We start from the raw sequence: 115,343 nt of genomic DNA on the forward strand, positions 1-115,343 counted from the left end.
ACGAGCTAATGGTGCTTGATATAACAACCGGAAAAGAGCGCCGCATTACCCGTAAAACCAAATACTTTTCGCCCGCTTTTAGTGCCGATGGACAAACCATTGTGGCGGTACAGGTAGCACCTACAGGTAAAAGCGAATTACATTTGTTAAATACGAATGGTAAATTAGTATCAGTATTGCCAAACACAGCGGGGTTGTTTTATACCTACCCTAAGTTTTATGGCGATGATAGGCTGGTCTCGGCAGTTCGGAATCAAAAAGGCGAAATGTCGCTGGCCTTGATCGATATCAGATCGGGCGCGACAAGCTACCTGCTGCCATTTAGTTTCGGGCCTATAGCCTTTCCGCAGGTGCAGGGCGAGATGGTTTATTTCACCAAAGCTTCGGGTTTGAATGATGAATTGTTCGCGCTCAGCTTAAGTAACAAACAATTATCATTGCTTAGCGCGCCAGCCTGGGGGGGCTCTATAGGTTTTTACCAGCCTGCTATCAGTTCCAATAAAATAGCCTGGACGAGCTTTACGGCTTCGGGCTATCAGTTGCAGCAGGTCAACCTGGCCGATATTCAGAGGTTGCCAATAAGTACTGCTAAGGTGTTCACTGCTTTACCAGAAATGAATATAAGTGCGCTTAAAAATGACAGGGCCGCTAATTTTCTCGCAGCTGTAAAACCCAAGCCGCTACCGGTAACTAATTACAGTAAACTGCACGGGCTGTTTAATTTTCACAGTATATTCCCAAGCCTTGCCGACCCAAACTACGCTATACAGTTAGTGGGGAACAATGTGCTAAATACATTCGATTCGCAGGTTACCTTTACTTATAACCGCGACGAAGGTTATAAAAGCATAGGTTACGATGCCGCTTACGGCGCGTTTTTCCCATACCTGCTTGCCGGTGCAGATTATACCTTTGACCGCCGCGGGCTATACAAAGGCAACAGCATCTATTATAACGAAACAGATATACATGGCGGGTTGCAGGTGCCGCTTAACTTTTCGGCAGGTAAAAATATAATTTCCTTATCGGTAGGCAGCAGTTATTACTACAGCCGCAATACTTTCCAGGAAGCGTTCCGCACATTATTTAAGGATAGCTATTACACTTACCTAAGCAATACGCTTCGTTTTAGCAATCAAACGCAAAAGGCACGGCAAAATATCAATCCGCATTTTGCGCAAAACCTGTATATCAGCTATAAAAAATCGGTTTCAGGTCGCGAGGCTAACCAAATACTAAGCACCGGATCGCTATATTTCCCAGGCTTATCTACCAACCATAGCCTTGTTTTGAGTGGCGCCTACCAGCACAGAGGGCAAAATAATGGCATCGGTTTTTCAAACGATTTCCCCTTCTCGTACGGTTATAATGCCGAAAACCTTGATGACATGAGCAAATTTGCCGCGAGCTACCATTTCCCAATAGCTTACCCCGACGGCGGTTTTGGCAACCTACTGTATTTAATGCGCCTGCGTGGAAATATATTTTACGAACAAACCCATGCGAAGGCGTTAAACTTTTACACCAACGGTGCAATCTTCAGGCAGGATTTTCGGTCGGTCGGTGGGGCAGTGTTCTTCGATACCAAGTGGTTTAACCAGGGCGCTATATCATTCGGCATCCGTTACAGCCGTTTGCTGGATAACGATTTCTTTGGCGGCAGCGGCAGAAATAGGGTAGAGTTGGTGTTGCCGGTGAGTATATTTTAATTTGTGAATTATTGATTTAGTGAATTGGTGATTAATTAGTTGTCATGCTGAACGAACAGTGAAGCATCTATTCGCCGACTTGTAAGATGTACATTAGATCCTTCGCTATCGCTCAGGATGACAAATAGTGATTATCAAATCAAAATCACTAATTCAGTCATAAACCACTAATTACCTATTCGCCGCTTGTAATATCGCCTTCACTTTCTCGGGGCTGGTAACATCAAGGCTATATTCGTCGGTGATGCCGCCGGTTAGTAGTATGTGGTCGTTTTTATATTGCATACCACCCTGATAGTTGATACGTGCGGAGGAGTGTACTTCGGTTGCGCCGGTAAAATGTACAAGGTCGGCAACATTATTTTCTGTAATTCCGCTGCCGGGCATAATTGCTATACGGCCGGCGGCCTTTTCTATCAGGTGCGCAATTGTACTGGCACCTTCCATAGCAGTGCTTTTACCACCCGATGTAAGGATGCGTTCGCACCCCATTTCAATGATCTGTTCAAGCGCAGTAAATTGATCGGCACACATATCAAACGCGCGGTGAAACGTTACCCCAAGGCCCCACTGGCGGGCAAGGCGCACCAATTCGGTACAACGTTTAACATCAATAGTTCCGTCGGCATTAAGCATACCTATCACCACACCATCGCAGCCTGCTTCTATACAGGTGCGTATATCGGCCTGCATTACTTCAAATTCGAGATCGGTATAAAGGAAATCACCTCGCCGTGGGCGAATCAATACGTAAAGTTTGATGTGCAGATGTTTACGGGCCAATATGATTTGGCCGTATGAAGGAGTAGTGCCACCTTCGGCAAGGTTTTCGCAAAGTTCAACCCTTTTGGCACCGCCTTTTTGTGCTGCAATAGCCGAGGTTGCCGAGTTAGCGCAAACTTCAAGTGCTACTGATGAAGGTTTATGGTTCATATATTCCAAAGTAGGTTATGTTGTACAAAACCTTTCAATTAACAAAATATTGTTCCGGCATATCTGCCATTAATTCTTTTTAATGTCTTTATAATAACTTTCGCCGGGTATCAGTAAATCCTGCTTGTTTTTATCGCATACGGCAAAGCTAAACCCTTCTTGTATGGCATAAGCGCCGTATTCGCCTTTTTTATTAATGGCTAAAAAGCCAACCTGTATCTCTTTGGCAATTTCGGGTTTCTTTTTAATAATGCGGTGTACGGCCTCTTTACAGGCATCGCGCGGAGAGTACCCTTGGCGCATTAGTTCCACCACCAAAAAGCTACCCACATTGCGGATCACCTCTTCGCCCACACCGGTAGAGGTGGCACCGCCAACTTCGTTATCAACAAATAAACCTGCACCAATTATAGGGCTGTCGCCAACACGGCCATGCAGTTTAAACGCCATGCCGCTGGTAGTGCAGGCACCGCTGATATTACCTTTAGCGTCAATAGCAAGCATACCAATAGTATCGTGGTTATATTTACTGCCCGGGCGGTGCTGCTCGTTCTCTATATTCATTTTTGGCGAATACTGTGCTTTTACCAGCCATTTTTTCCAGGCCTTTTCAGATTCGGGGGTAAGCAGTTTTTCCTTTTTAATACCCTGTTCAACGGCAAACTGGGTTGCGCCGTCGCCAACCAGCATCACGTGCGGGGTTTTTTCCATTACCAGCCTGGCAACGGTAATAGGGTGAGCAATGTTTTCCATGGCTGCCACCGAGCCGCAATTACCAAATTCATCCATTATGCAGGCATCAAGCGTAACACGGCCATCGCGGTCGGGGTAACCGGCACGTCCCACAGTATGGTTCTTCATATCTGCTTCGGGGATCTTAACACCGGCCTCAACCGCGTCAAGCGCGCGGCCGCCTTTTTCGAGCGTTTTCCAGGCCTCTTTGTTAGCAGCAACGCCAAAGTCCCAGGTAGATATTACTATCGGTAGCCTGTCGCCGGGCACTGTTGGAATATTCTTAGCAGTAGCATACTTTGATAAAGTAGCCACTGAGGCCGTTAAAGCCGTTAACTTTATAAATTTGCGACGGTTATACATACGATAAATATAATGATAGGGCAATAATAAGTATAAATGTATCAGCTTTGATACAATTTGATTCACCGAAATTCTCTCCAAAGGAGAAGACTTGAAAAAGTTTTACTCTCTCTCCTTCGGAAAGCCAGGAGAGGGGCCTTTCACTCAAAATCCCTTTGGCAATTAAAACAATGCCATGCCTTACGCGAGTAAAAGGGCAATACCGAAAATAATGCCGATATCAACACAACCAGCCAATGCGCTTTTCGCTCAGTCGCCGGGCCGAACCGCACGTTGGTAGACCCGCAATAGGGGCAAATTACAGGGGAATGGGTTTCTTCATCTATCTCAAAATGGTCTTGTTCGTGCAGGTCGCCATCACGGGCTAAAATTTCTCGGCTGCGTTCAAGGTCACGTTCAAATATTTTTAGTTTGATGCCACCTACCGCGTTGTTAAACACAGGGTTGGCCGATATAATGTTATCATCAGCAATAAAGCAGGGAATACCATTATCTTCCAGTTTTGTACGCATAATATGCGCCAGCATCGGGTCGTAATACTGCTCCAGGGTAATGATCTTATCTTCTGGTTGTGCTGCCATTTTTATATAACATTTATGCTAAGGTACTTTGTTTTTACTTATTTTGGGGCTATGAACCGTATCGACCGTATCTCTGCCATATTAATACAACTGCAAGCCCGCCGTATTGTAAAGGCCAGCGATATTGCGGCACGGTTTAATATAAGCCTGCGCACGGTTTACCGGGATGTGCGGTCGTTAGAGGAAGCGGGTGTACCCATCATAGGCGAGGCCGGGGTAGGTTATTCGCTGGTTGATGGCTACCGTTTACCGCCTATTATGTTTACTAAAGAGGAAGCCACCGCCTTTTTAACCGCCGAAAAGTTTGTAGAGAAAATGACAGACGCGTCTACCACGGCGCATCACCGCTCGGCCATGGATAAAATAAGGGCGATACTGAAGACAACAGAAAAAGATCTGTTAGAGAGCATGGATGGCAGTATAGAAGTGCTTAAAAGCCAAACCCAGCGTCGTGTTAACAATAACAACCATATACAAACCATCCTGAACGGTATTGCCGGTAAAAAGGTGCTTTGTATAGATTATACCGCGGGCTATACGCAAACCAAAACCAACAGGCATATTGAGCCTATAGGAATATTTTATTTAGATAGCTACTGGCACCTGATAGCCTATTGCCGCATGCGTAACGATTACCGCGACTTTAGGCTCGACCGCATTAGCGGGATACAGGAAACTGACATCACTTTTAAGGGCAGCCACCCAAAACTTAAGGATTATCTTGCACAAACCGCCTCAGAACACCAACTGGAAACCATTGTGATCAAGGTTAACAGCAGTATTACCAATTTTATAAACGAACAGCGTTTTTACCACGGATTCGTATCAGAGAAGCATACGGGCAACCATACCGAAATGACCTTTTTGACCATTTCTGTAGAAGGGTTTGTGCGCTGGTTTATGATGTTTGGCGACCATGCCGAGATCATAAGCCCTCAAAAGGTGAAAGAGAAGGTGGTGGAAGTAGCCGGGGGGATATTGCAGCGGAATCTTGATACCATATCGGTATAATTTTTCTACCCTTATTTACTTAGAAAAAGGGGCGGGCAAAGTGGTAACAGGGTGAGTAAAGTCTTGAAATTTTACTCCTCTGCTGACATACTGTTGTCAATCATCGGCGTTTATTTGTGGCAATAAAATATAACAATTTTCACTCACAACTAATTTTGTACTCATGATCACGTTAACAACCAAAGTAGAATTTAACGCCCCTGCCGCTGAAGTTTGGAAAGGTTTAACCGACCCTGAAATGGTTAAACAATATTTTTTTGGCACTCAGCTAAAATCAAATTGGCAAGAGGGCAGCCCTATAACCTTTAGCGGCGAATGGAATGGCAAAAGCTACGAAGATAAAGGCGTTATTAAAGAAATAGTACCGGGTAGGTATGTAAGGTACAGCTATTGGAGCAGCATGGCAGGTACCAAAGATGAACCTGAGAACTATGCCGATGTAAGCTATGAACTGGATGCACAATGCGACAACACTGCCATCCTTACCATTACCCAAACTAATGTTAAGGACGAGGCTGCCAAAGAACACTCTGGAAAGAGCTGGCAGATGATGTTTGATGGTTTGAAAAAGCTTATTGAAAAATAACGCCGGCTCTTAACTCCGGCTTAATTATATCAGCGGGTAAAGGTCATTCTTTGCCCGCTTTTTTCATTTACAAGGTTGCCATTATCGTAAACTAAATTACCGGATACAATGGTGCTTACAACCCTTGCCTTAAAGGTGCTTCCCTCAAACGGCGACCAGCCGCACTTATAAAGAATGTTACCTTTATTTACCTGGCATGGGTTATTTAAATCTACCAAAGCCAAATCGGCCCAGTAGCCTTCGCGAATGAAGCCGCGTTTTTCTATTTGGAAGATGGTGGCCACGTTATGCGCCATCTTTTCTGCTATCTGTTCCAGCGTTATTTTGCCATGATGATAAAGTTCCAGCATAGCAGGCAGGGCATGTTGTACCAACGGGCCGCCGCTTGGGGCTTGGAGGTATGCCTGCGATTTTTCTTCGATGGTATGCGGGGCATGGTCGGTAGCAATAATGTCTATGCGGCCATCTAAAACAGCTTTCAGTATATCATCGCGGTCGGCTTCGGTTTTTACCGCGGGGTTCCATTTTATCAAGTTGCCTTTTTCCTCGTAATCCGCATCGGTAAACCATAAATGATGAATGCAGGCTTCGGCGGTTATACGCTTGTTAGCCAGTGGTATATCATTGCTGAATAAGTTTGTTTCTTTAGCGGTAGAAATATGCAGGATGTGGAGGCGGGTATTGTGTTTTTTTGCCAGTTCTACCGCCATAGACGATGAGAGGTAACAGGCCTCGGCGCTGCGTATCTTGGGGTGTAGTTTTATTGGGATGTTCTCGCCAAGCAATTGTTTGTAATGCTCCAGGTTGCTTTTGATGGTTGCCTCGTCTTCGCAATGGGTAGCTATCAGCATCGGCGATTGGGCGAACAAATGTTCAAGCGTTGTGGGGTTATCTACCAGCATATTCCCGGTTGACGAACCCATAAAAACCTTTACCCCGCAAACATTTTGGGCATCGGTACGCAAAACCTCATCCAGGTTATTGTTTGATGCACCCATAAAAAACGAGTAATTGGCCGGCGATGTTTTTGCGGCTATATCATACTTATCCTGCAGCAACTGCTGTGTTAGCGTATTGGGCACAGTGTTGGGCATCTCCATAAAGGAAGTGATACCACCGGCTACAGCGGCCCTGGATTCTGATGCGATATTACCCTTATGGGTTAACCCCGGCTCGCGAAAGTGTACCTGGTCATCTATACAACCCGGGAAAAGGTGCAGGCCTTCGGCATTGATCTCTTTATCGGCCGGTTGGTTTATTTGCCCGTCTATCCGCTCAATAAAACCATCTTTTATAAAAATGTCGGCCTCGGTTTGTTTGCCTTCGTTTACTACTGTAGCGTTTTTAATGAGGATAGTTGCCATGAGAGCAAATATAGATTTTTTAGGGGAGGCAAGAAATCAAGAATCAAGAGACAAGGCAATTTACTAAAGACTTCTTGATTCCTGACTCTTATGATCTTGATTCCCTTACTTCCCGCCAAAATAATAATTAACCCCGAAGTTAAAGTTGTTGTTTAAGCTGGCGTTTACAAAGTTACTGTGGCTTAGGTAATTGTATTGATAGCTAATGTTACCAAAGCCCATATTTAAACCAACCTTTGGCGACGGAAAGAAAACCACATTAGGCCCGGCGTAAGCGGCAAAGTGGCCGTTGGTAAAATCATTTGCTACATGCGATGTGCTTACACCCATTTGAGGGTAAAAGCCAAACTTATCGTTTACCATACAATAATAGCGCAGGTTTATAGCCAGGCCTACTATATCGGTATGATATTTATTGGTGTAGCTGTAATTGCTTGCCGGTGTGGTGGCCGAGTAAAAGTTTGAGGTTTCGGTGCCAGATACCCTTGAGTAACCCGGCTGGATGCCTATAGCCAGTTTATTGCCAACAAAAAAGCCAAACTCGGGGCTGATGTTAAAATTGGTGATCTTGTAATTAAAATACTGGGTGACACCGCTGTCGAAATTGAAATTCTGCACAGTGCCGTCTTCGTCGTAGCTAAAATTAAAGCTGCCGCCAATAAATTTGTGGCCTTTGCCAACCTGCGCCTGTGCCGCGCCTAAAATAAAAACAGAAGTAATTGCAGTAAGTAAAAGTTTTTTCATGTTGTGATTTAAGTGTGTGCGAAGATACGCCTCAGGCACCTTATACGCATGGCAGGGTAAGTATGATACAGGAATATTATCAGTAATTTAGAATGCATACTTTGCACGGGAGTTTACTCACCCGACTACGCTACGCTCGTCGACCCTCTTTGCGCAGCAGAGAGGGTATAACGAAAGAGGGTGATAATAGATAGGGTGTTCAACACCCCTCTCTACTGCGTAGAGAGGGGGCAGGGGTGAGTAAAACAAAAACCTTATCTTTGCGGCTATGGCTGTAACTTTTGAAGATTTTAAATTTAACCGGCAAATACTGAATGCCATTGCCGACGCCGGTTATACCGAAGCTACGCCTATTCAGCAGAAAGCTATCCCGCCTATTTTGAACGGGCAGGATGTAATGGGTATAGCGCAAACCGGTACAGGTAAAACCGCTGCGTACGTACTGCCCATTTTAATGAAACTTAAGTATGCGCAGGGCGAAAATCCGAGGGCGCTCATCGTATCGCCAACGCGCGAGCTGGCCATGCAAATAGAGGAGAACATAAAGGCCTTTGCCGTAAATACCGACCTGCGTGTGGTAGTGCTGTACGGAGGCATCGGCCCCAAAACGCAAATAGAGAACCTGAAAAAGGGTGTGGACATAATTGTAGCCACCCCGGGCCGTTTTTTAGATACTTACATAGCAGGGCATATCGTCACCAAAACAATCACCACTTTGGTATTGGATGAAGCTGATAAGATGATGGATATGGGCTTTATGCCGCAAATAAACCGCATTTTGGAAGTAGTGCCGGTGAAGCGCCAAAACCTGTTGTTCTCAGCAACCATGTCTGAGAAGGTGCAGGAGTTGTCATACAATTTCCTGGAGTTCCCGACCATTATTGAAGTTACCCCACAGGCTACCACCGCAGAAACTGTCGACCAGCAATTATACCATGTACCCAATGTAAAAACCAAAATAAACCTGCTTAAAACGCTTTTAGATAAAGAAGGCGACATTAAAAAGCTGATGATATTTTGTAAAACCCGCGTAGCTGCCGAGGATGTTTATAAATTTTTGCTACGCAAGTTTGGTGAAAAAGAGGTGAAGGTGCTGCATGCCAACAAAGGGCAAAACACGCGCATCAACTCCATTAATTCTTTTAAGAACGATGAAGTGAAAATATTGGTAGCTACCGACGTAGCCTCGCGCGGTATTGATGTGAGCGATGTAAGCCATGTAATAAACTTTGATGTACCGGTGGTGATAGAAGATTACGTACACCGAATTGGCCGTACAGGCAGGGCCTATAACTCGGGTGTGGCCATTACGTTTGCTGTGCCGTCAGAAGAGTATTACATCAATAAGATCCAGAAGCTTATCCGCCAAACCATTCCGGTACATGACATACCCGATGAGGTTTTTATTGAAGAGACCCCATACCAGGAACGGCAAGACCAGGCCCGCGAAATAGATTTGCAAAAGCGTAAAGAGGATCCCGATTTTAAAGGGGCCTTCCACGAAAAGAAAACGCTTAATCAGCATAAGAAATTTGATGCTGAAAAAGCCAAACGAAACCCCAACAGTGCTAACAAAAAACCAGCTAAACAATATGGCGGAGCAAACCGATCTGCAAAAAAGAAACGATATTAAGCGGGCAAAATTCAGGATAAGTCCGTTGAATTTTGCAACGGCTGCGCTCTTTATCCTGGCAGGATATATTTTTATTTACGGCGCTAAAATTACCGGCAGCCCCTACGAACATTGGAGTGGCACCATCGGGCTTATATTTGTTTTGTTTGGGGTAGTTGTGTCATTGCTGGATATAATTTTCCGGAATTTCTTCTCCGAGACCAAAAAACTATGGATTGTAGAGCTAAGCTTTATAACTTTGGTGCTCATTATATTTTTCCTTGTTAAATAATATATTGATGTGCGGATATGCAGATGTGTAAATATGCAGATGTAGGAATCGCTAAATCAATAATTCACTAAATCACTAATTAAAGAATGAAGACCGCTGAAATAAAACTTACCATCCAACTCGACGATAATAATATTCCTGAGAATATCCTGTGGGAATCAACCGACTCTAAAAACAAAGAGGCCCTTCCCGTTCAGGCCATGATGCTTTCGCTATGGGACAAAAGCTACCAAAACACCTTGAAGATTGACCTTTGGACAAAAGACATGCCCGTTGACGAGATGAAACGCTTTTTCTACGAAACACTGCAAACCATGGGCGACACTTTCTTACGTGCCACCGGCGAAAAAAATATTGTAGAAGACCTGCGCGATTACTGTGCTCACTTCGCCGATAAAATGGAGATCAAAAAACAATAGATCGGGCTTCCTAAATGTTTATATGAAATACTTTAAGCAATTACTACTACTTCCTAAAGCATTCAGGTTAGTATTTGTATTGCTTTTAGTTGTTGTTTGGGTAGCAATCAGTAATTTTCATCAGCGTAATGTTACTTTTAATGGGATTATAGAAAAAATCAGGTATGAGGAACCCAAACATATACTTTTTATCACGGTGAATCGTAAAGAGTACGATATAGAACACTATCAATGGCACCCCAATTATTCCCTTGCTGTTGGAGATAGTGCCGTTAAGAAAAAAGGAGAAGAAGGATTTTTATTAATTAAATCACATCAAAAATAATCAATGCGCCCCGCATCACTTATCACATTATTAGGGTTTATTATATTAATCGCTGCGACCTATTGCCCCATGCTCCGTGTTTTTCATATAAAAACATTAGACGTATACGGTCTAAGCAAGCCTTATGGTATGGTAATTATGCTGGTAGGCGTTATTGGTATATTGTGTACCGTTTTAAACCAAACCAAAGTAACACGCATTGCCGCTTTTGCATCGTTAGTATTAGTTGTATTATTATATGTGGCCGCATTGTTAAAAGTTAAGGCAAGCTTTAGCTTTATACCGTTTAAAGGCATCAATGGCTTTTTAACGCGCCAAATAGCTTTTAAATGGGGATGGTATATATTATTTGCCGGGCCGGTATTATCTGTGTTAGGCGTTTTAACATCAAAAAAGCGCGTTTATTCCGAAGGGAATTAAGTGCGATACCACCTATATGTTTATTAGTTAATAGTATTTTACGTGCAAATATTTTTAAACATATTTGTAGTACTTAAAATCACATCTCACCACTATGTTCAAGCTTTCTTTTCGCAACCAGGTATTAGCAGGTTTTGCTGTATCAATAATACTTGTGTTTGTTGTTGGCACCCTTTCGTTTACCAGTATCAAGCAGTTGGAAGATGATACTGTTTGGGTAGATCATACGCAAAAGGTTATTAAAACCACTACTAATTTACTGCAATATTTAGTTGATAGTGAAACAGGAATGCGCGGCTATGGCGCAACGGCCAATAAGCAGTTTTTAGACCCGTATAATGATGCTGTACCGAAAATTACCGAAACTTTAAACCAGTTAGCAACATTAACTGCGGATAATCCGGCACAAATAAAACGTGTCGATTCCCTTAAATTAATAGTTAATCGGCAGCTAAATATTCTTAAAACAAATATTGAGACCCGCGAGGCAAAAGGCCTTGATTTTATGATTGCCAATAAAATGTTTTTAAATGGCAAAGGCAACATGGATAGCATTCGCGACCTGAATAAACGCGTAGTAGAAACCGAAAATAATTTACTTGCCGAGCGTAAAGCAGCATCAGATAAAGCATCTCAAAGGGCCATTATAGTGATTGTAATTGGCTGTATGGTGTTTGTATTGATCATTGTGATCATGTTTTACTACATACAAGCAACCTTTGCCCGCCAGAAAAAAATTGAAGAGGAAGTGCGGATAGCCAATCTGGAATTGGAGAAGGTTTTAAGAGAAAATGAAACTAAAAATTGGCTGCTTACCGGTAGTGGTACCATTAACGAGAAAATGCAGGGCCAGCAAAGCGAGAAGGAACTGTCTCAAAATATTTTAACAGAGCTTAGCAAATACGCCGGCGCGCTTACAGGCACCTTGTATCTTTTTGATGAGAACGAAGAAAAGCTTAATTTATACGCATCTTATGCTTTCAACGATCCATCACAATTAAAACAAACCATACGTATCTCCGAAGGCTGGATAGGGCAGGCTGCCAAAGAGGGTAAATCGGCATTGGTAAAAGGTAAGCTGAACGATAAGCTGCAACTGGGTTCATCTATTTTGCAGGATGAGTTGATAGAAACCTTTATTGTACCTTTCTTTTTTGACGGTAAGCTAAAGGGCGTTATTGAGCTCGGTTTCCGCGACCAGGTGCCTGATACGGTTAAAGAATATATATTACTGGTATCAAATGATATTGGTATTGCCGTTAACACTTCGCAGGCCCGCACCATCATGCACGATCTGTTCGAAGAAACGCAGCAACAGGCCGAGGAACTTGAGGCACAGCAGGAAGAAATGCGCGTTACCAACGAAGAACTGATGAATAAAACAGAAATGTTGCAGGCATCAGAAGAAGAGTTACGCGTACAGCAGGAAGAACTACGTACCATCAACGCCGAGCTGGAAGAGAAAGCAAGTTTGCTTGAAGAAAAGAACCAGGCGATTGAGGAAGCCCGCCAGTCTATCAGTATAAAAGCGAACGAACTGGAAACAACCGGCAGGTATAAATCAGAATTTTTGGCCAATATGAGCCACGAATTGCGTACACCGCTAAATAGTATTTTAGTGCTGGCGCGGATCCTGAAAGACAACAAACCGCTAAACCTGTCAGAGGATCAGATAAAATACGCCAGCGTAATTTTCAACGCCGGTAACGACCTGCTTACTTTAATTAACGATATCCTCGACCTTTCAAAAATAGAATCGGGCAAACTGGATATGCAGAATGAGGACATCAAGGTGTCGGATATCTTAAGCGATATGCAATCGTTGTTTGCCGAAGTGGCCAGCAACAAAAAAATAAATTATTCAACAAATTCATCTGGCGTTCCGGCCACTATTTATACCGATAAGGTTAGGGTAGAGCAGGTGATCAAAAACCTTTTATCAAACGCGTTTAAGTTTACGCCCGAAAACGGCACCATCAGCATTAACGCTGTTGCAGGCCCGCGCGAAAACACCATCAGCTTTAAAATTAAAGATTCGGGTATTGGCATCCCTCCCGATAAACAAAAGATCATATTCGAGGCCTTTCAACAAGCCGATGGTTCAACAAGCCGCAAATATGGCGGCACAGGTCTTGGTCTGTCCATCAGCCGCGAACTGGCAACTCTGTTAGGCGGTAACATCACGCTTACCAGTACACCCGGCCAGGGCAGCGAGTTTACTTTGACCCTGCCATTTGAAGCTAAGCATGTAGAAAACGCGGAAGAAACGCTGCCGACGGTAGAAAACTATAGCCCAACCAAAAACTTTTTTGATTCAGTAGTCACCAAATCTACCGACCCTGATCACGAACCCTTTGTTGTTATTGTGGAGGATGATAAGAACTTCTCCATCATCTTACAGGATTACGCCCGCGACCATGGCTTTAAATCGGTAATGGTTAATGAGGGTACCAACGCGGTTGAGATCATAAAAGAACAACAGCCTGATGCCGTAATACTTGATATTATGTTACCGGGTAAAGATGGCTGGCAAATACTTAAAGAACTAAAGCAGGACGCCGCCACCATGCACATTCCGGTTCACCTGATGAGCGCAGGTGAGGCAGCTGCTAACCGTGTGCGTAAGGAGGGTGCTATTAGCTTCCTTAAAAAACCGGTTAACACCGAAACTTTAGACAAGCTGTTTGGCGATATTATGGCCAACAGCGGCACCAAATTTACCCAGATACTGTTGGTTGAAGACCATAAAGCGCAGAGCCAGGCCCTCAAAGACCTGATGCAGAGCCAGGGTATTACGGTTGACCAGGCCTTTGACGGCGAATCCGCATTCAGGATGCTGCACGAAAACGAGTACCAGTGTGTGATACTTGACCTTAACCTGCCGGATATTTCGGGCCTCGACCTGTTAGACAAGATAAAGGAAGTAGACAAATTTGCATCGCTGCCCGTTATTATCAACACGGCCATGGAGCTTGATAAGAGTTCGGTAAACAGGTTGATGCAATATGCTAATGCCATGGTGGTGAAAACCACCAAATCGTCAGACAGGCTGATAGACGAGGTTAACCTGTTCCTGAACAAAATAAGCGAAAGCGGCGCTACTGCTCAAAACTTAAGTATGGGTAAAGCTAAAACCACCGTAACCAATGGCAAAGAAGCTATCAAAGGCAAAAAAGTTTTGGTGGTTGATGATGATATGCGCAACATATTCGCACTAAGCAGCGCGCTGGAAAGTTACGACCTTAACGTAGTGATTGCCAACGACGGTGAGGAAGCTATTGCTAAACTTGAAGAGGACGCCGGTATCGACATTGTATTAATGGACATAATGATGCCTAAAATGGATGGTTACGAGGCTACAAGGCATATACGCAGGCAAAACAAATGGGCAAAACTGCCTGTTATTGCGTTAACTGCAAAAGCAATGAAGGATGACCGTGAAAAATGTATAGCGGCCGGTGCTAATGATTACATTACAAAGCCGGTGGATATTGACAGGTTAATTGCATTGATGCAAATGTGGCTTGATAATTAATATGAAAGAACCGGTTACTAAAGACGCTATTACAAGTGTACAGCTAAACGAACTGATAGATATTGTAAAAAAGATCCACGGGTTTGATTTTAGCGATTATACCGAAGCATCTTTTAAACGCAGGCTGGGCCGTATAATGATGCTTAAAAAGCTCAATTTTTACGATCTTAAGCATGTGCTCATCAACGACCATAGCTTCTTCCAGGAGTTTCTGGAAGAAATTACGGTTAACGTTACCGAGATGTTTCGCGATCCGTCGTTTTATAAAGCCCTTAAAACCCAGGTTGTGCCTTACCTTTCAACCTATCAGCATATAAAAGTGTGGTGTGCGGGCTGTTCCTCGGGCGAGGAAGTATACTCATTGGCTATTCTTTTAAAAGAGGAGAACCTTATCAAAAAATCGTTCATATACGGTACCGATATCAATACCGAAGTTTTGAACGAGGCGCGCAAGGGCATTTACAGCCTGCGCAAGATAAAAAGCTACTCAGAAAATTACCTGTTTACCGGCTTGCCCGGTTCCCTTACCGATCATTTTACCATTATGTATGATGCTGCCACTGTACATAGCGAATTGAAGCAGAATACCCTGTTCTCGGTGCATAACTTAATATCAGACACCGGTTTTAACGAGTTCCAGATGATATCGTGCCGCAACGTTTTTATTTACTTTGAAACCGAATTGCAGTACAAGATATTAGACTTGTTTTACAAAAGTTTGTGCCCGTTGGGTTACCTTTGCCTTGGCAACAAGGAAACTATCCGCTCTGATGTTTTTCGCAAGAAATTCAAAGTGATCAATCAAAAAGAAAATATATACCAAAAAATTGGCTCTTGATGATAATATAAGGCAACGCTGGGCACAGTCTAAAATACTTGTTTTGGGTGGTTCGGCAGGGTCTTTTAAGCTATTGTTTAAGTTAGTTAAGATACTGCCTCCAAACTTCGATAAAACGGTTATTATTGTTATCCATCGCAAAAAGAATTTTTTTAGCGAGATAGAAAAACTGTTCGCAGAAAATAGCCGTATGTTGTTGAGGGAAATTAGTGATAAGGAGCCGATACAGGGAAATACGATATATATTGCCCCGGCAAATTATCACACCCTTGTGGAGAACGAAGGCTTTTTTAGCCTTGATGTTTCTGAACCCGTATGGTACTCAAAACCATCTATCGATGTAACTTTTGAGAGCGTTGCGGATGTTTATAAAGAACGTGTTACCGCTGTTTTATTCTCTGGTGCAAATCAGGATGGGGCCGGGGGATTATTAAAACTGCGCCTGAACGGTGCATTAACAATTGCCCAGAACCCGCAGGAAGCCGAGATGGCAGAGATGCCGCAAGCTGCCATTGATATACATGCTGCCGAATATATTTTGCGCGCTAATGAGATATTTGAACTGCTGGAAGAATAAAATTTATCCGATACCTTACTTTACATAAATGACCCCAATAAATATCCTTATTGTTGACGATAGGGAGGAAAATATCATAGCTCTTGAAGCATTGCTTAGCCGTAACGATATACGGTTGTTTACCACCACGTCGCCCAACGATGCTTTAAAAATTGCCTGGGAGAACAATATTTCTGTAGCACTTGTAGATGTTCAAATGCCCGAAATGGATGGCTTTGAACTAGTAGAGATGTTAAAATCAAACCCCCGCACAAAGGATATTATGGTGATTTTTGTTACTGCTATATCCAAAGAATCTAAATACGCGGTAAAGGGCTTTGGTGCAGGTGCTGTCGACTATCTTTTTAAACCATTAGATCCATATATAACATCGGCCAAGGTTGATGCCTTTGTAACCCTTGCCCGCCAGCGCGAAGAAATAAAACAAAAGAACGAAGAGCTTAAAGACTTTGCCCTTGTTGTAAAAAACAGCGCCGATATAATATGTTCTGTTGATGCAGGCAGCTTACGTATAAAAACTATAAACCCTGCTGTTGAAGCCATATTGGGCTACAAACAAACCGAAGTGTTTGGTACAAGTATTATTGACCTTGCCGTTGAAGACCAGCGCGCCGAGCTGCGCCGCAAACTTGGCGAGATCATCAAGGATAACCGTAACTTTGCTGTTTTTGAGTTTCAGTTCAATACGTTTGATAAGAGGGTTATATGGGTAGAGTGCCGCGCATCCTTTCGTGGTAACACCATATTTATCAATATTAGTGATAGCTCGCCGCAAAAAAGTTACCAGCAGCAGCTTATCAAATCAAAAGAACTTGCCGAGTATGGCAAAAAAGTTAAAGAAACTTTTCTTGCCAACATGAGCCACGAGCTGCGCACCCCGGTGAACGGCATAATTGGCATTGGTAATTTGTTACGTAAAACCACGCTGAACGAGCAGCAGGGTAATCTTTTAGATATGCTGGATACTTCATCGCGCTCTTTATTAGGGGTGATAAACGATGTGCTGGATATTTCTAAAATAGAAGCAGGGAAGTTTAGTATTGTGCGTTCGCCTAATAACCTGCGGGTTATTGTAAATTCGGTTTTTGGCCTGTTGAAGTTTAATGCTGATGAAAAGAATATTGAATTTTTGCTGGAAATAGATGACGATGTGCCCGAAACATTGCAGATAGATTCGTTACGCCTTAACCAGATACTGATGAACCTACTGAGTAATGCCATAAAGTTTACCGACCGCGGGCGTGTAAGGTTAAGCGTATCTGTCCTACAGAAGTTAAATGACAAGGTTAAGCTAAAGTTTAGTGTAGAAGATACCGGTATAGGTATAGCTCCTGAAAGGTTATCAAAAATATTTGAATCGTTTGAGCAGGCCGAAGATGATACATCTGCTAAATATGGAGGTACCGGCCTTGGGCTAACCATTGTTAAAAAGTTAATTGAATTAAAAGGCGGCGACCTTACCGTTAGCAGTAAAGTTGGCCAGGGCACCATATTTAACTTTACCAACTGGTTTAACATTGCCAAAAATAAAACAGAGGCAAAAGCTCCTGCGCCCGATAAAAAACTTGCGCCCTTTGTAAACGTTAGCGTGTTAGTTGCCGAAGATAATGTGATAAACCAGTTTATGGTAACCAAAATACTAAAGGACTGGAACGTTACTGTGGCCGTTGCTGAAAGCGGCAATAAGGCCATTGAGATGCTGAGAGAAAATGATTACGACCTTATATTGATGGATACGCATATGCCGGGCTTAAATGGTTATCAGTCGGCCCGTATTATACGTACAGAGTTCGAGGAACCTATGCGCAGCGTACCTATCATCTCGCTTTCTGCCTCGGCTTTTGAGCACGAGCAAACAGAAGCATTAGCGGCCGGTATGAACGATGTTTTACCCAAACCATTTGAAGCGCATCAGCTCCACGCAAAAATGCTGAAGCTTTTAAAAGGTAAAAATGATATTAAAAAGCCAGTTTAGTTTGTCCGATGCCCAGTACACGGGCTTCGTGTTCTAACAGCCATTGTTTGCGCCAAAGCCCGCCTGCATAGCCGGTAAGGCTGCCGTTGCTGCCAATAACCCGATGGCAGGGTACAATAACCCATAAATTATTTTTTCCGTTGGCTGCCGCGATCGCGCGTATAGCCAGCGGGTTTTTCATATTGTTTGCCTGTTTGTTATATGTAGTGGTTGTACCATATGGTATAGTTAGCAATTCCCGCCAAACAGTTTGCTGAAATGCCGACCCCGGTTGGTTTAGCGGCAGGTCAAAATCTTTCCTGTCGCCCGCAAAGTATTCATCCAGTTGTTTCATGGTTTCCAGCAGGATAGGAGAGGTTGTTTCGGTTTCTTCCACATCCTCATCGCGAATGGAAACTTTAAGCAAATGCGTATCATCCGCAACCAACAGGGCCACGCCAACAGGTGTGCGGTGATATACCTCGTACATTATTTGCCTTGTTGTGCTTTGTTAAGCGATCTTAAATAAACCTTGCTCATTTTGCTGCCAATAAATTTGCCCGGCAAAAAGTTCATGAACACGTTACCTACGCGATTGAAGAACCCGGGCACATAATTATACTTTCGTGTAACGAGCGCGTGTATAGCTTCTTTGGCGGCTTGTTTTACCGGCATTAGCCAGCCTTGCAAAGCTTCAAACTCAGCGCCGTGTGTCATTTCAGTTGCGATACCGCCCGGGGCGAAAACGGTTATAGAAAAATCCGGATTGGTTAATTCGTTATGCAGCGCGTTTCCAAAAGCGGTAGTAAAAGCTTTAGTTGCAGAATAAGCCGCCTGGTAGGGCACCGGAAAAAAGCCCGCCATGCTTGATACCAGCATCAGCCCGCCCTGCCTGCCGGGTTTGTCGAAATATTTTACCAATGCGTTCGTCATGCGCACCACACCAATTACGTTTGTTTTAAGGATACTATCGAATTTGTCCCACTCCAACTCGGTATGACGGCCAAAATAGGTTACGCCCGCGTTTAATATAGCGGCGTAAAGGTTGCCTTCGGCTATGCTCTCAGCAACTAAAAGGTCTGCGGCTTCGGGGATAGAAAGATCGGCGACTATAACTTTAACTTGTACACCTGCGGTCTGCTCCAGCTCGGCCTTTAACTCGTTCAGTTTATCGGCACGGCGGGCAGCTATAATTAGGTTGGCTTTGTGCACATGTGCCAACTGGCGGGCCATTTCCTGCCCAAGTCCGCTGGATGCGCCGGTTACCAATACCCATTTATTATTCAGTTGCAGGTTTTTCATGTTGCTAAGGTAGGGTTTTGATAGGAAGTCCGAAAGACCGGAAGAATTTTGGAATTGCTAAGAGATTACTCACCCCGACTTCGCTTCGCTCGTCGACCCTCTCTCCGCAAGCGGAAAGAGGGTGAACAAATTCTAAAAGTCCTCTCCTTTGGAGAGGATTTAGGTGAGGCTAAAGCAGAGAGGGGGCAGGGGGTGAGTCAACTACAGCTAATTTTTCGACAAGCTCACCATGACCTCGCCTTTCTTACTTTCCCGACTTCGGACTTTCGACTTAGAACTTCAGACTTTTTACTTTAATTTGCAGCATGAAATTGCTCGGGCAAACTATCGAACTTTTAAAGAAGGAGATCATCCTCGAATGGCGGTCAAAATACGCTTTCAATGGTATCCTGCTTTACATAGTATCTACCGTGTTTGTGTGCTACATTTCGTTTAACCTCAACCCCGGGTTTAAAGAAAGCCAGGGTTATCCAATTGTTTGGAATATCCTGTTTTGGATAATTATGCTGTTTGCATCGGTAAACGCCATTGCCAAAAGCTTTTTGCAGGAAAGTAAGGCGCGTTTGCTTTACTACTATTCCATCGCGCATCCGCAGGCTGTTATCCTTTCAAAAACCATCTACAACACGATGCTCATGTCGCTTTTAAGCGTATTAGCCTTAATTGTTTACAAACTGTTTTTTCCTAACCCCGTGGGCGATTCGCTTTTTTATTTTGTAACGGTGATGCTGGGTGCCATGAGCTTTTCTACCGTGTTCACCATGATTTCGGCCATCGCTTCAAAGGCGGGCAATAACGGTACACTCATGGCTATCCTGAGCTTCCCGGTTATCATCCCGGTAATACTGCTACTTGTTAGGGTAAGCAAAGCCGCCATGGATGGTATAGACCGTAGCCTTAGCTTAGGTAACATTGGTGTGTTGTTAGCAATAAATGCCATTGTTATAGCGTCATCACTAATACTTTTCCCTTACCTGTGGCGCGATTAATGTTTTTAACCTCAAAATACAGTTTTGTTATGCGCCGCTGGTGCTTTTTGTTCCTGTGTGTAATTGTAAGCTTTAACGCTTTAGCACAAAATGTTATTAACGGTAAAGTGGTTACAAATTCAAATAACCCGGTAGCAAAGGCAAGTGTATTTTTAAACAACGCCACGTTTGGTACGGCTACTAATGATGATGGCACATTCAGCCTGCGCGGTGTAAAACCCGGTCAGTATGACCTCGTTGTATCTGCCATTGGGTTTGAAGAATACACACAAAAGGTTATGGTGGGCTCGGCAGCAACTAACCTCAATATAAGCCTCACCCCAAAGGTGATGATGATGCGCGAGGTTATCATTTCTACCAATGCCGATTGGAAAAAGAACTTTGAACAGTTTAAGAAGGATTTTATTGGTGTTACCGAAAACGCCCGGTTTTGTAAAATAGAGAACCCTAAAATACTTAACTTATCATACAGCCGCAAAAAAATGGAGCTGGAAGCCTTTACCGATGAGTTTTTGGTGATGGAAAACGACGCGCTTGGTTACCGTGTGAAATTTTTATTAAAAGAGTTTTTAAGCAGCGCGTTAAACAATACCACCAGCTACAGCGGGCGTGCCTTGTTTGAAGAACTGCCGGGCACCGAAGCGCAAAAGGCCAAATGGAAGCAAAAGCGCGATGAGGCTTATTACGGCTCGGCAAGGCATTTTTACCGCTCTTTGTATAAGAACAGGTTGAAACAGGAGGGGTTTGAGATATATGATTTTAACCGCGCTGTAGACCCCAACCGGGCACCTGATGTGGTTATCCAGAAAAAGCTAAAACAGTTTCAGATGGTTAACCGCGACTCGGTAAGATATTGGCTGGCGCAGCAAAATATGCCCCGTTGGTATAAAGAGAAACTTACCAAACCGGCCTTAACCGGCTACCAGATCATCCGCAAACCACCGCAGGAAGGTTTATTTGTGATGACCTTTCCAAATTACCTGTACGTGGTTTATACCAAAAAGCACGAGACCCAGGATTTTAAAGACCTTTATCGCCCGCTGGATATGGAGAACTTTGAAACCAGTGTAATAACGTTACTTAGCCCGGCTGTTTTTTTTGATCTGAATGGGACGGTAGTTGCTGATAGTCCGCTTTATGAAGGCACCTGGAGCAAAGCCAAACTGGCAAATTTACTTCCGGTAGATTATGAGCCGTCGGAGCAGGTGGGAAATTAAACTAATTTTTATTTATCATGAAAAAACAACCTTGGTTTTACGGTAATTTATATCCTGTATATATCTTAATACCTGTTTTAGCATACACTTATTTTAAAATAAGGGACGATTATTCTATTCCATATATTAAAATTATACAAGTAATAATTGCTTTTATCAATTTAGGATTAGTGGTATTCATGCAAGTTGTTCATTATAAAAGGAAACAATTTGAAAGAGGTTTAAAAAAATAGGCCTTCATCTTAAGGTTGTGACTCCAAGCGTTCTTTTATTACCCTATCAAACTTTCAATTCAACCAACATCTTAAATAAACAATTATAATTGTTATGCATGCATAATGAAACATTGCTAATAATATCGCTGTGTGCATAAATCAAAACATGTTATTAGTACATTTGCGGCACAATTTAGATATGAGATTTATTTATCAAACCTGGTGGAAGGTATTAGCCGTTGTAATTATATTTTACACGCTTATTGCCGGTTTCCTGCTTGGCGTGCCAAGGTTAGAGATACTGCACGAAACTATTCGCAATACATACTTCCACGTGCCCATGTGGATAGCCATGTTCACGGTATTCACCATCTCGGTAGTTTATAGCATTAAATATTTACAAACAGGTAAAGAAGAGCACGATCTGATAGCTGTTGAGGCAGCAAATACGGGGATATTTTTTTTTATTTTGGGCTTGATTACCGGCATGCTTTGGGCCAAATATACCTGGGGCGAGTATTGGAGTAACGATCCTAAGCAAAACAGCGCCGCCATAGCTTTCCTGCTTTATTGTGCCTACTTGGTGTTGCGTAACTCGATAGATGAGGAGCAGAAGCGCGCCAAGATCTCGGCTATTTATAACATTTTCGCCTTCCCGGTCATGATCGTGCTGATTATGGTACTACCCCGTATGACAGATTCGCTGCACCCCGGCAATGGCGGTAACCCTGCATTTGGTAAGCTGGATATGGATAACCGTATGCGTATAGTATTATATCCCGCTTTTATCGCCTGGGCTTTAATTGCGGTTTGGATAGCCACCATCCGCTACCGTATCCGTTTAATAGAATATAAAAAGAACGCTATCAACTAACATGAAAAAACTTACTTCCCTGATATTAATGCTGTTGTGTTTTGTAGCTGTGCAAGCGCAGGATGTTGAAATGGCCGATAAAATGCGCAGCGAAGGCAAAATATATGTGGTTATAGGCACCATTGTAATTGTTTTTGCCGGCCTGGCTGTTTACCTGTTTACTATTGACAGAAGATTAAAAAAAATCGAGAAAGAAAATTAAATCAAAAGCTTGCCTGTGCTGTTTAAACACACATCAGGCACGTTTTTACACGGTGGGTAAGCCATACACTAACTTTTAAAATTTGCATTATTGATAAAAAATATACCAAATTTGTGCACTTTTTTAAGGAATTAATTATTTATCCAATTCTAAATTATGAATATCAATAATCCGACCGCAGATCAGGATACTCACTTTTTTGGTGACGTATGTAAGAACTTCGATCATGCGGCGCAGTTCACCCAGCACGATGCCGGTTTGTTAGACCAGATCAAATCATGCAATAGTGTTTACCGTTTCCGTTTCCCGATACGCAAAGGCAATGGCTTTGAAGTTATAGATGCCTGGCGTGTAGAACACTCGCACCACCAATCGCCAACGAAAGGCGGTATCCGCTACAGCGAAATGGTGAACGAAGATGAGGTAATGGCCCTTGCCGCCCTCATGACCTACAAATGTGCCATTGTAAACGTACCCTTTGGCGGCGCAAAAGGAGGTATTAAGATAAACCCGAAAAACTATACCGTTAGCGAGTTGGAAAATATTACCCGCCGCTATACTGTAGAACTTATTAAGAAGAACTTTATTGGCCCCAGCATTGACGTGCCTGCACCTGACTATGGTTCGGGCGAGCGCGAAATGGGCTGGATAGCTGATACATACGCTACCATGAACCCTGGCCAGCTTGATGCTTTAGGCGCGGTTACAGGTAAACCAATTTCGTTACACGGTATTGCAGGCCGCCGCGAGGCTACCGGCCGCGGTGTGGCTATAGCCGTGCGCGAATGTGTTAGCGTTGGCGAGGATATGCAGAAGCTTGGTTTAACCGCAGGCTTATCAGGCAAAAAAATAATTGTACAGGGTTTGGGTAACGTGGGTTACTACTCTGCCAAATTTTTATCAGAGTTTGGTGGCATCATTGTTGGCCTTTGCGAATTTGAGGGCGCTATTTACAACGAGGATGGACTTGATGTAGAAGCTGTATTCCAGCACCGTAAATCAACCGGGTCTATTTTAGGTTACGCCGGCGCAAAACAGGAATTTAAAAACACGATGGACGGCCTTGAGCAACCATGCGATATTTTAGTACCTGCCGCTTTAGAGAACCAGATAACCGCGCAAAACATTGGCAGTATTAAAGCAAAAATTATTGCCGAAGGCGCAAACGGCCCAACATCGCCCGAGGCTGAAGAGGCGTTTTATAAAGCAGGCGGTATGATCATCCCTGATATGTATGCTAACGCGGGTGGTGTTACTGTATCATACTTTGAGTGGTTAAAAAACCTAAGCCACGTTGCATTTGGCCGTATTAACCGCAGGTTCGAAGAAAACTCAAACCTGAACCTGGTTAACATGGTAGAAGGTATTACAGGCGTGCCGTTAACCCCTATACAGCGTGCAACCATTGTTAAAGGTGCATCTGAGTTAGAGCTGGTGAACTCCGGTTTGGAAGATACCATGATCCGCTCTTACCACGAGATCCGCGAGATATACAAAAGCAACCCGGCCATTGGCACACTGCGTAATGCAGCCATGGTAGGCGCTATCAACAAAATAGCGGTATCATACCAAAACCTTGGCGTTTGGCCGTGATCAGAGAATGGTGAATGGAGATTAGAGATTAATTTCCGTTTCAATAATAGTAAAAGAGCGCCTGATGAAGGCGCTCTTTTATTGTTTAACAGTTATTGTCACTACAATCAATATATAGCGGCAATTTTACACTGCGCCATTACTCGTATTGTTATCTGTTTTTCCTACCCATCCTTATTTTACGTTAACGAATGTTAACAGATACCGCCGCTTGTGTTTGGGGAGATTACTTTTATCTTAAGCAACACAAACAACCATGAAAACCAAATTTAAGATCGTATTATTATTAGCAGCCGTAGCGCTAACGGGTATAATCCTGTTCCAGGCGTACTGGAGTTTCAACGCCTTTAAATTAAATAAACAACGTTTTGATGATGATATAGACCTTGTGATGCAGCGTGCGCTGGATAGCTGCAAAAAGGACTATTTCGACTCGATAAGAGTAGTGTTAGTGAAAAGGTTGTCAGCACCCGGTATTACAATTAAACTGGATACTATCCCAAGCTGGGATACCGCTCACCGGGTGGTGTATATCAGCGTTAAAAGTAAGGGCAACGGTGTCGACAAGCCATTTAATACCACTTTGCCCGTTCTTGATTTTTATCGTAAGCAAATTGGGCACCCGGTACCGCTGCCCGAACTGATAACCGAAATGTCGTTCTACCAGCCGCAGCTTTTAAACCAGGTAATGCTAATATTAGAGATGGATGATATTAATATAAAATTAAGCGGATTGTTCGCTTATATGAGAGCACATCCAAATCTATCCGCCGACTCTTTAAACAAACTTAAAAATGAGGAAGATAAAAAGCCGTTAAACGTGGGGGTATACGAATTGCCAAAGAACTTTAGGCAAGCGGACAGCGTAAAATTTTACAAATATTACCGCGCCGAACTCAATAAAATACACCCAAAATCAAATTTCGAACTCAAGATATCAACACAACACATACCTGCATCTTCCAACGATATACATCACGTTAAAGAACTGCAGTATAGCGAAACGCAGGAATATCTTTATAAATACCACGGCTTTTCGTTTGTACAAGATAACCACAATAACGAACTGTTTGTGCGTGCAGTTTTTGACCGGGCACAGGTAGGCGTTTTAAAAGAAATGATATTGCCGCTGTTGCTATCAGGTTTATTAATATTGTTTACCATATTTTGCTTTTATTATATTATCAGGATCATCATTACCCAAAAAAGGCTTACCGAACTTAAGGATGATTTTATTAATAATATGACCCATGAACTGAAAACGCCAATTGCCACCATAACTGTTGCTATTGAAGGCCTGCAAAAATTCAATGGTTTAAACGACCCTGAGAAAACACAACGCTACCTCCAAACATCGCGCAACGAATTGGCAAGGCTTAATGACCTGGTGGGTAAAGTGCTTAATGTAGCCGCGTTTGAGAGTAAGGAAGTGGCGTTAAACAGAGAGAAAATAAACGTTGATGACCTGATCAATGAATTGATTAATGCCGAAAAGCATAAAACAGAAAAAGCAATAAACATCACTTATAATAACACATCCAACATAACAACGCTTGAGGCGGATAAGATGCACTTTAGGAACGTGCTGGCCAATATCATCGATAACGCTGTGAAGTATTCAAAAGAGCCGGTAGATATCAAAATAGATGTTAGACGGGATAATGCTAACGCCGTGTTTACTATAAAAGATAATGGCATTGGTATCCCTGCGGAACATATTGACCATATTTTCGATAAATTTTACCGTGTACCCGCAGGTAACGTGCACAATGTAAAAGGTACAGGTTTAGGGCTTAATTATGTTAAATATATAGTACGGGCACATGGCGGCAGCGTAAGCGTAAAAAGCGAATTAGGTAGGGGCAGCGAATTTGTGATTATTATACCTTTGAAAAATGAATAAAGTGAGTGTTTTATTAGCCGAAGACGAACTTGCTCTTGCGCATATTGTGCGCGAAAGCCTGGAAGTAAGCGGCTTTGAAGTGATATTATGCGCCAATGGCGAACAGGCCCTGCAAAAGTATAATCACAAAAAGCCGGATATTTTGGCCTTGGATGTGATGATGCCTAAAATGGACGGTTTTGAAGTGGCAAAGCGCATTCGCCAGGCGGATAAGCTAACACCTATAATTTTTTTAACCGCAAAGTCGCAACCCAAGGATGTGGTTGCCGGGTTTGAAAGCGGTGCTAACGATTACTTAAAGAAGCCTTTTAGTGTTGAAGAATTGATTATTAGAATAAGAGTACTTTTAAGCGCCAACAGGCTGCTGGAAAGACCTAAAACTATCAACAAAGATTATCGCATAAGCGAATTGATCTTTAGTTCGGCTAAGAATACCCTGCAACTGGGCACAAACATTTGGCCTATAACTGCACGCGAAAGTGATATTTTAAAAATGCTTTGCCAAAACAGGCATGAAGTAATAGCCCGTAAAGAGTTGCTAAAAAATATTTGGGGTGATGACAGTTTTTTTAACGCCCGCAGCCTCGACGTGTTTATTACCAAACTGCGCCGCCACTTGCAAGCTGACCCTAATATCCAGATCATCAATATAAGAGGGGTGGGGTATAAGTTGGTTTGGTGATATGGTTCTGAGAAAAGAGCGCCTGATGAAGGCGCTCTTTTCTTGTTTAATACTTACGTTCCTAAGATAATAGAACTGATATTTATATTATCTTGATACCAAATTTACCCCGATGCCTAAATCTCTGTTTTGCTTTTTTATCGTCCTTATCTTTGCCTGTAAACAAAAAGATACAAGTGCGAAAAAAGGTATTAAATCTACAAGAATATATAAAAAAGAGTTGCTTGTTAAAGCACAGCTTACCCCAAAAGTTATTGATACAATATGGGATGTAACAAAGGGAATTGTAGATGGCCGCAAATTCACCCTTCAACGTAGCCAGGAAATTGGCTTATGTGTTTTTGATTCAAAAAATGATACGGTATTTGTAGATTCATCGTACAATAGTGGTGCAAAATTTATAGATTTTAATAAAGACGGCTATCAGGATATATGGATAACCCGTTCAGAAAATGTGCCCGGGGTGAGGGGCTTATTGCTTTATGACAAGGCGGTTAAAACATTTAAGGAGGTTGTTGGCTTTGATGCTTTCCCGGCACCAGAGCCCATACCAGGCACCAAATATTACTATTCTTACCACCGCAGTGGTTGCGCCGACATGAACTGGTCGAGCGACTTATTTTACATTGATAATTTTAAACCTGTAAAAATTGGTACTATAAACGGGTATGAATGTGGCGACGATGGAATTAAAGATGGAGTTTATATTTACAAAAAGCGCGGTGAAAATGAAACCTTGATACGCCGGCTACCCATAAAAACCATTGATAATTATAAAGAATATAAATGGGGATTTATCAAGAGTTACTGGTACAGGAACTACAAACTCTTTAAATAGTAACAGAGCGCCTTTTTTGCGCTCTGTTGTTATATAATTACTTATCAGCAATAAAAGGCGCTTGCTTTATAAACTCCGTACTATTTAATTGCGCAATCATAAACAGCGCCAGATTATTGGCACTAATACCGTTGCCGGGGCAATCAGTTAAGCTAACTTTTATCTTGCTTACGTTATCTATTTGGTGGATGAGGGGCAGGCGTACCATAGTCCAATTGATATGGCTATTGGCTAATAGCTGGTATTCTGCCTGCCGGTCTTTGGTGGTTGATGGAAAGTTTTCGTACATCCACCTGGTTCCGAATTGCGTTGTTTCGCTCTTTTGGTCGAATGGAGTATCTACGTTCAACCCGGCGATAGTAATATAACGGCTAATGTGTTGAGCTTCCATCGCTTTAATGATATTGCGGGTAGCATCACTAAAAATAGTTGGCTCTCCTGCTGGCTGACTAAGGCAACTTAGCACCACATCGCAGCCTTGCAGCAAGGTATGTATGGCCTCGTAGTCGCGTGCATCGCCTTTGATAATTTCTATAAGCGGATCGCTTAGCTCAAGCGTTTCTGGCTTGCGGTGCAATAGTTTAATGCGAAACTTTTGTTTCAATAATTGCTTCAGCAGGAATTTACCTGCCTTGCCTGTGCCGCCGATAAGGGCGACAGTATGTATAGTTTTCATTTGTCCTCTTAAAAAATGTAAAGTAATAGATGGTTCGTGCCGGATAGGATGGCACAAAAGATACACTGCCTATGAAGGCATTGTAAGAAGCAGAATATTTATAAAGAGATTTTAATAGGGCTAAGATAGAGATTAGTTAATTAGAGATTAGTTGAAAATCAAAACAAAGTTTGCAGATAAGCATTACTCTCTAACCTCTACTCTCTAACCTTATCCATAATAATTCTAAATAACATATATCCCTTGTAATAAACTTATTTAGCTTTGCGTTTTGTATTTTTGCAATTGTAATCCATTGTAAATATCGATCAATGAAGAAAAGCTCTATTATAGGTATTGTTGTTATCGCAATCGCTATCGCGGTTATTATCAGCACCTACTCAAATACAAGTACTTACGGTTCTTTTAATGATGCAAAAACTACCAAAAGCGAATTGCATGTGGTTGGCCGTTTAAATAAAACCAAAGAGTTGTTTTATGATGCCACTAAAGATGCTAATTACTTCTCTTTTTACATGAAAGACAACAAAGGGGAGGAGTGCAAGGTTATTTATAATGGCACTAAGCCACAGGATTTTGAGCGTTCGGAGCAAATTGTACTTACCGGCAAGATGACCGGCGGCGAATTTCACGCTTCTAAGATTTTAATGAAATGCCCGTCTAAATACCAGGACAACAAACTTAATGTTACCGAAGTGAGCGCTAAAAAGAGCGCCAGCATATAATCAATTTTAATGGATACAGTTTTTAAAGGCGAGCACCTGTTACCCGGGCAGCTGGGCCAGTTTTTTGTCGTACTTGCATTTGGTGCAGCCTTTTTTTCATTTATCTGTTATTTCTTTGCCACGCAGGAAACTGTTGCCAAGAGCGATAACTCATGGTTACGCCTTGGCCGTATAGGTTATATGCTGAACACCGTTGCTATAATAGGCATGGGTGTTTGCCTTTTCTATATTCTCTACAATCATTATTTCGAATATCATTACGCGTGGTCGTACACATCAAAAGACCTGCCTACCTACTATCTTATCTCGGGCTTTTGGAACGGGCAGGAGGGTGGCTTTTTGCTGTGGATGTTTTGGGAAGCCGTGTTAGGCAACATCCTTATCTGGAAGGCAAAATCATGGGAAAAACCTGTCATGACAACGCTTGCCTTATCGCAGGTGGTGTTGGGTACTATGATATTGGGTTTGCAAATTGGCAGCGCGCACATTGGCAGTTCGCCGTTTATGCTGCTGCGTAACTCTGGTATCGAAGGGCCTATCTTCCAGAACCCTAATTACCTTTCGTTTATAAAAGACGGTAAGGGCATGAACCCTTCGTTGCAAAATTACTGGATGATCATCCACCCGCCAACACTGTTTTTGGGTTCGGCATCGTTAGTTGTGCCATTTGCCTACGCGGTGGCCGGCTTATGGCAAAAGCGTTTCAAAGAGTGGGTACAGCCTGCTATCCCTTATGCCTTATTCTCTTGTATGGTGCTGGGCACAGGTGTTATCATGGGTTCGTTTTGGGCTTATGAGTCGTTAAACTTTGGTGGCTTTTGGGCTTGGGACCCGGTAGAGAACGCTTCTATCTTCCCCTGGTTAATTTTGGTTGCCGCTGTACACGTACTTATTGTATTTAAAAACACGGGCCACTCATACTTTACCGCTACGTTTTTAACGTTGGTGGCTTTTGTGATGGTTTGGTATTCATCATTCCTGGCCAGGAGCGGGGTGCTGGGCGAATCGTCCGTACACGCCTTTACCGATCTTGGCCTGTTCTGGCAGTTGGTTATCGGCCTCTTCGTTTTCCTGGGTATCACCTTTTACCTGCTTATCTCGCGCTTTAAGGAAATGCCTATAACCAAGCAGGATGAAGAAACTTACTCGCGCGAGTTCTGGATGTTTGTGGGGGCTATATTCCTTGGCTTGTCTTGTTTCCACCTGGTAATTGTAACATCGGTACCTGTCTGGAACCTGATGTTTGGCACAAAGCTGGCCCCGCCTACTGATCCTGTTAAACATTATAACGTTATCCAGGCGTCGTTCGCGGTCATCATTGCTTTGCTAAGCGGCTTCGCGCAGTTCCTTAAATATAAAAAGACCGATACCACCCGCTTCTTTATTACCACGCTGGTGTATCTTGGGTTTGCCGCGCTCATAACCGCGTTGATTGTTTACGCTACGGGCTTTTACAAACTGAATGTTGTGTTCATTATTGTAATGTTATGCTCAGTTTACACCATTGTTGGCAACGGTAAAATATTGGCCGATGCTATAAAAGGCAAATTTAAGCTTGCGGGTTCGGCTGTGGCGCACATTGGTTTTGGCCTGCTGCTGGTAGGCGGCCTAATATCTGCGGGTACAAAAAAGGTGGTATCAGAAAACCTTACGGGCGAGCAATACAGCGCTGAGTTTGCCAAAGACGAAAACCCTAAAGAGAACATTCTGCTTTATAAGAACGAGCCGCTAAAAATGGGCGAATACATGGTAACCTTTACCGGCGATACCATTGAGGGCGCAAGCCACTTCTTTAATATTGATTATAAACGAATTAAGGATGGTAAGCAAACCGAAGCCTTTACCTTAAGGCCTAATGTGATACAGGCGCAGGGCGGCATGTCCTCAACGCCGGATACCAAGCATTACCTGTTTCATGACCTGTACACCCATATCACCATGACTAACGTGATCACCACCGGGCCAAAGGAGGAAGAGGCACAGCATGGCGACGAACACGATGAGAAGGAATACGACGCCCCTGTAGCGCACGAGATAGCCATTGGCGATACCATGAGTTACCGCGACGGTGTGATTGTTTTAAAAGGCTTAAACAGAAACGTTAAGCTCCAAAATATCCCTATTACCGATAAAGATGTTGCCGTTGGCGCGCAGCTGGAAATTATAACACATGGTAAAAAATACCAAAGCGAGCCGGTGTACATGATAAAAGGCCGTGCCGTATTCGATTTCGGTAAAAAAGTAGAGGACGCGGGTTTAAAATTGCGTTTCACTAAAATCATTCCCGGCCAAACCCTGGCAGATGGCAAGGTAGAGATAACCGTTTACCAACAGCCGGAAAGCAAAAAGAAATTCATTGTGATGAAAGCCATCGAGTTCCCATACATCAACTTCCTGTGGGCAGGTACCATTATTATGATCATCGGCTTTTTTATGTCGATTTTGAGAAGGAATAAAGAGATGAAAACCGTTTAAGTTCAAGCACTAACTAACGGGAATTTTTACAAAGCCATAGAGTTTACTCTGTGGCTTTTACATATCTACCTCGTTATTGAGGCACGAAGCAACCCCTACACGAGCAGGGCAGCGCTTTCTTCACAGCAAAAATAATTCATCGTCATTAACTGAAATTTGACGACATGAATTAATTATAATTTTTATATTTACAAATATGGAAGCCAAATTCACACCTACTGTTAAGGATATTATACAGTATTCAAGAGAAGAAGCACTTCGTATTGGAAACGATTACATTGGAGTTGAACACCTGTTATTAGGTATTCTTAGAGATGATAACGTCAAAAACTCAGCTTTACAAGTACTTAGATTTTCAAATATAAATTTAAAGGAGTTAAAGAATAAAATATCTAAAAAGCTGATTGAGTTAAATTACAACGAAAAAACTACTCTTAGCGTTCCTTTGACAAAGCAAGCCGAAAAGGTTTTAAAGCTTACTTACCTCGAAGCTAAAATAAATTCAAGTTCATCAATTACCAGCGTTCACTTGCTACTGTCGATTTTACGTGATGAAGATAATTTTGCAGCGGAAACTCTAATCAATTATGAGCTCACTTATAGCACATTACAAACCCTATTAAATCAAAATGAATATTTCTCCAATTTGCAAATCGAGGAGGGAACTGATTTTGACGTTAAAAGTAAAGAGACTTATAAAGTAAATAACGTGTATGTAAATGAGTGTTTAGATACTGCTCCAGTTAGCTTGATTTTTGATACTTCAGAATTTTCTCACGTTGAAATTAAGGAGATGATTTCTTTACTATCTGATTTGTATTCAAATATTTCTGGTGATTACTTAAAAATTTCGGGAATGAACCAGTTTGATAAAACATTATTTTTAGCGTAATGTATCAGGAAGACGAAAATCAAGAAACGAAATCCTACGTTAAAATTGATGTAGAAGGCTCAAATCCGCAGATTTGGTCGAAGATGAAGTCTAAACTTACAGACTTGATTATGGATGCGCTTGAGTTTAACATAAACGTGAAAACAGGTGCAAGTTTAAAAGATGAAATTGGGCGAGCATCGTCAAATTTAATCGAATTTGCAAATGCTAAACTTGAAAAACCGTCGATTGAAAACCATAAAATGCTCGCTGAGATTGAGAACATTTTAGCTGAAAAGGCTAAGCAAATAGCCGAAGCGAGAAAACTACATGCAGAGGCCGAAGAGAAAGAATTTGAACTTTTTGTTAAAAAATTCAAATTTGCACTTGGATGCGCTAAAGCATTTGCTATACAAAGTAAAGACCAAGAGTTTTTGGTTTTTACAAAAAATGTAGAAGAATTAACTTTTATTTTTCAAGAAAATAAAGCCCTCGAATAACGTTAGCACATATTCCTGAGATTGAATTTGCTCACGTGCTTATTATAAATATTTGTACCTAACAGCATTGCCAATAACACATTCCAAAAGATTATCTTAATTGATGAACTTTAATCAGCCATCACAAGCCAATTCTAAGCCAAGCTTTAAAGTAATTAAGATCATTCACCTGGCCTTGCTTGCCGGGCAATGCCTGTTCGCTGTTGTAACTATATTCCTAAACAATACCAGAAATGGTTTTGATACCTCAAAAGACAAAGAGTTTCTGTTAATCGCGATAGTATTAACTGTAGGCGGATTTTTTGTAGGTAATTTACTTTATAAACAGGTATCGGGCGTTTCAGCTAAAAAAGCGACCTTCGCAGAGAAGTTCACAACTTACCAATCAGCGCTGATCATCCGGTATGCGCTTTTAGAAGGGCCGTCGCTGTTCTGTATCGTTTGCTATTTTCTGACAGCTAATTTGATATTCCTGCTAATTTCCGGTGCTATCATCATATACTTTATTACACTAAAGCCTAAAGCAGATACAATTGCCGAAGATCTAAATCTTTCTTATGAGGAAAAGGCAGGGTTAGAGGATAGCTAACAGATAGCGGTAAAGCATAAATTAAAGCTCTAAAATCTCAAATGTAAACCTCATTCAGTACTAATCTATATCAAAAAGGCCCAAATCCAAAATCGTAATTCTAAAATCTAAAATCAGGTGTCCCATTCTGTCCCATTTTTTAACAAGTGAGACACTTTGCGTAATTTATTTAAATATTTGTGGTATAGTTATATAGCTATACTAATGTGTATTGAAACTTTAACTAAAACAAATTTTAGTAAATTCATAAATAACTGATTATAAATTAGTTATTGTTGTGTTCCGGGGTGCGTCATAAATAGTGGGACACCCCGTAAACCGCTATGCTAAATACTCGGTACTGATCATGTCATATAGTTCCTTATTGTCTTTAGCCATGTCCAGGTTTTGTTTTAAAAGGATCCCAAGTTCGCGATTACGCATAGTGCCGGCCATTTCAAAGAGGTTGTTATAGGAAACTATCTCCATACCCTCAAGCACCTTTAAATGATAAAGGATTATAAAGTCCGATTCAGAATCAGTCAGGCCCGGCTGTTTACTGGCCCGGTAAGCCTCAACCAAATATGCTTTTAACCCTAAGCAGTGGCTGGGTTTGTGTTCTTCGTTCAGTAGGGCAAAAACGCTTTTCAACCGCGCAACTTGTTCCTTAACTTCGTCTACACTTTCCAATATCGCGTTTTTGAGGTTTTTGAAACTGGCACTGTTGGCAACAATGGGTAAATTGTCTACCAGGTATTCTTTAATACAATAAATATTGTCAAGGCTGTTCAAGAAAACTTTTCTGATTGACTGCTCATTCATCAAACGGTGACTATCAAGCACCCGCATTTGGGAGGTAGCGGCTTTCATATTAACGTATTGTAGTGATTAAAAGAGTGATAATGATACAACTATGTGTATTCCAAAAAGTTTTAAAAGTTGAATAAAAGTTAACTTTTAAAACATAGCGGGTGTTCAATTAGAAGTATTTTAACTAATATTATCTGTTCAGTTAATTTAGCTTACACTGTTCACATTGATATAACTTTTCCACAATTCCCTTATTCCGGAGGCAATCGATTAATTTAGCAGATTATTAAAACCATACATAAACTTGGCTAAGAGCGAAACCAAAGAAACCCCTTTAATGCAGCAATACAACGCCATAAAGGCTAAGTATCCCGGTGCTTTGCTGCTGTTTCGCGTGGGCGATTTTTACGAAACCTTTGGCGCCGATGCCATCAAAGCCTCGGGTATTTTGGGTATTACATTAACCCGCCGGGCCAATGGTGCCGCCTCGCATATAGAGCTGGCCGGTTTTCCGCACCATTCACTGGATACTTACCTGTCTAAACTGGTGCGTGCAGGCCAGCGTGTTGCCATTTGCGACCAGCTGGAAGACCCAAAATCGGTTAAAGGCATAGTTAAACGCGGTGTTACCGAACTGGTTACCCCCGGCGTTGCCACCAGCGATAACATCCTGCAGCAAAAAAGCAATAACTACCTGGCTTCGTTATATTTCGAGAAGAATTCGATAGGTATCGCCCTGATAGATATTTCCACAGGCGAGTTCCTTACCGCCCAGGGCAATACCGGTTATATCGATAAACTTTTGCAAAGCTATGCGCCAAGCGAGGTGATCTTTCCACGCAGCCGCCAGCATGATTTTAAAGATACCTACGGCGACCGCTATTACACCTACACGCTCGACGATTGGCCTTACAGTGGCGATTACGCGTACGAAACCTTGTTGAAGCATTTCGGTGTAAAATCGCTTAAGGGTTTTGGTATCGAGAAACTTAATTTAGGCATTGTTGCTGCCGGTGTGGCGCTGCACTACCTCAACGAAACCGAACATCGCAACCTGCAACATGTTTCGGCCATTGGCAGGATAGAAGAAGACAGGTACCTTTGGCTGGATAGGTTCAGCATCCGTAACCTTGAACTGGTGGGCTCATCGAACGAGAATGCCTTTACTTTGGTTGATGTGTTAGACCATACCTGCTCGCCCATGGGGGCACGTATGCTGCGCCGTTGGATAGTGATGCCGCTGAAAGAAATCAAGCCCATACAAGATCGCCTTGGCGTGGTGGAGTACCTGATACAACAGGAGGAATTGCGCGAAACCCTGCAAAACCAGATCCGCCAGATTGGAGACCTGGAACGGCTGATCTCTAAGATCGGACTGCAAAAAGCGAACCCGCGCGAGGTTTGTCAGCTTAAGAAAGCTTTGGTAGCTATCGAGAGCATTAAAAAGCTTACGATGGAGTCGGCAAGTGAGCCAATGAGGGCTATTGGCGAGCAGCTAAACCCCTGTACATCCATTTGCGAAAAAATAGCCCGCGAGCTGCACCCCGAGCCACCTGTAATGATGGTTAAAGGTTCGGTAATGAATGAGGGCATTAACGAGGAACTGGACCGCCTGCGCAAAATAGCTTTTGGCGGTAAAGGGTATCTATTAGAGATTCAGAAGCGCGAGGCAGAAGCAACGGGCATTCCATCGTTAAAAGTATCGTTCAATAATGTGTTTGGGTACTACCTGGAGGTTACGCACAGTCACCGCGACAAAGTACCAACGGATTGGATCCGTAAGCAAACGCTGGTAAATGCCGAACGCTACATTACCCCCGAACTGAAAGAATACGAGGAGCAAATTTTAGGTGCCGAAGAAAAGATACTGGTTTTGGAAACCAAGCTTTACAACGACCTGTTATATGCCCTTGCCGAGTATATCAAACCCATCCAGCTAAACGCTATCCTGATAGCCCGTTTGGATGTTCTGCTTAATTTTGCTACCATATCCATCAAAAACTACTACGTTAAACCGGATGTAAACGATAGTAAGGTTTTAGACATAAAAGGCGGCCGCCACCCGGTTATAGAAAAGAACCTGCCGCTTGGCGAAGAATATATCACCAATGATGTTTTTCTCGATTCGGATTCGCAGCAGATCATAATCATTACGGGACCAAACATGGCGGGTAAGTCGGCGTTGTTAAGGCAAACAGGCCTGATCGTTTTGATGGCGCAAATGGGTTGTTTTGTGCCCGCCAAAGCAGCATCTGTGGGTTTGGTAGATAAGATCTTCACCCGTGTCGGCGCGTCGGATAACCTGTCGTCGGGAGAATCTACCTTTATGGTGGAGATGAACGAGACGGCCAGTATCCTCAATAACCTCAGCGACCGCAGTTTGATACTTTTGGATGAGATAGGCCGCGGTACTTCAACGTACGACGGGATCTCTATTGCCTGGTCGATAGGTGAGTACCTGCATAACCATCCAACAGCAAGGGCAAAAACGTTATTTGCAACGCACTACCACGAATTAAATGAGTTAAGCAATAGCTTTAACCGCATCAAAAATTATAATGTGTCGGTTAAGGAGGTTGGGCAGCAGGTCATTTTCCTGCGCAAGCTGGTGCCGGGTGGCAGCGAGCATAGTTTCGGGATCCATGTGGCCAAGTTGGCCGGTATGCCGCAAAAGGTATTGAGCCGTGCCAACGAGATATTAAAGAAACTGGAGAACGAACGCACTGGCGGTGAGCACATCAAAGAGAGCATCCGCAAGGTGCAAAAGCAGGCCGTGCAAATGCAAATGTTCTCAATAGATGACCCGGTGCTGGTGAAAATCCGCGACACACTGAATAACCTCGACGTAAATACCCTAACCCCGGTAGAAGCTTTGATGAAGCTGGATGAGATACAAAGGGTTATAAAGGGATAGGATAGATGGTCGTGTTGATATGTTTATAAATCCCACTTGCAACGTTTGTATTTCGCAAGATATCTTTAGTATATGCTAATACTTCGCCATTCGCGCCTTTTACTGTTTTTTGCTGCTGCTATACTGCTATCTGCCTGTCATTCTAAGAAATTAACAGTAAAAAATGGCGACCCAAGCACTATGGTTAAGCCAGACAAGGACATAGCTGAGAAGTATGCGACCCTGATGGGGGTAGACCGCGGTGATATCCAAAACGGGCGGCTATACAGTTTTATTGATGAATGGTATGGCACTGCTTACCGGTTTGGAGGTTTGGATAAAAATGGTATAGACTGTTCTGGCCTGGCCCTTTTGTTAGAACAGCAAGTTTACGGCATTACCCTGCCACGAATGACAAGTAAACAAGTGCAGGTAATTAAACGCAAATACGAGGAAGAATTAAAAGAAGGCGACCTTGTGTTTTTTGACTTCGACGGTAAACAGTTTAGCCATGTAGGCGTGTACCTCCAAAACGGATACTTTGTACATGCAAGTACCCGCAAAGGGGTAATGGTAGCCCGCCTGCATGATAACGGCATCTATAAGTTCTTCTCGCGTGGCGGGTCGATAATTGAGCCTACTTCGGCGCAGGTAGATTAGTCGATGGGTGGTACATCTTTTACAAGTTGCTTTTTCCTTGAGCTAAATAATCTTGCTATCAGCGGCATATCGTCATTTGCCGACGGGTAATATTTTTTGCGGATGCGGGATATGATGATGCCCCAAACAATAAAGCCAAAGCCATAAAGTTCGGGTTTTACACCGTAATACAGGCATGCAGACAGATAAGCAAATAATATCGGTAAAGAAACATAGTTTACCCGTTGAGCTTTCCATTGCAGGTTTTTTTCAATCTCGGCAGGGTAGTAGCAAATTTCATGAGCATGTCGCACAAGGTAACCGGCAAGCAGCGTTTGCGACAACATACTCAGGCCAATTACAATAAAATAAACCATTAAGCCAATGGCATTAGATGGGCTTAGGGTCCCCGTCATGATAGATACCGCGAATGGAAATAATGATATGAAGAACAGGAAAACGAGGTTGTAAACTATTAACGTGGTAGTGTAGTCTTTTAAATAACTAAATAGCTTTAAATGCTTGGCCCAAAACATCCCTACAAAAAAGAAAGCCGTAATGTACCCCAATAACTTAGGGATCAGTTCTAAAAAAGCCTCCCTGATCTTTTCGCTCCCGGCATGGCGCAGGCCTTCAGGTAATTTAATCTCCAGCACCATAATGGTGATGATAATAGCGAAAACCGCATCGCTGAACAGGATCACGCGCTCCAGCTGAAACTCCCGTTTAATTTCCTCTTCTTCTTTAATATTCATTGCTAAAATATAATTTCATAATTTTGTGCCAAATGCCTGATCAAAAAAACGACTACTCTTTCTGGACTAAATATAAGCGTTACGCAGGTAATGAAATACTCTTATATATTATCATGATAGTTGGTATCATCCTCGGTATCATCATCTTCAGTTAATTAGTTTTTTACCAAAACCATGTTATAATTGTCGGCATCAGCAATCTCCTGGTAAAACTTTACCAGATCTGAGTAGGTATCTTTGCTGTAGGTGCCATCGGTAAGTTCAACCATGCGTTTAACGGTTAGCTTTCCATCAGCAAAAACGGTACTCATCTTAAATTTGCCAAATGCCTTGCTCATGTTTACATTCAGCGGCTCCATATCCGGTTTATATCCGGCGGGCAGGGTGTAAATTATTTCATCTTCATCTGTATAGCCCCGGTTAATATATACCGGGGTAGTACGATTACGTATATCCCGAATGCTGCTGCTGCGGTTTAACGGGTTGATTGAAAAGTATAGCTTACCATTATCCCGAGATGCAAATTCGTTGGCGTTAAATACAAGGTTTTCGGTTGCCACAGGCATTTGTTTTTTATCCTGTTTAATTTCCAGTTTCTCTACGTTAAGGTTGTTAATATGCCCATACATCTTTTGAATGGACTTTATTTGTTCTTTTAAGGGCTCATCAACAAGGCTTTCGGGGTTATCATATTGTGTGCCTTTGTAAATAGTTGTTATAGTTCCGCTAAGTTCGCCGTCTGGCGCTATTACCAAATTGGCTTTACGGGTTTGCAGGTTATCGGCAGCGGTATATTTTGGCGTATGCAGTAGTTTGCCGCCCTCGGGGGTGCAGGCCAGTACGGTGCGGTCATCGGTAAAGTCGCCTAAAAAGCCAAACGGGATCTTTTGATTGGTGCACTCTAAAAACGTAGTATCGTTTTTTATAGGCAGGCAAAGTATAACATGGTTACCCTGGCCCATGCTTGCAAAATCATCTATCAAGCTAATTTTGGCATTATCGCCTTCAACAACGCAATACCACGATTCTATATCCACAGCCTTTAACAGTGCCTGGGTGTAGTTCACCAGCGCTTTACAATCGCCATAGCTAAGCCTGTCTACATCGCTGGCCAGGAATGGCTGGTAGCCCCCAATACCCACCTGTACGCTTATGTAGCGGGTTTTACCCTGCATATACTCATAGATCTTTTTAGCCTTTTGCTTTACATCGGTAATGCCGTTAGTAATATCTTTTATTTGTGCTATGGTAGCCGGCGGGAGGGTTTGCCTGTTTGCCAGCAGTTTCTCATAATTCCAGCGGCCAAGTTCGTTCCAGTTGGTAAAACTGCCGGCGATGCCCGAGTAAACAAAATCTTTAGGGGCAATTTTTACTGTGCTTAAATAGGTGTCCTTAATAGGGCTGTAAGGTTCGTTACGCACGGCTTTAAGGTTGTTTAGTTGCCAGGTGTAAGTTTTAAGCCCATCTTTAGTAGTGCCGGCTACCATTTTGGCAGGCATGTTTATTTCTTTATACCGTATTGTAAAATTGGGTTTGCAGGCAAACGTGTAGGAGCTTTTCTCTACAGCAAGGCCCGGGTATGGGTTAGGTTTCCAATCGCGAAAGTTTAGGGTTTGCTTTGATTTAAGATCGTATTCATACTCAATGGTATAAGGATATGAACCTATCGACGGGATATAGTGCTTAACCCGCGAATCTTCAAACAGCGAAAAATCATTTGAAGCATCCTGGTCCTCAAAATTCTTTTCAGAAAATTTACTAATTAGCTTGCCAAATTCATCATAAACAGTACCCTTAATACCCTTAATTACATTACTTCTATCGTACCATACGGCTATGTGTGCAAGGTCGTCGCCATTTTTATTTAATACGGTTATAGCGGTTTTAATATGGTACAACGTATTGCCGCCATCAACCTGAGTGTAAACGGATTGATCGCGTATTACGGCGCTTGCATAGGGAAGCAGTTCTTTGGGTATTTTGCTTACCTCGTAGTTTACCTGTGCATTGGCTAATATGGTCGCGCATAATAAAACCAATAAAATAAAAACCTTCTTCATCACTTTTTCCTGATCACTATCTCGGTTTTTTCCGACGCGATTATTTTGTTGTACAATTCTTTTAGGTATGGATATTCTTCGGGCGCGTAAACAGATTTGTTGAACTGTATCACATTTGAATAAGTAAATACATTATCCGCGCCATTAAACTCTGTTAAAAATTTGCCCCCGTTATTAGGCAAGGCAATACCACCCGCTTGTGGCGAGCTTTCAATTGCATAGCCGGCCGGCAACCGCATAGATAATGTGTACCTGTCGTTTGATGATACGCCCCAATCTACAGGGTAGGCGCGCTCCTGTAATTTAAATGGGTTAGTAGTATACCTGTTAAACAAAACAGGGTTAAAAGCCAGACGGTTATGATTGAGGTTATCAAATACATCAATTTCAACTTCGTATTGTTCGCCAAGCGGCTTATCAAGGCTATCTACATTGGTGATGTTAGATTTCAGTATCTTTGTCCTAACCAGTTTTTCATCCAGGTTTTCTACGTATTCATCAACGGTGTTAAATTTCTTGATCTCTTTACGTTTATTAAAAGCCGCGTAACCTATTGAATAGGTGGTAATAGTGCCCTTAAGCTTGCCATTGGCCTCTAAAGTAAGGTCTAAATTACTGGTAGTGTTCTGATTTTGTTTTGCAACAAGGTCAATCCAGTACGATGGTTTATCAAGGCTCATTACCCGGCCCTGGTCGTTAAGGCATTTAACCGGCAACATACCAAATGGCAGTAGTGGGTCGGTAGCATCAAGCAGATAAGTTTCGTTGCCTACTGTTGCTTTAGCTATAACGTAATTAAATTCATTTTCTACCGGGTACAGCCTGTTAACCAAACCATTGCCGCGTGTAGATAAAAGTACTGCATCGGTTTTTATGCCTGCCGAATTTAAAGCTGCCGTTAAGGCTAAATTAATATCAGCCACATCGCCCGTATGTTTATCAAGCGCTTTCTTTACGCCATCGCTGCCACGTGAGTAGATCTCATTCCATTTTATATTTTTTTGTATGTACCTGTAAATGGCTACGGCCTTATCCATTTCAGATGTTTTACCTGCAATTACCGGCGCTATGTAGGGGTTAAGCAGGTTCTTTTTTATTTGCGAACCAAAGTATTCGCCGTGTTTAAAGTTATAGTCGATATCCTTCCATTCCTTGGTTTCCTTATTTTTAACACCGGTGTAAGGGTTTGTCCACTCCTCGAGGTTAAAGTAAACTGCCGAAAGGAAGTTTTTTGAAGATGTCATGTAATCTTCTTCAATAAATGCCGGTACATCGGTCATGCCATAGATGAGGTAAGAGCAATCGCATTTAGAGCCGTGGCTGCTAAAGCATTCTTTTTCTACAGTGGCTTTACTATTGGTAAGTTTAAGCGGGCCGCGTATCATGGCGTTAAACGTCCAGAATGCGGGGATGTGTACTTCGTATTGCGAATTTACCTTAGGAATGTCGTCCTGAAACTCCCATGCGGGCAACCTGCCAAAGCCCTGTATTAATTTAGTATAGGTATACTCAACTATACAACCCGGGCGAAGGTTAGGCATCGCGAACTTTACCGTTTTCCAGTATTTGTTTTCCGTTGTGGTGTATATTTTAGATGGTTCCAGTTCGGCGGTTCTTATGGCACCATTCTCATCTGTATAAGTAGTAATACCTTTTATATCAGTAACCTCATCATGTGTGTCATCGCTATCGTAAAATGATACGGTAACAGTACCTTTATCAAAGCTTTTTGTATCCAGTATTTTTATTTTGGTGTGATACTTAAAAAAGATCTTAATATGGTCGTCGGCAGCTATATCAATGCGCGATGAACCAAACTCGTTTAGCACTACGGCATGGGCCGAAGTATCGTTTTTGTAGTTTTTGAGTTGCATTTCTTCAACGGTGAATTTACCGTAAGGGAAATCCTGTGCATAAGCAAGGGTAGTAAAAGAAATGAATACCAGCAGGTTAAGTAAAAATTTATTCATGTAGTTTAGGTTGTAATCAATAGACCTGAAAATATGAATAATTAACCAATATTTTACACCAAAAATAGTGTGCCGATAATTTTAAGAGTTTTACCACCTTTGTAGTACTGATAAGCAAAAATGAAATTACAATTAAAACGGCCTTTGGCCTTTTTCGACCTGGAAACAACCGGTACCAATATAGGTGCCGACCGTATAGTAGAGATATCTGTTATTAAGCTTAACCCCGATGGCAGCGAAGATGTTAAAACCTGGCGTATACACCCGGGCATACCTATCCCGCTGGAGTCGTCATTGGTGCATGGTATTTACGACGAGCATATAAAGGATGAAAAGCGCTTTCATGACCTTGGTCAGGAAATTGCCGACTTTATTCACGACAGCGACCTTGCCGGATATAACTCCAATAAGTTTGACATCCCGATGTTAATGGAAGAGTTTCTACGCGCAGGCGTGCAGTTTGATCTTGACAGCCGCCATTTTGTGGATGTACAAAACATCTTTCACCAGATGGAGCAGCGTACGCTGAAAGCAGCTTACCAGTTTTATTGCGATAAGCAGATTGTAAACGCGCACTCGGCAGAGGCTGATACCCGCGCCACTATGGAAGTTTTGCTGGCACAGATAGAGCGTTATGAGAACCAGGAATGGGAAGATAAAAAGGGCAATAAAAGTATCCCGGTTGTGGGCGATGTTGAGGCCTTGCATAAATTTACCAACCTTAGCCGTCCGGTTGACTTTGCCGGACGCATGGTTTATAACGAGCAGGGCGAAGAATTGATAAACTTTGGTAAACATAAAGGCAAACGTGTAGAGGATGTATTTAATGTTGAGCCAAGCTATTATTCATGGATGATGCAGGGCGATTTTCCCTTGTACACCAAACGTAAGCTTGAGGAAATATACAAACGTTGGAATGCCAAAAAAGCAGCCGAACGCCAGCAAGCCAGGCCTGCGCAGCAAACCCAGGCACCCGCGCAACAACAACAACAAGCGCCCAGGCCGGCTTTCCAGAACAACAGCCCTAAAAGCAGCCCTCAATTAAACCAGCAACCCTACAAAAAGAAGGAAGAACCGGCAAAACCTGTAGATGATGATATGCTGGCACAGCTGGCCATGAAATTTAAGAAAGGGTAATAAAATTAGAGATTTATGGTTAGAGATTAGTTGACCTAAGTGCATTTCTAATCTCTAATCACATTTACGAAGGAATTCAATATTCCTCTTCAAACCCTCAAACTTAGTTCTTTTCACTGCCGAGTTTTTAAATACCTTTTGGAATACATCGGTGGTAATATCTTCCCAGTCCTCTTTTTTAAGGCCGTGTAATTCGGGGTGTGGGGTAAATGCCGGCTCGTTGTGGATGACCGAAAAACGGTTCCAGGGGCAAACATCCTGGCAAATGTCGCAACCAAACATCCAGTTATCCATTTTGCCTTTAAATTCCTGCGGTATCTCGTTCTTGAGTTCTATGGTGAGGTAAGAGATGCAACGGCTGCCATCAACCACGTAAGGGCCGACTATGGCATCAGTAGGGCAGGCATCAATACAACGGGTGCAGGTGCCGCAGTGGTCGGCCGTGGGTTCAATGTCATACTCCAGTTCGATGTCTACGATCAGCTCGGCCAAAAAGAAGAACGAACCCACTTGTTTGCTGATGAGGTTACTGTTTTTACCTACCCAGCCCACACCGGCTTTTTTGGCCCAGGCTTTATCCAGCACCGGTGCCGAGTCTACGAAGGCCCGGCCGCCAACCTCACCAATTTTTTGGTTGATGATCTCTAATAACTGCTTTAATTTATCTTTTATAACGCTATGGTAGTCAGCGCCATAAGCGTATTTAGAGATCTTGGGCGCAAGAGGGTCTTGTTGGCCGGTATCTGTGTAATAATTCAATCCGAGTGATATAACAGACTTTGCGCCGTTTACAAGTAAACGAGGGTCGAGGCGTTTATCGAAGTAGTTTTCCATGTAGCGCATTTCGCCGTGCATGCCTTTGTTAAGCCATGCTTCCAACCGGGGTGCTTCATCTTCTAAAAACTCTGCCCTGGCTATTCCACAGAACAAAAAGCCCAGGTTTTTAGCCTCTGCTTTTATGATTTGCGAATATGCCGACAGGTTTTGCTGCATAGCACAAAGATACTATAAAGCTATGTTTTTGAATGCGATAGCCATTGCCAATAATTTAAATAACTATTAAATAAATTTCTTTTGAATAATGGTATGGCTTTTGGTATGTATATACAAACGAAAACTAATCATGCTACAATTTATAAAAGACCTGGAGCCTCACGTAGTTGGTATACATGCCATAGGCGAGGTGACCAAAGAAGACATGGAGAGAGTATTGCTGCCGCGAATAGATGAACTTGTGGCGCGACAGGGTGAAATAAATTACCTGTTGGTGCTGGAAACAGATGTAAGTAACTGGACGGCCGGTGCCTGGTGGGATGATATAAAAATGGGGCTGAAGAATTTTACCAAGTGGAACAAGATCGCCGTAGTAAGCGACCAAAAAGGTGTGCAGTGGTTTACAAACGCGTTCACTTATTTTGTACCGGGTAAATCAAAGGGCTTTGCCTTAAATCAATTAGATGAGGCCATTGCCTTTGTAACTGCCAAAGAAGAAGAGTCAGTAGAAGCTAAATAACCACATATATTATGGAAAACAAACCAGAAGGATTTGACAGGGCCAACGGCCAGGGTCAGAATCATGATACCGAAGGAAACGTTGCTAACGTAGGTAACGATACATTAAAACAACAAACCGATAATCCGGATCTGGCCAAAGAAGTGCCAACCGTAACGCCGGAAAATGATAATGAAGGTGGCGGCGACACAGCTGAAGATGACACTTCCAACAAAGGGCAGGGGCCATCTGGCGAAAATTTATAAACTGACAAAGCCTTTCCAAAATGGAAAGGCTTTCTTTTTGATGTATTGTTATCAAAAAATTCTACTTGTTATGGTATAACCTCGGATTTGAATAAGTTGCTTCACCAACAATTTTGCCGTTTTTTATTTTAAAGATACTGGCATTCCGCAGGTCATAACGCACCGGGCTTCCGGCTTTTTCCTTCAGGCCAACTACATCATATTCTACCACCACGGTCGAATCTGTATTGATCATATTGTCTACCAAATACTTTGCATCAGGTGATACATAAAACGCCTGGTGGAAAATTTCATCGGCACCTTTTGGGCCTGTGGTTTCTCCATCCCAATCAGTAGTGGTTATTTTGGCTTTACCATCATACTGCGCTATCAGGCTCTTCAGGTCTTTATCGTTTAAATAGCGAAAATGCTCGTCGATGATTTGTTTTGATAGCTCGGTTTGGTTTACTACAGGGGTTTCGGGTTTGTTTTGGCAAGCGGCGAAAGCTGTTGCAACAAGTATGAACAGGATAAAGCGCAGAGTGATTGTCATTCTTAAAAGTAAGGATTATTCAAAGAACATAGTATTCTTTCCTGAAACTGTTAAAACGTATCTGCCGGTTGGTTGCCCATTGTTGAAATATTCTGAAATATGTATTTGGCATTCTTTATCGTTACTTATCCATTTCAAATTGTCGCCATCGCGTTTAAATCCCGAATTATTAATATTCAATTTTGATTGTTGCTCGTTTATAGCTTCAGCACCGGCATAATTTTCAGTGTATTCAGTGCACTTATTGTTCTTAAAATTAAAAAGTGAAAAATATATTCCTTTTTTTAGTTTAATATTATCGGGGTAATTAAATGCAACAGAACTGAAACCATATTTATCTACTGAACGTCTTTTTTTAATAATGCCATGTTGCTTTTTAACAGCTTCTATTACCTCTTTCTCACTTCTATCAATCAGATGTTGCGACTTTGCATCAAAAAAAGCAAAAACTAAAAAGCATACAATTAAGGACTTCATTGCTCGCGTTTTATATTAGAAGCTATTTCTGATACTGTTGCTGAATGTTTTTGTGCTCCAGTAACCGCTATCTAAAATACGGCGAACGGTTAGCAGTGGATAATCAGGATCGCGCTTATCAGCTAACTGGAAAGCCATCTTAAAGCCTTTTTTATCAAGCTCCGGCAATACAGGTTTTTTCCAGATGCCAAACGGGTAAGCAAAGTACTGGATCTTTTTACCGGTAATTTCCTCTAATTTTTTGGTTGGTTTATCTATCTGGGTAACCCAATCGTCAACCGGGCGGTTGGTTATTTTACCGTTAAGGCCTTTTATAACCAGGTTAGAATTGTGCGAATATTTATCTACACGGTGATGGTCCCAGGTGTGGCTTGATATTACATGCCCGTCGTCTGACAGTTTTTTGATCATTTCGGCAGTCATGTAATGCGGGCGGCCAATAGATACCGTCATCACAAAGAAAACGCCTTTAAAGCCATACTTCTTCATTTCCGGCGCGGCAATGGTATACTGATCAATATCAGTATCATCAAACGTTAGCATGATGGGTTTTTTGGGCAGCGGGGCACCTGTAACAAGGTAGTTGTACAATTGATCGGGCAGGATGGTATGGTAACCACTATCGGCCAGCATTTTCATGTGCTCTTTAAAAGCAGCGATCTGTACGATGTAGTCTTTGGCGTTTTTAGAGTCGGTAGCTTTCCAATCGCGTATTTGGTGGTAGCAAACAATGGGCACTTGCTTGCGTGCCAGTACAGCGGCTTTATCAATAGGGCCGGTAGCCAGTTTTACCGCCGGCGATGATGTTTCTTCGGTAGCGGTTTTTGCGCTATCAGCGGCTGCTTTATCAGTTGATGTTGGTTTTGACTGGCATGATACCATGCCCAAAAGTAGAAGCGGCAACACTGCCGAAAATTGCTTTAACATAATGCGGATGATGATTTTTGAACTGCTAAAATAGTATAAATCTATAGCGGAACCGTTAACTGTGAATAAATTTTATTTCCTGACGCTTTTCGGAAGATTAAAGTCGTTTTTGGTTATTAAAAGTCGAAAAAGTGTCGTTTTTTTGCCTGTTAAAAGTAAAACGAGCCTGCGGTTATCAGGCTCGTTTTGGTAAGGAATTTTTTTAAAGTACTATCCGCTTATTTTCCGCTATCGAGCGTTTTGCAGCATCCAGTATTTGCATCACTATCATATTAAATTTAAGCGACGACCTATCGGCAATGCCCCTTTGCCTGTTATTTACAACCAGTTGCAGGTAGGAGATAGGGTGATCATAGGGTGCGGCTAAAGGTGGTGCAATGGTGGTAGTTACCGGTTTTTTATCAATACGCGTAATCACATTGTCTTTATCCAACGCATGCATATAGCCTTCATCCCCAAATACTTCCAGGTCCTTGATAGAAAAGGGCCAGTTCCACGAAGCTTCAATGATACCCGTAGCAGTTGGATATTCAACAATGATGGTAGCATCATCTTCTACCTTTGGGTAGGTTTGTAGTTTAAAATGGCGCGCAATAGCCGTAACAGCAATTGGCTTTTGCCCGTTCATTAACCAGGTCATCAGGTCGGCGCCATAACAGCCAAAGTCGTTAAGGGCACCTGCGCCGTTCAGCTCAGGGTCGGTAAGCCAGTTGGTGAAATCTTTACTGCAGCCAATTTCTTTTGGTCCCTGGTGCCCGTCGTGCACCACTATTTTACGAATTTGCCCCAGGCTATCCTTAGCTGCCATATCGTAAACTTTTTGGTATGACGGGTACCAGGTAGTTTCGTAATTGGTCATCAGTTTAATGTAGTATTTTAAAGCTAAAAACTCCATACGGCTTGCCTGTGCAAGTGTTGCGGCTAAGGGCTTTTCAACCATTACAGATATGCCCAGCGGCGCGCAAACTTCAACAATATCAATATGTTTGGCAACCGTGTTATAACCTAATACTACATCGGGCTTTTTGGTGGTTACCAGTTTCTTTAAATCATCAAAAAACAAAGAGTCGGGCAGGTTATATTGCTTTTGATAACGGGCCCTAAGCTGTTTATCGGCCTCGGCAATACCCACAATCAGTACTTTACCATCGCGAAAATCGCCAAGGATGTTATGCACATGGTCGTGCGACAATCCTGCTACGCCAATTTTTTGTGTGCTTAATAAAACGGGCACCACAGGCATGGTTGGCGGTACCGGTTTAACAGCGGGAACAACCTGCGCCAACGATATAAATGTGCCCGGTACAAGTACCAGGCACATCAATAGTTTAATGATTTTTTTGTTGAAATTATTTTTCATTTGATAATGAATAAGGCACATCAGCAGCTTTTGTACCTCTTGCCTTATTAGGCACAGCCGACATATCGAAGTTTAACACCTGGCCCTGTTGCAGCGCTTTGTGGCTTAGCCAGTTATTGGTGTAAGGTTTGCCGTTAACTGTAAGGCTGGTTACAAACCTGTTTGCAGGGCTGTTTTTTGGAGCATTAATGGTAACGGTTTTGCCATTCTCTAAGGTAAGAATAACCTTTTTAAATAATGGCGCGCCTAACACATACTGGTCTGTAGCCGGTGTAACCGGGTAAAAGCCCATTGCCGAGAACACATACCACGCAGATGTTTGGCCGTTATCTTCATCACCACAATAACCATCAGGTGCTGAGTGGTACATCTTATTTAGTACATCGCGCACGTGCAGCTGTGTTTTCCATGGCTCGCCCGAGTAGTTGTACAGGTAGGTCATGTGTTGGATGGGTTGGTTACCATGCGCATACTGGCCCATACCGGCAATCTGCATTTCGCGGATCTCATGAATAACCTCGCCGTAGTAGCTGTCATCAAAAATAGGAGGAAGGCTAAATACCGAATCAAGCTTGGCGCTGAATTTTTGTTTGCCGCCCATGAGGTCAACCAGGCCTTGTATATCATGGAACACGCTCCAGGTATAGTGCCAGCTGTTACCCTCTGTAAAGGCATCGCCCCATTTAAAAGGATTGAACGGCGACTGGAATTTACCGTCTTTATTTTTTCCACGCATTAAACCGGTCTCTTTATCAAACAGGTTTTTATAGTTCATGCTGCGTTTGCGGTAGATCTCAGTTTCTGAAGCGGGGCGGCCCAGTGCCTTACCTAATTTGTAGATGGTAAAATCGTCAAAGGCGTACTCTAATGTACGTGCTGCATTCTCATTTATTTTAACATCGTAGGGTACATAGCCCAAAGTATTGTAGTAATCCACACCATCGCGGCCTGTAGCTGCCGGGCCATCGTTGTTGGCGCCATGCAATAAGGCTTGATACAGTGTTTGAATGTCGTAACCACGGCCACCTTTAAGGTAAGCATCAGATACAACAGCGGCAGAGTTATTACCCACCATTACATCAGAATAGCCCGGGCTGCTCCATTCCGGCAGCCAGCCGCCTTCTTTGTAATCGTTTACCAAACCGGCCTGCATTTCTTTATTGATAGATGGGTAAACCAAATTCAGGAAAGGGTATAAGGCACGGAATGTATCCCAAAAACCCGTGCCCGCGAATTTGTAGCCCGGCAGTATCTGTCCGTTTTGCGCGCTCCAGTGCATAGGTTGGTTTTTAGCATCCAACTCGTACATTTTATTTGGGAAGAACAACATACGGTAAAGGCACGAGTAAAATGTCTTAACCTGCTCTACCGAACCACCCTCTACAGCCAGTTTGCTTAAAGTTTTGTTCCAAACGGCTTTAGCTTTTTGTTGGGTTTGGTCAAAGTTGTCTTTACCAATTTCTCTGTTAAGGCTAATCTCAGCCTGCTCAATGCTGATGAAAGATGAGGCTACCCTCATGTTCACCTTTTCGCCTTTTGTGGTTTTAAAGCCAATTACCGCCATGACGTGTTTTGCGTCAAGTTCTAAACCATCTTTTAGCAATGTATCGCTATAAACCTGGGCGGTTACTATAGGCTTATCTACATATATTACAAAGTAGTTTTTGAAATTTTTAAGTGGGCCGCGGGCGTATTTGGTAGAGTAGCCCACTATTTTCTTTTCGCCCGGGATAACTTTTACGTATGACCCGCGGTCAAAAGCATCAACTATGATATAGGAGTTGTTTGATTGTGGGTAAGTGAACCTGAATTGCGCGCTGCGCTCGGTAGGGGTTATCTCGGTAGTAACGTCGTGGTCGGCAAGGTAAACGCTGTAGTAGTATGGCTTTGCTACCTCTGCCTTATGTGAGAACCAGCTTTCGCGGCCTTTTTGCGATACCTTGAGCTCGCCTGTTACCGGCATTATGGCAAACTGCCCGTAATCGTTCATCCATGGCGATGGCTGGTGGGTTTGTTTAAAGCCGTTTATTTTATAGGCATCATAGGTGTACTGCCAGCCGTCGCCCATTTTGCCTGTTGTAGGTGTCCAAAAGTTCATGCCCCATGGCACAGCAACAGCAGGGTAAGTATTGCCGTTGCTAAGGTCGTATTTAGATTGTGTACCCATTAGCGGGTTTATCCACTCAACAGGGTCAGTTACTTTGGCAACCTGTTGTGCAAATGACGAAGCGGCAAACAGGAGGGTACTTAAAAGAAGAAATCTTTTTTTCATGCGTGAGTTAAATGTAATGAAGATGTAAACCGGCTGTAAATATAAAAGACTGGCGGGTTATTGCCAGTCTTTTATATTGTAAAAATTATTGCCAACCGGGGTTTTGTTTCAATTTAGGGTTGGTGTTTATCTCACGCTGGGGTATAGGCCACAGGTAGTATTGGGCTTTCATGGTAACACCCTGCTCATTTGGGGTAGTGGTTGCCTCGGCAAATGTGCCGCCCGGTACCACAAATATTTTGTGTGTACGCTGTATGTCAAAGTAGGCTTTGTCTTCGTAAGCCAGCTCGTGGTAACGTTGCCTCCAAACTTCTTCGCGGAAGGCTGTCTGTGACAGCGCACCCAGTGGCGGCAGTTCGGCACGGTGGCGAATAGCCTCAAGTGCCGCAATGGCTGTCGCATTTGGTGCACCGTCTGCCTCGTTTTGTGCTTCGGCATAAATTAACTGTGCTTCCGGCAAACGGAATAATGTCCAGTTCTCGTCGCTTTTACCGTTACCCAACGCGCTTTCTACATGGAAGAATTTATAAAGCGCAGGGCCGCCAAACTGTAAAATAGTATTCGGGTCTTTATCTTTAGGATAACTGTTAAAGTAAAATTCCCTTTCTTTTGCACGTTTATCGCCGGCAGGGTAGCTGGCAACAAATTGGGTGGTAGGGATCATGGCGCCCAGTTTATCATTATACGCACCAACCTGCAAGTTAAAAGGTATAATTAATTGCGGAATGGCGTTCTCTTTTACACCCACCAGGTAGTTGATCTGGAAGATAAGTTCGCCCTGGTTTTTATGAGCGTTGTCATGCAAATACGCGTAGTTATCAAATAATGTGTATTGGGTTAATACCGGCAATACTTCTGCGGCTGCTAATGCATAGTTCTCAGTTTTTTGCAAAGGGTAGCCTGCCATAGTTAAGTAAACACTGCCCAATAATGTACGCACAGCACCTAACGATACGCGGCCAGTTTGGTCGGTGGCGGGTAACCCCGATTCTTTAGCTGCTTTAAGGTCGCTAACAATAAGGTCATAAACCGATGCTATTGGCGAACGCTCAGGGTAAAGCGTTTCGCTGGTGATAGTAACAGGTTCTGTTATCAATGGCACATCGCCGTATAACCTTACTAAATGATAGTAAAAGAAAGCCCTCATGAAGTAAACCTCGCCCAAAAGTTTTTTCTTATCAGCATCAGGCATAGCTATATCCGGGATCCTCTTCAACGCCACGTTTGCGTTCGCAATTGCCGCATAGCTGTTTGACCACACCGTTTGGAAGCCTGGATTGGTGGGGCTGGTGGTTTGGTTTATTACCTGCTTGTTATTCACACTCTGGCCAAGTGTTGTTGCGTGGCCGGCAAATAGCTCTAAAGTAATGAAAGGGCTTTCGCCATATGCATCGCCATTCTGAAACATGTATAAATTTGCGTAGATACCATTAACAAAGGTTCGCGCCTGCGAAGCAGAGGTGAAGTAGTTGCCCGTATTAAAGTTGTCGCGTCTTTCTTCGTCGAGGTATTTTTTGCAACTGCTTGCAGATGCTGTAAGGATCAGTAATAATATACCGGCCTTATATTTTTTTAAGTTAAACTTCATAATAGTATATATTAAATGGTTTAATTAGAAACTAACATTTACACCAAGCAGGAATGTCCTTGGTTTTGGATAATCGTAAAACAGAATGCCCTGGGTAAAGTTGCTGCTGCCGTTATAGGTAGAAACCTCTGGGTCGTAACCGGTGTATTTGGTTATGATGAACAGGTTTTGTGCCTGGGCATAAACTCTTAGCCTGCTTAGTTTTAATCTCTTTAGGATGTTATCATTAAAGTTATAACCTAACGTAACCGATCTGCCACGAATAAAGCTGCCATTCTCTACCTTGGTTGAATAGATCTCGGTTTGATAGCCTACGTAAGCAGGGCGGGTTTGGGCAATTGAGGTGTTTTGATGTTCCGGTGTCCAGGCATCTAACACGGTTGCATAGCTGTTAGCCTGGCCTGTACGGTCCTCGCCCGAGTGTTTGGTGAGGTTCATGATCTGGTTACCGTAATTAAACTGTAACTCAATACCTAGCTCAATGCCTTTGTAACGGAAGTTGTTGCTGAATGTACCAAAGCCATCAGGTGTAGATTTACCTAATACTTCGCGGTCATCTGCGGTTATTTTACCATCACCATTGGTGTCCTTTATTTTCAGGTCGCCCGGTTTAAGCCCGTTATATGAGGCAGCCTGCGCGGCTTCTGATGTGCTCCAGGTACCTAATACAGTATATCCATAAAAACTGCCCGGCGACAGACCAACCCTCATCAGGTTAAAGTTTGATAAAAAGCTTGGGTCGAGAAAAATATCATCATTGTTTTGGCCAAGCGCTAAAATTTTGGTGTTTAAGAAGGTGATATTGAAATTGGATGTCCAGCTAAAATTATCGGTTTTAATATTGGTTGTATTGATGGCAAGCTCAATACCTTTGTTTTGCAGTTTACCAATGTTTTTAAACACGTTACTAAAACCGCTGGTTTGTGGTATAGGCGAGTTAAGCAACAACGCCTTGGTTTTTTTAAGGAACGCGTCGGCCTCGATGTTAACACGATTATTAAATAAACCTAATGATACACCAAAATCTATCTCTGAATTTTTCTCCCATCCAAGTTCTTCGTTACCAATAGATGTTTGGCGCGTACCTATTGCCTGCGCGCCGCCGAATACATAAGGAGTGGTTTCGATGTTGGCGGTTGAACGGTATTCGCCAATTTCGGTATTACCGGTTAAACCATAGCTCAGGCGGAATTTCAGATCAGAGATGGTTTTGTTATCCTTAAGAAATGATTCCTGAGATGCTCTCCAGGCTAACGCTGCTGAAGGGAAGAAACCGTTTTTAGTGTTTTTACCCAGGCGCGATGATCCATCCTGGCGGCCTGTTACAGTTAGCAGGTATTTCTCTTTCAGGTTATAATTTAAACGCGCAAAAAACGACTGCATCTGCCATGCATCATAGTTTGATGTTGGGATACCGGGGATCTGCCCTGCTGCAAGGTTATAAAAGCTGTAAAAATTATCAGACAAAGTGCTGGTTGATGCACCAAAACCTGTTTGTTTAAAATTTTGGCGCTCAAAACCTGCTACAAGGTTTATCTTGTGGATATTAGCAAAGGTTTTATCATAAGTAAAGTAGTTTGACCATTGCCAGAAAACGTTGTTAGCCTCGCTGATTGATGCCGAACTGTAATCCTGGCTGGCGCTTGCACCACCCACTAAACCGGTTGACGAACTTGGGTAATAGTTGGCAGATGTGGTGACACCCAATACACTACGAAACTGCAGGCTTGGCAAAATATTAATGTTCGCGTAAGTATTACCACTAAATACACGGAGTTTAGTTAACTGTGTAATTTCATTAGCTTGTGCAACCGGGTTATCGCCACCTTCCATATTAGGGTAGTCGGTGCGTTTACCGTAGCTACCATCAGGGTAACGGATAGGGATGATAGAAGGCATCTCTACCAACATACGCGGGATGTTATTACCGCCAACGCCATTATCCTGCGCGCGGCCTTCCTGGGCGTTGTAGTTTAATGTAGCCCCAACTTTCAACCATGGTTTTATTTGGTTATCGAATGTTAAACGGGCGTTGTAGCGTTTTAGGTAACTGTTAAGGATGATACCCTGATCATCGGCATAGTTTAAAAAGAACCCGTAGTTCATTTTCTCGCTGCTGCCTGTAAAGCCAAGGTTATGGTTTTGGCTTACCGCATTGCGGGTGGTTGCATCCTGCCAGTCTACATCATACAGGGGTTGCAGGTTAGCATCAAATAGTTTACCAATTAACGCCGTGCGGATCTTAACCGGGTTATCATCAACGTATTTGCCATCTGCCCAACCTTGCGGGTCGTATTTTGGGATGTTGGAATAAGCCAGATCTTCTAACGCGAGGAATTGTTTGGCGTTAAGCACATCCAGTTTTTTAGCCATTTTGCTTACGCTTACATAGCTATCGTAACTTACTGTGCCCGCGCCGCCCTTTGCACCACGTTTAGTGGTAACCAAAATTACACCATTAGCGCCGCGAGTACCATAAATAGCGGTTGATGAAGCATCTTTCAATACGTCTATTGATTCGACATCGTTAGGGTTAATAGCGTTACCACCTTCTGTCCAAACCACACCATCTACTACGTAGAGCGGGTTGGTGCTTGCATTAAGCGAAGTATACCCGCGGATACGCACTTTAGTAGCTCCGCCTGGTGCACCGGAGTTGCTTGATACGTTTACACCTGCAATTTTACCGGCAAGTTCCTGCTCCAGATTGGTTTGCGGCCTTTCCTGCAAAGCCCTGCTGCCTACGCTGCCTACCGAACCTGTAAGGTCTACACGTTTGGAGGTACCGTAACCTACAACAACTACTTCGCTTAGGGCTTTCGGAGCTTCAACCAAAACTACATCAATAGCCGTACGGTTGTTAATCAGTTGTTCTTGAGTGGTGTAGCCAATAAAGCTAAATACTAACGTACCGGTACCTTCCGGTACGGTTAATTTGTATTTACCATTAACATCGGTAGTAGTACCTGTATTAGTACCTTTAAGCTTTACGTTTACACCCGGGAGGGGGCCTTTTGCATCGCTTACAGTACCGGTAATATCTACAGCCTTAATTTCAACGGCGTTATTTTCGGCGTCTTTCTTTTTTACTACGATGGTTTCCTGGAAAATTTTGTAGGTAAGAGGCTGATCTTTAAACGCTGCCGTCAATGCCTGGTCAACGCTTACCTTATCAACGTCGATATTGATGCCCCCTGCTTTGGAAACATCGTTTTTATCATACATGAAATGATAGCCCGTTTGTTTCTCTATAAGGCGCAAAACTTTTTCTACAGAAGCGTTCTTTTGGCGCATAGAAACAGTTTGGCTAAATGTTTTTGCGCTAACATTGGTAAGGGCTGCAATTATTAAAATAGCAGTGAGTTTCATAACCAATATAATTTTGGATAGTTTAGACCATGCCAAGGGCACAGCCTTAGAATTAAAATTCATAAGTTTGTTGTGTTTGGGTTAAACATTAACTTTCAATTCGTCGATTGCATGATTATGGGGCCCAGGCATTTAGCCGGGAAAGTGGGTCGAAACACTTCCCGGTTTTTTTATACTGAAATTATAACCGGAAGATTAAAACCGGGCCGCTTTATGCCTTAGCTGGTGTGGTGTATTTCTTTCATCATAAGTAGTTTTTGTAGGTGAATAATTAAATATATTGGTATTGTTTTTTGGCTTTATGTATTGTACTATAGTACTATGATCTCATTCCCTTCAATTTTCAGGTCTACGCCTGTATATCTCAAAATATCTAACAGTACGGATGCTTTTACGTTGCGTGATATGCGGCCTGTAAATTTTCTGTCGGGTATTTTGCCGTTATAGGCCACCTGCACGTCATACCATCTTGCAGCCTGGCGGAGTATGGCATCTATACCAACCTCCCGGAACTGAAAGATCCCGTCTTTCCATGCGGTTTCATCGTCTACATCCACATTGTCTATAACAGCATTTTGCCCCGATTTTTTGATCTGCGCCTGCTGGCCGGGTTTTAAACGGGCTGTAAATGTACCGCTGGTTATATCTACCGCACCTTCCAGCAGAGTGGTTTTCATGGTTACTTCATCGTCATAAGCCATTACATTAAAGTGAGTGCCCAACACCCGTATGTTAGCTTTGTTGGTTTTAACGTTAAACGGCATCAACGGATTTTTGGTAACCTCAAAATATGCTTCGCCGGTAATTTCTACCTGTCTTAATTTGCCTGTAAAGCGTGTTGGGAAACTTAACGACGACGCAGAATTTAACCAAACCTGTGTACCATCGGGCAACACCACCTGGTACTGGCCGCCACGCGGTGTGGTTATGGTGTTAGTTGTAGGCGCTGTATTAACAGTAGCCAGGGCTGAAGTATTGTAGATAACCCGCCCATCTGCAGTTTTTTTGATGAGGGTGCTGCCATCTTTAGCAAGGGTGCCGTTCCCGGCGTTATCTAAAATAATGGTTTTGCCATTTGCAAGTGTAAGCACCGCTTTATTGCCGCCGGGTAAGGCATCATTGTGCGGGCGTTTTACTTTAACAATTTGACCTTGTTGCACAGGGTGTTTAGGGCGCAGATAATTGTATGCCCCAAAGGTTAAAAGCACCAATGATATTGCCGCTACGGCTATTTTAGCCCAAAGAAATATGTTTTTGTGATCTTTTGCCTGTTTACCCGGTTCTTCGGCACCCAAAATATTACTGAGTATCAGATTGGTTTTATCAATACTGAAAACAGGGGCATCACCAGGTTTAAGATCATCCCAGGCCTGGCGGATGAGCAGCGATAGCTCATCATCGGTTGCGCCGGCGTTTATTACAGCAAATAACTCGTCGCGCTCTTTCGGAGTGGCTGTTTTACTGTAATAGCGATCAAAAAGGTATCGCAACCTTAACCGGGATGTTCTCATTAAACGTTTTTCGATAACTTGGTAGTTTGTAAAAAGCCGGGGAAGCTTTTATTACAAGACACCAAATGAAATGAAAAAGGGGGTACTGCTCTGCTATCTTTTTGAAAAAAATATTGTAGCCAGTATGATAATAGCGGAAATATCGATGTTCGATTGTACGAAGCTGGTGATAGAGTGAGTAGCGCCCTGCAAGTATTTTTTAACTGTTTCGCGCGAGAGGCCCGTTTGGTTGGCTATCTCATCGTACTTTAAACGGCTGTGGCGGCTTAATAAATACACCTTTTGCTGCTGCGGGGGCAGGTGGTCAATGGCCTCGTCTAATAAACTGTAGTATTCCTCTAAACGCGGGTTTTCGTGCGGCGTTAGCGCCGCAGCGTTTTCTTCAATAGTTTTTTGGTGTACTCGTTCTTTAGCCAGTTTACGCAAGCAATTCAGCGCATGGTTTTTAGAAACCACGAATAAATATGCTCTGAAATTTTGAACTGTAACAAGTGTTTCGCGGCTCATCCAGATCTTTAAGAACACATCCTGTACAACTTCCTCGGCCAGTTCGGCAGAATCGGTAATGCGGTAAATGTGTGTGCCTAAAAGCTGGTGATGGGCGTTGAACAGTTCGCTAAAAGCATGTTCGTCGCCACCGGCCACCTTCAAAAGCAACTCTTTTTCACAAGGTAAAATCAAGTTAGACATAGGCAGTAATTGGTACCGCCAAATAATGGAAAATATCCTATAAGTGCAACCTTATGATGTTTAAAAGTTAAAAAATGTTAATTTGTGTTAATATGACGCATTAATAATTGCCTGAACAGCAATTAATTAATCTATAGCAAAAAGGAGTACGCGTATTTTATTGCTAAAATAATGAGGGGTTTCCACCCAGTTTCATCTTTCCCAAATGCCTGTAGGCACTTTCGGTAGCCTCGCGGCCGCGTGATGTACGCATTAAAAAGCCCTCCTGTATCAAAAAGGGTTCGTAAACTTCTTCTATTGTACCTTCATCTTCGCCAACGGCCGTGGCAATAGTTTTTAAACCAACGGGGCCGCCTTTAAATTTATCAATAATGGTAGACAGGATCTTATTATCCATCTCGTCTAAGCCGTGTTCATCTACATTGAGGGCATTAAGCGCATATTGGGCAATAGCGGTATCAATACTGCCATTGCCTTTTATTTGGGCAAAATCGCGCGTGCGGCGTAGTAGGGCGTTAGCTATACGTGGGGTACCACGGCTGCGCCGGGCAATTTCATAAGCGCCGGCATCACTTATTGGTGAGCGTAATATTGATGCTGACCTTAATACAATGGTAGTAAGTAACTTAGCGTCGTAATACTCCAGTCTGCTGTTGATGCCAAACCTGGCACGAAGGGGGGCGGTTAACAAACCCGAACGTGTAGTTGCACCAACAAGAGTGAACGGATTAAGCGAAATTTGTACCGAGCGTGCGTTAGGGCCACTCTCCAGCATAATATCTATCTTAAAATCCTCCATGGCCGAGTACAGGTATTCTTCTACAAGGGGGCTTAAACGGTGTATCTCGTCAATAAAAAGAATATCGCCTGTTTCGAGGCCGGTAAGCAGGCCTGCAAGATCGCCGGGTTTATCTAATACAGGGCCGGATGTTATTTTAATGCCTACGCCCATTTCGTTAGCAATAATGTGCGAAAGGGTAGTTTTGCCTAACCCCGGAGGGCCATGAAGCAGAACGTGGTCTAGCGCTTCGCCACGCTGGCGGGCAGCCTGTACAAATATGCGCAGGTTTGCCAGTATTTTATGCTGACCGGTAAAGTCTTCAAATGCCTGCGGGCGCAATACTTTTTCTATATCACGTTCGGTAGGGGAAAGGCGTTCGCCATCCGCGTCGAGGTTCTCGTTCATCGAGGTAAAATTAGGAATTTTGCTCAGAGATTAGTTAATCAGAGGTGAGAGATTAGATAAAAAAAGTAAAGCTGAAATTACAATATCCTAATCTCTAATCACCATTATTTAATCTCCAATCACCCTTCGGGATACTTTCTGAAAATGCTGTTGATCTTCATTTGTATAACGCCGAAAAAGGCTTCTTTAAATATACCTTTCGACATTTTAGAGTTACCGGCCGTGCGGTCGGTAAATATGATAGGTACCTCGGTTACTTTAAAGCCATGCTTAATAGAGGTATATTTCATTTCTATCTGGAAGGCATAACCTACAAACTTTATTTTATCGAGGTTTAGCGTCTCCAGCACTTTGCGCTTGTAGCACATAAATCCCGCGGTAGAGTCCTGGATATCTATCCCTGTAATAAAACGCACATAAACCGACGCGAAAAAACTCATAAGCACGCGGCTCATGGGCCAGTTTACCACATTAACACCCTTTATGTAGCGCGAACCAATGGCAGCATCGGCACCATCTATACAAGCCTGGCGTAGGCGAAGCAAGTCATCGGGGTTGTGCGAAAAATCGGCATCCATCTCAAAAATAAAGTCATAATGATGCCTGATGGCCCATTTAAAACCATGGATGTAGGCAGTGCCTAAGCCTTGTTTGCCCGCGCGTTCCTCAATAAATAGTTTGTCGCCGTATTCCTGTTGTAGTTGCTTCACGATGTTAGCGGTACCGTCGGGCGAGCCATCATCTATGATCAGCAAGTGAAAATCATGAGGAAGGGTGAACACCTTACGGATCATCCGCTCAATATTTTCCTTTTCGTTATAAGTAGGAATGATGACAATACTATCGGGCACAGCAGCTGCAGGTTTTGATTTTTTGTAAAGAACGCCGCTAAAATAATTTAATTTTAAACGGCATTAAAATAAAAAACAGGAAAGTGATATGCTTTCCTGTTTAGTTAAAGTAATATTTAATTACAGGCGTTCGGTCTCTGACGCTACCTCGTCAAGAATTACCGGGTTAGTAATATAGTTCCGCTCTTTCAGGCGCGGTGAAATGATAAAGAAAGCAACTATAAAAACGCATATGAAAGCCACAAAGAACCATTCGTAATTGGCGCCTTTTAGGTTTGTAGCCCACCAGCCGCCACCTTCTATAAGGCCGTTAACAACAGCCGTAATCAAGTTACCGAACGATACTACCAGGAACCAGATACCTGTCATGGTACTTTTCATTGATTTTGGCGAATGTGTGTAAGCGTATTCTAAACCTGTAATAGATACCAATACCTCTGCTGCCGACAGCACTAAAAATGCTAATACCTGCCACCAGATTGACGGTGAGCCGCCATTATCCAAACTGGTGTGTATAACCCCAATGATCACAAATGATAAGGCGGTTAACACCAAGCCTGTACCAAGCCTGCGCAATGGCGTGGTTTTAAGCCCCATTTTATCGAGACGTGGGTACACAAAATAGTTGAAGAAAGGAATAAAGATCAACAGGAATACTGTGTTAAAAGTAGATAATTGACCGGGATAAATGGTAAACGTAGTAAACCCAAGGTTAATAACACGGTCCATTTTTTCGGCATAAAGTGTCCACTCAGATAAACATTGGTCCCATACCGCCCAGAATGCCAGGGCGAAGAAAAATACCGTCATTACGCGGTAAACAGCTTTTATACCTTCAACACGTTCTGGGTCATAAGGCCCTTTGGCAACATCAAGTAAAGATTGCCCGGGTTTGCGCTGGCCGGAATGTGTTAAAGCATACCAGGTTATAAATACAAGGTTGTTGCGGTTTACGCCTTGCGGCGGAACTTTAACGTATTGTTTGCGGCCCGAATAAAATATAAGAGTTGCTAATGCCATCAGTAATCCGGGAATGCCAAACGCCCATTTAGGCCCAAAATGCTCATAGGTCCATGGTATAGCAACAGTAGAGATCATAGAACCGGCGTTGATACTAAAATAGAACCAGCCATAAACTTTAGAAAGCAGATCCTGGTTGGTAGCGTCAAACTGGTCGCCAACGTTTGCAGAAACACATGATTTAATACCACCGGCACCTATGGCTACTACAAGTAAACCTAATTCAAAACCACTGAGGCCGCCATCAAAGGTTGCCAGCATTAAGTGGCCGATACAGTAAATTATAGATACGTAAAGTATAAGCTTGTATTTACCAGTGAACCAGTCGGCTATCATACCACCTACAAATGGCAGAGCATAGGCCACCATTACAAAAAGGTGGTGCAGTTTATTTGCGTGTGCATTAGCCTGATCGGTTAATGCGGGATTGTCTGTAGGATTAAAAAACTGCTTTACTAAAAATAGGGTGAGTACAGACCGCATCCCGTAAAAGCTGAAGCGCTCTGCGGCTTCGTTACCAATGATATAAGGGACAGCTCTTGGGAATCTTGATTTTGCTTTCGCCGGTACGGCATCTTGTAAGGTTTTTGACATTACGTATGAACTTGGTTTTTCTAAAAGTACTATTATTAAATTAAATAGAATTTGTATACTTAAATTATTACAATTTAGGTGCTGGTGTACACCTGTTAAGTTTAATTTTTAGGGCGAACAGGCAAGCTCCTGCGGTCTGTAGTCGCCTGGATCTTGGGGTCAACAAAACCTTCGTCTGCTTGCTGAGGAATATTGCGCATATCCAGGTTTTCTACATACACCCATCTGCCGTTCTTTAGCTTATAACCGTCGTAACTCAGGTCCGGGCCATAAGTTTCGGGGTGATCTTTCATCTTTTGATCGGGAGGAGAAAGGTGGTCAAACACAATGAGGTTTTGATCGGGCACGTACCTCAGCAACATAGATGCCTGGCGGGTGTATTCAAATACCACACGTTTACGGTTTTTGTTATTACCATCAAATACTGCGGCACCCAAAGTGGGTTTATCTTCTTTATCGAAAGACAATACTTCTATAACCTTTTTGGTTGATTTTACAGTATTGCCTTTCCATCCTAACAAAACGTAATAAGGCTTAGCGGCTGCTACACGTATAATTTTGTAATACTGTGCGCCGTACCATTTGCTTGTAGTAACTACAGAATCTTCGGGGTTTTTAAGGAATGGCGAGTAGTCTTCAAGCGGATACATCAACAGGTTATTGCCGGTATTCATTTGTATAGTGCCATAAAAACGATAGCTGCCATCCTGGTTCATAACATGCCAGCTAAAAATACGGAAACGGTTATCGGGCGAGTTAATGATGCTTACAGCCTTCACCGAGTCGAACGGATAGTTAAATGAATGCGGTACTTTTAATGATGCCACTAACATACGGATGAACCTGTAATTGGCGTTTTTACGCTCGAGATCATCCGGGTCATTGATGAATTTTTTGCCCAGTGCTTTCAGGCTATCCTGGTATATTCTAAGGTCCTTTAAATTCTTAGCTTCATCGGAGTGTTGGGCGAAAGAAGCGTTGAACGTACATACCAGGAAAAGGGCAATGAAGAAACCTCTCATCAAATATTTAAATGACAATAATAACGTTAAACAAACCGCTAAATTATTAAAAAAAGAAATATCCGTTTTAAGACAGGTTTTGGATAACCATCGCGCTTGCGCCGCCACCACCATTGCAAATACCTGCCGCGCCAATTTTGCCTCCGTTTTGTTGAAGTACATGTATCAGCGTAACAATTATGCGAGCGCCGGATGCACCCAGCGGGTGACCAATTGCAACCGCGCCACCATTAACGTTAACCTTTGCAGGGTCGAGCTTCAGGATCTTGTTATTAGCCAAAGATACCACAGAGAACGCCTCATTTATCTCAAAGAAATCCACCTCAGCGGCTTCAATCCCCGCTTTATGTAATGCTAAAGGCAATGCCTTGGCAGGTGCAGTGGTAAAATATTCGGGTGCTTGTTGCGCATCGGCAAACGACACAATTTTGGCCAAAGGTTTTATACCCATAGCTTCAGCCTTTTCTTTGCTCATCAAAACTAATGCTGCCGCGCCATCATTTAGTGTTGATGCGTTTGCGGCAGTCACCGTACCATCTTTTTTAAATACCGGTTTAAGGGTTGGTATCTTATCAAACTTTACAGTCGCCGGTTCTTCATCATTGCTGAATAAAGTTACTTCGCCCTTCTTATCTTTCAGCTCAACAGGGGTTATCTCATTCTTGAATTTTCCCGCGGCTTGTGATGACTGCGCGCGTTTATACGATTCAATTGCAAAGGCATCCTGCTCCTCGCGGGTAATGTTACAGTCTACCGCGCAAAGTTCCGCTGCCGAACCCATGTGGTAATCGTTATATACATCCCAAAGGCCGTCTTTAACAAGGCCGTCGGTAATTTGCCCGTTTCCTAAACGGTAGCCGTTTCGTGCTTTATCAAGGTAATAGGGCACGTTGCTCATGCTTTCCATACCGCCTGCGAGTACAATATCGTTATCGCCGTTGGCAATGCTTTGGGCTGCCAGCATAATAGCCTTCATGCCAGATGCACATACTTTATTTACCGTAGTAGCAGGTAAATAAGGCAAGCCTGCGAATATCGCGGCCTGTGTTGCAGGTGCCTGGCCTAAATTGGCTGATAATACATTACCCATGTAAACTTCCTGTATATCGCCAGGTTGCAAACCCGCTTTTTCAACTGCCGATTTGATAACCACAGCGCCTAATTTTGTTGCCGATAATGATGACAAGCTGCCGCCAAAACTGCCAATAGGGGTACGGGTGGCCGATACGATATATACTTCTTTCATAAGAAAAATGCGTTTTGTTATAATGGTGCAGCAAATTTAAATTTTACTTTGAATAGTAACGACAGAAATGGAAAATATTATGCATGCATAGCATTTCTATTCTGAATCTTTCTTTTTGCGGGATGCTTTTTTACGGGCTTTAAGAGCCTCCTGCAGCAAATATTCTATCTGCCCGTTAGTGCTGCGGAATTCATCAGCACCCCAGGTTTCTATCTCTTTGAGTACATCGGGGTTTATCCTTAATATAAAAGCTTTTTTCTCTGCCATAATTATTAATGTGCTGCAGCGGCCTGCCTTTGTCGCGACAATACAACGTGTAGCCCAACCATAATTAACAAGGGTAACGCAGGTATATCACTTGGCTTTGTAACCAGATCGATAGTTACCGTGAACGGTTGTTTAACGCTGAATGCCTTTTGGGTAATGTGCAGGATGTCGCCAAGAGTATCATTAGTGAGCGTAAGTGATTTAGAAAACAGTTTTTTATACAGATACGTAGCTGTAAAGCCATTTTCAAACTCCAGGTTAAAATCGCGCTTCCAGGTTTCGGGGATGATGGTGCCAATTATTTCATCTTCCCCCTTATTAATAAACAGCGTACGGTTGAACCAGCCCTTACGTTTAATGGTCCAGATTTGTTGAGGAAGCTCAATTACGGCATCCCGCTTAAAATTTGAGCGGTAGCTAAGTTTTGCATAAACAAATTGTCCGTCGGTTAGCTGATACTCGGGCTTAAACCAACCGTCCTTAATGATGTAAAGTTCATTAGTTTTGGCCTGGGCAAAATCTCTTTGATCGTTACTCATCTGTTAATGGTATAATGTACCTGTGTTAACAATCGGGTTAACGGCTTTATCGCCACAAAGTACAACCAGCAGGTTGCTCACCATAGCGGCTTTGCGTTCTTCATCCAATTCAATAATGTTCTTTTCTTCCATTTTTTGCAGGGCCATTTCAACCATTCCTACTGCGCCTTCAACAATTAAACGGCGGGCAGATATAATAGCCGATGCTTGCTGGCGCTGCAACATCGCGTGGGCAATCTCGGGGGCGTAGGCCAGGTGCGAGATGCGTGCTTCCAATACTTCTATACCGGCACGTTCAAGGCGCTCGTTAAGTTCTTGTACCAACAAAAGGCCAACCTGTTCAGATCCCCCGCGTAGGGTAATGCTTGCGTTCTCATCCTCTATATGGTCGTAAGGGAAAGAGTTTGCCAGGTGGCGAACTGCGGCTTCGCTTTGGATGTTTACATACTGCAGGTAATTCTCAACCGCGAAAACGGCTTTGGCGGTATCTTTTATTTGCCAAACAATAACGGCGGCAATTTCTATAGGGTTACCCACGCTATCGTTAACCTTTAATTGTTGCCCGTTAAGGTTATACGCTTTTAACGAAACCTTCTTTTTTACCGTGAAAGGGTTCACCCAAAAAAAGCCGTCTTGTTTTACGGTGCCCTGGTATTTACCAAATAAGGTAAGCACTTTAGATTCGTTGGGGTTTACTATTGTTAATCCGGGCAATATAAAAACAAAGTTTACTATACATATAACAGCGCCTATAATGGGCTGCTCCCAAATGAAGGATACCGCCGCCGCCGCTATAAGCAGAAGTACTAAAAAGAAGGCTAAGTAGCCTGATGGTGCTGTGGTGATTTTTTCGTTTTGCATGATATTGTTAGATTTTAAAATGATATCATAAAGATATCAACTTTGTTTCTACAAAAGCAAGAAAAATAACAGATAACCGAAACTTATATTATTTTTGATTGGATTAACACGCGCTATGGCAAAACTATCATCGTCCCGGCAAAAGGCATTACTGCGTAAATACGCTCTGAATGTTAAGTTTTTTATGATGCTGGTTTGCGTTACTATAATTGTATACGCTTTGCCCAAACAAGCCAAATTTGGTTACGAATTTGAAAAGAGCCGTATTTGGAACCAAAAGGACCTGATATCGCCCTACAACTTTGCCATCCTGAAAACGGATCCGGAAATTGAGGCTGACCAGAAGGCCGCGCTTGCTTCTGTTACCCCCATTTACCAAAAGGATGATGAGATGAGCCTGCAGCAGCAGGAGGGGTTTAAAAGCGACCTTGAAGTAAAATGGCATAACGCAGGGTTAAACGATAAGCTAAAAAACACCTACCTGCAAACAGGGTATAACCTTCTTAAAGCCGCATATGATAAAGGTATTTTAAAGCTTAACCCCAAGTATCAAACAGCCGGTAAAAACTACCCTGTTACCATATTAAGTGCTAACGTAGCTATAGATAAAAACACATCAGAACTTTTTACCCGCGAACGGGCCATTGCTTACTGCGATTTTGAAATAAGTAAGCTACCCTCGCTTGATAAAGCTTTTTTGCTGAACTTGGTACAAGACCGACTGCAAACCAATCTTACCTTTGATGCCAAATTAACCGCCCGGTTAGAGAAAGAGGTAACAGAAAACCTATCCATAACCCGTGGTATGGTGCAAAAGGGCGATGTGATCATCGCTAAAGGATCGGTTATAAATGATGAGGCTTATCAAAAGCTGGCATCGTACAAAAAAGCGTTTGAAGATAATGCCCGCACAAATGGTAACCATAGCCTGGTGCTGCTGGGGCAATTTTTGCTGGTAGGTATTACCATCACTTTGTTAATGGTGTTCCTTTACCTGTTTCGCAGGGATATATATGACGATAACCGCTTGGTGAGTTTAATACTTTTAGTGATCACCGCTATGCTGGCAACGCTGTCGTTAGCTATTAAGTTACAGTTACCCAACTTTTATTACATACCTTATTGTATTGTACCAATAATTATCAGGATACTGTTTGATACCCGTTTGGCTTTAAATATTCACCTGTTGGTAGTAATGATAGCCGGTTTTTTTGTACCCAATAGTTTTGAATTTGCATTTTATGAGATAACCGCGGGTATGGTTTCTATTTATAGCATCAAAAATCTTATACGTAGAGAGCAGTTTCTTATTTCGGCACTCATTATAACATTTACCTACTTTGTATCTTTCCTGGGTATATCATTAGTGCGCGAAGGTACATTCACTACTATCGACTGGGTAGATTTTATTCCTTTTGCCGTGAGTGTACTGCTTACCTTGCTTGCTTATCCGTTAATATATTTGTTTGAAAAGGTTTTTGCTATTACATCAGATATTACGTTAATAGAACTAACCAATACCAATGCGCCATTATTGCGCGAAATGGCCTTTAGTGCGCCGGGTACTTTTCAACACTCGCTACAGGTAGCCAACCTGGCCGAGAATGCCATATTTGCCATTGGTGGCAACGCATTACTGGTTAGGGCAGGGGCGCTATATCATGATATTGGTAAGATCCAAAACCCGCTGTTTTTTATTGAGAACCAAAGCTCGGGCTTTAACCCGCATGATAAGCTGCCTTATGAGGAGAGCGCGCAGATCATCATACGCCATGTAAGCAAGGGGATAGAAATGGCCCGCAAAGCCAACCTGCCCGAGATCGTGATCGACTTTATCCGCACCCACCACGGAAACACCCGGGTGGATTATTTTTACCAGTCTTTCTTGAAAAATTTCCCCGAAAAATTCATTAACGAGAACATTTTCCGCTATCCCGGGCCTATTCCATTCTCCAAAGAAGCCGGAGTTTTGATGCTTGCCGACTCTGTTGAGGCCGCTTCGCGCTCTTTAAAAGAACCCGACGAGGAATCTATCAGCATACTGGTTGACCGTATTGTGAAATACAAACTCGACCAAAACCAATTGAATGACAGTAACATAACTTTAAAGGATCTGGAAACTATTAAGCAGATATTTAAGCGGATGCTGATGAGTATTTACCACGTGAGAATAGATTATTAAAAATCTGATTTATTTTTTTGTCAGCTTAACCTAATTACTATATTTGCAATCCCTGAAAAAAGGGAAATTATTTATTGAAAACAACCGGTGAGGTGCCTGAGAGGCCGAAAGGATCAGTTTGCTAAACTGACGTACGGGAAACTGTACCGAGGGTTCGAATCCCTCCCTCACCGCTGAAATCCAAGTTAAACACGCAAAAAGCCGCTAAATCGCATGATTTAGCGGCTTTTTTGTTCTTTATACTACACAAAACATGCAAAAAAACACAATACGAAAGTGCGTCATTCGTGTAGTCACCCCTATACGTAAAAAAGACGCACTGAAAGTGATGTAAATCGCTGTAATACAGCATGTTCTAAAATCGAACATCTTGATTCATAATAACTGCTTTTCGACATTTGTTAACCCTTTAATAGCAGTATTATGTTAGAGAAAAGTTTGGGAATATTATTTTTCCTAAAGCAGCCAAAGAATCACAAAGACGGCCCGATGACCGTTTATGTAAGAATTACAGTAGATGGCGTGCCATCTGAAATCTCCACTAAAAGGAAATGGGATCCCGCGCGATGGGACCCGCGGAAAGGCAGGGCTTCCGGCGCCAAAGACGACTCAAAAGCGCTCAATAGCTTTATTGACATACTTTCTCACAAAGTCCACGAGGCCAGAAGAAAGCTGATCGATGCCAACAAAGAAGTATCGGCAATCGGAATTAAGAACTTGCTTTTTGGTGTAGACGAGAATAAATATGTCCTTAAAATATTCGAAGAACATAATCAAAGTATCAAAGCGCTCGTTCCGGACGAATACTCGGCAGGTACACTTGACCTTTTTGAACGCACGTTGCTGCACACTCAAAGATTTATTAAGTGGCAGTATAAAGAGGAGGATTTAAGCATTCAAAAGCTTGATTATGAGTTCATCGAACGCTTCGCCTTTTGGTTTAAGACGGTGCGGAAATGCCAGCACAATTCGACGATAAAATACCTGACTTATTTTAAAAAGATTGTGTTGCTTTGTGTAAAGCGTAAATGGTTAGCCTACGATCCCTTTGCAGAATTTAGTCTGGCTAGGAGAGAGAACGTAAGACCCTTCCTGACAGAAACGGAACTCACAAAAATAGCGAAAAAGGAGTTTCCAACTGACCGGTTAGCTGTTGTAAGAGACATATTCCTGTTCAGCTGTTACACAGGACTTGCATATGCCGACGTGCAGAAATTGCAGCGATCTGAAATCATCATCGGATTTGACCGGCAACAATGGATTGATACCAGGCGTCAAAAAACTGATAGTGCCACCAGAATTCCATTGCTTCCATTCCCGCTTGCGCTCATTAAGAAGTATGAAAACCATCCGGTTTGCCAGGCAAAAGGAACCGTGCTGCCCATTTTGTCCAATCAAAAAATGAACGCCTACCTGAAGGAAATTGCCGACACCTGCGGAATCAAAAAAACTCTTACTTTTCACATTTCCCGACACACTTTTGCAACGACGATTACTTTGAGTAACGGCGTTCCAATAGAATCTGTAGCCAAGATGTTAGGCCATAAAAATCTGAAGCAAACGCAACACTATGCAAAAGTGCTGGACTTTAAGGTCAGCAATGATATGCAAGTACTTAAAGACAAATTAGCCGATATAACCGCCTGATTAAAAATCAAAGGAGCACAAAATTAATTTTGTGCTCCTTTCAAAAGTATCGGGCGAAATGCGTTCTCGGCTACCTTATTTTCTCGTCATTCAATCGTTCCAAGCAACCAGACCTGGCTACCTTGTGCAGGATGATAGGAGGGCTGGTACCGGATGTAGCCGGAGATAACCAATTTTTTGATACATCGATGGTAGGTCGAGATTGAACTAATCCTGCTGCAAGCCATCAACATCCTTCGCGAGACATTGAATGGGAAATCAAATCCGGATTTTTGCCAGCATACTAGAAGACTTGTAAACAAGCTTACATGTGAGGCGAGTAGTTCACCGTCCTCACTAACACGTTCCATCTGCCGGCAAAGAAATACATAATGGCTCATGACTTTAGATCGGCCACTCATACTTTCCCCTCCAAAAGATTTTGAATGACCGAATTGCGGTAATACATCGTGCCGCCGATTTTCGTAAAGGGAAGTGTTCCGTTGAGTCTTAAATTTTGTAGCGTCCCGTTAGAGATACCGAGCAGCTTTCTTACATCACAACCCTTTATCCATTGCTTTTCTTTACCTGGTGGCTGACCCATCATATCCCCGATTTCCTTCAGCAAGTCATTCTTGAATTGCTGCAAATCCTCACTTGTCACCAAATCCACATTCATATCTCGTTGTTAATTTGTTCAATTCCATTCGATAAGGACCATGCACCTTATCAAACTTTTAAAAAGATCTTGCTACGTTCATTGCGCTTGTAGGACGGCTCGTAAAGAATGTACCCGAAATCATGAAGATCCCGGATACATCGGTGATACGTTGTGTTAGCAAGAATTTTAGCCATTGGCATGATCTCGCGCGCGTAAGCATATATCGGACTAGGGTAGCCATTGGCCTGCCAATAGGCCACCAGGGTGGCAAACAGGCCAATATGTGTAACACAGATTCGCGGGTCTTTTCTTACCGCATCAAAGAATACCGATAGTGGGCTGGCATGGTCCATTGGCTAGATATTAACGCCTTGTCTGCGGCGGTTACCCTGATTTTGTTTGTTTCCTGCTTCGCTGGCTGCTGACTGACCTTGAACAGGTTTGTTCTCCTGTTTCTGCTCCGCGGCACGGGCAATCGCCGCCTTTTGCACTTCCTGTGGTGTCATGTCCGCCTTCTGACTTTGACTAACGGCCTGTTTCTCCACCTGACGAACGACCAGGCTCTGGCCTTTGTCATCGTAAAAGTCCAGACGCATCATGCGTGGATTGGCCACTACCTGCGCCTGTGTTTCCTGTCCATCACGCACCAGTGTAACCGTTACCCGGTTGCCTTTTTCCAGCGGGCGGATGATGCGGGCGCGATCGTATTTTTCATCAATGTTCTTGATCGGGTATTTTTGCAATTCCTTTTCGTGATCCCAGAACACGACCTTCGGATTAAAATTGCCGTAAGCATCCGCTTCCTTGAAATTCAGCGATCGCCACGCAAAATAAGTTTCACCCGTAGGCACCATTTTAACTTTACCATCCGGTTGTTCCTCCGGGATCATTTTGGGTTGTTCGCGGTAGGCTGCACGTCCGTCCATCATGTTATAGCGTTCCTGCAAAGTATAGTTAAACTTTTGCCCGATATAGAAGGATTGGGTCAGATTCTCCATGCCTTCTTTTTTCAACGTCGCATCAAAGCGGTTAAAAAAAGTAATGTCTTTTTGCAGATCATCACCTTTTGAAAAATGCAACACCGATTCCACCACATCCTTCCCAAACTGGCGTTTGTGGTTTAACGTGAATTCAGACAGGTGCTGATCCATTTTCGTGTGCAACTCTTTTGCTATCTCCTCACCAAAGCCCAGGTTCCTGAGCGTGTCCTGATTGTACTGAAAACTTGACTGATTCATATCGATTAATTTTAAGTGAATAATTACTGATTGATTTTTTTGAGCAGAAGGTTATCCCGAAGCAGGAGCTCATGCCCGTTCTTCAGTTTTCCTTTCACCCGCCTGACCTTTTTGGAAAAAAGCCCCTTAGCCGTGTTGAGACCTGCGGTTGCCAGTTGTGCTGTCACCGATGGGTCCATGGTCATCATGTCCATTGTTTGTATACCGTTGACCGCACCATCTTTCAGGGCATCGCCCGTTACTGCTTCGGGAACGCTGATCCCTTCCAAACCATCGGTGCGGTCATAAACCGTCAGATCCACAGGTATGATGTTCAAACCGACATGGATAAGCTTAATGTTGACCTTTACCCGCTGGTTGTACAGATCGCCGCTGCCATAGATCAGCTGCCCTTTATTGAACAACTGACCGTTAAGGCGCACACTATCCAGCAGGCGCATCCGGATCACCGTTCCCTGCACAATTTTTTGGCTGCCGTCGATCACAGCAGGTATCGCCTTAAAGGTTTCCGCTACTGCCGTTGCTTCCGCCGCTTTATTGATCTTCTCGCGGACACGTTCCGGGTGCTGGACATCCAGCAATTTCTCCAGTAGCCCGTTCATTTGTTTGAGTTCAGGGTCTTCCGCAGGTGCTTGCAGATTCAACTGATTATTATTACCCGCTTTGCTTTGCGGGCTGCCTGCATTGTTCAACCTGGCATAGGCCGCTGGTTGGGTGGCGGGCTTATTAAGTGCCGCTTGTAGTTCGGCCAATCGCTTGTTAAGCTGCATCTCCTTCGCTGCCGGGCTGTTTTCATCCCTGATACCTGAGCCTGTGAAGACTCCGGGCTGGTGAGGGGAAAAAAGAGCAGCGGGGTTGGCGGTCTGTCCGGGTGTGGCATCAGCAGACTGGTTGGCGTAAGGATCGGTTTGCTGCGCTTGCCTGAATTTCGCTGAATCGGCGGCGGCGCGGTCATAGAAGCTCATTTTGTTGAGCCCGCGTTCGTCTTTGAATTGGGCATCGGGCAGACGGGTGTTAAAGCCTGTAGCTGTTTTGCCGGCCTTTTGATCGGCATAGGCCTGACCGCCGCCGAAGGTGCGGAACAGCAGTGTGGTAAAGGCGAATACCACGAGCGGTAAAACCAGTAGGGCTTTTCGATTGCGTTGTTGTTGAAGGGTTGTTTCCATGATCGGATTATTTGTTTTTCTATAATTGTTATTAGTTCGCTTAGCGGTTAACGACTTTGATATCCGCGTTCTCCAGGGTTGACCAGCGCTGGATGAGGAAGCCGTGCGGGTTATTGTCACTGCGTTCGATGTTTCGCAACTCGCCAGCTGTTACCAGGCTGCGGGTGACGGTACTGCTGCTGCGGACAATATTCTGGGTCGCATAGCATTTGAAGCTGTAAGGATAGCTCCTCAGATCCACCTGTACGCTGTCGACCTGCAGTTGCTGGCTGATGTTGCCGGAGATGATATTGGCGTAATAACCGCTTTCACTCAGGTTATCATAGGCGCGTTTGGCGGTTTCGTCTGCCAGGTAGAGCGCTTTGCCGACGTTCGCCTGATTGGCTTTATCATCGGGGGAAAGCGTAAAGAAAAGCTCGTGAAAGGACTTGATGTGGTCGCGGGCTTCGACAGCGACGTTATCCCTGCGGTCAGCCGCCAAGGCATCCAAGACTTTGCCGTTAAAGAGGATATACACCCGGCTTTGGATGGTCGCGATCAGGCGGTGGCTTTGATAGATGGTAAAGCCGACAGCCAGGAAAGCGCAGGCAACGATGGCGATGGTGAATGCGCGCACGTGCTGGAAAGCTGTTTCAATGTTTCTGAGTTTTTTGAACATGATTATTCCGATTTACCGGGAGAGCCTTTCAGCTTTTCCGTAATAAAGTTGTTTTGTTGTGTTTGCGTGCTGCTGCTGTTCCGGCTGCTGACCTGCGAATTGTTGGTGAACATATTCTGCATGACCGAGCCGCTGAGGTAGGATACCGCCATTGAGGCAAGCGCGGAGGTTTTGTTGAACAGCGCATGACCGCCGACGTTCATGATGTAATTGGCAATACTGGGTACGGTGAAGTAACCGAGGATGCCGATAACCAGAAAGATCAGGTAAGCGGTATTGGTATTGCCGAACTCATTGCCCTGCAATTGGCCGCTTTGCGCAAGGGTGATCATGTTCACCTGTATCCTGGCGATGATCGCCCCGAAGATATTGGCGATGGGCAACCACATAAATACGTTGACATAGCGCGCTAGCCATTGCTTCAAAGTATGCTGGAAGCCGTCGAAGATAGACAAGCCAAAACATAAAGGTCCGAGGATGGCCAGAACGATCAGCTTGAAAGTGCGGATGGTATCGAGACATAGGGCAGCCGCCTGGAAAAGTACGTTGAGTACTTCAGCAATCCATTTGCGCGCCATATTCTTGATGCTCCAGCCGGAAAAGGCATCGGAGATCGGGTTGCCCGATGAACCGTCGGCATTACCGCCGTCGGGGTGACTGTACTGGTACCATTGATCCGGGTCAGTGTTTTGCTGTACTGCAGGCAGTTGATCATCCGCTTCTTCCCTTGAGGTAAGGTAAGCGATGGCTGCATTCGAGCGGGACACCATACTTTCGGTTGCGGTTACGACGGGCTGCAGCACACCGTTCATGAGGCCAAGTACAGCCGGGAAGGCAGCAATACAGATGCCCATGGCAAAAGGCCGCAGCAGCGGGTAAACATCCACAGGTTCTGCCGAAGCGATATGTTTCCAGATGCGCGCAGCGATATACCATAGCGCCGCGAAACCGGCGATGGCGCGTGCTACGCCAATCATACCCTGGCACAGCGGCAGCATTTGCTGATAGAGCTGCGCCAGTACGCCCTGCAAACTGTGCAGGTCGTCCGCCACACCTTCGGCATGCGCCAGTTGGGGCAAAAGCCCGGCCGACAGCGTCAGCAACGCTGTTAAAAATAGTGTCTTTTTCATGTTTAAGGAGTTATGCCGTAAAGGCCATTGAGTGTTTGTTTTTCAGCGGCGGACTTCAGCCGGATGCGCAGCGTTTTGCCTGCCTCGTCATTGAATTTCCGCAGGTAGCTCAGCTGGCTGCGGCTGTCCAGGTAAATGCGGTCAATCACCGCCAGCCGTTCCGCATCGCTCATACGCAGTTTGCTGTCGCCCATGACCATCGCCAGCTTGTCGAGGTTTTTCAGGCTCGCGTCCAGTAGATTGCCGTAAACATCACTAATGTACCGCAGTTCATCCGGTGAGAAACGCCCGCTGTTATTAAAATGACGGGCGGCGTTCCGGTACTCGCTGAACAATGTGGCCTGGTGGCTGACGATATCAGCGACGCGCGGATACTGGCGCACGAACGGACTGACCAGTAGGAGGCCGTCCAGAAAAACCTGGTGCAGCGAAAAGTTACCCTGGGATACATTTTTCACCGCATTATAGCCCTGGCCCAATACTAGGTAGCTGCCATACATCTGAGACAGTACGCTTTTCATACCAGTCAGCTTTTGGTAGTCCAGAATAAGTTGCTCGATGCAGTCGGTCACAGACTGGGCACGGCTGGTGAGCGGCGCGGAAATGCTTAATGCCAGCGCCAGCGTAAAAATTAACAAGAGCTTTCTCATACTATTGAATGCCATAAAGTTTTTGGATCTGTGTTTTCTCTGCTTTGGCCCGCTGGCGGTTTTGCGCGAGTGCCCGGCTTTTAGCCGTGAAGGAAGCCGCGAACCCTGCTTTTTCCTTCATCGCGGCGTACAGCTTATCAAGCCGGTCGAGCCGCTCCTGATCGGTGAGTTGTAATTTGCCGGGCGTCAGCACGGCATTCGTTTCGGCCAGGTCTTTACCCGCCAGCCGGATCAGGTTATCGCTCACTTTTTCCAGGTAGGACAGTTCATTGGCTTTTAAAACGCGCTGTTTCTTCTGCCAGCTGAGTTCGGTGCTGAAACGGTTGCTCAGTTCACCGTATAGATCAGCAATGGCCTTTCCTTTTGGTTCCTGTTTGACCACAGGATTGACCTGTTGCAGAGAATTGTAATAGCTGGTATGCAGGCCCAGGGTGCCGCCTTTGAGCTCATGCGACAGGTCAAGACCATTTTGCATGATACTATAACCGCCTTTGATCGCGGCCAGGTAAGTGTAAATGCCGCTCACCTGTTCAGCCATTAGTTTTTTCTTTTTGCCCTGCTGACCGAAAAGGTCGCTGAAGGAAAGGGATTGCGCCTGCGCCTGAAAAGCTATCCAGGTGAGGGAAAAAATACACAGTGCTAATTGAAACTTCTTCATAAACTATAGTTTGGGTTAATGATTCAGGGACGGATGCCGTAGAGCTGCTGTACACCCCGGCGCTCATTCTCATCGCGTGAACGTGAGAGGCTGAGCAGGGCATTTTGCCGGTTGAACTGGCGCAAATGGTCGAGGTTGAGCTGGACCGCTTTGGCCGCCTGATCGATGCGCAGCCAGCGTTCGGCATCATCCATCTGGGTGGTCAGGGAAGTGATCACTGTCGTGACGGCTTCCAGGTTGCGCAGGCTTTCCTGCAGGATGCCATCGTAAATGGTCGACATGTAGCGAAGTTCGACGGGAGAAAAGTGCGCGTCCCGGTTGAAAAGCGCGCTGGCGCGCCGGTATTCGCTAAGCACCTGCTTCTGTTTGGTGATGATGTCCTTCACCATCTGATAATCTGCCAGCAGCTTCTTGACCTGTGCCAGTTCGTTGTAGTAATCAGCGTAAAGGTTTCGCTCCTTGTCGAGCCAGCCGGAAATATCTTTCAGGCTGTTCAGGTGGAGTGTGTTTTCGATCTGCTGTTGGGCATTCTGCAGGGCGATCGTTTTGTTCTGTAAACGCTGGACGCCCAGGTCAATGGCAACAATAACTTTCTTGATCAACCCGGTAAATGAGCTGACCACCGGGATCTGTGCCTGCGCACGGGGTGCAAACAAAACGAGCAGCAGGCAGCTCAATAGCGTAATAATTTGTTTTTTCATTTCAGCTCCTTTTTTATGCTTTGGTTGATGATTGGGCCTGGTTGTCCCGGACGAGCGCGGTGATACCTGCTTCGATACTGCCGTGTTCACGGGCATATTCCCGGACTTTCACTCTTTCCCGGCCTTCGGTGGTAAAGGCGTAATACTCTTCGGGGCAGAGCTCATTCCTGTAAACCTTCATGATCTGACCGCCGATATCCACGAAGATCTCGCGGTTGTCCTTGTTGACGGAAAGCAGAATGGTCTTGCCTTTGTCCGACAGCCCCAGCGTATCCTGCAGCTTATCAAACTTGCCTTGGAACTTGCGCATATCCATCAGGATCTTGATGTCGGCATTATTGATGATGGCGTCCTTGATGATCGGCGAGGAAACCAGGTCCTCCAGTTCCTGCGTGATCACGATGGGAATCCCGTTGAACTTGCGGATGGTCTTGAAAGCGTAGCGCAGGAATTCGGCCATGCCGCTTTTAGCGATCGCTTTCCAGGCTTCGTCAATTGTCAGCACCTTACGGATACCCGCCAGCTTGCGCATTTTGGAGATAAACAGTTCCATGATGATGAGCGTCACCACCGGGAAAAGGATCGGATGATCCTTGATCTGATCCAGCTCGAACACGATGAAGGGCTGCTGGAGCAGGTCCAGGTTTTCCCGTGCATTCAGCAGGTAGTCAAATTCGCCGCCCTTGTAGTAGGGGCGCAGCACATACAGGAAATTATCCATATCAAATGCACTTTCCTTGACCCGGTGGCTTTTCAGCACATCCCGGTAGTCGCGCTCAAGGTACTCGTAGAAAGAATCGAAAGCGGGGAATACCGGGGTGTTTTGCGCTAAATATTCGTAGTACCCTTGTAAGGCGTTGGATAAGGCCACATATTCCGCGCGGTTGAAGGTTTCGTTTTCACCTTTCCAAAGGGAAATCAGTAAAGCCTTTAAACTTTCTTTTTTCTCGGTATCAAGCACCTCGCCTTTACCCAGGTAGAAGGGATTGAAGCGGATCGGGTCCGTTTCGGTGTACGTGAAATAATAGCCTTTTACGGTATCGCAAAGTCCCAGATAACTGCCACCGATATCCACTGTCACGCAATGCGCACCCTGGTCATACAGCGAACGCAGGATATGGTTCACCGTCATGGACTTTCCGCCGCCGGAAGTGCCGCAGACCAGGGTACCCATGTTAGAGGTGATCCCTTCATGGCGCGGCGCATCAAACAGATCGGCATAGACCGGCCGGCCGGATAACCGGTCACAAAAGCGGATGCCTTCGTTTGCTTTGGCCGTTTTGTAATTGCTTTCCAGGTTGAGGAAGCAGGCCGCCTGTTCAGCGAATGTATCAAACGTATCATTGGCGGGGAAGTCTGCGGCATTGCCGGGAATGCCTGACCACCAGATTTGCGCGGCACCATCGGTTTCCGGTTTGGCAGAAGCATCCATGGCGGCCAACGCGGATACGACCTGATTGCCTTTGGCCAGCAGTTCTTCGCGGTCATTCGACCAGACCATGACATTGAAATGCGCCTTGACCGGTAAGCGCTGCTGACTGATGGCCTCGTTCAGAAAATCATTGGTGGCATCCAGCGCGATGGCATTTTCCCGTGAGTAGGCCGAAAGGGATTGCAGGCGCAGCCTTTTCTTTTCCAGTTGTTTGAGCGTCGCCTGAGCGTCCCCGATAAATATATACTGGTTGTACACGTGGCTGGCGTTCAGCAAGAGGCCAAGCCTTCCCGCAAAGCTGACGGGAAATTTGGTCTGGTCGGTGGAATAGGCCTCGTAGGTCAGACGTGAGCCGCAATAGGCAGGCAGGTTTTCGGTATCGCCGAGCGTATAGATCGCCAATTCCCGGCTGCCGATGCGCAGCGTTTCTCCCATCATTATATCCTGGAATAAGGACTGCCCTTCCTGTTCAGCGAGGAAGCAATAGCGTTCGATCAGCCCGGTGGTTTTCAGCTGGCTTTGCAGGTCGGCGGCCGTTAGTTGTGTTACGCATATGAGACGGGTATCTTCCAGCAACCTTTTGAACTGAGTCGCGATGTCGCGGAATTCCCTGATGGCTTGTGCGCCAAGCATATCTTTGGGCACCAAGCAGGGCCTGATCAGGTTGGAAAACAGGGAACTGGATGGTTTACGCCCCTTTGGTTTGCGGGTCAGGTACAAAAGGCAGTCATGTGCTAGGTATTCGCGCCCGGTAAAATAGCGGTCACTGGCTTCGCCCAGGAAGTTCGGACTGCCACCGGCTTTATCCGGTTGAATCGTTTTTTTCAGGAACCAGTCCTGTTTATGCAGCACGCTGTCTTTGGGCAGTACGCGGATCGCTTTGACCCAGGCCTGGTGCAGGTTTTCATAATCGTCGTCCGACAGGGTAAATACTTCCGGCAGGCTGATGCGGAAGGCCAGCGTAAATTCTCCCTGCTTGGACAGGATGGCATCCTGCTCGATGCCAAGTATGGGTAATATATCTTTCAGTTGTTTTTCCATTTCACATATCTTCTTCACTTTGTATTTCCTTGCTCGGGCGCAGGTCTAAAATCTGGGTCTTTTGCCTGGCTTCATTTTCCGTGTGATCTGCTCGTGCTCACGCTGTAATTGCTCCCGATTTTGCCGGATCAAGCGCGGTACCTGGGTTTCACTGAGCGGAATGACCTCGGCTTTCAGCTCCTTTTGGATAGGATGACGACGGAGCAGCTCTCGTTCCGACATTCCGTAGATACGGGCGGTGCCGACCGGGTCCAGACCAATCTCGTTCGGCATTTTGATCTTGATGATGCCGTCTGGGAATTCCGTTAGTTTAGGGTCCAGCTGTACCACCTGTTTCATGATGGGTTCGTAAAAAGCCTCATAGTGCCAGCCATCGTCGGTCAGGTCAAGCGACTTCAGGCTGATGACCGGAAAGAAATATTCCACATGGCGCAACTCCTGTAAACGGAGGTCGAAAATGAATTTCTCCCCGGCAATATCGATCTGCGGTAAAATGCCATTCTGCCTTGCCGCTAAAGCTTCCTGGTCAACGATGATCTCGAAATCGGACTTGCCGGCCATTTCGGAGACGGACATGCGGTATTTCTCCGACATCCCTTCAGGATCCAGCAGTGATAATTGCGGAATGATCAGCGGTTCTCCGTCCTCCGAATTTGCGGCGGCATTTTTTGTCTTAGCATCCCAGGCCAGCATATAATGGTCGCCCATATCCTGCATCTGGTGGATAAAGGATATTTCATTATCCGGGTTATCGGTCTGGCGCAGGGTTTGCCTGTCCAGGTCGACATAAAAGCTAATATTATCCATTTGGAAAACGGCAGGTTCTCTAAGCTTTGTCATGCGATTTCTCCTTATAATTTAATTGCTGAAAAAAGCGCCGCCCATAGGATTTGAGCACGCGCGGCACGCGGTTTCGGGCCATGGCCTTCATCAGACCGTATTCGCCATACTTCCGGCTGAGCGCAAAAATCTTGATGCTGCCAAATGCGGCCGCGGATCCGCACACGGTCAGGCAGATGAGCGATTCTGTACCCAGGATGTAGAGCGCGGCGAAAACGATCATCAGGCCGAGAACCAGCCCGGCGAAATACCAGATGTACTGGGCACGTAATCCCCGGAACTCGATGCTTTTGTTAATGCCTTTATTGATACTGTGGATGCTGTTGTTCATGTGTCTTTGTTTATTTCCCTTTTTCAGGGATGGTTTTTGAAATCGCTTTATGGGAAATAATCAGGGCGGTGTGGTGGTCGCGCACCAGCTGGTGCAGTACCATCATGGAGGGGTACAGCTGCAGGTCGGCTTTGGAGGCGTTACGCTTTTCCCATTCCTTACGGTCGCCGGCGGGGAACAGGATGGCTTTCAGGCCGCCAAACCCGGCATAGCTGCGCAGGGTTGCGATGTCGTCCTCACTCAGTGGGCTACCGGGTTGGTAGGCCAGCGCGATGCGGATGGCAGCGATATTGTCGCGAAGGGTCTGAAGGGCTTGAAAGGCCATAACTTAGTTCTCCTGGGTTTGATTGTCAAGATATTCGGCGATCATGCCGGTGATAGCGGCGCGCAATGCGGGCAGGTCCTCATAGTCTTCGCCGAAACCGAAGACCTCGAACACAGGTTCACAGGCCCCGGTAAGGTTGATCAGTTCATAGGTGAGGATGCCGCTGCGCTGCATTTGCCGGTGTTCCTGCGGGAATTCGTCCTCGAGCAGTTCACGCATCCAGCTGAAGCGGGACGGGCGGAGGTCGCGCGTGAGTTCTTCCAGGCAAAGGGCTTCAATGACATAGCCGGGGCGGTTCTCCTGCTGAAGCTGTTCGATGAGGCCGCTGATGGAATCGACCTTGCTGCCCAGGTAATGGCTGAGGCGGTGGTCTTCCTGCAGGGCGATGAGCAGGTCGGTATGGTGCTGCACCATATAGCTGTGCAGCTTGCCGATGAGTAGCGTTTTCATAATGCTTGGGTTTAAGCCCTCTCCTTTTGGGGAGGGTTTGGGTGGGGTCTACAGGCCGAAGAAGGATTTGATGATGGTGGCAACCACGACCAGGAAGATGCAGGAGCCGAACCAGGCGGCGGCGACCTTGGAGGTGTCCTGGTCACCGGCGTTCCACTTGGAATAGACTTTCACCGCACCAATGAGGCCGAGGATGGCACCGATGGCGTACATGAGGTTGGTGCCGCTTTCAAAATAACTCCGGACCTGGGTGTTAGCCTGCTGGATCCCGGCGTTGCCGTCCTGCGCGGATGCGATAAAACTGATGCTGGCAAGGATAGCGGCCAGCGCGCATGTTTTTAGGGCTTTAGCCCACGAAGTTCTGTTACACTGTTTCATTTTCACTTATCGTTTTGTTGTTCGTAATTTTTTCGCTTTGGCCTTTTCGTTTTTTAAGGCCAGGGTTTCCCTGACCCACTCCCGGTTTTCACGGGAGGGGTGGGAATGAGCTGCCACCGTTACCGGTTTGATGATGGCTCTACAGCACGTGGCCGGGGCAGTTAACAGTAATTGCTAAGGTGATCCCCTTTAGTGGCCCCGCTGGACGCGGGGCCGGGGAAGGGCACGGCGCGCTAAGCGCTCCACCACCTATCCACTTCACTGTCGCTGAGCAGTGCCGTGCCGGTATTTTCGCATTCGCGGACGATGAAGGCGTTGATGTCTTCTCGTTCACGCGATGCCGCAACTTCGGGGAAGTCGTTGAGGATATATTTGAGTCGGGGTATGAGTGCTGAAGGATCGTAGGGTTTTCCTGTCGCTTCGTTGATGCAACTGAGTAACCTTTTAGCCAGTTCCCTAACCTCAACTGAAAAGTTGTCCGGCTTCCATATTATTTCTTCCGGAAAAGTGGGTCTGTCAGGGATGGCTTTATCAGCAGACTCCGGAGCTTGATATTGCAAGGCAGCAGGAATATCTTTGCTGTCCGCCTGCATTCCGGAAAGGCGGCCAATGATTTTTGTAATCTCCTTGCGGTAATATTTCCAGCCAATCAAAGCATAGGTTGCAATTCCAAGCGTCCCGGTAAAAAAAAGGTAATTTTCCCAGCTGATGTTTTCAAATAAATTGTTCATGGTCGTCCGTTTAATTTGTGTCCGTATTTTTATTGTTGGAACAAAGTAACGGTATGGTTTTTCACCGGAAAACTTCAACTTGAATTGCAGCCCTGATGCAGTTTTTGCACCCCGCTAAAAACCAATAAGAAAGCGGCGGAGTAGTCATTGACTTGAAATGAAATAGCTGACTGACGCTGATAAACAATAGACTTAAAGCAATACTATATAATTCAGGTGACCAATTCTTCACCCAATATTAGCCCTGATTTTAATTGTCAATTGAAGCGAGGCCGGCCGCTTCCTTAAGGAAGCGCTCGACTTGACTGACCATGTTAATCGAGCCAATGAAAACCGCTGTGCGCTGATGAAGGCCGCTTACTTCCAGGTCAAGGATGCGCCCGTGACCGTTACTGGCCCGGCCGCCCGCCTGTTCGATGATAAACGCAATTGGGTTACACTCATAAACAAGCCTTAATTTACCCTCAGGCGATGAGGCGGTTGCAGGGTAGATGAATATTCCCCCTTTGATCAGGTTGCGGTGTATATCCGCTACCATTGAACCGATATAACGGGAGATATACGGCCGGCGTGTTGGGTGCTGTTCTTCCTGGCAGTATTTAATATATTGTTTAACACCTTTTGGAAAGTTCACGTAATGGCCTTCATTGATGGAGTAAATGTTTCCATCCTCCGGGATGTGCATATCCGGATGCGATAAACAGAATTCGCCGATCGAAGGGTCAAGCGTGAATCCGTTCACCCCTTTGCCAGTGGTGTACACCAGCATCGTAGAGGAGCCGTAAATGATATAGCCAGCAGCAACCTGCATATGGCCTTTTTGGAGAACATCGCTTAGCGCACAAGGATCAACATCGTTACTTTTCCTGATAATGGAAAAGATACTGCCTACCGGAACATTCACGTCAATGTTGGATGAGCCATCAAGCGGGTCAATAGCGACGATGTATTTACCTTGTTTTCTGTCGGGCGGATCGATTATAATAATATCTTCATTTTCTTCAGATGCAACTATACAGCATTCACCGCCTGCCTTTAGTGCAGAGATAAATTGTTCATTTGCAAACACGTCGAGCTTTTGCTGCGGTTCGCTGTGAATATTGTTGCTGCCGGCATTGCCAAGGATATCCATCAAGCCGGCCTTATTGACCTCCCGGTTGATGATTTTAGCGGCTATAGCGATATCGCGGAGAAGTCTGGATAGTTCTCCTTTCGCATAGGGAAAGTCGGCTTGCTTTTCTATAATAAACTGACCAAGCGTAATAGCTGTTGACATACTGGTTAAATTTGATAGTAGATTGCCGGCAAATCTATGGTATTTATACACTATGTTAAAAGTGAATTATTTTTAAATGTACATATTGTAAGATAAACACATAGTTTAAATATCTAATAATCAATTATTTACCGGTTAAAATTTTTTTAAATCAAATTTGTTTTATACACTAAGTACTTGTTAGCATTAATAAGGTAGATACAATTACCACAAATATTGCGTTTAGTCGGAGCAATGGAAGGGAAACCTAGCGCCGCTCTTTAATTCAAGAATCGTTCATTGCCTTGTTTAGCTCTTTTGTGCGTTTTTCGAGTCATCTGTAATCCCGAGGTTTTTCCCGGCTTAAAAACCGATGCGCTGGCCTTGGGTAAGCTTGTCAGCGTTTCAGCCCGCTGGTGAATTATGATGATGGAACACCTTCCTTACGGGGTCTAGAAATTACTTATCACTAAACGTAGGAAGGGAAGCGCCTGAAATTCGAGCATGAGGTAGAGCCTGGGACGTTTTGCTTCGGCGATATCACATTTTCAGCGGATAACCTTACTTTTAAAGAAGGAATACTACCCAGGTTAATCGACGGTCAGGTTGGATTTTCAGGAATGACGGGACTTGTATGATGTGAACAATTAATTATGGTAATCTGATGCTGGAGTTTTTAATCATGCTGTTTATCCAATTGATTGCAATTCTTGTCGGCCGTAGTCTTGGTGATACCTTTAATCTAATCCGGTATAGCTGAAATATAACGGGCATATACAGATGTCACAACCTATGGTTGACAATAATCTTTGCGGTTTAATTTCTGACAATCAAAATGCGGCGAGGATGGTTATTAAAGAAAGAAATATACATGCATGACCTGAGATGTTTCCTGGATGCACCAACCAGAGATTACGCGACCTCCTTGGCTGAGATCCGATGTGGTCGTAAGCGCAACCACTGGATGTGATTTATCTTTCCGCAGATAGATGGCCTTGGGAGCACCGGAATGTCCAGGCTATATGCGATCAGCGGTTTGCCCGAAGCGGCCGAATAACTGCCTCATCCGATATTGGGGACAATGTTAGTGGAAGTCAGCACGGCGCTGGTAGACTTGCCCGGCGGCAACGCGAAGGCTATTATGGGCGAGCCGGGCGACCTTAAGCTGCGTTCTTCAATGACGCTGTTTTCAATTGTGCCGGGTAGTGATCCGGTATTTGAAGCAGTAATCAAAAAATATTTCAAGGAAGAAAAGGACAAGGCTACTTTACAACTCCTTTATCCGTACTTTCCGTGATTACTTATTGAGTTAAAGCAAAAATTTGTGACCGATCATTTAGGTAGTAACCGGGTAACATTTGATCAGACAATCGGCAAGGTAGGGGAGATAACGATCACCCTTTCGAATCGCATGTTACAGTCGGTACAGCGGTGAGCCCAATAAATAAATATCTCACAATGATTTGGAACTGCAGGATGACCTCATTCGAGTATGATACGGCGTCAGGTTCTGTGACCCTGTGATCACTAAATAGAAGAGTATAGAACCATTGTCGGAAAGGATGAGACGGTATTCACCTTAGAACTACGCGTTAAGTAGCCCTGCAAGATTCACTGGTCCTTATGGAATGTCTTAGACCGACCCTAAAGAACGGAAATTGAAAAGACAGGTGACGATAGGAAGGAGGATAATAAAAACGATTCAATACTCCGGCTGGTACAATATGTTCCTTCAGGGAATGACCGGCATGGTATGCGGAGAGGGAGAATTAGGAACCGTAGCTGTTATATACTTAGAATTAGTGTATACTTGTTCAATCCGGAATAGCGGGCTCTGTGCGCACCGCAGACCTTCCCCTGCTTCAGGTGGTTGCGGCAAATTGGCTAAGTTCGGCAACTAACCCATTAAGGGCTATTTATGGCAGGATATATATAAACGAGATTGATTTTATTATTTAGCGTCAAATGCCTTGTAAGGAAAGAAAGCCTTAAAAATTAAGGAGCTCTTTAGCTTCAATATTTAAGCCTTTAGCGAGTTCTAAAATAGTAAGTAGACTTAGATTCGTCTCTCCCAACTCGTATTTTTTAATATCCGCATGATCTATCAAGCAATTTTGAGCCATTTTTCGATAAGATAGTCCCTTGGCCAATCTTAATCTTTTCAGGTTATCACCGAATGGCTTCAAAAAAGACCTGTCTAAACTTCTATTCATTTCCAAGGCTTTGCCAGCGGAAAAATCAAATAAAAAAATGTAAAAAGTGTTGGTTAATTAACCAACACTTTTTACATTTGTACATAGTTTCATGAGCAAATCACTGGACGACAGCTAATATTGAAAATGATATCCACTAAAATCAAAGAAAAAAAGCATAAAGTTTTTATTGGAATTGACGTTTCAAAAAATAAACTTGACTTTGCAGTGATCAAAGATAAAGAGGTACTATTGCGGGAGACAAAGCTGAATGAGCCGAAAGTGATTTCGGATTACCTGAAAGAGCTCAAATTAAAACTTAAGATCAAACCGTCAACGACGCTATTTTGTATGGAGCAAACAGGTCTATACGTTAATCACCTAATAAGTATTCTCTGGAAAAACAAGTGGCAATTTAACGTTGGGAATGCCCGTCATATCAAAAATTCGATGGGTTTGGTCAGGGGGAAAGATGATCAGATCGATGCTGTTAGAATAGCAAAATTTGCTCAAAGGAATAAGGATGAATTAACGCTCTGGAAACCTGAACGGTTGGAAATGAGTAGGTTAAAAAGTTTGGTTTCGTTAAGAAGCAGGTTAATGGGTATAAGAAATAGTTTAAAGATGCCGATTGCAGACATCATGACATTCACATCTAAACCTATTCAAAGACAGTCGGTCGAGGCTTGCGCAAAGAGTCTAGAGGCTTTGCAGGATGATTTGCGGGAAGTAGAATTACAGCTCAAAAAGTTATTACGGGACGATAAGGATTTTAGTCGATTAATGGAGATCATAACATCTGTACCATGTGTCGGAATGGTTATGGCGGTGCAGTTTGTTATGGTTACTAATGAGTTCAAAGATATTACAGAACATCGAAAATTTGCTTGTTACGCGGGAGTGGCCCCTTTTAAAAATGAATCTGGTAAAATTGTCAGACGCCTTAAAGTCTCCCAGCAAGCTAATAAGAAAGTTAAAGCTCTGTTGCACATGTGTGCAATAGGATCGGTTAGGGCTGATCAGGAAATCAGAGAATACTTCATAAGAAAGAAAAAAGAAGGCAAGCCGGGAATGCTGATTCTCAATGCGATTAGAAATAAAATTATCAAACGTGTTTTTGCATGCGTAAAACAGGACCGATTATATGATCCTGATCTTGCGATCAAGAATAATTACCTGGTGAACCAAAATCAAAGCCTATGAGAAATTAATTATTCGGTTTAACAGCATAGAATTCTACGTTTTACTAAGTTAATGGCTTAAATGTATTTCAATTTATACTTTTACCCGGAAATTTGTTCAAAAATAGATCACCAATGCAGTATTTAAGGTTGTGAAAAAAATGCACGATTTAAGCCTACAAAATAATTTATCCGGTTTAGCAGCGTAGAATTGTCCCTCTTACTAAGTCAACGACTTAAATGTATTTTAAATTTATACTGTTACCCGGATAATTTGTTTAAATATAGTATCATTGGAAGTACTGTATATGAATGCGAACAACAAGCCCGATATCACAATGCAGTTTCTGCCAAAATAAAAAATAAAAGAGCTCGGCGAAGAAATAAGGGAGTTAGGATTTAAACTTTTTTTTGAATGATCCAGGCGTTTGGGTCTGGGCGTGTTATCGAAGAAAACAAAGATAGCTGCCGGCTTTCTTCGCCGTTGATTTTATCTAACAACAGATCCTCGCTGTTCAGTAGCAAAATAAAGCACGTAATTATCGCTTAGCTCTTTGAGCGAAAAACCTTGGTACCCCGGAAAGGATTTTAGAAGTACCGATGCCCTTATGCCAATATAGTATGAGGGCATTATAATATAAAGCGGGCCTGCATGACCTTTATGTATGTATTGGTCAAAGTCGATACTAATATCGGGATTTAACGCGTCGAGCGTAATTACCCTGTTATGCTGTATCTCCAGTCCAAGATCGGGGCTAAAGAAAACGAAGGTTGCATCCCGGTGCTTATCATCCAGCATTTTAATATAATTAAGGCTTTCCTGATCAATAAACTGCTGGCCAATACCCGATGTGCTGTAAGCTGTATAATGGCGCAAACCATTTAAACCCCCTATGTAAAACCGCGCGGTAAAAAAGCCTATAGTAACTACACAAAGCCCCAAAACTAACTGATAACCTATTTTATATTGGCTAACCAGGTATAAGGTACCGGGTATGATGAGTAACCCAATTATCCTGAAATGTCTTGCCTCGTATGAAATATCAAGTTTGCGCATGAAGGCCGAACCAAAGAACAAAAGGGCTACGCCATAAATTATAATAACAACGTTGCGATAATTTTTATCAGGCACGCTCGTACAGATCTTATACACCAGCACGATACTTAGTGCGGCAAGTATAATCAGTATGGCTGCGGACCAATCGGCGGATAGAATGGCCTTATCGTTATGAAAAATAAAGCCGTTTACCAGGTCGTCTGCAGAGAAGCCGGCAAGAATAGGAGAGGCAATAGGGAAGGTAAACACCTTCCAGCTAATATCAAATCCGTTTGAGCCTGATGAGGGGTTCAAGCCTTTTGAAAGGTACAACCACGAAATTACGACAACCGATATTAACGCGGGGACGCCTATCCAAAAGCCTTTAAAGAGCCATGCTTTAACACTTCGGTTTGGCGCTGATAGCCGAATCCACATAAAGAGTAAACCCGCTAAATAAATCCAGATGAATGAGGATTTACAGATAAAACCCAGCCAACCGGAGAGCAACACAAATAGGATTAGCTTCCAATTGGGTTTATTGAACACAAGGCATCCGTACAGAAACCATCCCGCGAAAGCGAACAATAACGTTTCGCCACCAATGTAAAAGATATACGGTGTGAAAAATGCCTGCTGGCAAATAATAACCAGCAAACTTAAAGCACTAATTAGTGGGCTGAAACCTGCCTTTTTAAAGAATTGATAAAAACCTGCAAGACCAATAAGTTGGCAAAAGATGGTTGTTAAAGATGCTGCATGCCCGGTGTTTACGCCAAGCAAGGCCTTAAAAAAATAAGGAACAAGGTATTGTCCCGGCGACCACCATGAAATAAACGCGCTGGTGTTTAAAGCGATATTTTGCTGGCTTGGCCTGGTAAGTACATTAAATGGGCCGCCTAACTCCATAGACCGCAACACCTGGAAGCCCCAGCTTGCGTCAGGGAAAATGGCTGCAGGCGTGATTATAACCAAAATAACTGGCACTGCAACAATGGTAAATACTATGATGAGGATAACGCGGTGTGCAGGTCGATTTTTAAAAGGCATATAAATTATTCGATAGAACGGCTGCGTACCTTAAGAGCGGGATTGCCCTGGTAAATGCTGTAAGCTTCCATGCTTTTTGTGGCTACAGAGCCGCTTGTAAGCACAGAATGGCTTGAAGCAGTAACACCCTGATTGATTATAGCGCCGCAACCTATCCAAACACCATCCTCTAATGTAATAGGCGCGGTTATGAGATCAAATTTTGTTTTTTTATAGTTATGGCTGCCCGTTTGTAAAATTGCCCCCTGCGAGATGCAAACGTTACTGCCAATGTTTACTGTTATTAAATTATCAATCCAAACTGCTTCGCCCACCCAACTGTTGTTGCCAATTTTTAAGTGCCAGGGGTATTTGATATTTACATTTGGCTTTATGATAACACCTTTGCCAATGTTTGCCCCGAATAAGCGCAACAGTGCAACTTTAACACTACTTACCGGCAACCATCCGGATTTTAAAACAAGCTCGTTAACATAATACCACAACGCCCTTTTAAGGGAACTGCCCCCGGGATGATATGGAAGGTTGTTATATGCCGAAAGATTAGTTTGCTGCATTTAAAGTTGTGGCTTTGTCCTGGTAGCGCGTGTAAAAATATAAGCTTATGGCTATAATTATATATACAACAATGTTAAAGATGGTATGATGGTCGGACATGTACACGTTTTTATTACGTTTCCAATAAAGCGCAAGTAAAACAAAGCGCAATATGTTTAGTAATTGTATGGTAACAATACCAGCGGCCCAAAAAGATAGTTTGGATTTAAAACTTCCGGAATACGCGACCACAAACGCGGTAAAAAAACACATAACCCCAAAGCCAAGGCAATCAAACCCTATGTGTAAAATATTATGACCGGCTACCAGTAACTGGTAAGCATTTGTACGGGTTCGATAGCCAAGCATGTTTAATATCGCTGCGCCGCTCTCGATCAAAATATGCCTTAGTCCGCTTATGAAGTTAAAGTGCTCATCTAAAAATGCGATGTATAAACCACCAGGGCCCGTAATGCCCAGATAAGCCATATAAAAACCATAAAGCGACACAAAAAGGCATACAAACTGAAGTGCGAATAAAACGGCGGGATTTAAGCCGCACTTATTTAATTTCATTTTTCCTCAATTGCAGAAGTTCGTAAATCTTAATATCGATTATCATCCTAAACCAAAAACCCTGTAAAAAATGAAATACAAAACCTGTCCTGCCGTCTAAAAAGCCAAATTTCAAGAAATACCTGATCAAGAAATAAAGCACCGGCCTTACAAACAAAGGAAAGGCTTCGTACTTATTTTTCATATAACGCCTGCGTTGCATAGGGTCTCCCCAAACATTTGGTTGAATTAGACCGTTGTCTGAAAGATCTTTTTTAGCGACCTGGTATTGCGCCTCAAGAGTGGCCCAATGGTTATGCCTTATTACAAAGGTGCTGATCGAATCGGTGATGATGTCAATGATGTCGCCGCGAAGGATCTTTGTTTGACCCGAAATTACAAAATGCTGGTCGTAGAGTTTTTCTTCGCAACTGCCAAACCCGTTTCTAAACATGTTCGCATGATAGGTAGGGTAATGGCCGCCGTGTCTGATCCATTTATTCATAAACATTGTGCGTCGGCTTATTAAAAAGCCGTTTAGGCTGGTGCCGATGCCTGCAGATAATAACGATTCCATTTCTGTTGCGAGTTCTGCTGTTACACGATGGTCGGCGTCAAGGTTAAGGATCCACGTCCCGCTTAAGGGCAGGTTTTTCAGCGCCCAGTTACGTTGTGCTGAATAATTTTCGAATGGATGATGATAAACCTGATCTGTATATGTATTACAGATAGCCAATGTATGATCGGTAGAGCCCGAATCAACAATGTAAATGGTGCCGTTAAGCGCTGTAACGCTTTGTAAACAAGCCTCAATATTTTTTTCTTCGTTAAAAGTTAAAATAATGATATCTAAACTTTCCCTCACTTCAATGTGGATTTTATGATCATTGATTTCCAAAGGTAAGGGATACGGCCGGTGCCTTTAAAATCCGTTACAACAAAACCATATTCCGTTAACAGAAAAGATAGTGTTTTAACCGACCATAATTTGATATGCCCCCCCTGCCATAGCGGGCTCATGTGCGTATCCCATTTATTGAAAATACCCAGTAATAAGTTTTTAAAATAGCCATGATACGGTGTGGAAATAACGAGTTCGCCTTTGGTTTTTGTTAGTACATCTTTGCAAAGCGCTATAAAGAGGTAGGGGTTGTATAAATGTTCTATTACCTCGGTGGAAACAATCGTATCGAAAGGAAATCCTGCAATTTCTGCTGGTAAAGCGCCTGTAGATAGATCCTGGATAAAAAATCGATCGGGATTCGTTCTTTTTGCGATGGCAATACCTTCCTCAGAGGCATCTATGCCGTATGCATTGAAGCCTTTGCCGACAAGGTGATTAACGAAAAATCCATTGCCACACCCCATATCAAGTATGCATGTATTTTTCGATTTGTCTAAAAGCGAAAGTAAAGGCTGCATCATATAGTCAAACGCGTGACAGGCGTTGTCGTTTGGATATCCGTAATCAGTATAAATGCTCATTCTTTAATTAAATGTTGCGTGTAAAGGTCTGTATAAAGTTTGGTTAAAGGGGCTTCGTCAAAGTCTTTTCTGATGATCAATGGCGCGGTTGCTCTGATCTTCAGTAAATCAGCAGTTTTATCTAAAGCAATTTCGTTCAGGGAGGCGCTTACTGATCCGGCATTACGTTCACATAGCCATCCCAATTGGTGTCCCTTTACATATTCGGCCAGCCCAACTTCCTGACTTATCAATACAGCCGTTCCCACGCTAAGGCTTTCTATGACAGCGTTGGCAAAGTTCTCATCGTATGATATCAATACAAAAAGGTCGTGTTGACGAAGCAGATCAAACTTACTATCAGTTATGAATCCTGCCCAATCAATATATTGGGCAATATTGCGATGTGCTGCTAAAGCCTTCAACATATCAACATATTCCCGTTTTCCGTCACCGGCTATGGTTAAACGGTACGGCACAGTAACTTTGGTTAGCGCGTCAAACAGAGTTTCAAGGCCCTTTTTTTCTTCTATCCTAGACAGAAAAATAAGTTTCACGGGGCGGGAGATTTCCGCCTTTCCGGGTTGTATAACTGCCCCTAATTTCACAAAATTTGGTACTGTAGTGATACTTTTCGGCGACAAAAGGTTGCTTAACGCGGCAGCCTCGCGATTGGAGGTCGCGTGCATATGGCTGCGGTTCAATAACGGTTTGCCTAATAAATGATGAACCACTTCTTTTATACGGTTATTTTTATTTTGAAAAGTATAAGGGCTTAACGTACCGCGCGGCGATACAAAAACCGGCACCCCACGGACCAGGGCAATCAGGCAGGATAAAACGGACACCAGGTTCCACCAGGCATGTACGTGGACAGCATCATACCGCTGCACATTTTTCCATAACGCCCACAGCAGCGCTGGCGAAAAATGGGTGTGATCTTTCGTGATCCGTTTAAAATACGTAACAACCACGTCATCAACTTGAACAGGAGTATTGTGCATGACGTTAAGCTCTTCTGCACCGTTGGCGGTCGTTGTATAAACATGGATACGTTGACCACCTTTTACCAATTGCTCGCACAATCTTGCTACTGACATAGTAGGTCCGCCATATACATAGGCTGGTTTGTAAGCAGCGATGATGTGTAAAAGTTTCAAACCGGTTTTAAAATCTTGGCTCGTTTTAAAATATTAAAAATAATGATCATACTGATATAACTCCAGAATACTGAATTGATCAGGAATTCGAAGCTTAAACCCCGCCATAGTATTTGGAACAATCCGCTGAAAATCAATGCTGAGCCTAAAACATATCCGCCAAAAAGGCTTTCAGCTTTAATAGATATCAGTTGTGCAATCGCACCGTAAAGGAACAAATAAAAAATTATTCCCCACGGCCCTCCGGATAAGTAAGCATCTACAACAAAGGCAGGCTTTGCAGATACAGTTGATAGCCTGTTTACCACTCCGGCATTATAGACACGCTCCATGACCAAATTTTCAGTAATGGGTTTTTCCGGCCAGAAAGCTCTCGGAATGATGGCGATGATCGATTGTTCTATTAAAGTTGCGCCGTAATAATCAACATTTTCTGGCGTTGACCGAATAAACACTGTAAACATGTCGACTTCGCTCAATCTGTAAACAAAAAAATCCCAATTGGACTCATCGTTATCATTATTTAAAGCCGCATCAAGCGCTATCTGGGAAGACTCCGTTTCGTCGGCCTCTCCAGACCATGCATTTTGACGGAAGCTGTTTACGTAGCTTGGCAACAACAAGAAGGAGATGAATAGCAGCGGTCCGAAAATGCTAATAACGAGTTTTTTATATATGGGATATAAAAATACTCCTAATACAAGCAAACTTATAATGATAGGTTCTTTAAAGCCTGAATGAAATGCCTGGTATAGATTGAAGGCGTATAAAAAGGAGCATATTGTTGTTTCTAATGCTTTCTTTAACGGAATTGCAAATGCAAGTGCTAATGTACCTGCTATAAAACTTAAAGCGCTTAACTGGAAATAAAACTGGCTTAAGCCAGGTATTTTGAGAAAAAATATAGAAACAGGAAAACTGATGAGGGCAATCCTGAGCAATAAATTGGCAAGTGTGTTATTTTCAATATGGTATTTTTTCTTCTTTGGATATTTCATGCATACCAGGATGCCGGTTACAAATGAAGCATGTGCCAAGCAATAATAACGCTGGCACTGGGCAAGAAGCATTATGCGGCTTTGATCAACGAGGTAAAAGTTGCTGATCTTTTTAAAATCGTTATAACCAAGCGTATCTAAAAAATAGAAAATAGATGTGCAGCTCATGAATCCTGCAAAAATAATTTGCATGATAAACAAAGGGCGCATCAACTGCTCACCCAAAGTCCTGTCGTTGGGTAAAGGTTTTACCCATCCTGACAAGGTGATCAGAAATATAAAAAAGGAACCTGACCAGGAAATCAAATAAGAAGTAGCCGGATCTTTCTGGAATATAACAGCCAGGAAAAACGGGATAAACAGCGCCAAGTATCTCTCTATTCCTTTAATTTGCATGTTTTTATAAATGGCAGTTATAGCTTACAACTACATCTTCGATCGCTGCCGCGATTTTTGTAAAGTTCCAATCCTTTATAATAATCCTGGACTGCTCTCCGAATCCTTGTAACGAGCTTTTGGAAGAAGCCAGTTCAAATAAATACTCACGCAACATAGCTGGTTGGCCTATATCAAAAATGTAACCATTTAAGCCGGGTTTAACTAAATCAACCGCACATCCTGATTTATTTGATACGATGATAGCTTTACCGCAAGCCATCGCCTCATTCACGGCAAGTCCCCAGGTTTCGCCGGGGCCCTTAGAAGGCAGACAAAACAAATCACAAGCCTGATAAATCACGGGCATATCATTTTGATTTTTGAACTCGGTAAAGTGGATATTCTTATGTCCGGTTGCTTTATTTTTTAGCTCGTTTTCCAGAACTCCGTTACCTGTAAAAAGCAGATGCGCGCCGGGAATTCTCAGTTCAGTAAAGGCCGTTAGCAGCAGATCCGGTGCTTTCTTGGGTTGGAACTTGCCGGCAAAAAGAATCAGGATTTCGTTTTTCCCTATGCCTAATTGCGTTCGCAAGGCTTCGGCTTCGTTATCCCTTGCTGCAGCAAACCTGTCGTTGTCAACAGCATGTGGCGCGAACGTTAATCGCGCCTCCTTTAAGCCGAACTTTTTAAAATAGCGTTTATTGTTCGTGCCTGTATATAAAGCATGGTCCACCTTACTGTAAACCCATCTTAAAAAAAAACTTCTCACTACCGATCTCAAACCGCCGCTATCATCAAGTAAAGTGGAATCACCGCGAAAAATAACCGGCACCTTTCCTTTAAAATAGCGTATAGCTTTCAGATGGCTTTTGTAAAACCAGCCATAGATCAAGATAGCATCAGGCTGCCAGTGGAGTACTTGTTCAATAAGCCCCGGGTTATCAATTCCCTTAGCATGGTGTGAACCCGGATCTGAAGCGATATTATGTACCCATTCATATGGGTATCCGTCCAATAGCGGGATGTCCCAGCTTATGTTTTTGCCAAAACCCGGATCAAATTTATGTTGAGCGGCCTCACCCCAGGTATAAAATACATTGATAAGAATATTTTGCCGTTCCTGAAGCAATTTAAATACCGGGGCATAATACTGAATTGGGTGCGTTATGATGATGGCTAACTTTTGCATGAGGTGGTTTCTGCCTTATTTCAAATGCATCAGGTTTTGGTAAAAACCGTGGTTAAATAGGTGCCGTAAAGGGACAAACGGGTGGTTTAGCAAAGCAATGTTACGTTCAACTGCCGGCATTAATTACCTGATCAAATAAATGACATTGCGCTTGCGCCATTTTTGCAGCCGAATATTTTTCTATCGAATGAACATTGTAGCGCACCGTATCATAGGTATCATCCATCAACTGTTTAAAAAAGAACGAAAGCTGGGTTGGGCTGACCTCCTCGTAGCTGTAAACATGCTGGACGCCATAGTCGCTCATTATCTTTATTGCAGAACTCTGTTTATTAAAAATAGCCAATACCGGATTGCTCGTCAGCAGATACGGGAATATTTTTGACGCCGTATATTGCGGGTCGTCAGAACCTGGGATAAAAAGCGCATTGGCCTGTTGCAACGTTACTAAAGTATGATAATAACTGATGCGGTCCGTCCTTTCAATGACATACTTTTCAATGCCATGTTGCCGTGCCAGCGGAGAAATGGTTTGAACGCCTTTACCCATGGAAGCATAACTGGTGCCGATAAAATGAAACCTGATTTTAGAGAACTTTTCTACGTCCTGTTCCAGCATGCTTTTAAAAGCCGCGAAAACCGGATCGATGGCCTTTTTCATATCTTTTCCTCCGCGGCCGATATAAACCACATTTACGTGTTCATTATTTAATAGTGGCTTAAACTCCGCTCGGTTATCCTTTGCGATTTGCAAGTCGGGTGCAAAAGCGCCGAAAGTGATCACTGCTGAAGGGATTTTTCTGATTGTTGGGTATCGGGACTTAAGCTGATCAAGGTAACCTGTCGATACGCTGACCAATCCATCTGCATTTTTTATGGCAATAGGCTCCAGGTATTTATTTAGCCGGTAGGCAAACCAGTATTTTGGTGGTTGCTCGCTTCTGGGTCTATTTTTGTAATAATCAGAATGCCAAGGGTCCTGCATGTCAATAACATAGGGTGTGCCGAACCGCTTTTTCCAATACGCACCCAACACACAAACCGGGAACTGTGTAGTGGAAAAATAAATTAAATCGAATTTATCGGCCTTTAAAATGCTGTTCACCTTTTGTTTATAGTACCATAGTGAACGTATCGCGATGCTGCCTAAACCAAACTTTGAAGTGAAGCTTTTGTGCAGTGCCTTAACGTAGTGTATTCTTACCGAAGCGGGAACGCTTTGCAATAATAGGTCATCCTCCGCAAGGTCTGCAAATATCGGATCGACGGTAACCACTTCAACGTCCCACCCGAGGGTAGTGAAATAAGGCAGGCTCATGCGTACTCTTTGCATGTCGGCAGCGTTTACCGGTGGAAAGTAAGGGGATATGACGAGGAGTTTTTTCAACACGCTTTAGTAGTTATTTAAAAATACAGGAAAAAAACTTTGGGTAAACCCCCATGGTCATGTGTAGCCCGTAGCATTGATCCAACAATTTCCTGGTCTGACTAAAAGGTAGCAAAAGGGAAAAATAAAATCCTAGCCGATAAAAGTGGCTGTGTGTCCATTTATGCCAGCCCTTACCGTGGTTGGTATAATAATCCACCACTATTTGGTAATTCCACCGCCAATCGAGCTGATGAACGAGGTCTTTTTGAAACACAACATTATTCAATGCAGCCTGGTCATGCGGTCCCCAGATCCCCTGCCCGCTTTTGTCCCAACAATTATAAGGATACTCTCCGTTAAGATAAGCTTGTTCCAAAAGTTGCAGGGATTTCTCATAGGCAACTATAAAACCCGTGTTGCCTGTCCATTTAACATGACCGGCTTGAGTATTTGACTGAACAGGGTCCTTACACAGGCCTATTTTGTCCTCATCAAAGTCAAGCATTGGCGGGCTATCCCTTTTTAGCATCAAGTCATCATCTATAATGATATACCGTTTATAACCAGGAGCTAAACGATGAGCTATCAATTTTTGGAAATGTGGCGCAAGGCTATCATTTGTTATTCTCTCTCTGATTAACAAACTCGCATATCCTTGAGATGAAGCCCAAGCGGCGAGGCGTGGGTAAGTATAATTACTTAAATGCAAACGATTCCCGATTGATACCATCAGTACAATGGTCGTGACGGCGTTTTTCGCTGTTATTTTCGTGGCTACCGTCTCCACCATCTATTCTGTTTTATTTTTTCACGTGCCTCGGTCCAATCGCAAACTTCATCGATCAGATCATAAAACCCACGTTGTCTCAGGGGCAGATTATTGGCTTCTACCTGCCTGATAATTTCGGGCAGTTGTTTGTAAAATGACGCTGTACGATAAGGCGGGTGTAATGACCACATACCTTTGGCCGTCCCCAAAAAGTCGATCCGTTTTAAATTGTGCGACTTGATGTAGTTCGCTATTAAACGTTCTGGCAGTTCGGCAATATCGTGCTGCTCAATAATCGCCTTTAATTGCATTCGCAAAGAGGGTTTATCCAATTCCAGTTTATGGGCTTTGAATTTTGATCTATCCATTAAAAAGATCCTGGTGCTCATCCCTTCCAGTTGCCAGGTGAAAGGGGCGATTTTTTCGATAATGCGCTGATCCACTAAAGTGTCATCATCGCGGGGCGGGCCCGGCAATGGTGCCATCACAAAGCAGGATAAGTCATCTTTTAAATATTTGACAGCTTCCTCGACCCATTGTGGGCTGCCGCCACCTAAAAATATATCCGAATCTAAATGAAAAACAAGGTCGTTGGCCGCCGTATGTAAGCCAAAAAAATATGCATAAAACGGACCGCCGCGAAAGTCTTTAACAGGTATATTGTCCTTGTTGAAAAAATATCGTGCTACTTCCTGCTTAACCGCGGGAGTATAATTAACAGGTACGATCTTAACCGGGTAATTTGGCTCAATAACTGTTTCTAGCCAATGCTTCAGCGAACTCTCATGCTTAAACCAGCCATCTGCAAACCGGCCGTTACCCGGCTGGGTATCTACAGTCAGTATAATTTCATTAACCTGTGCTTGCAACCGGTTGAGCTGATGGGGAAGCAGGTGTTGCACATGGGGGAAATCACCTGGTGCAAGATTGATCTGTAAGCTAACTTTCTGATTCAAAAATAGAATGGATTAGGGCTGTTAATTTACCGGCCTGGCCAGGCCAGGCAAAGTTAGCAGTATAAAAATCTAGTACCCGGGTTTTTAGACCGTTTAACTGGCCGTTTGGTAATTGCTCGCCAAGCCGGTTTAAAATACCGGTTAACTCCCCTGCCTGGCTTTGTTGATAGATCATAACAAGATCTGGACATTGTTTTGCGATCTCGGACTGTCCTTTGGTGTCTGAGGCAATTACCGGCAGACCCGCCGCCATATAATGAAAAAGCTTGTTTGATATGGTGAGGTCTTTGTTGAGTGGGCTATCCGGCTCAAGCGCCAGGCCAACATCATAACGGGCCATATCTGTTTGTATCTCCTCGTTTTTTAACATCGGCAAAAAATCAATACTGTCTTTAGGTGATAATAAAGCGTTGAGGCTGATTTTATAAGCCTCCAAAACATTACCCCTTAAGCTAAGTTTACATTTGGTCGTACTTTGGCCCATGCAGTAAATGAAAAACTCCAGCCCCCGGCCTTCGCCTATGGTTTGCGAGATCCAATATAAGTGCAAAAAATCGTGCTGAGGCGAAAAATCCACCTGCTCGTTAGCGACAAACGAATTGTAAATAACCGATGGACTGTTGGTTGTTTTATATAATGCCTGAAGACCCTTTGCCATCGCATAGGATGTCGTATAACAGGCAGCCCCTTTTTCAATCGCTGTTTTTTCAGAGCGCTTTAAAAGTTTTATCGGCCTGTTTTTACGGGCGATCGGTAAAAGATCTTCCGAATACCAGTCTTCAATATCAAAAACTACTTTATACTTTTTTACCATTCGGCTGCCGATGACCGTCGCCAATTCCTGATGCATAATATATAGATGGGCTGGTCTGCTCAAAATCCGTTTTTTTAAACGAGACGCGTTGTAGCCAAGGCTGTACTTGCTTTCAACGCCTATACATTTCGTAAACTGCCAAAATTTTCTGCTCAATCTTGCTTTGACGGCAGCAAAGTTTTGTACTCGTAAATCGCTGTATATTTCATAGCAGATGCCAGTACCTGCCAGTAATGACAGATCCTCCTGATAAAGATCATGGCTATAAATTGCGGTAAATATCGTAATAGAATGGCCAGCCTTTGACAGGGCAAGGGCCTCTTTAAGCACCCTTGGGTTGCGGCAAAGATGCGACTGACTGACTATCGTGATGTTCAAAGAACGGGTAGTTAATGATGTCTTCAAAAATATTTAGCTACGACCACTAGTTAAAAACGATTTGATCCGTTTAGTTAGCTTCCATCCAAAAATGGGCACGATGTAGCTGGTTAACCCGCCAGCCATAAATTTAAGATTTGGTTTTGCAAGTTCAGCAATTTGTTTTTGAGCTTCTTTAATAAGGTCGCGATGGCGCGGATATACCTCATAAATAAAGCCCTGCAGCATATTGGCGCAACTTTGTTCTATCTGCGTATCGTTACCGGTCGCTTGCAGAACATAATTGACAGACAAGCTTATTGATCGAAGTAACGAGCGATAAGCCTTATCTCCTTTATGGCCTGACAATCCCCCAATGCCCGAGCGATAATAGAGCAGGGCATCGGGGCAGAACAGGATGCGTTGGGCCTTCACAAATAACCGGGTATAAAATTCCAGGTCATCATTTAAGCTTAAATCTTCGTTCCACAAATCGGTTTTTTTTAGGAGCTCGCGGGGAATGAGGGAACGCCCGGGCGCGGTCATGGGCGCGCCCTTGTACCAGTAGGTATTGACCCATTCTGTAAGGTGCATCTCCTGATAGGGGATTTCTTCCTTTTGAAATGTTGTTAGGTCATCGTTATAAAACCGGCCCCAACCGGATAGGACAATAACATCGTTTCGGGCATCAATCCTGTTCACCTGTCTTGCAATGAAATCCTTGGAAAGCAGGTCATCGGCATCAAAAAAGATAACGTATTCACCGGTTGAGTTGTGATAAGCAAGATTTCTGGCGGCGGAAGCTCCTTTATTGGCAGATGCGATTGATCTTAAACGCTCATTATCAACCTGACGGATTGCATTCCATGTGCTGTCGGTAGAGCCGTCGTCAACAACAATGATCTCGATATGGGGGTAACTTTGCGCTAGTATGGATTGGATCGCCTCGCCTACGTACTTTTCACAATTATAGGCCGGAATACATACCGAAACGAGGGGTGGCGTTTTCAAATCAGCTTTTTCCATGCCTGTTTATAATACCCCTCTTTTGAAAGGTCGACGTAATGATGTAACGAACCGGCTTGTTCGGTTACGGCCTTCTTTCCGGGGTTAACGATATAGATATCAGCCGGAAGTGCAGAGGCATTATGGTCACCTACCAACATTGCGGATAGCGCCTGTTCTAAATAATAAGAGGTTCCTTCCCGCTTCTCTAACACCTCCGTCCATCGCTCCAGATCCTCCCAATTGATTGCATCGCTGTTTAAACCTATTGCGCCGACATTGATTAAGGGTTTAACTGTTTTGCCGGACAATTCTTCCATCAGTTTTGTTGAATAACCGTATGCCTCATCGCAATCAGTCATGTGCAGGGCATGTTTCGGTGCGCACAGCCATTCTAGGATTTCACAGGGTTCGTCCCAGAAAAGCATATCTGAATCGAGTACCAGTTTCCATGCATCGCCTGATAGGGTATGGATGTCTGTTAATTTTTTGATGTGCGGATAAACTGCCCGCTTATGATGCAGATAGGGGAAGTGTGCCTTTGGAATTACCTTTTCAAGGTTTTGCGTTATGATATTTTTGGTAACGATTTCAGCCTCCGGCAGTTGTTTATTGATTCTGTTAATGAGCTCGTCGTCAAAACTGCCGTCATCGACCAATACAAACCTGAACTTTGCTTTTGATACAAGGATCAACGACCGGATGCAAAATAACGTTTGATACAGGTATTTTTTTCCCGTTAAAAAATGTATCGCCAATCCTTCGCTTACCGATATGACGGGTGGTAAAGTGAATGATGCTTGTTCCATTTGTTTACGGGCAGCCATCATTTTACGATAATTGAAATAACCACCAAACCGACGAAAATGTTTAAGTCTGGCCTTCGGGTTGCGATATAAAAAATTAATGAGCGTCTGCATCTGTTAATCTGAGGGCAAGCCGGCTAAGCCCTCATATAAGCCGCATGCGGCTTGCCATTTGATGTAGGAAGGTTGGCTCTGCCAGGCTTTATAAATAAACCAGGCTTTGATTTTTCTGGGCAGTACACCAAGGTGTGATATTCTTCGCCATGGGTTAATGCCGTGACTTTGCAATAGCTGTACCCATGATTTGTTGGTTTGGCGCACCAAACGGGCAAGATAAGCCACTTCCATACGCTGTGCAGGGATGATATGCTGTAATTGTAGCTGCGGGCAATAACCAACTTGCCAGCCCAACTTCAGTATTTCGAGCACTATCTCGTTATCCCCGCCCGAACTCAGTGAAATACTGGTGCGGTCGCTGATCTTGCTTTTTCCGGAAGCTATTTTTTCGGTGTATGATTCTAAGGCTTCCCGCCGGATGCCCATACCTGCTCCGATAGGAGCAGCGTCGGGATACTTTTGGTCCCAGACGGAAAGGATAGGATTATCGCCTAGATCACGGAGGGCCAGGTTGACATGAAATTCATGAAGCCACGCAGGCGGTTCAGTTTCAAACCATGGTAATGATTTACCTCCAATAGCGCCCAAATCAGGGCTTTGATTAAAGATAGAAACCACCTGCTCCAGGTAATCATTATTCAATATATTATCATCATCAACCATTACAATGATATCGCCTGTTGATTCATTAAACCCCCTCAGGCGAGCATAAGTTAAACCTTGTTTATTTTCGGTAACTATTTTAGCGGACGGATGCCAGGCAAGGTCAAGCCGCGCCTGGAAATTGTTTGATGAATTATTGTCGATGAGGATAAGCTCCCAGTTACAGGTATCTAGTGTTTGCTTTTTTAACCCAGCCAGTGTCTGCGTTAGCCGTCCGCAATCAGGGTTGTAAGTTGGGATGAGTACTGAAAGTCTCATTAAGTATTTACAAGAAGTGTTTGGTAATAATGTATTGAATCTGCGGCCAATTTTTTGCCTGAAAATCTTTCTTCAACTGTTTTTCTTGCATTAGACCCCATCACCTTACGTAAACTTTCATTTTTCGCCAGCCGTATCACCATGTCGGCAAGGTTTTGCGCGTCACCAGGTCGGGCAAATAAACCGTTGTAATGATCGATAATGATATCCGGCACTCCGCCCACGGCACAGCCTATAGCTGGTTTAGCAAAACTCATGGCTTCGATAAATATGAGACCGAACGATTCATAACGGGAAGGCGCGACAAATATATCACAGCTTTGATAGGCGTTGGTTAATGAGGTAAGGTCGATCCTGCCTCTAAATGATACCCTTGCCAAAATGTCGGTTTCATTCTTTTGCTCAAACTCTCTTTGATTCTGATTGCCGGGATCATTGCCAATCAATTCAAAAAACACGTGAGGACACTGCTGCAACACCAGGGGTATGGCAGATAGTAACACATCTGTGCCTTTGCGGTATTCGAGCCTGCCGACATACAGTACTTTTACGCGTGTGACATCGCTTCCCGACCTAGTTTTTAGCGTTGGGATGCTTATTCCATGCGCTATGATCCTGAAGCTTCGGGCGTCTAGCCCATAAAGTTTTTCCAACTCGATTGCGTGGCTTTTCGCATGGGTGATGAGCTGCCTGCTTTTTTTTATGAACGCTATTTCCATAGCCGCTATCAGGTCCATCCCTCTCGATTTAAAAGGATAATGGCCGGTCAGCATCTGAGAAAATGTGGTGCTTACGCGTACCACAAGCGGAATTCTGATCTTTTTGTGTGATAAAAAATAGCAAAGCGAGAAATAACTGCTGGTTTCGATAATTTGAATGTGATATTCCTTGATTATACCACGGATAGCCCCTGCAGTAACCAGCATGCACCGGAGTTTCAACACCATATCTACGATAGCCCATTGGTTTTTGAAAAGACGGTTAATTATTGCGGGCACCCTAACTTTAAAGGTTAGTACGGTGATTTGTGAAGCGGGGCTGTGTTTACTGAAAGTGTCCTGCTCATGTTCGTAACTCGGCCGCACATGCACAACTACGATATGATGACCCGCCGCCGCGAGATTTTGAGCCAGCAGCTGGTAATGGTTAGCTATGCCGCTATCAAGAGTGCGCTCATCTGGAAAATAAGGTGTAATCAGCGCTACGTTCATCCGGTTATTTTTAGGCTCCAGGCGATCATCCTCCAAAAGGACCTCAGCCGTTGAGGGATTCCGGTCGGGTTGCGGGTGGTCAAGTAAAATAACAGGTTAGCCCATGCAAAACCCATTCTATCCTTTTCTTTTGCAAGATAAAGGCAGCAATAAATCGACTGATCTAGGCATGCGGCTTTAGCCGTAATTTTATCAGTTGCCTGATTTTGAGCCAATAAGCGGTAGCGATAGCTGTAAAAAGGGTAATCGAAAAGCGTTGAGCTTAAGCCGGCCTCCCCAAAAAAAGCGATATCGGTATTAATATACTGTGTTTTAAAAGAGGTATTGCAAAAAATCTTTATGGTTAAATGATAATCAGCCGCCACCTTGAAACGGAGATCGTATTTACCGGTATAATCAAATATTTCCCGTTTGTAAAAAATTCCCTGGTGATGGATACCGCGCGACAAAACCTTATCCGGCGTATCATCTGCATATCTCGTACCGGATTCCGCGCCGGTAACATTACCGTAAAATAAATGGGCTGTGTGGTGTTTTATGGCGTTATAAACCGTCTGCAGGGTATTGGGTCCAGCAAGCATGTCATCCCCCCCCATGAAATAAAGCCATTGCCCTGTTGCCATACCAATGCCTTTGTTCATGGCGTCATAGATGCCCTGATCGGGGCCAGAAATAAACTGAGCGGCGAGACGCTTTGTTTTTTGCAGGTTAGCTATAATCAGGCGCGTATCATCAACAGATCCGCCGTCGACTAAAACCAGTTCAAAGTCCTTGAACCTTTGGCAGGTAATGCTATCCAGCGTACGTTGTAGCGTTTTGCCGCTGTTATACAATGGAATAATGATCGAGAAAAAAGGAGTCAATAAAGGGTTGAATTTAATACGCTGTTTGTTTTGTTTACCCAGACGTCCAAACCCGAAGGATTCCAGTGCGCGTCACTTTTATAGAACAGGTTGCGTCGGTCTGCTTTATAAGCCTCGAATAGCGAAATGATCGGAATATGCGTTGATTGTTCGACTCTTTGCAGCAGGTGGTTATAGGGCATTCGGCCGGAATCATAAATTGAGACCGAATTTGGGATAATCGACAAAAAAACCTGTTTAAAACCGATGGCGCTGTAATATTTGGCGGCTTCATCTAGGTTGTGAACCATAGAGTCGATAGCTTGAGCGGATTTTGGCCTGAATGCTGATTGAAAGCTGCCGGTATCAACCGTAAGGCTTAAGAAAAGTCTTTCCTTGTTACTACTGACAGCCACCTCGTTCGCCACCCGGCCAAATAGGCGATAATTCAACGATGCTTTTGCCTCTTTAAAAGGAGTGACCATTTTATTATCAAAAAGTATCAGCTCAAGGTTACGGCTCAGATCTTTATTGAAAAGTATGGTACTTAACCGGTCTATAATGGACGTATGGGGTTGGGGGATTTTTTCCGAATAAGGAACAGTACGAAGATTTGCCCGCGTTCCGATTTCTTTATTTGTCCACCTTACTTCACTTGTTTTACCGATGCTGTAACCATTTAGATTTCGCTCGGCAAACTCCATGATGAGGTAGTTTTGTTTCGTGCTATCGAGCTTTACAGGACCAAAAGGAAAACGCCGGTCAAAAAAATAGACATCATCAAATGCATGGAAAGCACCGCTTAGTATCTTATCCGCTAGGAAGCTATCTCCTATAATGTAAAGTATCCGGTTAGTGACTGGCCTGCTTCGGGCAGGGTATTGTTTAAAAGGCTCCAGTTCATATTTATACTGATGTAAATAACTAAGGCCGTAAAGATCACCATACCGCCATCGGTCAGAATGTACAAACACTGCTTTATATATGGCGTTTTCCGTAGCCTTACCGGGGTAAAGATGATCGAAGTATTTCTCAGACTTTATTTTGTTCATGAAAGACTGATTCATGGCTAGCGCCAATATCGAGATGCTTGTTATTAGTATGAATATACCGGCTACTTTACGCATTAAAACTGAAAATAAATGAATTGTGCATCATTAAAAATTCCCAAAAAATAGCAGGTAATGGTAAGCACGCTGATAATGACAAGTTTTTGTGCCGCCGAACCATCCTTCACCTGGCGCAGATAACGCTCGCCTAGCAGCAAGGCTAAAATGATGAGCACGCAATAACCAAACTCGTTGACCGGCAGGGTTTGGATCGGCAGATGGCTTAAATGACGACCGCGGAATATTTTATTTAAAATATAAATGGCATCGCCTGTAGTATTAGCCCTGAAAAACACCCATGCCAGGCAAACCAGGTTAAATGTAACAAACCATTTTATGAATGTAAAGCCTTTAATACGGATATTAAACTTGTTCAATAGTTGATAGGCGACCAACAACAGGCCATGGATCGCGCCCCAGAAAATATATTTCCAATTGGCACCGTGCCACAGCCCACTTAGGGTGAATACGATCATCAGATTAACACACGTTATCATAAAGCTTTTCCTGTTGCCGCCTAAGGGGATATAAATATAATCGCGAAACCACGTAGAAAGTGAAATATGCCAGCGTTTCCAAAATTCCGATACATTGGTGGCAAGATAAGGCAAATTGAAATTCTGCATCAATTCGACCCCTAATACAAGTGCCGCGCCAACGGCAATGTCCGAATAACCGCTAAAATCACAATAGATTTGGAAAGCAAAAAAATAAGTAGCAATCAGTAACTCGAGCCAAGTGTGCGCATGCGGATCGTTAAATACCGGGTCAACAAACAGTCCCAACCGATCAGCAATCACTACTTTTTTGACCATCCCTATGGCAATGAAAAATAGACCGTTTAGAAGTGCCCTGCCCGAAAAGTTCCTGGCCCGGTGCAATTGTGGCAGAATATGCTGCGGGCGCTCGATAGGGCCGGCCACCATTTGCGGATAAAACATGACGTATAGCGCGTAAAGTCCCAGATGCCGTTCGGCCGGTTGGTTACCGCGGTAGACCTCGATGGTATAACTCATGGCCTGGAACGTGTGGAATGACAGGCCGATGGGCAATATAAATTGAAGCAAGGGTAGTTGCTGGCCATGAAATGAACCTAAAGCGAAGTTCAAATTAATGGCCAGGAAGTTGAAATACTTATAAAATGCGAGGACGCCAACATTGGTCAAAATGCTTAGGACAAGATATAATTTACGCATTTTACCCTTTGAACCCTGAATAAGAATGCCGGCGAAATAATCAACAATGATCGTGAACAGGATGATTAGGATATACGCAGGCTTAAAGTACATATAAAAGTAACTACTGGCAGCCAAAAGCCAAAACCACCTGAATTTATGCGGTAACAAATAATAGGTAATCGTTACGATGACAAAAAATGTAAGGAACAGGAGGGAATTAAACAGCATGGATCAGGAAATAGTTGTAAGAAAAATGCTGTAAATCAGATTCCCAGACTTCATATCGTTTATTATTTTAGTTGTAGTACCGGTTTGACTCATTGATATATTCATGACACACAGAAAGAATGATCTCCGCATTAGTTGCTGTGAGCCCGCTTGGTATAATTTTTGACTTTTCAGGCCGTCTCCATGCCCGTAATACAGAAATAAGTAAGCTCGGTAACGCAACGTTTAGACACCCTGCGACTATTTGAAAGGGTTAAGTTGATAAAATAAGGAGTAAAGTTTGATCCTGATCCTGTTTAAAAACATGATCTTTTTCCATTCGTCCACCCTGCCATGCGCATTGGCTGCCCAAATCATTTGATGGTCCGCCTCCCACTGCGCTTTCATTTTGGGCGAGTGGGTTTTTGCTTGATCATGGATATGCGCTACCGATAGCGGTTGTTTGATGAGCAACCGGCTGCGCCCTTTTACCAGCCGGAGCCAAAGCTCATAATCAAGTGCGCAATGAAGTTCTTCCCAAATCGGTTCATGGATACGCGCGTTCCAAAAGGTTGACGGTTGCACCAATCCGGGGATTTTGATAAAATAGTCCGTAAAGGGAAGGATGCGGTTAGTTTTCTCCTGACCGGTTAAAACATCATGGTCAATGCCGTAGCCATAAACAAAATCAACCCCCGTTTTGATGAACTTGCTCATCACTGAAGCAAATACACCTTCAAGGTAGAAGTCATCACTGTTAATCCATGCATGGTAATCCCCCGACGACAAACTGAACCCCATATTGATAGCATGGCTTTGTCCCCGGTCTTTTTCGTGCTGCTCGTAACTGATCCAGGGTGCATATTTTTCGATGATCTGCAGGGAGCCATCGTTGCTGCCGCCATCAATAACAATATACTCCAGGTTAGGATAATTCTGCAACAGTACAGACCTGATGGTTTGCTCTAAAAAGCTGGCCTGGTTATAGGAAGGAGTAACGATGGTAAGCTTTGGCCATTTAAAGTTTTGATCAAAGACGGAAGGACTGGTTTGCTTGTCCCATGGCCAGCTTTTTTTGCCGAACGGAGGAGCAGGTAACGAGTTTAACAGCCCTTCCGGCTGATGTTCAACGACAGGTAAAGGCAGCTCAAGTCCGTTGTGAATGAATTTTGATCGATAAGACGACAGATCGGGCAGGTTCATTTTAAAATTCCTTTATCAGCGTTTTAATATAGTTGGAAAAGGCGTGTTCTTCAGTTGGACGGTTTAACACAGCCGGCGTTGTAAAATTTCCTGATGATAGGACGGTTCTCAATTCATCATGGCCATCATAGATCATTATCCCTGTTGAGACGTCGCAACTCCGGGCGGCGTGAATATTGGCAATTACCGGCAACCCTGCAATTAACAGTTCAGGTATACGGGTTAGCGCCCCACTCGAGGGTTGCTGATGGACCACCGCAGAATCCGCATTGACGATTAGTCTTGCTAAAGTATCATTATCCACTGATCCCCATACCCTGATGTTTTTCGCCGGCCATTTATCATTTAACATCTCCGAGCCAAAACCGGCAATATCGATATGGATTCCTTTTATGGTTTGGATATGCCGTAGCAGCTCATTATAGCCGGTAATCGTCGGTCGGTTATGAAATGTCCCGAGCAGCAATATTTTCCGCTCAGCTTTTCGGGGTTCATTTTTTTTCCCGCTCCGCTTTTGGCGGATTTCCAACAAGAATTTTTCGGCTGGCGGAGCGGGATAATACGGCAGGTAGGCAACATTCATCCCGTGATTAGAAAGCAGCCAGTGCTCCTCACGTGAAATGGTATACACCTTTTTGCAAAGCTTGAGGTGGTCCAGTTCTTCTGACATCCACTGCGGAGATGACTTTGCTGAGAATACGCTTTTGTTACCCGCTACCAGCGATTCGAGGTTATGGGGCAATGCTATAACCGGAATATGATGCTTATAAAGCACGTCCGCCAGCAAAAGGTGGTAATCGATTGTCGATTCCCATATAAAAATATCGGGCCGGTATTGTTGAACAAACCGATCGAAAATGGCTTTATAACGCCCAATGGCATATTTAGTCTTGTTATCAGTACGTAGGTTAGTACTATGGAGCAAACCGCTTAAATAAAAAGAGAGTTTGCAACCTGAAGCTATCGTGTTGGTCAGCTCGGCCTGTTTTACTTCTATCCCGGCAGCAGATAGTAAATAATCGATTTGTGCCGTTCGTTTATTACCGCCATGTCCAAAAGCATCCGGCAAAAAATGAGCATGTTTAAAGATATTAAGCATTGGCGTTGTTAGATAAGCTAAGATTTAAGTGCCTGATCCTGATCGCTTCAGCTGAAATTCCGGCCAGCTCAAGGCCATTCGTCAAATAGATTGTCTCAGCCTCATAAGCATAATGCCACTTTTTAATTTGCGGAAATATTCTGCAGATCAGGTAGCGGAGTCTGCTCGAAGCAAGTAAAAAGCTTCTTTTTATACCTGATAAATGATTGATGCTGATTTGTTTGCGATATAAATTCAGCACGCGGGTTTCATGAGGACTTACGTTCAGGAGCATGTCTCTATAATCTTCAGTTAATTTTTGAGACGGTATATGATGATGAAAGATGAGTTTCTCTTCATAATAAAGCCGGTAGCCTGCTAAAATAAATCGCATACAAAGTTCAACGTCCTCGGCACGCGCGTTTTCTGTCTGGTCCGGGCCAAGCAGCAGAGAAGAGGTATAGCGGTTTACCTTTTGGTAAAGTGATCTGCGGAATGTCAAACCCGCTCCCCACAGATATTTTCTGGCAGATATATCGCGTGATGTAGCGGCCGGTCGACCTACAGCATAGATTTGTTGATATTGCTCAAACCAAGCTGGAATTTTCCCTTCGGTTACCGCTATACCCTGCCCGCCAACTGCTGCCACCTGTGGTTTACTTTTGATGGTTTGGTAAGCGTAGTTAACATATCCTGCATTCAGCCAATTGTCATCATCGCAAACAATGATGTATTCGTATCTGGCAAAATTAACACCTTTTTTCAGGGCGTAATATTTACGCGGTCGTGGTTCGTTCAGAACGGAAAAACCCACATCAGGCAGATTGTATCGCTGCCATTCAGCCACGGCCACTAAGCCGCTGGCATCAGTCGAAGCATTATCTACGATAATGATCTCCCAACTAAGCCCTGGCGATACCTCCTGCAATGCCAGGTGTCTAAGCGTTTGATGTAACTGTAGTGCGCCGTTATAGGTACAGATAATTACGGATATACCAGGTCGTGCCTCATTAGCCATTCGGTGACATTAAACTTTTAAGCAATGAAGCATCCGTGCCACTTAACCGGAACGATTGTTTCATAAGCCTGTTATTGGCCAGTATCTGCTTATCTACGGCGACGGTGTCTTTTCTTATGAGTAACAGCAACTCAATCACTTCATTAAGATCATGGCAAAAATTGATGTAGGGATATTGCTCATCGGAAAGCGATCCATCGCAATTGCAAAAAATAGTCTTGAAGTCAAGGTTAACGCTGTCGATGGAGGAGTACCCCATAAAGCTGCCTACTGTAAAATTCAGGAAGTAGCCGCTCCTGAGTTCTTCGCTCAGCTGGTCCATGGGAATGGATTTTTTCGTAAAAGCGATATGGTCAGTTACTTCAAGCTGTTTGGCAATACGGATAGCGTTTTCATAAATGTCGTTATCTTCTATAGCGCCAATAAATGTGAGTAAGAAATCTGCCATGCCCTGTTTTTTAAGTAAGTGAGCAAAATTTACCAGGTCAGGAAAAGAGTTCTTATCTCCCGCAACGCGGGCTACGAGGTTAATTCGGATCATTTATAAACAGTTTTGTTTGCACCAATTTAGCTTTTATCGCCTTGCCATATTGGCTGCGAAGTTCGCGTTCTTGATATTTATTGATATTGACAATGGTATCTTTAGTGTTACCGAAGATTTCTTGCTGATAACAGTATTCGCGATTAGTGTATTGGACCGCATTATTCACATTCCAGAAATAACGGTGCGGGTGCAATACAGTATCAAAAACCTTCTCCACGTTATAAAGGCCGATGGTATGAACACTGTCATAATAATTGGAAGCAAAATATTTGAGCTTGACAGCCCACCACGCCGAACGCATCATTTTCAGCGGTGCCCGGAAATGTCTTATAGCGTTAATGCGTGTGCGTACAACTTTTACCCCTTTTGCTTTCAGAATCGCATCGTAATGCTCTTGCAGATAGTTATCCAGTATCAAGACCGTTGGATCGATATTGCTTTTTTGCGCGAAGGTTGCCAGTTCAAGCAACAGTCTTTCGGCCCCGCCAATTCCCAGCCTGTTACTAATGATTAGGATCTTATTCATAAAAACGGCGGATGGCGTCGCATACATACATTAGCTCTTCCTCAGTCATTCCCGGGTTGAGGGGTAAACTCAGACAGGTTTCGGCCAATTTTTCCGCTATCGGAAAATCGCCCTTTTGATGATTGAGATATTGATAGGCTTTTTGCAGATGGGGTGCGACGGGGTAATGGATGCCTGTGCCTATATTTTTACCGTTCAAATACTGTTCCAGTGCATCGCGTTTAGATGTACGCACAACGTACAAATGATAAACATGATCTGCGCCTGGTGCAGTAACCGGTAATGTTAATTCCGAGATCCCGCCGAGTCTTTTAGTGTAAACGGAGGCTATCTGTTTCCGCTCGTTAAGCCAGCCGTCCAGGAATTTCAATTTTACGGAAAGAAAGGCAGCCTGCAGTTCATCAAGCCTCGAGTTGATACCGATAACATCGTTATAGTATTTTCTCTCCGAGCCATAATTGCGGATGAGGCTGGCTTTTTTTGCCAGACCTGAATCATTTGTGGTTAAAGCCCCTGCATCACCATAGGCGCCCAAATTTTTGGTAGGATAAAAGCTGGTAGCATTGATATTGCCAAAGCTGCCGGTAAGTTTACCGTTGTAGGTGCATCCCTGCGCCTGGGCATTATCTTCAATCACAAACAAATTATGCTGGTTTGCAATTTGCATAATGGCCTCCATTTGGCAAGCCTGGCCATACAGGTGCACCGGCATTATGACTTTTGTTTTTGGGGTGATAGCGGCCTCAAGCCGGCTTACATCAATGTTGTAAGTCTCGGGATCCGGTTCAACAGGCACGATGGTAGCGCCTGTTTGCGATATGGCCAGCCAAGTGGCTATAAAAGTATTTGATGGTGTGATTACTTCATCGCCTTCACTTATCCCAATTGTTTTTAATGCAATATGTAAGGCATCAAGCCCATTGGCTACGCCGATGCAATGCCGTACCTGGTTATATTGAGCATAGGCCTGTTCAAAATTGGTAACCTCCTTGCCAAGTATGTACCATTTGTTTTGAAACACACGCTCAAAAGCCGAACGGATCTCATCTTCAATTAAATCATTCTGAGGGGTAAACGACAAAAATGGAATGTTCATCGGGGATTTAAAAGATTATAATAGTTGCCCCCCAGGAGTAGCCTACACCGAAACCGGCCAAAAGCCATTTTGCCTGCGATGGGCCGGGTTTTTGTTTCATGGCTTCATACAACGCAATGGGTAGCGATGATGATACCGTATTACCCACGTTGGCCATATTTATATAAAAATTTTCGACTGGGATCTTCATTTTTTTACGGAGGTGTTCCAGCATATACTGGTTGGCCTGGTGCAATATAAATTGGTTGATATCAGCTTTATCTAAGTTGTTTTTTTGCAACGTATCAGCAATAAGGCCTGGAACGGCCTTCGATGTAAAAGCGAATATCTCAGGGCCATCCATAGATAAATGTCCCGGAGATTGTTGGTTGCCGTAGGTATCACTTATGCTATCTGTATGTTTATCGGGATAGCGGATACCACCTTGCTTTACGATCAGGTTTTCGGCTCCTTGTCCATCTGTACCCAACTCAAATTCACCGATCACTGCAAAACCATCGGTGCTAATCAAAGTAGCGGCGGCGGCGTCACCAAAAATCGTGCGGTTCCCTTTATCGCCCGGATGGATAAATTTGGAATAAGTTTCCGAGGTAAGCAGCAGAATGCTCCTGGCTATACCGCCAGCGATTAAACCCTTCGCCAATGCCAAGCCATAAATATATCCTGAGCATCCCAAATTAAAATCAAGCGCCCCCGCTTTTACCGGTATACCCAATTTGTCCTGGATAATACATGCCGTGGTCGGCAAAAAGTAATCCGGGCTCTGGGTGCAGTAGAGTATAAAGTCTATTGCGGCCGGTGCAATTGTATGCTCGGCGAAAAGTTTTTGAGCGGCCGCAACAGCCATGTCTGATGCAAATTCATCAGCAGCAGCGATGTGGCGCGTTTGGATGCCTATTTTGTTGGCTATTTTCTCTACACCCCATTCCGGGAACAGTGCCGATAACTCAGTATTGGTTAACTGCTGTTTAGGTAAATGGTATGAAATAGCTTTAATAAAAGCCTGCATTATTGAATTGTAAAACCTCCATCCAATAATAAAGAGATACCCGTTACCCATTTACTGGCATCAGACAGAAGGTAGATGATGGCATTGGCTACATCAGTTACTTCTCCATAACCTAATGGATATTTGCTTTCGTCCTCGGCCATTTGTTCGGCTGAAAATGCGGTTGTGTTTTTGATCATTTCCGTACGCACCATGCCCGGTGATACGTTATTTACCCTTATTTTTTGTGGCGCAAGCTCAAGCGCAATGACTTTCTGCATAGCGTTGATAGCTCCCTTGGAAGCACTATACATCGAATTACCTTTAGCCCCGATAAAATTACCGCCTATAGAGGAAATAAAGACGATAGAACATTTTTTATTAAGCTTTCGTTTTTTCAGCAGCTTGCTGATCAACAATACCGGCGCGTAAAAATTGGTTTGCAAAATAGCGTTGAGTCCGGTTTGATCAACGAATTTAAAAGGCAGTGTTTTAACAATACCTGCCGATAGCACGAGACCATCTAAAGGAGGTAAGGAGTCGGCCAATAAGTCAGTATCAGCATCTATCGTTAAATCGGCAATATATCGTTGGTGATCGCCGGTTGGCAACTGTTGTAGTGTTTGCTCCAGTCTGCCATTATCTCTCGCGGTTATGTGTACAGTCGCTCCCATCCCTGCGGTGGAGATAGCTACCTGCCTGCCGATACCGGAGGAGGCACCGGTTACCAATATGCTTTTGTTTTGTAATGAAAACGGATTATCCATAAATAACCAGGTCTGATATGACAAGCCTGTTGGTTTTGCAAATTAAACTTGCCCATGACAGGCCTACACCAAAGCCACAGGCAATGATCTCGTTTTCGCCGTTGCGGAGGCTGTCGGCAGTTTCGGTAACCATGGTTAGTGGGATGGTGGCGCTGCTGGTGTTGCCAAAGTTCTTTAACGAAAGCGGTACTTTGTTTTCGGGCAGCTGAAGCTTTTTCCGGATGCGCTCATTCATCATCAGGTTCGCCTGGTGAAAATAAACGTGATCCACCTGCGCGATGTCAATATTGAATTTCTCGACGAGTGCCCTAACCGTTTCAGGTGCTTTTGAAATGCCGAATGAAAACACATCCATGCCATCAAGCATCAATTCCAGGTTGTTGCGGTTGATGCCTTCTGTAATTGTGTTTTGTTGTAATGACCGCTCATTAAAACGGTTGCGGTAGCCGCCATCGTTAATGATAATAGCCTGGTAACCGGCGCCATCGGTGCCTAAATGAAATTTCATGCCATCATTGCCATCCACAAATTCAAGCGCGGTGGCTGTTCCCGCGTCGCCGAAAAGGGGGTAAGTGCTTTTATCGCTTTTCGATGAGGTCATGGAGGATGTATCACCGGCCAATAACAAGGCCTTTTTGATCATGCCTGATTGCATGTAACCGGCCAATGTACTGATGCCGTAAACAAAGCCTGAACAACCTAACGAAATATCAAGTGTAAAGCATTCTGTTGATAAGCCGAGCCGGCTTTGCAAAATGCAGGATGAAGCAGGCAAAATATAGTCCGGCGTTTGGGTTACAAATACCAAACCGTCAATATCCTTTTTATCCCAGCCCAGTTCCTCGATCAGCTTTTCGGCAGCCTTAAAGCACAGATCGGATGTGCAGGTTCCTGCTTTTACAATGCGACGGCGTTCGACCCCTGTGGTTTTGATCAGCTTTTCCACATCATTAGCGCCAATATTGGTGATTGCCGTGTTCTCTTCGATGGTTTGCGGTACACAGGCGGCCACTCCCTTAATCGCCACATTCTTGATATGCAGGAATGCCATTACGCGTTAAGTTTTGTAGCTACAATGTTGTATATATCTTCCACTGTAGATGATTTTCTTACATCATCTCCGGTTAGCCTCACTGAATAATTCTGATCAACCATAGCTATTACCGACAAGGCTGTCATTGAACTCCATTCTTCGTTTTCTTTAAACAGGGTATCGGCCGCAAACCTGTCCGCAGGGATCTCGTCAAATTGTTCTGCAAATTCCTGTATAAATGTTTCAATATTCATGGTGTTGTTCTGTTGAAGGTTGT

113 protein-coding genes, 1 tRNA gene and 1 pseudogene (2 of these 115 cut by a window edge) are annotated in these 115,343 nt (G+C 43.8%); 37 read left to right on the forward strand and 78 right to left on the reverse strand.

Annotated features, from left to right (window positions below; genetic code table 11):
* Positions 1-1,709: the 3' portion of a TolB family protein gene (locus ACFQZI_RS10760; RefSeq protein ID WP_377142371.1), read on the forward strand. It extends 1,108 nt beyond the left edge of the window; the window shows 1,709 of its 2,817 coding nt (coding positions 1,109-2,817); the start codon falls outside the window, past its left edge; the stop codon is at positions 1,707-1,709.
* 171 nt (positions 1,710-1,880) lie between these two features.
* Here the strand turns inward: ACFQZI_RS10760 and ACFQZI_RS10765 are convergent, their stop codons facing one another.
* The 3 genes from ACFQZI_RS10765 to ACFQZI_RS10775 form a co-directional block, all read right to left on the reverse strand.
* Positions 1,881-2,642, reverse strand: a complete 762-nt coding sequence (locus tag ACFQZI_RS10765; protein ID WP_377142373.1) for a copper homeostasis protein CutC — start codon at positions 2,640-2,642, stop codon at positions 1,881-1,883.
* Positions 2,643-2,711: 69 nt separating this feature from the next.
* Positions 2,712-3,737, reverse strand: a complete 1,026-nt coding sequence (locus ACFQZI_RS10770) for a N(4)-(beta-N-acetylglucosaminyl)-L-asparaginase (RefSeq protein ID WP_377142375.1) — start codon at positions 3,735-3,737, stop codon at positions 2,712-2,714.
* 140 nt (positions 3,738-3,877) lie between these two features.
* Positions 3,878-4,318, reverse strand: a complete 441-nt coding sequence (locus tag ACFQZI_RS10775; protein WP_377142377.1) for a putative signal transducing protein — start codon at positions 4,316-4,318, stop codon at positions 3,878-3,880.
* Positions 4,319-4,333: 15 nt separating this feature from the next.
* Between ACFQZI_RS10775 and ACFQZI_RS10780 the strand changes: the two genes are divergently transcribed.
* Together ACFQZI_RS10780 and ACFQZI_RS10785 are read left to right on the forward strand one after the other, a co-directional pair.
* A complete protein-coding gene (locus ACFQZI_RS10780) occupies positions 4,334-5,329 on the forward strand; it encodes a helix-turn-helix transcriptional regulator (protein ID WP_377142379.1) in 996 nt (331 codons plus the stop codon).
* 163 nt (positions 5,330-5,492) lie between these two features.
* Complete coding sequence (locus tag ACFQZI_RS10785; RefSeq protein ID WP_377142381.1) at positions 5,493-5,915, forward strand: SRPBCC family protein; 423 nt, start codon at positions 5,493-5,495, stop codon at positions 5,913-5,915.
* Positions 5,916-5,944: 29 nt separating this feature from the next.
* Here the strand turns inward: ACFQZI_RS10785 and ACFQZI_RS10790 are convergent, their stop codons facing one another.
* Both ACFQZI_RS10790 and ACFQZI_RS10795 read right to left on the reverse strand, forming a co-directional pair.
* On the reverse strand, positions 5,945-7,279 hold the full coding sequence (locus ACFQZI_RS10790; RefSeq protein ID WP_377142383.1) for a dihydroorotase: 1,335 nt from the start codon (positions 7,277-7,279) through the stop codon (positions 5,945-5,947).
* Between the two features lie 105 nt (positions 7,280-7,384).
* Complete coding sequence (locus tag ACFQZI_RS10795) at positions 7,385-8,023, reverse strand: hypothetical protein (protein WP_377142385.1); 639 nt, start codon at positions 8,021-8,023, stop codon at positions 7,385-7,387.
* Positions 8,024-8,291: 268 nt separating this feature from the next.
* On the opposite strand from ACFQZI_RS10795, the gene ACFQZI_RS10800 reads away from it, so the two are divergent.
* The 9 genes from ACFQZI_RS10800 to ACFQZI_RS10840 all read left to right on the forward strand — a co-directional run bounded on the left by ACFQZI_RS10800 (position 8,292) and on the right by ACFQZI_RS10840 (position 18,016).
* A complete protein-coding gene (locus ACFQZI_RS10800; protein ID WP_377142387.1) occupies positions 8,292-9,656 on the forward strand; it encodes a DEAD/DEAH box helicase in 1,365 nt (454 codons plus the stop codon).
* On the forward strand, positions 9,616-9,927 hold the full coding sequence (locus ACFQZI_RS10805; protein WP_377142389.1) for a hypothetical protein: 312 nt from the start codon (positions 9,616-9,618) through the stop codon (positions 9,925-9,927). The genes ACFQZI_RS10800 and ACFQZI_RS10805 overlap by 41 nt, the downstream gene beginning before the upstream one ends.
* Positions 9,928-10,013: 86 nt before the next feature.
* Positions 10,014-10,346, forward strand: a complete 333-nt coding sequence (gldC, locus tag ACFQZI_RS10810; RefSeq protein ID WP_121244780.1) for a gliding motility protein GldC — start codon at positions 10,014-10,016, stop codon at positions 10,344-10,346.
* Positions 10,347-10,368: 22 nt separating this feature from the next.
* Positions 10,369-10,671, forward strand: coding sequence for a hypothetical protein (locus ACFQZI_RS10815; protein ID WP_377142392.1), 303 nt, complete (start codon positions 10,369-10,371; stop codon positions 10,669-10,671).
* A 69-nt stretch (positions 10,672-10,740) separates the two neighbouring features.
* The gene (locus ACFQZI_RS10820) at positions 10,741-11,091 is read left to right on the forward strand and encodes a hypothetical protein (RefSeq protein ID WP_377142394.1); all 351 of its coding nucleotides are present in this window, start codon (positions 10,741-10,743) and stop codon (positions 11,089-11,091) included.
* 94 nt (positions 11,092-11,185) lie between these two features.
* The gene (locus ACFQZI_RS10825) at positions 11,186-14,626 is read left to right on the forward strand and encodes a response regulator (protein WP_377142396.1); all 3,441 of its coding nucleotides are present in this window, start codon (positions 11,186-11,188) and stop codon (positions 14,624-14,626) included.
* Position 14,627: 1 nt separating this feature from the next.
* On the forward strand, positions 14,628-15,464 hold the full coding sequence (locus tag ACFQZI_RS10830) for a CheR family methyltransferase (protein ID WP_377142398.1): 837 nt from the start codon (positions 14,628-14,630) through the stop codon (positions 15,462-15,464).
* The gene (locus tag ACFQZI_RS10835; protein ID WP_377142400.1) at positions 15,454-16,041 is read left to right on the forward strand and encodes a chemotaxis protein CheB; all 588 of its coding nucleotides are present in this window, start codon (positions 15,454-15,456) and stop codon (positions 16,039-16,041) included. Before ACFQZI_RS10830 ends, ACFQZI_RS10835 begins: the two co-directional genes overlap by 11 nt.
* A gap of 28 nt (positions 16,042-16,069) precedes the next feature.
* Positions 16,070-18,016: a response regulator gene (locus ACFQZI_RS10840; RefSeq protein WP_377142402.1), complete on the forward strand. Its 1,947-nt coding sequence runs from the start codon at positions 16,070-16,072 to the stop codon at positions 18,014-18,016.
* Here ACFQZI_RS10840 and ACFQZI_RS10845 read toward each other — a convergent pair.
* The gene (locus ACFQZI_RS10845; RefSeq protein WP_377142404.1) at positions 18,000-18,485 is read right to left on the reverse strand and encodes a methylated-DNA--[protein]-cysteine S-methyltransferase; all 486 of its coding nucleotides are present in this window, start codon (positions 18,483-18,485) and stop codon (positions 18,000-18,002) included. The genes ACFQZI_RS10840 and ACFQZI_RS10845 overlap by 17 nt on opposite strands.
* Positions 18,485-19,297 (reverse strand): SDR family NAD(P)-dependent oxidoreductase, encoded by an 813-nt coding sequence (locus tag ACFQZI_RS10850; protein ID WP_377142406.1) that lies wholly within the window; start codon positions 19,295-19,297, stop codon positions 18,485-18,487. Before ACFQZI_RS10850 ends, ACFQZI_RS10845 begins: the two co-directional genes overlap by 1 nt.
* 305 nt (positions 19,298-19,602) lie before the next feature.
* Between ACFQZI_RS10850 and ACFQZI_RS10855 the strand changes: the two genes are divergently transcribed.
* The 9 genes from ACFQZI_RS10855 (at position 19,603) to ACFQZI_RS10895 (ending at position 27,810) form a co-directional block, all read left to right on the forward strand.
* On the forward strand, positions 19,603-20,286 hold the full coding sequence (locus ACFQZI_RS10855) for a heme exporter protein CcmB (RefSeq protein ID WP_377142408.1): 684 nt from the start codon (positions 19,603-19,605) through the stop codon (positions 20,284-20,286).
* A complete protein-coding gene (locus ACFQZI_RS10860; protein ID WP_377142410.1) occupies positions 20,286-21,503 on the forward strand; it encodes a carboxypeptidase-like regulatory domain-containing protein in 1,218 nt (405 codons plus the stop codon). The genes ACFQZI_RS10855 and ACFQZI_RS10860 overlap by 1 nt, the downstream gene beginning before the upstream one ends.
* Before the next feature lie 17 nt (positions 21,504-21,520).
* Positions 21,521-21,736, forward strand: a complete 216-nt coding sequence (locus ACFQZI_RS10865) for a hypothetical protein (protein ID WP_377142412.1) — start codon at positions 21,521-21,523, stop codon at positions 21,734-21,736.
* A 190-nt stretch (positions 21,737-21,926) separates the two neighbouring features.
* Positions 21,927-22,592, forward strand: coding sequence for a cytochrome c biogenesis protein CcsA (gene ccsA, locus ACFQZI_RS10870; RefSeq protein ID WP_377142654.1), 666 nt, complete (start codon positions 21,927-21,929; stop codon positions 22,590-22,592).
* A 1-nt stretch (position 22,593) separates the two neighbouring features.
* Entirely contained in the window at positions 22,594-22,794 is a 201-nt protein-coding gene (locus ACFQZI_RS10875; protein ID WP_377142414.1) for a CcmD family protein, read from the forward strand.
* Between the two features lie 156 nt (positions 22,795-22,950).
* Positions 22,951-24,387: a Glu/Leu/Phe/Val family dehydrogenase gene (locus ACFQZI_RS10880; protein WP_377142416.1), complete on the forward strand. Its 1,437-nt coding sequence runs from the start codon at positions 22,951-22,953 to the stop codon at positions 24,385-24,387.
* A 256-nt stretch (positions 24,388-24,643) separates the two neighbouring features.
* Positions 24,644-26,290, forward strand: coding sequence for a sensor histidine kinase (locus tag ACFQZI_RS10885; RefSeq protein ID WP_377142418.1), 1,647 nt, complete (start codon positions 24,644-24,646; stop codon positions 26,288-26,290).
* The gene (locus tag ACFQZI_RS10890; RefSeq protein WP_377142420.1) at positions 26,283-26,972 is read left to right on the forward strand and encodes a response regulator transcription factor; all 690 of its coding nucleotides are present in this window, start codon (positions 26,283-26,285) and stop codon (positions 26,970-26,972) included. The genes ACFQZI_RS10885 and ACFQZI_RS10890 overlap by 8 nt, the downstream gene beginning before the upstream one ends.
* Before the next feature lie 112 nt (positions 26,973-27,084).
* A complete protein-coding gene (locus tag ACFQZI_RS10895) occupies positions 27,085-27,810 on the forward strand; it encodes a hypothetical protein (RefSeq protein ID WP_377142422.1) in 726 nt (241 codons plus the stop codon).
* Positions 27,811-27,847: 37 nt separating this feature from the next.
* Here the strand turns inward: ACFQZI_RS10895 and ACFQZI_RS10900 are convergent, their stop codons facing one another.
* Positions 27,848-28,486: an NAD(P)-dependent oxidoreductase gene (locus ACFQZI_RS10900; protein WP_377142424.1), complete on the reverse strand. Its 639-nt coding sequence runs from the start codon at positions 28,484-28,486 to the stop codon at positions 27,848-27,850.
* A gap of 311 nt (positions 28,487-28,797) precedes the next feature.
* Here ACFQZI_RS10900 and ACFQZI_RS10905 point away from each other — a divergent pair, with 311 nt between their 5' ends.
* From ACFQZI_RS10905 to ACFQZI_RS10925, 5 genes are all read left to right on the forward strand, one after another.
* Complete coding sequence (locus ACFQZI_RS10905; RefSeq protein WP_377142426.1) at positions 28,798-29,211, forward strand: cytochrome c maturation protein CcmE domain-containing protein; 414 nt, start codon at positions 28,798-28,800, stop codon at positions 29,209-29,211.
* Between the two features lie 9 nt (positions 29,212-29,220).
* Positions 29,221-31,686: a cytochrome c biogenesis protein CcsA gene (ccsA, locus tag ACFQZI_RS10910; protein WP_377142429.1), complete on the forward strand. Its 2,466-nt coding sequence runs from the start codon at positions 29,221-29,223 to the stop codon at positions 31,684-31,686.
* 196 nt (positions 31,687-31,882) lie between these two features.
* Complete coding sequence (locus ACFQZI_RS10915) at positions 31,883-32,578, forward strand: Clp protease N-terminal domain-containing protein (protein ID WP_377142431.1); 696 nt, start codon at positions 31,883-31,885, stop codon at positions 32,576-32,578.
* On the forward strand, positions 32,578-33,057 hold the full coding sequence (locus ACFQZI_RS10920; RefSeq protein ID WP_377142433.1) for a hypothetical protein: 480 nt from the start codon (positions 32,578-32,580) through the stop codon (positions 33,055-33,057). Before ACFQZI_RS10915 ends, ACFQZI_RS10920 begins: the two co-directional genes overlap by 1 nt.
* 103 nt (positions 33,058-33,160) lie before the next feature.
* Complete coding sequence (locus tag ACFQZI_RS10925; RefSeq protein WP_377142435.1) at positions 33,161-33,646, forward strand: hypothetical protein; 486 nt, start codon at positions 33,161-33,163, stop codon at positions 33,644-33,646.
* 321 nt (positions 33,647-33,967) lie between these two features.
* On the opposite strand, the gene ACFQZI_RS10930 is transcribed toward ACFQZI_RS10925, so the two are convergent.
* Entirely contained in the window at positions 33,968-34,495 is a 528-nt protein-coding gene (locus ACFQZI_RS10930; protein ID WP_377142437.1) for a DUF892 family protein, read from the reverse strand.
* Between the two features lie 244 nt (positions 34,496-34,739).
* Here ACFQZI_RS10930 and mutS point away from each other — a divergent pair, with 244 nt between their 5' ends.
* Entirely contained in the window at positions 34,740-37,349 is a 2,610-nt protein-coding gene (mutS, locus tag ACFQZI_RS10935; protein ID WP_377142439.1) for a DNA mismatch repair protein MutS, read from the forward strand.
* Positions 37,350-37,421: 72 nt separating this feature from the next.
* Entirely contained in the window at positions 37,422-37,988 is a 567-nt protein-coding gene (locus ACFQZI_RS10940) for a C40 family peptidase (protein ID WP_377142441.1), read from the forward strand.
* On the opposite strand, the gene ACFQZI_RS10945 is transcribed toward ACFQZI_RS10940, so the two are convergent.
* Positions 37,985-38,722, reverse strand: coding sequence for a TMEM175 family protein (locus ACFQZI_RS10945; protein ID WP_377142443.1), 738 nt, complete (start codon positions 38,720-38,722; stop codon positions 37,985-37,987). The genes ACFQZI_RS10940 and ACFQZI_RS10945 overlap by 4 nt on opposite strands.
* 32 nt (positions 38,723-38,754) lie before the next feature.
* Here ACFQZI_RS10945 and ACFQZI_RS10950 point away from each other — a divergent pair, with 32 nt between their 5' ends.
* Positions 38,755-38,877: a hypothetical protein gene (locus ACFQZI_RS10950; RefSeq protein ID WP_377142445.1), complete on the forward strand. Its 123-nt coding sequence runs from the start codon at positions 38,755-38,757 to the stop codon at positions 38,875-38,877.
* On the opposite strand, the gene ACFQZI_RS10955 is transcribed toward ACFQZI_RS10950, so the two are convergent.
* Positions 38,878-40,782, reverse strand: a complete 1,905-nt coding sequence (locus tag ACFQZI_RS10955) for a DUF3857 domain-containing protein (RefSeq protein ID WP_377142447.1) — start codon at positions 40,780-40,782, stop codon at positions 38,878-38,880.
* The gene (locus ACFQZI_RS10960) at positions 40,782-42,752 is read right to left on the reverse strand and encodes a DUF3857 domain-containing protein (RefSeq protein WP_377142449.1); all 1,971 of its coding nucleotides are present in this window, start codon (positions 42,750-42,752) and stop codon (positions 40,782-40,784) included. The genes ACFQZI_RS10955 and ACFQZI_RS10960 overlap by 1 nt, the downstream gene beginning before the upstream one ends.
* A 120-nt stretch (positions 42,753-42,872) precedes the next feature.
* On the opposite strand from ACFQZI_RS10960, the gene ACFQZI_RS10965 reads away from it, so the two are divergent.
* A complete protein-coding gene (locus ACFQZI_RS10965) occupies positions 42,873-43,889 on the forward strand; it encodes an exonuclease domain-containing protein (protein WP_377142451.1) in 1,017 nt (338 codons plus the stop codon).
* Between the two features lie 54 nt (positions 43,890-43,943).
* On the opposite strand, the gene queG is transcribed toward ACFQZI_RS10965, so the two are convergent.
* Complete coding sequence (gene queG, locus ACFQZI_RS10970; protein ID WP_377142453.1) at positions 43,944-44,882, reverse strand: tRNA epoxyqueuosine(34) reductase QueG; 939 nt, start codon at positions 44,880-44,882, stop codon at positions 43,944-43,946.
* Positions 44,883-45,012: 130 nt separating this feature from the next.
* Here queG and ACFQZI_RS10975 point away from each other — a divergent pair, with 130 nt between their 5' ends.
* On the forward strand, positions 45,013-45,402 hold the full coding sequence (locus tag ACFQZI_RS10975; RefSeq protein WP_377142455.1) for a SpoIIAA family protein: 390 nt from the start codon (positions 45,013-45,015) through the stop codon (positions 45,400-45,402).
* A gap of 11 nt (positions 45,403-45,413) precedes the next feature.
* Positions 45,414-45,647 (forward strand): hypothetical protein, encoded by a 234-nt coding sequence (locus tag ACFQZI_RS10980; RefSeq protein WP_377142457.1) that lies wholly within the window; start codon positions 45,414-45,416, stop codon positions 45,645-45,647.
* 61 nt (positions 45,648-45,708) lie between these two features.
* On the opposite strand, the gene ACFQZI_RS10985 is transcribed toward ACFQZI_RS10980, so the two are convergent.
* From ACFQZI_RS10985 to ACFQZI_RS11065, 17 genes are all read right to left on the reverse strand, one after another.
* Positions 45,709-46,179 (reverse strand): nuclear transport factor 2 family protein, encoded by a 471-nt coding sequence (locus tag ACFQZI_RS10985; protein WP_377142459.1) that lies wholly within the window; start codon positions 46,177-46,179, stop codon positions 45,709-45,711.
* A 15-nt stretch (positions 46,180-46,194) separates the two neighbouring features.
* Positions 46,195-46,656, reverse strand: coding sequence for a hypothetical protein (locus ACFQZI_RS10990; RefSeq protein ID WP_377142461.1), 462 nt, complete (start codon positions 46,654-46,656; stop codon positions 46,195-46,197).
* Positions 46,657-46,671: 15 nt separating this feature from the next.
* The gene (locus ACFQZI_RS10995) at positions 46,672-47,583 is read right to left on the reverse strand and encodes a polysaccharide deacetylase family protein (RefSeq protein ID WP_377142463.1); all 912 of its coding nucleotides are present in this window, start codon (positions 47,581-47,583) and stop codon (positions 46,672-46,674) included.
* A gap of 202 nt (positions 47,584-47,785) precedes the next feature.
* Positions 47,786-48,943 carry a Gfo/Idh/MocA family protein gene (locus ACFQZI_RS11000; RefSeq protein WP_377142465.1) on the reverse strand — a complete coding sequence of 386 codons (1,158 nt, stop codon included), beginning with the start codon at positions 48,941-48,943 and terminating at the stop codon, positions 47,786-47,788.
* Positions 48,933-51,215, reverse strand: coding sequence for a GH92 family glycosyl hydrolase (locus ACFQZI_RS11005; RefSeq protein ID WP_377142467.1), 2,283 nt, complete (start codon positions 51,213-51,215; stop codon positions 48,933-48,935). The genes ACFQZI_RS11000 and ACFQZI_RS11005 overlap by 11 nt, the downstream gene beginning before the upstream one ends.
* 85 nt (positions 51,216-51,300) lie before the next feature.
* Entirely contained in the window at positions 51,301-52,803 is a 1,503-nt protein-coding gene (locus tag ACFQZI_RS11010; RefSeq protein WP_377142469.1) for a RagB/SusD family nutrient uptake outer membrane protein, read from the reverse strand.
* Positions 52,804-52,827: 24 nt separating this feature from the next.
* Entirely contained in the window at positions 52,828-56,235 is a 3,408-nt protein-coding gene (locus ACFQZI_RS11015) for a TonB-dependent receptor (RefSeq protein ID WP_377142471.1), read from the reverse strand.
* 248 nt (positions 56,236-56,483) lie between these two features.
* Positions 56,484-57,683: a FecR family protein gene (locus ACFQZI_RS11020; protein WP_377142473.1), complete on the reverse strand. Its 1,200-nt coding sequence runs from the start codon at positions 57,681-57,683 to the stop codon at positions 56,484-56,486.
* Between the two features lie 93 nt (positions 57,684-57,776).
* Complete coding sequence (locus ACFQZI_RS11025) at positions 57,777-58,373, reverse strand: RNA polymerase sigma factor (protein ID WP_377142475.1); 597 nt, start codon at positions 58,371-58,373, stop codon at positions 57,777-57,779.
* Positions 58,374-58,536: 163 nt separating this feature from the next.
* Positions 58,537-59,559, reverse strand: a complete 1,023-nt coding sequence (ruvB, locus tag ACFQZI_RS11030) for a Holliday junction branch migration DNA helicase RuvB (RefSeq protein ID WP_377142477.1) — start codon at positions 59,557-59,559, stop codon at positions 58,537-58,539.
* Positions 59,560-59,678: 119 nt separating this feature from the next.
* A complete protein-coding gene (locus ACFQZI_RS11035; RefSeq protein ID WP_377142479.1) occupies positions 59,679-60,410 on the reverse strand; it encodes a polyprenol monophosphomannose synthase in 732 nt (243 codons plus the stop codon).
* Between the two features lie 120 nt (positions 60,411-60,530).
* Positions 60,531-62,024, reverse strand: a complete 1,494-nt coding sequence (locus ACFQZI_RS11040) for a POT-type proton-dependent oligopeptide transporter (protein WP_377142481.1) — start codon at positions 62,022-62,024, stop codon at positions 60,531-60,533.
* 101 nt (positions 62,025-62,125) lie between these two features.
* Positions 62,126-63,046 (reverse strand): hypothetical protein, encoded by a 921-nt coding sequence (locus ACFQZI_RS11045; RefSeq protein ID WP_377142483.1) that lies wholly within the window; start codon positions 63,044-63,046, stop codon positions 62,126-62,128.
* Between the two features lie 67 nt (positions 63,047-63,113).
* The gene (locus tag ACFQZI_RS11050) at positions 63,114-64,292 is read right to left on the reverse strand and encodes an acetyl-CoA C-acyltransferase (RefSeq protein ID WP_377142485.1); all 1,179 of its coding nucleotides are present in this window, start codon (positions 64,290-64,292) and stop codon (positions 63,114-63,116) included.
* Positions 64,293-64,388: 96 nt separating this feature from the next.
* Positions 64,389-64,559: an Arc family DNA binding domain-containing protein gene (locus ACFQZI_RS11055; RefSeq protein WP_377142487.1), complete on the reverse strand. Its 171-nt coding sequence runs from the start codon at positions 64,557-64,559 to the stop codon at positions 64,389-64,391.
* A 5-nt stretch (positions 64,560-64,564) separates the two neighbouring features.
* Positions 64,565-65,098 (reverse strand): hypothetical protein, encoded by a 534-nt coding sequence (locus tag ACFQZI_RS11060; protein WP_377142489.1) that lies wholly within the window; start codon positions 65,096-65,098, stop codon positions 64,565-64,567.
* A gap of 3 nt (positions 65,099-65,101) precedes the next feature.
* Entirely contained in the window at positions 65,102-65,959 is an 858-nt protein-coding gene (locus tag ACFQZI_RS11065) for an SPFH domain-containing protein (RefSeq protein WP_377142491.1), read from the reverse strand.
* Between the two features lie 115 nt (positions 65,960-66,074).
* Between ACFQZI_RS11065 and ACFQZI_RS11070 the strand changes: the two genes are divergently transcribed.
* The 3 genes from ACFQZI_RS11070 to ACFQZI_RS11080 all read left to right on the forward strand — a co-directional run bounded on the left by ACFQZI_RS11070 (position 66,075) and on the right by ACFQZI_RS11080 (position 69,788).
* On the forward strand, positions 66,075-68,141 hold the full coding sequence (locus ACFQZI_RS11070) for an HD family phosphohydrolase (protein ID WP_377142493.1): 2,067 nt from the start codon (positions 66,075-66,077) through the stop codon (positions 68,139-68,141).
* Between the two features lie 86 nt (positions 68,142-68,227).
* Positions 68,228-68,314: transfer RNA gene (locus ACFQZI_RS11075), tRNA-Ser, on the forward strand.
* 250 nt (positions 68,315-68,564) lie between these two features.
* Positions 68,565-69,788, forward strand: a complete 1,224-nt coding sequence (locus tag ACFQZI_RS11080; protein ID WP_377142495.1) for a site-specific integrase — start codon at positions 68,565-68,567, stop codon at positions 69,786-69,788.
* A 397-nt stretch (positions 69,789-70,185) separates the two neighbouring features.
* On the opposite strand, the gene ACFQZI_RS11085 is transcribed toward ACFQZI_RS11080, so the two are convergent.
* From ACFQZI_RS11085 to fbp, 17 genes are all read right to left on the reverse strand, one after another.
* On the reverse strand, positions 70,186-70,446 hold the full coding sequence (locus ACFQZI_RS11085) for a helix-turn-helix domain-containing protein (RefSeq protein WP_377142497.1): 261 nt from the start codon (positions 70,444-70,446) through the stop codon (positions 70,186-70,188).
* 50 nt (positions 70,447-70,496) lie between these two features.
* A complete protein-coding gene (locus ACFQZI_RS11090; RefSeq protein ID WP_377142499.1) occupies positions 70,497-70,781 on the reverse strand; it encodes a hypothetical protein in 285 nt (94 codons plus the stop codon).
* Between the two features lie 3 nt (positions 70,782-70,784).
* Complete coding sequence (locus tag ACFQZI_RS11095; RefSeq protein WP_377142501.1) at positions 70,785-71,666, reverse strand: hypothetical protein; 882 nt, start codon at positions 71,664-71,666, stop codon at positions 70,785-70,787.
* Positions 71,667-71,689: 23 nt separating this feature from the next.
* Complete coding sequence (locus ACFQZI_RS11100; RefSeq protein WP_377142503.1) at positions 71,690-72,832, reverse strand: conjugative transposon protein TraM; 1,143 nt, start codon at positions 72,830-72,832, stop codon at positions 71,690-71,692.
* A 40-nt stretch (positions 72,833-72,872) separates the two neighbouring features.
* On the reverse strand, positions 72,873-73,490 hold the full coding sequence (gene traK / locus ACFQZI_RS11105) for a conjugative transposon protein TraK (RefSeq protein WP_377142505.1): 618 nt from the start codon (positions 73,488-73,490) through the stop codon (positions 72,873-72,875).
* Positions 73,491-73,492: 2 nt separating this feature from the next.
* Entirely contained in the window at positions 73,493-74,620 is a 1,128-nt protein-coding gene (gene traJ, locus ACFQZI_RS11110; RefSeq protein ID WP_377142507.1) for a conjugative transposon protein TraJ, read from the reverse strand.
* A gap of 2 nt (positions 74,621-74,622) precedes the next feature.
* Complete coding sequence (locus ACFQZI_RS11115; protein ID WP_377142509.1) at positions 74,623-75,270, reverse strand: TerB family tellurite resistance protein; 648 nt, start codon at positions 75,268-75,270, stop codon at positions 74,623-74,625.
* Position 75,271: 1 nt separating this feature from the next.
* Positions 75,272-75,928 carry a hypothetical protein gene (locus tag ACFQZI_RS11120; RefSeq protein ID WP_377142511.1) on the reverse strand — a complete coding sequence of 219 codons (657 nt, stop codon included), beginning with the start codon at positions 75,926-75,928 and terminating at the stop codon, positions 75,272-75,274.
* A gap of 23 nt (positions 75,929-75,951) precedes the next feature.
* Positions 75,952-76,629 carry a conjugal transfer protein TraI gene (locus tag ACFQZI_RS11125; protein WP_377142513.1) on the reverse strand — a complete coding sequence of 226 codons (678 nt, stop codon included), beginning with the start codon at positions 76,627-76,629 and terminating at the stop codon, positions 75,952-75,954.
* A 13-nt stretch (positions 76,630-76,642) separates the two neighbouring features.
* A complete protein-coding gene (locus ACFQZI_RS11130; protein ID WP_377142515.1) occupies positions 76,643-79,102 on the reverse strand; it encodes a TraG family conjugative transposon ATPase in 2,460 nt (819 codons plus the stop codon).
* Positions 79,103-79,147: 45 nt separating this feature from the next.
* Entirely contained in the window at positions 79,148-79,942 is a 795-nt protein-coding gene (locus ACFQZI_RS11135) for a hypothetical protein (RefSeq protein WP_377142517.1), read from the reverse strand.
* On the reverse strand, positions 79,929-80,273 hold the full coding sequence (locus tag ACFQZI_RS11140; protein ID WP_377142519.1) for a DUF4133 domain-containing protein: 345 nt from the start codon (positions 80,271-80,273) through the stop codon (positions 79,929-79,931). Before ACFQZI_RS11140 ends, ACFQZI_RS11135 begins: the two co-directional genes overlap by 14 nt.
* Before the next feature lie 10 nt (positions 80,274-80,283).
* Positions 80,284-80,598, reverse strand: coding sequence for a hypothetical protein (locus tag ACFQZI_RS11145; protein ID WP_377142521.1), 315 nt, complete (start codon positions 80,596-80,598; stop codon positions 80,284-80,286).
* A 3-nt stretch (positions 80,599-80,601) separates the two neighbouring features.
* Positions 80,602-81,048 (reverse strand): DUF1896 family protein, encoded by a 447-nt coding sequence (locus ACFQZI_RS11150; protein ID WP_377142523.1) that lies wholly within the window; start codon positions 81,046-81,048, stop codon positions 80,602-80,604.
* Between the two features lie 48 nt (positions 81,049-81,096).
* A complete protein-coding gene (locus ACFQZI_RS11155) occupies positions 81,097-81,426 on the reverse strand; it encodes a DUF4134 domain-containing protein (RefSeq protein WP_377142525.1) in 330 nt (109 codons plus the stop codon).
* Between the two features lie 233 nt (positions 81,427-81,659).
* Positions 81,660-82,157: a hypothetical protein gene (locus ACFQZI_RS11160; RefSeq protein ID WP_377142527.1), complete on the reverse strand. Its 498-nt coding sequence runs from the start codon at positions 82,155-82,157 to the stop codon at positions 81,660-81,662.
* A 250-nt stretch (positions 82,158-82,407) separates the two neighbouring features.
* Positions 82,408-83,433 (reverse strand): class 1 fructose-bisphosphatase, encoded by a 1,026-nt coding sequence (fbp, locus tag ACFQZI_RS11165; protein ID WP_377142529.1) that lies wholly within the window; start codon positions 83,431-83,433, stop codon positions 82,408-82,410.
* Positions 83,434-84,283: 850 nt separating this feature from the next.
* On the opposite strand from fbp, the pseudogene ACFQZI_RS11170 reads away from it, so the two are divergent.
* Positions 84,284-84,709: pseudogene (locus ACFQZI_RS11170) on the forward strand (DUF1810 domain-containing protein).
* 691 nt (positions 84,710-85,400) lie between these two features.
* On the opposite strand, the gene ACFQZI_RS11175 reads toward ACFQZI_RS11170, so the two are convergent.
* Positions 85,401-85,625 carry a helix-turn-helix domain-containing protein gene (locus tag ACFQZI_RS11175; RefSeq protein ID WP_377142531.1) on the reverse strand — a complete coding sequence of 75 codons (225 nt, stop codon included), beginning with the start codon at positions 85,623-85,625 and terminating at the stop codon, positions 85,401-85,403.
* Between the two features lie 126 nt (positions 85,626-85,751).
* Here ACFQZI_RS11175 and ACFQZI_RS11180 point away from each other — a divergent pair, with 126 nt between their 5' ends.
* Positions 85,752-86,807, forward strand: a complete 1,056-nt coding sequence (locus tag ACFQZI_RS11180) for an IS110 family transposase (protein ID WP_377142533.1) — start codon at positions 85,752-85,754, stop codon at positions 86,805-86,807.
* A gap of 468 nt (positions 86,808-87,275) precedes the next feature.
* Here ACFQZI_RS11180 and ACFQZI_RS11185 read toward each other — a convergent pair whose 3' ends face one another.
* The 30 genes from ACFQZI_RS11185 to ACFQZI_RS11330 form a co-directional block, all read right to left on the reverse strand.
* The gene (locus tag ACFQZI_RS11185) at positions 87,276-88,871 is read right to left on the reverse strand and encodes a hypothetical protein (protein WP_377142535.1); all 1,596 of its coding nucleotides are present in this window, start codon (positions 88,869-88,871) and stop codon (positions 87,276-87,278) included.
* A gap of 5 nt (positions 88,872-88,876) precedes the next feature.
* Positions 88,877-89,428 (reverse strand): WcaF family extracellular polysaccharide biosynthesis acetyltransferase, encoded by a 552-nt coding sequence (locus tag ACFQZI_RS11190; protein WP_377142537.1) that lies wholly within the window; start codon positions 89,426-89,428, stop codon positions 88,877-88,879.
* A complete protein-coding gene (xrtY, locus tag ACFQZI_RS11195; protein WP_377142539.1) occupies positions 89,415-89,984 on the reverse strand; it encodes an exosortase Y in 570 nt (189 codons plus the stop codon). Before xrtY ends, ACFQZI_RS11190 begins: the two co-directional genes overlap by 14 nt.
* Entirely contained in the window at positions 89,971-90,861 is an 891-nt protein-coding gene (locus tag ACFQZI_RS11200) for a glycosyltransferase family 2 protein (protein ID WP_377142541.1), read from the reverse strand. The genes xrtY and ACFQZI_RS11200 overlap by 14 nt, the downstream gene beginning before the upstream one ends.
* A complete protein-coding gene (locus ACFQZI_RS11205; protein WP_377142543.1) occupies positions 90,825-91,448 on the reverse strand; it encodes a class I SAM-dependent methyltransferase in 624 nt (207 codons plus the stop codon). Before ACFQZI_RS11205 ends, ACFQZI_RS11200 begins: the two co-directional genes overlap by 37 nt.
* Complete coding sequence (locus ACFQZI_RS11210) at positions 91,445-92,587, reverse strand: XrtY-associated glycosyltransferase XYAG1 (protein ID WP_377142545.1); 1,143 nt, start codon at positions 92,585-92,587, stop codon at positions 91,445-91,447. The genes ACFQZI_RS11205 and ACFQZI_RS11210 overlap by 4 nt, the downstream gene beginning before the upstream one ends.
* Positions 92,584-93,981: an exosortase Y-associated Wzy-like protein gene (locus ACFQZI_RS11215; protein ID WP_377142547.1), complete on the reverse strand. Its 1,398-nt coding sequence runs from the start codon at positions 93,979-93,981 to the stop codon at positions 92,584-92,586. The genes ACFQZI_RS11210 and ACFQZI_RS11215 overlap by 4 nt, the downstream gene beginning before the upstream one ends.
* A gap of 4 nt (positions 93,982-93,985) precedes the next feature.
* Complete coding sequence (locus ACFQZI_RS11220; protein ID WP_377142549.1) at positions 93,986-95,152, reverse strand: glycosyltransferase family 4 protein; 1,167 nt, start codon at positions 95,150-95,152, stop codon at positions 93,986-93,988.
* 106 nt (positions 95,153-95,258) lie between these two features.
* Positions 95,259-96,539 carry a glycosyltransferase gene (locus ACFQZI_RS11225; protein ID WP_377142551.1) on the reverse strand — a complete coding sequence of 427 codons (1,281 nt, stop codon included), beginning with the start codon at positions 96,537-96,539 and terminating at the stop codon, positions 95,259-95,261.
* Between the two features lie 13 nt (positions 96,540-96,552).
* Positions 96,553-97,311, reverse strand: a complete 759-nt coding sequence (locus ACFQZI_RS11230) for a hypothetical protein (protein WP_377142553.1) — start codon at positions 97,309-97,311, stop codon at positions 96,553-96,555.
* Positions 97,296-98,246 (reverse strand): hypothetical protein, encoded by a 951-nt coding sequence (locus tag ACFQZI_RS11235; protein WP_377142555.1) that lies wholly within the window; start codon positions 98,244-98,246, stop codon positions 97,296-97,298. Before ACFQZI_RS11235 ends, ACFQZI_RS11230 begins: the two co-directional genes overlap by 16 nt.
* Positions 98,230-99,390 (reverse strand): glycosyltransferase, encoded by a 1,161-nt coding sequence (locus ACFQZI_RS11240; protein ID WP_377142557.1) that lies wholly within the window; start codon positions 99,388-99,390, stop codon positions 98,230-98,232. The genes ACFQZI_RS11235 and ACFQZI_RS11240 overlap by 17 nt, the downstream gene beginning before the upstream one ends.
* An 81-nt stretch (positions 99,391-99,471) precedes the next feature.
* Positions 99,472-100,443: a glycosyltransferase family 2 protein gene (locus tag ACFQZI_RS11245; RefSeq protein WP_377142559.1), complete on the reverse strand. Its 972-nt coding sequence runs from the start codon at positions 100,441-100,443 to the stop codon at positions 99,472-99,474.
* Entirely contained in the window at positions 100,425-101,342 is a 918-nt protein-coding gene (locus ACFQZI_RS11250) for a hypothetical protein (RefSeq protein ID WP_377142561.1), read from the reverse strand. The genes ACFQZI_RS11245 and ACFQZI_RS11250 overlap by 19 nt, the downstream gene beginning before the upstream one ends.
* A gap of 3 nt (positions 101,343-101,345) precedes the next feature.
* Positions 101,346-102,266 carry a glycosyltransferase gene (locus ACFQZI_RS11255; RefSeq protein WP_377142563.1) on the reverse strand — a complete coding sequence of 307 codons (921 nt, stop codon included), beginning with the start codon at positions 102,264-102,266 and terminating at the stop codon, positions 101,346-101,348.
* The gene (locus ACFQZI_RS11260; protein WP_377142565.1) at positions 102,266-103,477 is read right to left on the reverse strand and encodes a glycosyltransferase family 4 protein; all 1,212 of its coding nucleotides are present in this window, start codon (positions 103,475-103,477) and stop codon (positions 102,266-102,268) included. The genes ACFQZI_RS11255 and ACFQZI_RS11260 overlap by 1 nt, the downstream gene beginning before the upstream one ends.
* Positions 103,474-104,340: a glycosyltransferase family 2 protein gene (locus tag ACFQZI_RS11265; RefSeq protein ID WP_377142567.1), complete on the reverse strand. Its 867-nt coding sequence runs from the start codon at positions 104,338-104,340 to the stop codon at positions 103,474-103,476. The genes ACFQZI_RS11260 and ACFQZI_RS11265 overlap by 4 nt, the downstream gene beginning before the upstream one ends.
* The gene (locus tag ACFQZI_RS11270; protein WP_377142569.1) at positions 104,337-105,371 is read right to left on the reverse strand and encodes a hypothetical protein; all 1,035 of its coding nucleotides are present in this window, start codon (positions 105,369-105,371) and stop codon (positions 104,337-104,339) included. The genes ACFQZI_RS11265 and ACFQZI_RS11270 overlap by 4 nt, the downstream gene beginning before the upstream one ends.
* A 74-nt stretch (positions 105,372-105,445) precedes the next feature.
* A complete protein-coding gene (locus ACFQZI_RS11275) occupies positions 105,446-106,834 on the reverse strand; it encodes an MBOAT family O-acyltransferase (RefSeq protein WP_377142571.1) in 1,389 nt (462 codons plus the stop codon).
* Between the two features lie 240 nt (positions 106,835-107,074).
* A complete protein-coding gene (locus ACFQZI_RS11280) occupies positions 107,075-108,016 on the reverse strand; it encodes a glycosyltransferase family 2 protein (RefSeq protein ID WP_377142573.1) in 942 nt (313 codons plus the stop codon).
* Position 108,017: 1 nt separating this feature from the next.
* Entirely contained in the window at positions 108,018-109,115 is a 1,098-nt protein-coding gene (locus ACFQZI_RS11285; protein ID WP_377142575.1) for a hypothetical protein, read from the reverse strand.
* Positions 109,108-110,112: a glycosyltransferase gene (locus ACFQZI_RS11290; RefSeq protein WP_377142577.1), complete on the reverse strand. Its 1,005-nt coding sequence runs from the start codon at positions 110,110-110,112 to the stop codon at positions 109,108-109,110. The genes ACFQZI_RS11285 and ACFQZI_RS11290 overlap by 8 nt, the downstream gene beginning before the upstream one ends.
* A complete protein-coding gene (locus tag ACFQZI_RS11295; RefSeq protein WP_377142579.1) occupies positions 110,105-110,653 on the reverse strand; it encodes a hypothetical protein in 549 nt (182 codons plus the stop codon). The genes ACFQZI_RS11290 and ACFQZI_RS11295 overlap by 8 nt, the downstream gene beginning before the upstream one ends.
* Positions 110,640-111,182 carry a hypothetical protein gene (locus tag ACFQZI_RS11300; RefSeq protein ID WP_377142581.1) on the reverse strand — a complete coding sequence of 181 codons (543 nt, stop codon included), beginning with the start codon at positions 111,180-111,182 and terminating at the stop codon, positions 110,640-110,642. Before ACFQZI_RS11300 ends, ACFQZI_RS11295 begins: the two co-directional genes overlap by 14 nt.
* Entirely contained in the window at positions 111,175-112,278 is a 1,104-nt protein-coding gene (locus ACFQZI_RS11305; RefSeq protein WP_377142583.1) for a DegT/DnrJ/EryC1/StrS family aminotransferase, read from the reverse strand. Before ACFQZI_RS11305 ends, ACFQZI_RS11300 begins: the two co-directional genes overlap by 8 nt.
* A gap of 7 nt (positions 112,279-112,285) precedes the next feature.
* Positions 112,286-113,287 (reverse strand): ketoacyl-ACP synthase III, encoded by a 1,002-nt coding sequence (locus ACFQZI_RS11310; RefSeq protein ID WP_377142585.1) that lies wholly within the window; start codon positions 113,285-113,287, stop codon positions 112,286-112,288.
* Positions 113,287-114,033 carry an SDR family NAD(P)-dependent oxidoreductase gene (locus ACFQZI_RS11315; protein WP_377142587.1) on the reverse strand — a complete coding sequence of 249 codons (747 nt, stop codon included), beginning with the start codon at positions 114,031-114,033 and terminating at the stop codon, positions 113,287-113,289. The genes ACFQZI_RS11310 and ACFQZI_RS11315 overlap by 1 nt, the downstream gene beginning before the upstream one ends.
* Entirely contained in the window at positions 114,026-115,084 is a 1,059-nt protein-coding gene (locus tag ACFQZI_RS11320) for a 3-oxoacyl-ACP synthase III family protein (protein ID WP_377142589.1), read from the reverse strand. The genes ACFQZI_RS11315 and ACFQZI_RS11320 overlap by 8 nt, the downstream gene beginning before the upstream one ends.
* Complete coding sequence (locus ACFQZI_RS11325) at positions 115,084-115,320, reverse strand: acyl carrier protein (RefSeq protein ID WP_377142591.1); 237 nt, start codon at positions 115,318-115,320, stop codon at positions 115,084-115,086. Before ACFQZI_RS11325 ends, ACFQZI_RS11320 begins: the two co-directional genes overlap by 1 nt.
* Positions 115,310-115,343: the 3' end of a GNAT family N-acetyltransferase gene (locus ACFQZI_RS11330; RefSeq protein ID WP_377142593.1), read on the reverse strand. 521 nt of this gene lie beyond the right edge of the window; 34 of the gene's 555 nt are visible here — the last part of the coding sequence; its start codon lies beyond the right edge, outside the window — the gene reads right to left on this strand; its stop codon occupies positions 115,310-115,312. Before ACFQZI_RS11330 ends, ACFQZI_RS11325 begins: the two co-directional genes overlap by 11 nt.

This window comes from Mucilaginibacter lutimaris, from assembly GCF_042676625.1.
In the GTDB taxonomy this organism is placed as follows: domain Bacteria; phylum Bacteroidota; class Bacteroidia; order Sphingobacteriales; family Sphingobacteriaceae; genus Mucilaginibacter; species Mucilaginibacter lutimaris.

What these genes read in the sequence shown, in the direction of transcription:
- ACFQZI_RS10765 (WP_377142373.1), bottom strand. Translation starts at nt 2,642, where the DNA reads ATGAACCATAAACCTTCATCAGTAGCACTTGAAGTTTGCGCTAACTCG.
- ACFQZI_RS10770 (WP_377142375.1), bottom strand. Translation starts at nt 3,737, where the DNA reads ATGTATAACCGTCGCAAATTTATAAAGTTAACGGCTTTAACGGCCTCA.
- ACFQZI_RS10775 (WP_377142377.1), bottom strand. Translation starts at nt 4,318, where the DNA reads ATGGCAGCACAACCAGAAGATAAGATCATTACCCTGGAGCAGTATTAC.
- ACFQZI_RS10780 (WP_377142379.1), top strand. Translation starts at nt 4,334, where the DNA reads ATGCTAAGGTACTTTGTTTTTACTTATTTTGGGGCTATGAACCGTATC.
- ACFQZI_RS10785 (WP_377142381.1), top strand. Translation starts at nt 5,493, where the DNA reads ATGATCACGTTAACAACCAAAGTAGAATTTAACGCCCCTGCCGCTGAA.
- ACFQZI_RS10790 (WP_377142383.1), bottom strand. Translation starts at nt 7,279, where the DNA reads ATGGCAACTATCCTCATTAAAAACGCTACAGTAGTAAACGAAGGCAAA.
- ACFQZI_RS10795 (WP_377142385.1), bottom strand. Translation starts at nt 8,023, where the DNA reads ATGAAAAAACTTTTACTTACTGCAATTACTTCTGTTTTTATTTTAGGC.
- ACFQZI_RS10800 (WP_377142387.1), top strand. Translation starts at nt 8,292, where the DNA reads ATGGCTGTAACTTTTGAAGATTTTAAATTTAACCGGCAAATACTGAAT.
- ACFQZI_RS10805 (WP_377142389.1), top strand. Translation starts at nt 9,616, where the DNA reads ATGGCGGAGCAAACCGATCTGCAAAAAAGAAACGATATTAAGCGGGCA.
- gldC (WP_121244780.1), top strand. Translation starts at nt 10,014, where the DNA reads ATGAAGACCGCTGAAATAAAACTTACCATCCAACTCGACGATAATAAT.
- ACFQZI_RS10815 (WP_377142392.1), top strand. Translation starts at nt 10,369, where the DNA reads ATGAAATACTTTAAGCAATTACTACTACTTCCTAAAGCATTCAGGTTA.
- ACFQZI_RS10820 (WP_377142394.1), top strand. Translation starts at nt 10,741, where the DNA reads ATGCTCCGTGTTTTTCATATAAAAACATTAGACGTATACGGTCTAAGC.
- ACFQZI_RS10825 (WP_377142396.1), top strand. Translation starts at nt 11,186, where the DNA reads ATGTTCAAGCTTTCTTTTCGCAACCAGGTATTAGCAGGTTTTGCTGTA.
- ACFQZI_RS10830 (WP_377142398.1), top strand. Translation starts at nt 14,628, where the DNA reads ATGAAAGAACCGGTTACTAAAGACGCTATTACAAGTGTACAGCTAAAC.
- ACFQZI_RS10840 (WP_377142402.1), top strand. Translation starts at nt 16,070, where the DNA reads ATGACCCCAATAAATATCCTTATTGTTGACGATAGGGAGGAAAATATC.
- ACFQZI_RS10845 (WP_377142404.1), bottom strand. Translation starts at nt 18,485, where the DNA reads ATGTACGAGGTATATCACCGCACACCTGTTGGCGTGGCCCTGTTGGTT.
- ACFQZI_RS10850 (WP_377142406.1), bottom strand. Translation starts at nt 19,297, where the DNA reads ATGAAAAACCTGCAACTGAATAATAAATGGGTATTGGTAACCGGCGCA.
- ACFQZI_RS10855 (WP_377142408.1), top strand. Translation starts at nt 19,603, where the DNA reads ATGAAATTGCTCGGGCAAACTATCGAACTTTTAAAGAAGGAGATCATC.
- ACFQZI_RS10860 (WP_377142410.1), top strand. Translation starts at nt 20,286, where the DNA reads ATGTTTTTAACCTCAAAATACAGTTTTGTTATGCGCCGCTGGTGCTTT.
- ACFQZI_RS10865 (WP_377142412.1), top strand. Translation starts at nt 21,521, where the DNA reads ATGAAAAAACAACCTTGGTTTTACGGTAATTTATATCCTGTATATATC.
- ACFQZI_RS10875 (WP_377142414.1), top strand. Translation starts at nt 22,594, where the DNA reads ATGAAAAAACTTACTTCCCTGATATTAATGCTGTTGTGTTTTGTAGCT.
- ACFQZI_RS10880 (WP_377142416.1), top strand. Translation starts at nt 22,951, where the DNA reads ATGAATATCAATAATCCGACCGCAGATCAGGATACTCACTTTTTTGGT.
- ACFQZI_RS10885 (WP_377142418.1), top strand. Translation starts at nt 24,644, where the DNA reads ATGAAAACCAAATTTAAGATCGTATTATTATTAGCAGCCGTAGCGCTA.
- ACFQZI_RS10890 (WP_377142420.1), top strand. Translation starts at nt 26,283, where the DNA reads ATGAATAAAGTGAGTGTTTTATTAGCCGAAGACGAACTTGCTCTTGCG.
- ACFQZI_RS10895 (WP_377142422.1), top strand. Translation starts at nt 27,085, where the DNA reads ATGCCTAAATCTCTGTTTTGCTTTTTTATCGTCCTTATCTTTGCCTGT.
- ACFQZI_RS10900 (WP_377142424.1), bottom strand. Translation starts at nt 28,486, where the DNA reads ATGAAAACTATACATACTGTCGCCCTTATCGGCGGCACAGGCAAGGCA.
- ACFQZI_RS10905 (WP_377142426.1), top strand. Translation starts at nt 28,798, where the DNA reads ATGAAGAAAAGCTCTATTATAGGTATTGTTGTTATCGCAATCGCTATC.
- ccsA (WP_377142429.1), top strand. Translation starts at nt 29,221, where the DNA reads ATGGATACAGTTTTTAAAGGCGAGCACCTGTTACCCGGGCAGCTGGGC.
- ACFQZI_RS10915 (WP_377142431.1), top strand. Translation starts at nt 31,883, where the DNA reads ATGGAAGCCAAATTCACACCTACTGTTAAGGATATTATACAGTATTCA.
- ACFQZI_RS10920 (WP_377142433.1), top strand. Translation starts at nt 32,578, where the DNA reads ATGTATCAGGAAGACGAAAATCAAGAAACGAAATCCTACGTTAAAATT.
- ACFQZI_RS10925 (WP_377142435.1), top strand. Translation starts at nt 33,161, where the DNA reads ATGAACTTTAATCAGCCATCACAAGCCAATTCTAAGCCAAGCTTTAAA.
- ACFQZI_RS10930 (WP_377142437.1), bottom strand. Translation starts at nt 34,495, where the DNA reads ATGAAAGCCGCTACCTCCCAAATGCGGGTGCTTGATAGTCACCGTTTG.
- ACFQZI_RS10940 (WP_377142441.1), top strand. Translation starts at nt 37,422, where the DNA reads ATGCTAATACTTCGCCATTCGCGCCTTTTACTGTTTTTTGCTGCTGCT.
- ACFQZI_RS10945 (WP_377142443.1), bottom strand. Translation starts at nt 38,722, where the DNA reads ATGAATATTAAAGAAGAAGAGGAAATTAAACGGGAGTTTCAGCTGGAG.
- ACFQZI_RS10950 (WP_377142445.1), top strand. Translation starts at nt 38,755, where the DNA reads ATGCCTGATCAAAAAAACGACTACTCTTTCTGGACTAAATATAAGCGT.
- ACFQZI_RS10955 (WP_377142447.1), bottom strand. Translation starts at nt 40,782, where the DNA reads ATGAAGAAGGTTTTTATTTTATTGGTTTTATTATGCGCGACCATATTA.
- ACFQZI_RS10960 (WP_377142449.1), bottom strand. Translation starts at nt 42,752, where the DNA reads ATGAATAAATTTTTACTTAACCTGCTGGTATTCATTTCTTTTACTACC.
- ACFQZI_RS10965 (WP_377142451.1), top strand. Translation starts at nt 42,873, where the DNA reads ATGAAATTACAATTAAAACGGCCTTTGGCCTTTTTCGACCTGGAAACA.
- queG (WP_377142453.1), bottom strand. Translation starts at nt 44,882, where the DNA reads ATGCAGCAAAACCTGTCGGCATATTCGCAAATCATAAAAGCAGAGGCT.
- ACFQZI_RS10975 (WP_377142455.1), top strand. Translation starts at nt 45,013, where the DNA reads ATGCTACAATTTATAAAAGACCTGGAGCCTCACGTAGTTGGTATACAT.
- ACFQZI_RS10980 (WP_377142457.1), top strand. Translation starts at nt 45,414, where the DNA reads ATGGAAAACAAACCAGAAGGATTTGACAGGGCCAACGGCCAGGGTCAG.
- ACFQZI_RS10985 (WP_377142459.1), bottom strand. Translation starts at nt 46,179, where the DNA reads ATGACAATCACTCTGCGCTTTATCCTGTTCATACTTGTTGCAACAGCT.
- ACFQZI_RS10990 (WP_377142461.1), bottom strand. Translation starts at nt 46,656, where the DNA reads ATGAAGTCCTTAATTGTATGCTTTTTAGTTTTTGCTTTTTTTGATGCA.
- ACFQZI_RS10995 (WP_377142463.1), bottom strand. Translation starts at nt 47,583, where the DNA reads ATGTTAAAGCAATTTTCGGCAGTGTTGCCGCTTCTACTTTTGGGCATG.
- ACFQZI_RS11000 (WP_377142465.1), bottom strand. Translation starts at nt 48,943, where the DNA reads ATGAAAAATAATTTCAACAAAAAAATCATTAAACTATTGATGTGCCTG.
- ACFQZI_RS11005 (WP_377142467.1), bottom strand. Translation starts at nt 51,215, where the DNA reads ATGAAAAAAAGATTTCTTCTTTTAAGTACCCTCCTGTTTGCCGCTTCG.
- ACFQZI_RS11010 (WP_377142469.1), bottom strand. Translation starts at nt 52,803, where the DNA reads ATGAAGTTTAACTTAAAAAAATATAAGGCCGGTATATTATTACTGATC.
- ACFQZI_RS11015 (WP_377142471.1), bottom strand. Translation starts at nt 56,235, where the DNA reads ATGAATTTTAATTCTAAGGCTGTGCCCTTGGCATGGTCTAAACTATCC.
- ACFQZI_RS11020 (WP_377142473.1), bottom strand. Translation starts at nt 57,683, where the DNA reads ATGAGAACATCCCGGTTAAGGTTGCGATACCTTTTTGATCGCTATTAC.
- ACFQZI_RS11025 (WP_377142475.1), bottom strand. Translation starts at nt 58,373, where the DNA reads ATGTCTAACTTGATTTTACCTTGTGAAAAAGAGTTGCTTTTGAAGGTG.
- ruvB (WP_377142477.1), bottom strand. Translation starts at nt 59,559, where the DNA reads ATGAACGAGAACCTCGACGCGGATGGCGAACGCCTTTCCCCTACCGAA.
- ACFQZI_RS11040 (WP_377142481.1), bottom strand. Translation starts at nt 62,024, where the DNA reads ATGTCAAAAACCTTACAAGATGCCGTACCGGCGAAAGCAAAATCAAGA.
- ACFQZI_RS11045 (WP_377142483.1), bottom strand. Translation starts at nt 63,046, where the DNA reads ATGAGAGGTTTCTTCATTGCCCTTTTCCTGGTATGTACGTTCAACGCT.
- ACFQZI_RS11050 (WP_377142485.1), bottom strand. Translation starts at nt 64,292, where the DNA reads ATGAAAGAAGTATATATCGTATCGGCCACCCGTACCCCTATTGGCAGT.
- ACFQZI_RS11055 (WP_377142487.1), bottom strand. Translation starts at nt 64,559, where the DNA reads ATGGCAGAGAAAAAAGCTTTTATATTAAGGATAAACCCCGATGTACTC.
- ACFQZI_RS11060 (WP_377142489.1), bottom strand. Translation starts at nt 65,098, where the DNA reads ATGAGTAACGATCAAAGAGATTTTGCCCAGGCCAAAACTAATGAACTT.
- ACFQZI_RS11065 (WP_377142491.1), bottom strand. Translation starts at nt 65,959, where the DNA reads ATGCAAAACGAAAAAATCACCACAGCACCATCAGGCTACTTAGCCTTC.
- ACFQZI_RS11070 (WP_377142493.1), top strand. Translation starts at nt 66,075, where the DNA reads ATGGCAAAACTATCATCGTCCCGGCAAAAGGCATTACTGCGTAAATAC.
- ACFQZI_RS11080 (WP_377142495.1), top strand. Translation starts at nt 68,565, where the DNA reads ATGTTAGAGAAAAGTTTGGGAATATTATTTTTCCTAAAGCAGCCAAAG.
- ACFQZI_RS11085 (WP_377142497.1), bottom strand. Translation starts at nt 70,446, where the DNA reads ATGAATGTGGATTTGGTGACAAGTGAGGATTTGCAGCAATTCAAGAAT.
- ACFQZI_RS11090 (WP_377142499.1), bottom strand. Translation starts at nt 70,781, where the DNA reads ATGGACCATGCCAGCCCACTATCGGTATTCTTTGATGCGGTAAGAAAA.
- ACFQZI_RS11095 (WP_377142501.1), bottom strand. Translation starts at nt 71,666, where the DNA reads ATGAATCAGTCAAGTTTTCAGTACAATCAGGACACGCTCAGGAACCTG.
- ACFQZI_RS11100 (WP_377142503.1), bottom strand. Translation starts at nt 72,832, where the DNA reads ATGGAAACAACCCTTCAACAACAACGCAATCGAAAAGCCCTACTGGTT.
- traK (WP_377142505.1), bottom strand. Translation starts at nt 73,490, where the DNA reads ATGTTCAAAAAACTCAGAAACATTGAAACAGCTTTCCAGCACGTGCGC.
- traJ (WP_377142507.1), bottom strand. Translation starts at nt 74,620, where the DNA reads ATGAAAAAGACACTATTTTTAACAGCGTTGCTGACGCTGTCGGCCGGG.
- ACFQZI_RS11115 (WP_377142509.1), bottom strand. Translation starts at nt 75,270, where the DNA reads ATGAGAAAGCTCTTGTTAATTTTTACGCTGGCGCTGGCATTAAGCATT.
- ACFQZI_RS11120 (WP_377142511.1), bottom strand. Translation starts at nt 75,928, where the DNA reads ATGAAGAAGTTTCAATTAGCACTGTGTATTTTTTCCCTCACCTGGATA.
- ACFQZI_RS11125 (WP_377142513.1), bottom strand. Translation starts at nt 76,629, where the DNA reads ATGAAAAAACAAATTATTACGCTATTGAGCTGCCTGCTGCTCGTTTTG.
- ACFQZI_RS11130 (WP_377142515.1), bottom strand. Translation starts at nt 79,102, where the DNA reads ATGGAAAAACAACTGAAAGATATATTACCCATACTTGGCATCGAGCAG.
- ACFQZI_RS11135 (WP_377142517.1), bottom strand. Translation starts at nt 79,942, where the DNA reads ATGACAAAGCTTAGAGAACCTGCCGTTTTCCAAATGGATAATATTAGC.
- ACFQZI_RS11140 (WP_377142519.1), bottom strand. Translation starts at nt 80,273, where the DNA reads ATGAACAACAGCATCCACAGTATCAATAAAGGCATTAACAAAAGCATC.
- ACFQZI_RS11145 (WP_377142521.1), bottom strand. Translation starts at nt 80,598, where the DNA reads ATGGCCTTTCAAGCCCTTCAGACCCTTCGCGACAATATCGCTGCCATC.
- ACFQZI_RS11150 (WP_377142523.1), bottom strand. Translation starts at nt 81,048, where the DNA reads ATGAAAACGCTACTCATCGGCAAGCTGCACAGCTATATGGTGCAGCAC.
- ACFQZI_RS11155 (WP_377142525.1), bottom strand. Translation starts at nt 81,426, where the DNA reads ATGAAACAGTGTAACAGAACTTCGTGGGCTAAAGCCCTAAAAACATGC.
- ACFQZI_RS11160 (WP_377142527.1), bottom strand. Translation starts at nt 82,157, where the DNA reads ATGAACAATTTATTTGAAAACATCAGCTGGGAAAATTACCTTTTTTTT.
- fbp (WP_377142529.1), bottom strand. Translation starts at nt 83,433, where the DNA reads ATGTCAACAGCTATTACGCTTGGTCAGTTTATTATAGAAAAGCAAGCC.
- ACFQZI_RS11175 (WP_377142531.1), bottom strand. Translation starts at nt 85,625, where the DNA reads ATGAATAGAAGTTTAGACAGGTCTTTTTTGAAGCCATTCGGTGATAAC.
- ACFQZI_RS11180 (WP_377142533.1), top strand. Translation starts at nt 85,752, where the DNA reads ATGATATCCACTAAAATCAAAGAAAAAAAGCATAAAGTTTTTATTGGA.
- ACFQZI_RS11185 (WP_377142535.1), bottom strand. Translation starts at nt 88,871, where the DNA reads ATGCCTTTTAAAAATCGACCTGCACACCGCGTTATCCTCATCATAGTA.
- ACFQZI_RS11190 (WP_377142537.1), bottom strand. Translation starts at nt 89,428, where the DNA reads ATGCAGCAAACTAATCTTTCGGCATATAACAACCTTCCATATCATCCC.
- xrtY (WP_377142539.1), bottom strand. Translation starts at nt 89,984, where the DNA reads ATGAAATTAAATAAGTGCGGCTTAAATCCCGCCGTTTTATTCGCACTT.
- ACFQZI_RS11205 (WP_377142543.1), bottom strand. Translation starts at nt 91,448, where the DNA reads ATGAGCATTTATACTGATTACGGATATCCAAACGACAACGCCTGTCAC.
- ACFQZI_RS11215 (WP_377142547.1), bottom strand. Translation starts at nt 93,981, where the DNA reads ATGCAAATTAAAGGAATAGAGAGATACTTGGCGCTGTTTATCCCGTTT.
- ACFQZI_RS11220 (WP_377142549.1), bottom strand. Translation starts at nt 95,152, where the DNA reads ATGCAAAAGTTAGCCATCATCATAACGCACCCAATTCAGTATTATGCC.
- ACFQZI_RS11230 (WP_377142553.1), bottom strand. Translation starts at nt 97,311, where the DNA reads ATGGTGGAGACGGTAGCCACGAAAATAACAGCGAAAAACGCCGTCACG.
- ACFQZI_RS11245 (WP_377142559.1), bottom strand. Translation starts at nt 100,443, where the DNA reads ATGGAAAAAGCTGATTTGAAAACGCCACCCCTCGTTTCGGTATGTATT.
- ACFQZI_RS11250 (WP_377142561.1), bottom strand. Translation starts at nt 101,342, where the DNA reads ATGCAGACGCTCATTAATTTTTTATATCGCAACCCGAAGGCCAGACTT.
- ACFQZI_RS11255 (WP_377142563.1), bottom strand. Translation starts at nt 102,266, where the DNA reads ATGAGACTTTCAGTACTCATCCCAACTTACAACCCTGATTGCGGACGG.
- ACFQZI_RS11260 (WP_377142565.1), bottom strand. Translation starts at nt 103,477, where the DNA reads ATGAACGTAGCGCTGATTACACCTTATTTTCCAGATGAGCGCACTCTT.
- ACFQZI_RS11270 (WP_377142569.1), bottom strand. Translation starts at nt 105,371, where the DNA reads ATGAACAAAATAAAGTCTGAGAAATACTTCGATCATCTTTACCCCGGT.
- ACFQZI_RS11275 (WP_377142571.1), bottom strand. Translation starts at nt 106,834, where the DNA reads ATGCTGTTTAATTCCCTCCTGTTCCTTACATTTTTTGTCATCGTAACG.
- ACFQZI_RS11280 (WP_377142573.1), bottom strand. Translation starts at nt 108,016, where the DNA reads ATGAACCTGCCCGATCTGTCGTCTTATCGATCAAAATTCATTCACAAC.
- ACFQZI_RS11285 (WP_377142575.1), bottom strand. Translation starts at nt 109,115, where the DNA reads ATGCTTAATATCTTTAAACATGCTCATTTTTTGCCGGATGCTTTTGGA.
- ACFQZI_RS11290 (WP_377142577.1), bottom strand. Translation starts at nt 110,112, where the DNA reads ATGGCTAATGAGGCACGACCTGGTATATCCGTAATTATCTGTACCTAT.
- ACFQZI_RS11295 (WP_377142579.1), bottom strand. Translation starts at nt 110,653, where the DNA reads ATGATCCGAATTAACCTCGTAGCCCGCGTTGCGGGAGATAAGAACTCT.
- ACFQZI_RS11300 (WP_377142581.1), bottom strand. Translation starts at nt 111,182, where the DNA reads ATGAATAAGATCCTAATCATTAGTAACAGGCTGGGAATTGGCGGGGCC.
- ACFQZI_RS11305 (WP_377142583.1), bottom strand. Translation starts at nt 112,278, where the DNA reads ATGAACATTCCATTTTTGTCGTTTACCCCTCAGAATGATTTAATTGAA.
- ACFQZI_RS11310 (WP_377142585.1), bottom strand. Translation starts at nt 113,287, where the DNA reads ATGCAGGCTTTTATTAAAGCTATTTCATACCATTTACCTAAACAGCAG.
- ACFQZI_RS11315 (WP_377142587.1), bottom strand. Translation starts at nt 114,033, where the DNA reads ATGGATAATCCGTTTTCATTACAAAACAAAAGCATATTGGTAACCGGT.
- ACFQZI_RS11320 (WP_377142589.1), bottom strand. Translation starts at nt 115,084, where the DNA reads ATGGCATTCCTGCATATCAAGAATGTGGCGATTAAGGGAGTGGCCGCC.
- ACFQZI_RS11325 (WP_377142591.1), bottom strand. Translation starts at nt 115,320, where the DNA reads ATGAATATTGAAACATTTATACAGGAATTTGCAGAACAATTTGACGAG.